Source organism: Flavimobilis rhizosphaerae (assembly GCF_014852685.1).
Classification (GTDB): Bacteria; Actinomycetota; Actinomycetes; order Actinomycetales; family Cellulomonadaceae; genus Flavimobilis; species Flavimobilis rhizosphaerae.
In genome coordinates, this window is sequence record NZ_JACZDF010000003.1 from 399,614 (window position 1) to 498,475 (window position 98,862).

Annotated in this window: 92 protein-coding genes (1 of these 92 running past the window's edge); 55 read left to right on the top strand and 37 right to left on the bottom strand. The window is 72.1% G+C overall.

The window, feature by feature from the left end:
• The 3 genes in view from IGS67_RS08090 to IGS67_RS08100 are tightly spaced (each overlapping or abutting the next) and all read right to left on the bottom strand, a layout consistent with a single transcriptional unit that may run on beyond the window.
• Window positions 1-374, bottom strand: partial view of a PP2C family serine/threonine-protein phosphatase gene (locus IGS67_RS08090; RefSeq protein WP_192279474.1) — the 5' portion only. Its footprint begins 400 nt before the window's first position; the window shows 374 of its 774 coding nt (coding positions 1-374); the start codon lies at window positions 372-374; its stop codon lies off the left edge, out of view.
• Window positions 375-1,061: a vWA domain-containing protein gene (locus tag IGS67_RS08095; RefSeq protein WP_192279475.1), complete on the bottom strand. Its 687-nt coding sequence runs from the start codon at window positions 1,059-1,061 to the stop codon at window positions 375-377.
• Window positions 1,061-3,685, bottom strand: a complete 2,625-nt coding sequence (locus IGS67_RS08100; protein WP_192279476.1) for a CFI-box-CTERM domain-containing protein — start codon at window positions 3,683-3,685, stop codon at window positions 1,061-1,063. Before IGS67_RS08100 ends, IGS67_RS08095 begins: the two co-directional genes overlap by 1 nt.
• Between IGS67_RS08100 and IGS67_RS08105 the strand changes: the two genes are divergently transcribed.
• The gene (locus IGS67_RS08105; protein ID WP_192279477.1) at window positions 3,678-4,061 is read left to right on the top strand and encodes a hypothetical protein; all 384 of its coding nucleotides are present in this window, start codon (window positions 3,678-3,680) and stop codon (window positions 4,059-4,061) included. The genes IGS67_RS08100 and IGS67_RS08105 overlap by 8 nt on opposite strands.
• A 650-nt stretch (window positions 4,062-4,711) precedes the next feature.
• On the opposite strand, the gene IGS67_RS08110 is transcribed toward IGS67_RS08105, so the two are convergent.
• Both IGS67_RS08110 and IGS67_RS08115 read right to left on the bottom strand, forming a co-directional pair.
• A complete protein-coding gene (locus IGS67_RS08110) occupies window positions 4,712-6,202 on the bottom strand; it encodes a DUF4127 family protein (RefSeq protein ID WP_192279478.1) in 1,491 nt (496 codons plus the stop codon).
• Window positions 6,199-6,897 carry a GntR family transcriptional regulator gene (locus tag IGS67_RS08115; protein ID WP_192279479.1) on the bottom strand — a complete coding sequence of 233 codons (699 nt, stop codon included), beginning with the start codon at window positions 6,895-6,897 and terminating at the stop codon, window positions 6,199-6,201. Before IGS67_RS08115 ends, IGS67_RS08110 begins: the two co-directional genes overlap by 4 nt.
• 218 nt (window positions 6,898-7,115) lie before the next feature.
• Here IGS67_RS08115 and IGS67_RS08120 point away from each other — a divergent pair, with 218 nt between their 5' ends.
• The 9 genes from IGS67_RS08120 (at window position 7,116) to IGS67_RS14375 (ending at window position 19,243) form a co-directional block, all read left to right on the top strand.
• Window positions 7,116-7,817: a putative N-acetylmannosamine-6-phosphate 2-epimerase gene (locus IGS67_RS08120; protein WP_328742051.1), complete on the top strand. Its 702-nt coding sequence runs from the start codon at window positions 7,116-7,118 to the stop codon at window positions 7,815-7,817.
• Window positions 7,814-8,728: an ROK family protein gene (locus IGS67_RS08125; protein WP_210767144.1), complete on the top strand. Its 915-nt coding sequence runs from the start codon at window positions 7,814-7,816 to the stop codon at window positions 8,726-8,728. Before IGS67_RS08120 ends, IGS67_RS08125 begins: the two co-directional genes overlap by 4 nt.
• Window positions 8,729-8,973: 245 nt before the next feature.
• A complete protein-coding gene (locus tag IGS67_RS08130) occupies window positions 8,974-9,993 on the top strand; it encodes a LacI family DNA-binding transcriptional regulator (protein WP_192279480.1) in 1,020 nt (339 codons plus the stop codon).
• A gap of 278 nt (window positions 9,994-10,271) precedes the next feature.
• Window positions 10,272-11,597 carry an ABC transporter substrate-binding protein gene (locus IGS67_RS08135; protein ID WP_192279481.1) on the top strand — a complete coding sequence of 442 codons (1,326 nt, stop codon included), beginning with the start codon at window positions 10,272-10,274 and terminating at the stop codon, window positions 11,595-11,597.
• 86 nt (window positions 11,598-11,683) lie between these two features.
• The gene (locus IGS67_RS08140) at window positions 11,684-12,601 is read left to right on the top strand and encodes a carbohydrate ABC transporter permease (protein WP_192279483.1); all 918 of its coding nucleotides are present in this window, start codon (window positions 11,684-11,686) and stop codon (window positions 12,599-12,601) included.
• Window positions 12,598-13,539, top strand: coding sequence for a carbohydrate ABC transporter permease (locus IGS67_RS08145; RefSeq protein ID WP_328742055.1), 942 nt, complete (start codon window positions 12,598-12,600; stop codon window positions 13,537-13,539). Before IGS67_RS08140 ends, IGS67_RS08145 begins: the two co-directional genes overlap by 4 nt.
• Window positions 13,536-16,031 carry a glycoside hydrolase family 2 protein gene (locus IGS67_RS08150; RefSeq protein WP_192279485.1) on the top strand — a complete coding sequence of 832 codons (2,496 nt, stop codon included), beginning with the start codon at window positions 13,536-13,538 and terminating at the stop codon, window positions 16,029-16,031. The genes IGS67_RS08145 and IGS67_RS08150 overlap by 4 nt, the downstream gene beginning before the upstream one ends.
• A 105-nt stretch (window positions 16,032-16,136) precedes the next feature.
• Complete coding sequence (locus IGS67_RS08155; protein WP_192279487.1) at window positions 16,137-17,372, top strand: AGE family epimerase/isomerase; 1,236 nt, start codon at window positions 16,137-16,139, stop codon at window positions 17,370-17,372.
• Complete coding sequence (locus IGS67_RS14375) at window positions 17,369-19,243, top strand: PfkB family carbohydrate kinase (RefSeq protein ID WP_328742058.1); 1,875 nt, start codon at window positions 17,369-17,371, stop codon at window positions 19,241-19,243. The genes IGS67_RS08155 and IGS67_RS14375 overlap by 4 nt, the downstream gene beginning before the upstream one ends.
• Before the next feature lie 97 nt (window positions 19,244-19,340).
• Here IGS67_RS14375 and IGS67_RS08170 read toward each other — a convergent pair whose 3' ends face one another.
• Window positions 19,341-19,982 (bottom strand): NAD(P)-dependent oxidoreductase, encoded by a 642-nt coding sequence (locus IGS67_RS08170; RefSeq protein ID WP_192279489.1) that lies wholly within the window; start codon window positions 19,980-19,982, stop codon window positions 19,341-19,343.
• A gap of 113 nt (window positions 19,983-20,095) precedes the next feature.
• On the opposite strand from IGS67_RS08170, the gene IGS67_RS08175 reads away from it, so the two are divergent.
• From IGS67_RS08175 to IGS67_RS08205, 7 genes are all read left to right on the top strand, one after another.
• Window positions 20,096-20,506: a winged helix-turn-helix transcriptional regulator gene (locus IGS67_RS08175; protein WP_328742061.1), complete on the top strand. Its 411-nt coding sequence runs from the start codon at window positions 20,096-20,098 to the stop codon at window positions 20,504-20,506.
• Window positions 20,503-21,318 (top strand): macro domain-containing protein, encoded by an 816-nt coding sequence (locus IGS67_RS14380; protein WP_192279491.1) that lies wholly within the window; start codon window positions 20,503-20,505, stop codon window positions 21,316-21,318. The genes IGS67_RS08175 and IGS67_RS14380 overlap by 4 nt, the downstream gene beginning before the upstream one ends.
• A 168-nt stretch (window positions 21,319-21,486) precedes the next feature.
• Window positions 21,487-22,047 carry a PadR family transcriptional regulator gene (locus tag IGS67_RS08185; protein ID WP_192279494.1) on the top strand — a complete coding sequence of 187 codons (561 nt, stop codon included), beginning with the start codon at window positions 21,487-21,489 and terminating at the stop codon, window positions 22,045-22,047.
• Window positions 22,044-22,736, top strand: coding sequence for an ABC transporter ATP-binding protein (locus IGS67_RS08190; RefSeq protein ID WP_192279496.1), 693 nt, complete (start codon window positions 22,044-22,046; stop codon window positions 22,734-22,736). Before IGS67_RS08185 ends, IGS67_RS08190 begins: the two co-directional genes overlap by 4 nt.
• Window positions 22,733-22,966 (top strand): hypothetical protein, encoded by a 234-nt coding sequence (locus tag IGS67_RS08195; protein ID WP_192279498.1) that lies wholly within the window; start codon window positions 22,733-22,735, stop codon window positions 22,964-22,966. The genes IGS67_RS08190 and IGS67_RS08195 overlap by 4 nt, the downstream gene beginning before the upstream one ends.
• A complete protein-coding gene (locus IGS67_RS08200; RefSeq protein WP_192279500.1) occupies window positions 22,963-24,972 on the top strand; it encodes an FtsX-like permease family protein in 2,010 nt (669 codons plus the stop codon). Before IGS67_RS08195 ends, IGS67_RS08200 begins: the two co-directional genes overlap by 4 nt.
• Window positions 24,973-25,175: 203 nt before the next feature.
• On the top strand, window positions 25,176-26,162 hold the full coding sequence (locus IGS67_RS08205; protein ID WP_328742065.1) for a bile acid:sodium symporter family protein: 987 nt from the start codon (window positions 25,176-25,178) through the stop codon (window positions 26,160-26,162).
• Window positions 26,163-26,251: 89 nt separating this feature from the next.
• On the opposite strand, the gene IGS67_RS08210 is transcribed toward IGS67_RS08205, so the two are convergent.
• Together IGS67_RS08210 and IGS67_RS08215 are read right to left on the bottom strand one after the other, a co-directional pair.
• On the bottom strand, window positions 26,252-28,366 hold the full coding sequence (locus tag IGS67_RS08210; RefSeq protein WP_192279502.1) for a hypothetical protein: 2,115 nt from the start codon (window positions 28,364-28,366) through the stop codon (window positions 26,252-26,254).
• 188 nt (window positions 28,367-28,554) lie between these two features.
• Window positions 28,555-29,829, bottom strand: coding sequence for an MFS transporter (locus IGS67_RS08215; RefSeq protein WP_192279504.1), 1,275 nt, complete (start codon window positions 29,827-29,829; stop codon window positions 28,555-28,557).
• A 92-nt stretch (window positions 29,830-29,921) separates the two neighbouring features.
• Here IGS67_RS08215 and IGS67_RS08220 point away from each other — a divergent pair, with 92 nt between their 5' ends.
• Entirely contained in the window at window positions 29,922-30,434 is a 513-nt protein-coding gene (locus tag IGS67_RS08220; RefSeq protein WP_192279506.1) for an ASCH domain-containing protein, read from the top strand.
• Between the two features lie 10 nt (window positions 30,435-30,444).
• On the opposite strand, the gene IGS67_RS08225 is transcribed toward IGS67_RS08220, so the two are convergent.
• Entirely contained in the window at window positions 30,445-31,119 is a 675-nt protein-coding gene (locus IGS67_RS08225; protein WP_192279508.1) for a hypothetical protein, read from the bottom strand.
• A 105-nt stretch (window positions 31,120-31,224) separates the two neighbouring features.
• Between IGS67_RS08225 and IGS67_RS08230 the strand changes: the two genes are divergently transcribed.
• Together IGS67_RS08230 and IGS67_RS08235 are read left to right on the top strand one after the other, a co-directional pair.
• The gene (locus IGS67_RS08230) at window positions 31,225-31,908 is read left to right on the top strand and encodes a 1-acyl-sn-glycerol-3-phosphate acyltransferase (protein WP_192279510.1); all 684 of its coding nucleotides are present in this window, start codon (window positions 31,225-31,227) and stop codon (window positions 31,906-31,908) included.
• Window positions 31,905-32,399: a GNAT family N-acetyltransferase gene (locus tag IGS67_RS08235; protein WP_192279512.1), complete on the top strand. Its 495-nt coding sequence runs from the start codon at window positions 31,905-31,907 to the stop codon at window positions 32,397-32,399. The genes IGS67_RS08230 and IGS67_RS08235 overlap by 4 nt, the downstream gene beginning before the upstream one ends.
• Before the next feature lie 186 nt (window positions 32,400-32,585).
• On the opposite strand, the gene IGS67_RS08240 is transcribed toward IGS67_RS08235, so the two are convergent.
• Window positions 32,586-32,912, bottom strand: coding sequence for a hypothetical protein (locus tag IGS67_RS08240; RefSeq protein WP_192279514.1), 327 nt, complete (start codon window positions 32,910-32,912; stop codon window positions 32,586-32,588).
• A 90-nt stretch (window positions 32,913-33,002) separates the two neighbouring features.
• Window positions 33,003-33,365 carry a DUF952 domain-containing protein gene (locus IGS67_RS08245; RefSeq protein WP_192279516.1) on the bottom strand — a complete coding sequence of 121 codons (363 nt, stop codon included), beginning with the start codon at window positions 33,363-33,365 and terminating at the stop codon, window positions 33,003-33,005.
• A 192-nt stretch (window positions 33,366-33,557) separates the two neighbouring features.
• Here IGS67_RS08245 and IGS67_RS08250 point away from each other — a divergent pair, with 192 nt between their 5' ends.
• The 3 genes from IGS67_RS08250 to IGS67_RS08260 all read left to right on the top strand — a co-directional run bounded on the left by IGS67_RS08250 (window position 33,558) and on the right by IGS67_RS08260 (window position 34,600).
• Window positions 33,558-33,734 carry a CsbD family protein gene (locus tag IGS67_RS08250; protein WP_192279518.1) on the top strand — a complete coding sequence of 59 codons (177 nt, stop codon included), beginning with the start codon at window positions 33,558-33,560 and terminating at the stop codon, window positions 33,732-33,734.
• Between the two features lie 132 nt (window positions 33,735-33,866).
• Window positions 33,867-34,070 carry a hypothetical protein gene (locus IGS67_RS08255; protein WP_192279520.1) on the top strand — a complete coding sequence of 68 codons (204 nt, stop codon included), beginning with the start codon at window positions 33,867-33,869 and terminating at the stop codon, window positions 34,068-34,070.
• 128 nt (window positions 34,071-34,198) lie between these two features.
• Window positions 34,199-34,600: an NUDIX hydrolase gene (locus IGS67_RS08260; RefSeq protein ID WP_328742073.1), complete on the top strand. Its 402-nt coding sequence runs from the start codon at window positions 34,199-34,201 to the stop codon at window positions 34,598-34,600.
• A 41-nt stretch (window positions 34,601-34,641) separates the two neighbouring features.
• Here IGS67_RS08260 and IGS67_RS08265 read toward each other — a convergent pair whose 3' ends face one another.
• Complete coding sequence (locus tag IGS67_RS08265) at window positions 34,642-35,913, bottom strand: M18 family aminopeptidase (RefSeq protein ID WP_192279524.1); 1,272 nt, start codon at window positions 35,911-35,913, stop codon at window positions 34,642-34,644.
• 115 nt (window positions 35,914-36,028) lie between these two features.
• Window positions 36,029-36,568 carry a GNAT family N-acetyltransferase gene (locus tag IGS67_RS08270; RefSeq protein ID WP_192279526.1) on the bottom strand — a complete coding sequence of 180 codons (540 nt, stop codon included), beginning with the start codon at window positions 36,566-36,568 and terminating at the stop codon, window positions 36,029-36,031.
• Window positions 36,569-37,023: 455 nt separating this feature from the next.
• On the opposite strand from IGS67_RS08270, the gene IGS67_RS08275 reads away from it, so the two are divergent.
• Genes IGS67_RS08275 through IGS67_RS08285 form a run of 3 tightly spaced genes read left to right on the top strand, consistent with a single transcriptional unit; the run spans window position 37,024 to window position 41,453 of the window.
• Window positions 37,024-37,878 carry a hypothetical protein gene (locus IGS67_RS08275; RefSeq protein WP_192279528.1) on the top strand — a complete coding sequence of 285 codons (855 nt, stop codon included), beginning with the start codon at window positions 37,024-37,026 and terminating at the stop codon, window positions 37,876-37,878.
• 32 nt (window positions 37,879-37,910) lie between these two features.
• Window positions 37,911-40,409, top strand: a complete 2,499-nt coding sequence (locus IGS67_RS08280) for a glycoside hydrolase family 31 protein (RefSeq protein WP_192279530.1) — start codon at window positions 37,911-37,913, stop codon at window positions 40,407-40,409.
• A gap of 24 nt (window positions 40,410-40,433) precedes the next feature.
• Window positions 40,434-41,453 (top strand): asparaginase, encoded by a 1,020-nt coding sequence (locus IGS67_RS08285; protein ID WP_192279532.1) that lies wholly within the window; start codon window positions 40,434-40,436, stop codon window positions 41,451-41,453.
• Window positions 41,454-41,471: 18 nt separating this feature from the next.
• Here the strand turns inward: IGS67_RS08285 and IGS67_RS08290 are convergent, their stop codons facing one another.
• Both IGS67_RS08290 and IGS67_RS08295 read right to left on the bottom strand, forming a co-directional pair.
• Entirely contained in the window at window positions 41,472-42,248 is a 777-nt protein-coding gene (locus tag IGS67_RS08290; protein ID WP_192279534.1) for a VOC family protein, read from the bottom strand.
• 127 nt (window positions 42,249-42,375) lie between these two features.
• Window positions 42,376-43,914 (bottom strand): MDR family MFS transporter, encoded by a 1,539-nt coding sequence (locus IGS67_RS08295; protein WP_192279535.1) that lies wholly within the window; start codon window positions 43,912-43,914, stop codon window positions 42,376-42,378.
• Between the two features lie 319 nt (window positions 43,915-44,233).
• Here IGS67_RS08295 and IGS67_RS08300 point away from each other — a divergent pair, with 319 nt between their 5' ends.
• Window positions 44,234-44,860, top strand: a complete 627-nt coding sequence (locus IGS67_RS08300; protein WP_192279536.1) for a chitinase — start codon at window positions 44,234-44,236, stop codon at window positions 44,858-44,860.
• A gap of 83 nt (window positions 44,861-44,943) precedes the next feature.
• Here IGS67_RS08300 and IGS67_RS08305 read toward each other — a convergent pair whose 3' ends face one another.
• Both IGS67_RS08305 and IGS67_RS08310 read right to left on the bottom strand, forming a co-directional pair.
• Window positions 44,944-45,270, bottom strand: a complete 327-nt coding sequence (locus IGS67_RS08305) for a branched-chain amino acid transporter permease (RefSeq protein ID WP_192279537.1) — start codon at window positions 45,268-45,270, stop codon at window positions 44,944-44,946.
• Window positions 45,263-45,958: an AzlC family ABC transporter permease gene (locus tag IGS67_RS08310; RefSeq protein ID WP_192279538.1), complete on the bottom strand. Its 696-nt coding sequence runs from the start codon at window positions 45,956-45,958 to the stop codon at window positions 45,263-45,265. The genes IGS67_RS08305 and IGS67_RS08310 overlap by 8 nt, the downstream gene beginning before the upstream one ends.
• Before the next feature lie 67 nt (window positions 45,959-46,025).
• Between IGS67_RS08310 and IGS67_RS08315 the strand changes: the two genes are divergently transcribed.
• Window positions 46,026-46,334: a hypothetical protein gene (locus IGS67_RS08315; RefSeq protein ID WP_102509846.1), complete on the top strand. Its 309-nt coding sequence runs from the start codon at window positions 46,026-46,028 to the stop codon at window positions 46,332-46,334.
• The gene (locus IGS67_RS08320; protein WP_192279539.1) at window positions 46,328-47,647 is read left to right on the top strand and encodes a glycerate kinase; all 1,320 of its coding nucleotides are present in this window, start codon (window positions 46,328-46,330) and stop codon (window positions 47,645-47,647) included. Before IGS67_RS08315 ends, IGS67_RS08320 begins: the two co-directional genes overlap by 7 nt.
• Before the next feature lie 195 nt (window positions 47,648-47,842).
• Here the strand turns inward: IGS67_RS08320 and IGS67_RS08325 are convergent, their stop codons facing one another.
• The 4 genes from IGS67_RS08325 to IGS67_RS08340 all read right to left on the bottom strand — a co-directional run bounded on the left by IGS67_RS08325 (window position 47,843) and on the right by IGS67_RS08340 (window position 50,641).
• Entirely contained in the window at window positions 47,843-48,526 is a 684-nt protein-coding gene (locus IGS67_RS08325; protein WP_192279540.1) for an IMPACT family protein, read from the bottom strand.
• Window positions 48,527-48,823: 297 nt separating this feature from the next.
• Complete coding sequence (locus IGS67_RS08330; protein ID WP_192279541.1) at window positions 48,824-49,396, bottom strand: HAAS signaling domain-containing protein; 573 nt, start codon at window positions 49,394-49,396, stop codon at window positions 48,824-48,826.
• The gene (locus IGS67_RS08335; protein ID WP_192279543.1) at window positions 49,393-49,737 is read right to left on the bottom strand and encodes a PadR family transcriptional regulator; all 345 of its coding nucleotides are present in this window, start codon (window positions 49,735-49,737) and stop codon (window positions 49,393-49,395) included. The genes IGS67_RS08330 and IGS67_RS08335 overlap by 4 nt, the downstream gene beginning before the upstream one ends.
• 52 nt (window positions 49,738-49,789) lie before the next feature.
• On the bottom strand, window positions 49,790-50,641 hold the full coding sequence (locus IGS67_RS08340) for an HAD-IIB family hydrolase (RefSeq protein ID WP_192279545.1): 852 nt from the start codon (window positions 50,639-50,641) through the stop codon (window positions 49,790-49,792).
• 36 nt (window positions 50,642-50,677) lie between these two features.
• On the opposite strand from IGS67_RS08340, the gene IGS67_RS08345 reads away from it, so the two are divergent.
• On the top strand, window positions 50,678-51,820 hold the full coding sequence (locus IGS67_RS08345) for a MalY/PatB family protein (protein ID WP_328742088.1): 1,143 nt from the start codon (window positions 50,678-50,680) through the stop codon (window positions 51,818-51,820).
• Between the two features lie 33 nt (window positions 51,821-51,853).
• Here IGS67_RS08345 and IGS67_RS08350 read toward each other — a convergent pair whose 3' ends face one another.
• Complete coding sequence (locus IGS67_RS08350) at window positions 51,854-52,249, bottom strand: ATP-binding protein (RefSeq protein ID WP_192279548.1); 396 nt, start codon at window positions 52,247-52,249, stop codon at window positions 51,854-51,856.
• 347 nt (window positions 52,250-52,596) lie between these two features.
• On the opposite strand from IGS67_RS08350, the gene IGS67_RS08355 reads away from it, so the two are divergent.
• Together IGS67_RS08355 and rpmF are read left to right on the top strand one after the other, a co-directional pair.
• Window positions 52,597-52,878 (top strand): HU family DNA-binding protein, encoded by a 282-nt coding sequence (locus IGS67_RS08355; protein WP_102509853.1) that lies wholly within the window; start codon window positions 52,597-52,599, stop codon window positions 52,876-52,878.
• 204 nt (window positions 52,879-53,082) lie between these two features.
• Entirely contained in the window at window positions 53,083-53,253 is a 171-nt protein-coding gene (gene rpmF / locus IGS67_RS08360) for a 50S ribosomal protein L32 (RefSeq protein ID WP_102509854.1), read from the top strand.
• A gap of 100 nt (window positions 53,254-53,353) precedes the next feature.
• Here the strand turns inward: rpmF and IGS67_RS08365 are convergent, their stop codons facing one another.
• Window positions 53,354-56,050, bottom strand: coding sequence for a lysylphosphatidylglycerol synthase domain-containing protein (locus IGS67_RS08365; protein ID WP_192279550.1), 2,697 nt, complete (start codon window positions 56,048-56,050; stop codon window positions 53,354-53,356).
• A 110-nt stretch (window positions 56,051-56,160) separates the two neighbouring features.
• The gene (locus IGS67_RS08370) at window positions 56,161-56,946 is read right to left on the bottom strand and encodes a CPBP family intramembrane glutamic endopeptidase (RefSeq protein ID WP_192279552.1); all 786 of its coding nucleotides are present in this window, start codon (window positions 56,944-56,946) and stop codon (window positions 56,161-56,163) included.
• Between the two features lie 91 nt (window positions 56,947-57,037).
• Between IGS67_RS08370 and IGS67_RS08375 the strand changes: the two genes are divergently transcribed.
• The 4 genes from IGS67_RS08375 to IGS67_RS08390 are packed head-to-tail and all read left to right on the top strand — an operon-like array spanning window position 57,038 to window position 59,641.
• Entirely contained in the window at window positions 57,038-57,679 is a 642-nt protein-coding gene (locus IGS67_RS08375; RefSeq protein WP_192279554.1) for a hypothetical protein, read from the top strand.
• The gene (locus IGS67_RS08380; RefSeq protein ID WP_192279556.1) at window positions 57,676-57,981 is read left to right on the top strand and encodes a transcriptional regulator; all 306 of its coding nucleotides are present in this window, start codon (window positions 57,676-57,678) and stop codon (window positions 57,979-57,981) included. Before IGS67_RS08375 ends, IGS67_RS08380 begins: the two co-directional genes overlap by 4 nt.
• Window positions 57,978-58,877, top strand: a complete 900-nt coding sequence (locus IGS67_RS08385; protein WP_192279558.1) for an ABC transporter ATP-binding protein — start codon at window positions 57,978-57,980, stop codon at window positions 58,875-58,877. The genes IGS67_RS08380 and IGS67_RS08385 overlap by 4 nt, the downstream gene beginning before the upstream one ends.
• Window positions 58,874-59,641, top strand: a complete 768-nt coding sequence (locus tag IGS67_RS08390) for an ABC transporter permease (protein ID WP_192279560.1) — start codon at window positions 58,874-58,876, stop codon at window positions 59,639-59,641. Before IGS67_RS08385 ends, IGS67_RS08390 begins: the two co-directional genes overlap by 4 nt.
• Window positions 59,642-59,721: 80 nt before the next feature.
• On the opposite strand, the gene IGS67_RS08395 is transcribed toward IGS67_RS08390, so the two are convergent.
• Window positions 59,722-62,274, bottom strand: coding sequence for a heavy metal translocating P-type ATPase (locus IGS67_RS08395; protein ID WP_235977985.1), 2,553 nt, complete (start codon window positions 62,272-62,274; stop codon window positions 59,722-59,724).
• 17 nt (window positions 62,275-62,291) lie between these two features.
• Entirely contained in the window at window positions 62,292-62,594 is a 303-nt protein-coding gene (locus tag IGS67_RS08400; RefSeq protein WP_102509863.1) for a metal-sensitive transcriptional regulator, read from the bottom strand.
• 286 nt (window positions 62,595-62,880) lie between these two features.
• Here IGS67_RS08400 and IGS67_RS14510 point away from each other — a divergent pair, with 286 nt between their 5' ends.
• The 7 genes from IGS67_RS14510 to IGS67_RS08435 all read left to right on the top strand — a co-directional run bounded on the left by IGS67_RS14510 (window position 62,881) and on the right by IGS67_RS08435 (window position 70,483).
• Complete coding sequence (locus IGS67_RS14510) at window positions 62,881-62,934, top strand: chloramphenicol resistance leader peptide (RefSeq protein ID WP_011113070.1); 54 nt, start codon at window positions 62,881-62,883, stop codon at window positions 62,932-62,934.
• Window positions 62,935-62,955: 21 nt separating this feature from the next.
• Window positions 62,956-64,131: a chloramphenicol efflux MFS transporter Cmx gene (cmx, locus tag IGS67_RS08410; RefSeq protein ID WP_192279562.1), complete on the top strand. Its 1,176-nt coding sequence runs from the start codon at window positions 62,956-62,958 to the stop codon at window positions 64,129-64,131.
• Entirely contained in the window at window positions 64,131-65,120 is a 990-nt protein-coding gene (locus IGS67_RS08415; protein ID WP_011113072.1) for an IS481-like element IS5564 family transposase, read from the top strand. The genes cmx and IGS67_RS08415 overlap by 1 nt, the downstream gene beginning before the upstream one ends.
• Window positions 65,121-65,647: 527 nt before the next feature.
• Complete coding sequence (locus IGS67_RS08420) at window positions 65,648-67,054, top strand: quaternary amine ABC transporter ATP-binding protein (RefSeq protein ID WP_192279564.1); 1,407 nt, start codon at window positions 65,648-65,650, stop codon at window positions 67,052-67,054.
• Complete coding sequence (locus IGS67_RS08425) at window positions 67,051-67,914, top strand: ABC transporter permease (RefSeq protein WP_192279566.1); 864 nt, start codon at window positions 67,051-67,053, stop codon at window positions 67,912-67,914. The genes IGS67_RS08420 and IGS67_RS08425 overlap by 4 nt, the downstream gene beginning before the upstream one ends.
• Window positions 67,915-67,984: 70 nt before the next feature.
• The gene (locus IGS67_RS08430) at window positions 67,985-68,905 is read left to right on the top strand and encodes a glycine betaine ABC transporter substrate-binding protein (protein WP_192279568.1); all 921 of its coding nucleotides are present in this window, start codon (window positions 67,985-67,987) and stop codon (window positions 68,903-68,905) included.
• Between the two features lie 210 nt (window positions 68,906-69,115).
• The gene (locus IGS67_RS08435; RefSeq protein ID WP_192279570.1) at window positions 69,116-70,483 is read left to right on the top strand and encodes an MFS transporter; all 1,368 of its coding nucleotides are present in this window, start codon (window positions 69,116-69,118) and stop codon (window positions 70,481-70,483) included.
• Between the two features lie 288 nt (window positions 70,484-70,771).
• On the opposite strand, the gene IGS67_RS08440 is transcribed toward IGS67_RS08435, so the two are convergent.
• The 8 genes from IGS67_RS08440 to hemE form a co-directional block, all read right to left on the bottom strand.
• Complete coding sequence (locus tag IGS67_RS08440) at window positions 70,772-72,205, bottom strand: glutamate-1-semialdehyde 2,1-aminomutase (RefSeq protein ID WP_192279572.1); 1,434 nt, start codon at window positions 72,203-72,205, stop codon at window positions 70,772-70,774.
• A complete protein-coding gene (gene hemB, locus IGS67_RS08445) occupies window positions 72,202-73,206 on the bottom strand; it encodes a porphobilinogen synthase (RefSeq protein ID WP_192279574.1) in 1,005 nt (334 codons plus the stop codon). The genes IGS67_RS08440 and hemB overlap by 4 nt, the downstream gene beginning before the upstream one ends.
• A 114-nt stretch (window positions 73,207-73,320) precedes the next feature.
• A complete protein-coding gene (locus IGS67_RS08450; RefSeq protein WP_192279576.1) occupies window positions 73,321-74,535 on the bottom strand; it encodes a uroporphyrinogen-III synthase in 1,215 nt (404 codons plus the stop codon).
• A 116-nt stretch (window positions 74,536-74,651) separates the two neighbouring features.
• Window positions 74,652-75,644, bottom strand: a complete 993-nt coding sequence (gene hemC, locus IGS67_RS08455; RefSeq protein WP_192279579.1) for a hydroxymethylbilane synthase — start codon at window positions 75,642-75,644, stop codon at window positions 74,652-74,654.
• On the bottom strand, window positions 75,641-76,942 hold the full coding sequence (locus IGS67_RS08460; RefSeq protein ID WP_192279581.1) for a ferrochelatase: 1,302 nt from the start codon (window positions 76,940-76,942) through the stop codon (window positions 75,641-75,643). Before IGS67_RS08460 ends, hemC begins: the two co-directional genes overlap by 4 nt.
• Window positions 76,939-77,724: a hydrogen peroxide-dependent heme synthase gene (gene hemQ, locus IGS67_RS08465; protein ID WP_192279583.1), complete on the bottom strand. Its 786-nt coding sequence runs from the start codon at window positions 77,722-77,724 to the stop codon at window positions 76,939-76,941. The genes IGS67_RS08460 and hemQ overlap by 4 nt, the downstream gene beginning before the upstream one ends.
• 127 nt (window positions 77,725-77,851) lie before the next feature.
• Complete coding sequence (locus IGS67_RS08470) at window positions 77,852-79,348, bottom strand: protoporphyrinogen/coproporphyrinogen oxidase (protein WP_192279585.1); 1,497 nt, start codon at window positions 79,346-79,348, stop codon at window positions 77,852-77,854.
• Window positions 79,345-80,460, bottom strand: coding sequence for a uroporphyrinogen decarboxylase (gene hemE, locus IGS67_RS08475; protein ID WP_192279587.1), 1,116 nt, complete (start codon window positions 80,458-80,460; stop codon window positions 79,345-79,347). The genes IGS67_RS08470 and hemE overlap by 4 nt, the downstream gene beginning before the upstream one ends.
• 50 nt (window positions 80,461-80,510) lie before the next feature.
• Between hemE and IGS67_RS08480 the strand changes: the two genes are divergently transcribed.
• From IGS67_RS08480 to IGS67_RS08505, 6 genes are all read left to right on the top strand, one after another.
• Window positions 80,511-81,731: a glutamyl-tRNA reductase gene (locus tag IGS67_RS08480; RefSeq protein WP_192279589.1), complete on the top strand. Its 1,221-nt coding sequence runs from the start codon at window positions 80,511-80,513 to the stop codon at window positions 81,729-81,731.
• A 141-nt stretch (window positions 81,732-81,872) separates the two neighbouring features.
• Complete coding sequence (locus IGS67_RS08485) at window positions 81,873-83,792, top strand: LGFP repeat-containing protein (protein WP_192279591.1); 1,920 nt, start codon at window positions 81,873-81,875, stop codon at window positions 83,790-83,792.
• A 120-nt stretch (window positions 83,793-83,912) separates the two neighbouring features.
• Window positions 83,913-84,509, top strand: coding sequence for a DUF4956 domain-containing protein (locus tag IGS67_RS08490; protein WP_192279592.1), 597 nt, complete (start codon window positions 83,913-83,915; stop codon window positions 84,507-84,509).
• The gene (locus IGS67_RS08495; RefSeq protein ID WP_192279593.1) at window positions 84,506-85,297 is read left to right on the top strand and encodes a VTC domain-containing protein; all 792 of its coding nucleotides are present in this window, start codon (window positions 84,506-84,508) and stop codon (window positions 85,295-85,297) included. Before IGS67_RS08490 ends, IGS67_RS08495 begins: the two co-directional genes overlap by 4 nt.
• A 108-nt stretch (window positions 85,298-85,405) precedes the next feature.
• Entirely contained in the window at window positions 85,406-87,451 is a 2,046-nt protein-coding gene (locus tag IGS67_RS08500) for a carbohydrate-binding domain-containing protein (protein ID WP_192279594.1), read from the top strand.
• A 55-nt stretch (window positions 87,452-87,506) separates the two neighbouring features.
• Complete coding sequence (locus tag IGS67_RS08505; protein ID WP_192279595.1) at window positions 87,507-88,430, top strand: Ppx/GppA phosphatase family protein; 924 nt, start codon at window positions 87,507-87,509, stop codon at window positions 88,428-88,430.
• Between the two features lie 129 nt (window positions 88,431-88,559).
• On the opposite strand, the gene purB is transcribed toward IGS67_RS08505, so the two are convergent.
• Window positions 88,560-90,014, bottom strand: coding sequence for an adenylosuccinate lyase (purB, locus tag IGS67_RS08510; RefSeq protein WP_192279596.1), 1,455 nt, complete (start codon window positions 90,012-90,014; stop codon window positions 88,560-88,562).
• A 144-nt stretch (window positions 90,015-90,158) separates the two neighbouring features.
• On the opposite strand from purB, the gene IGS67_RS08515 reads away from it, so the two are divergent.
• Both IGS67_RS08515 and IGS67_RS08520 read left to right on the top strand, forming a co-directional pair.
• Window positions 90,159-90,470, top strand: a complete 312-nt coding sequence (locus tag IGS67_RS08515) for a hypothetical protein (protein ID WP_192279597.1) — start codon at window positions 90,159-90,161, stop codon at window positions 90,468-90,470.
• Window positions 90,467-92,179 carry a hypothetical protein gene (locus tag IGS67_RS08520; protein ID WP_192279599.1) on the top strand — a complete coding sequence of 571 codons (1,713 nt, stop codon included), beginning with the start codon at window positions 90,467-90,469 and terminating at the stop codon, window positions 92,177-92,179. Before IGS67_RS08515 ends, IGS67_RS08520 begins: the two co-directional genes overlap by 4 nt.
• A 7-nt stretch (window positions 92,180-92,186) precedes the next feature.
• On the opposite strand, the gene hisC is transcribed toward IGS67_RS08520, so the two are convergent.
• Window positions 92,187-93,266 (bottom strand): histidinol-phosphate transaminase, encoded by a 1,080-nt coding sequence (gene hisC / locus IGS67_RS08525; RefSeq protein ID WP_192279602.1) that lies wholly within the window; start codon window positions 93,264-93,266, stop codon window positions 92,187-92,189.
• Between the two features lie 39 nt (window positions 93,267-93,305).
• Here hisC and IGS67_RS08530 point away from each other — a divergent pair, with 39 nt between their 5' ends.
• From IGS67_RS08530 to IGS67_RS08545, 4 genes are all read left to right on the top strand, one after another.
• The gene (locus tag IGS67_RS08530) at window positions 93,306-93,698 is read left to right on the top strand and encodes a phage holin family protein (RefSeq protein WP_192279605.1); all 393 of its coding nucleotides are present in this window, start codon (window positions 93,306-93,308) and stop codon (window positions 93,696-93,698) included.
• A 184-nt stretch (window positions 93,699-93,882) separates the two neighbouring features.
• Entirely contained in the window at window positions 93,883-95,037 is a 1,155-nt protein-coding gene (gene pdhA / locus IGS67_RS08535) for a pyruvate dehydrogenase (acetyl-transferring) E1 component subunit alpha (RefSeq protein ID WP_407925816.1), read from the top strand.
• Window positions 95,034-96,113, top strand: coding sequence for an alpha-ketoacid dehydrogenase subunit beta (locus IGS67_RS08540; protein WP_192279607.1), 1,080 nt, complete (start codon window positions 95,034-95,036; stop codon window positions 96,111-96,113). The genes pdhA and IGS67_RS08540 overlap by 4 nt, the downstream gene beginning before the upstream one ends.
• A 12-nt stretch (window positions 96,114-96,125) precedes the next feature.
• Window positions 96,126-97,592: a dihydrolipoamide acetyltransferase family protein gene (locus IGS67_RS08545; protein ID WP_192279609.1), complete on the top strand. Its 1,467-nt coding sequence runs from the start codon at window positions 96,126-96,128 to the stop codon at window positions 97,590-97,592.
• 80 nt (window positions 97,593-97,672) lie between these two features.
• Here IGS67_RS08545 and IGS67_RS08550 read toward each other — a convergent pair whose 3' ends face one another.
• Window positions 97,673-98,305 (bottom strand): YgjV family protein, encoded by a 633-nt coding sequence (locus IGS67_RS08550; protein ID WP_192279611.1) that lies wholly within the window; start codon window positions 98,303-98,305, stop codon window positions 97,673-97,675.
• Between the last annotated feature and the right edge of the window lie 557 nt (window positions 98,306-98,862).

The following is a 98,862-nucleotide window of genomic DNA, read 5'->3' on the forward strand; positions in this document are numbered from 1 at the left end:
CCGATGTGCACGACGACGAACTGGTCGCCGTGGGTGGCGACTGCAAGCATCGTCGAGGCCAGGTCCTTGACGTGGCACTCGAGCCTTGCGGAGAGCGACGTCAGGCGAGCGAGCAGACTCGAGACGATCTCTGCCTTGATCCGTGCGCCGTCACCCCGCGATGTGAACGACATGAAGTTCTCGACAAGCAGGCGTGTTCCTTCATCGACAACTGCCTGAGCGCCGTAGTGGGACAACCTGGCGGAACCAGCGCCGTCAGAGAGGCAGACGACTTGTACACCGTGTCGTGACGCGCTCGCGGTCATGTCCTGGCACGGCGAGCCGTCCAGGACATGACCGCGTCCGCGGACCTGATGGTGGAAGACCTTGAACAACTAGAGCTCCGCCCACCCTGCAAGTCCCTCAAGGTCAAGCTTAGGAGGCGCGTCACCCGGGCTCGACTGTGAGACACGCGCAACGGACTTCGACAGCCAGGCGAAGAACTCGTTGAAGCTCAGGCCCTGAAGGCGCAGGGGTGGCTTCGTCGGACTGAAGCGCGCGAGGACGCTCATGTCCGCGTCAGGACCGATACCGATGGGGAAGATCGTCAGCTTCTTGTCCCCGATCATCTTCGTCACGCGTTCGACGGCACGCTCTAGCTCCGCCGCGCTCCCGTTGGGGCCGCCGTCGGTCATGAGGACGAGCCACGGCTGGTAATAGAGGACACCGGTGTCGGAGTACATCTTCTTGCGCGTCTCGAGCGTGTCGAGCGCAAGGTTGACCCCCTCGCCCAGGTAGGTCGCGCCTCGAGCGTCGATCCCGCTGATCCTCTGGGCGCGGTCCACGCCCGCAAAGTCCTGGATGACCTTTGTCCCGGAGTTGAACTCGACGATGCAGATCTCAGCGGCGTCGTGCGCGTCCTCGTCCTTGTCGATCGCGTCGAAAAACTGGTTGACACCCGCGACCAGCTCCCGAATCGGAGCACCGTCCATGGACCCGCTCGTGTCGAGGCAGAGCGCGACTGGTACCCGGGGAGCCGGGTTCTCGAAGAGGTCCTCGTTCTCGATGTTGATTCGTGCCATCAGTGTGTTCCCTTCGTGGAGGTGCGCTGTCGGTACGCACCGCCGCTGCTGGTGTGGATGGGGTGGACTGCTGCTGGGGGATCGTCGTACGGCGTGCTTGCAAGTCCTGAACGATTGAGCTGGTTGGCAAACCGGCGAAGGAGCCACCGGGTTGGCGTCGTGAACCAGGACCGGCCCCCGACAAGGCGGACCAGATGTGGGCTGGTCGCGTAGTACGACGCGACGAACCGCCTGCCCGCGGGACTCGTCAGCAGCACCGTGTCCCTCCATCGACGGAGAACCCAGACCTCGGGGCAGTCGTATGTACCGAAGGCCGCAGTCGCCACGAAGCACCCGCTGCTCTTGGTGTCTGGCGCGACGCCCTCGTGAGCGGACGCGGATGTCGTTGATCTCGGGATGGGTACGCAGTCGGCCGGGTAGACGCCGCTCTTCATCTTGTGGGTCGTGGGGACGGCCTTGTGGTTCGAGAGGTGCCACTCGACGTTGCCGAACGTGATGAAGGGCTTTCCGCAGCGTGTGCAGAGACGGTTCCTGTCGAGCTCCATCCGCCGTGCGCGTGCTGCCACGTCCTTGTCGTGGCAGGTAGGACAGCGTCCGAACTTCATCGAGGCTTTCTTGTGTCGACTGCCGCATTCGCGGCATGCCGACGTGATGCATCCTCCGCACACGGCGATCCCTGGAGCTTGGGGGCGGAATCGGCGCCCGCAGTCCGTGCAGGTAGGAAGACTGCAGTTGCGACACTTGCCGTTGGAGAGCTTGTCGGGGGCCATGCTGCGCTGGCAACCCTGGCATGCGACCAGCGCCGGACGGCAGTCGACGCAGAGCCGCGGAGTGGAAAAGGTCTTGGTCTCCTCGCGCCATATTCCGGCCATCGAACAGCGGCATGACTCGCACTCGTAGAGGGGCGTTGCGGGCGACATAGCCTTGAACCGAGTGGGGTAGATGTCGTTCGACATCGGATCGAAGTTCTCGCTGCTTCGCAGGAATCGACGATAGTTGCGGAAAGCCTTGAGCCATTCGGCGTCGGTCGGTCGGGATGAGTATCGTGTGCCATCTCGGTGGAACGTGTTCCAGAACAGGCTCTTGACGTCTACCTGGACATGGCTCCACATGTACTTCCACTTGCCGGCCGGCTGGTCCTTGTTCGACCGATCCTTGAACTGGAGCGCGAAGTTCCCTTCTCTGATGAGCTTTGACACGTCGCCGTCCGAACCGGACCTGGCGTAAGGGAAGAGGCCGGTGATGAGGATCATGAAGAGCATCGTTGCGACAGCAAATCGCTCGTCCTCGGCAGTTCGAAGGAACTCGGGGAAGCGCTTGCCGATAACCTCGGGCGGGCTGTACATCTCAACTCCGACGGGGCACGGGAAGCCCTCAACTTGCCAAGAGTCCGCGTCGATGATCGTGACGTTCTTTTCGTCGTCCACGAGGACGTTTTTGGGGTTGATGTCGCCCAGAAGGATGTTGTGGGAATGCAGGTACGAGACCTTCTCGAGGAATGAGATCGCGACGTCGACGAGGTCGGCCTTCGTCCAGTCGGGAAATGTCCGCCTCAGTCGCCTGGGTTGGAAGATCACCTTGGAGAACTCGCTGCCTTGTGCGCGGGGCATGAGATAGCCGACGAACTCGCCGTAGGTGTTCCTGACGATGGCCTCGGGGAAGCAGATGCCGGGCTCGTCGAAGTTCCTCGCTGATAGCAGGCGGATCTTGGCCTCGCGATGCTTTGTAATGTGGTGCTCGTCGAAGATCTTGATGACGTGAGAGTCCGAGGCGGAGTAGACGGCGCCCTCACCCCCTTCGCCGAGCTTCGTCGCGAGCTGCATCTGCACGATTCCTTGCGGGCTGTCGACGAGGATGTCGTCGCCTGCGCTCGGGACCACGGTGACCGTGATGATCTCGTCGGGTCCTGCGAACTTCGCCGTGGTGGAGAACGGTTGGCGGCGCGACCGTCCGTCGCCGGTGTCGTCCGACGGGGGATTGGGGCGCGCTCCGGTCGAGGTTCCGGCATCTAGGCTCGCCAGGAGCGGGACTTCCTGGAATAGATCCTCCAGGGTTGTCTCCAATGATTCGATCTCCAGGGTGTCGGATGCTCTCGCCTGTGGAGTCGCCTGGCGCTGCCGTAGTCGCCGAAGCTTGGCGCTGGCGCGACGTGCGATGGTCTCGAGCGATGGAACCTCCACGTGTCCGCCCGGGATCAGATAGCCAGCGGCGATAGAACGGTTCAGCTGCAGCGCCATGAGGTTGATGCGCAGCTGCAGGGTGACATCGTTGGTCAGGAGGAACATCGCATAGGTGGACGAGTAGACCTCGAAGAGGTGCACGAAGAGATCGTCTGCGTACGGATTTCCGATATCGCCCAGCGATGTCCTGACGAGGCCGTGGGCCTCTGCCGAGCGGAGGAAGGTGAGGGCGTTCTTCGCCTTCTCGAACGCTGCGGCCTGGGCAGCGGGGGTGGTTGACGGGTCCTTTTTGGCGAACTTCGAGAGCTCATCGATGACCTTGGTCGGGACGACGACAGGGCTGCCACCGGATTCGATCTGGGGTGCGATCCGCTCGAAGAGCGACTTGAGGTGATCCTTGTGCCGGGGGTCGGTGTCCATGAAGACGTTTGTGTCGATGAACATCCTCGTCGTCGACCCGGTCAGCTCGACCGGATCGAAGGTCATCGTTTCCGACGTGCTACGCATCGAAGCTGATGCCGCTCGAGAACGACGGGGGGTCGACGGGATCCGGGTCCCCAAAAATGATGTTGCTCGCGAATCGCACCTCGACCGACGGTCCCCCGGTGTGGTCCGAGTCGCGGGTAACGGTTGTTTCCAGTCGGATCAACGGGTTGAACGGGTCGGTGTCGTCCGGCGCCACCGTGAAAGTGATGGACTCGATTTCGTCGTTCGACTCTGGAGCGTCAGACCCTGCTTGTTCGGCATCAAGAGCGATCGCGACGAGAGAGTCGAGATCGTCAGCGGTCCCAAGCAGTTGCGAGAGCAGCTCTACCGATGATCTGGTTGATGTTGAGTTGGGAGTTGCCCAGCTCGGCTGTCTAGCCGCCTGACGTGGAGAGCTCGCCGCACGAGTCCTCTGCCCCGACGTTCTGCTGATTGCCTGGCTCGCGCGTCCCATTGAGTAGTACTTACCGTCGTACGCGTGATGTGCTTTGAGAGCCGCGATCTGCCTGGTCGTCGCTGGCCGTGACCACGACCGTGAACTAGTTCGACGCCCCATCGTCAGTCCCTTCCGGAGTCGTCGCTCCCCGTGGCGAAACTCCTCCAAGGCGAGGCTATCGGCATGTAAGCGCCAGAGGCAAAGGGTGCCAATCATGCGGGACGACGTGCTCTCACGGATCTTCGACACCCCGGTGTCGGTCGTCGACGGGCCGCACGGACCGGTGGCCTGCTACTTCTGACGCGCCCCTGCACTGACGGATTGATGGCTTCCGACCATTGAACGGGCGAAAGCCATCAATCCGTCGGGGAGGGCTGGCGCTTCGCGGCGCTCCCGCCCCGGCGGGCAGGGCCTCGCATGGCTGAGGCCGGCCGGGGACGCCCTCCACGGCGTCGTTCCCGACCGGCCTCGGCACCCGTGTCACCACGGGTCCTCGGTCGTGACCGGACGTGTACCTGTCCAGGATCCGTTCGGCCACGACCGAAGTCTCAGCGTGTCTCGCCAGCGAACACGATATCCACCTCGAAGGAACGCTCCCACGGCAGAAGAACCTTGTCGAGCCGAAGGGTGTCCCCGGGCAGGAGCGCCTCGTGCTCGCGACGCAGCTCGGCGGTCACCCAGGCCTCGGCCGCGGCGACCTCGTCGGCCGGCAGCGGCATGTACGTGCCGTGAAAGACCTCGTCCCACGCGCGCTTGCGGACGACCGACTGGTAGGCGTGGTCGTCGAGCAGGCGACGCACCCGCGGCGTGCGCGCGAGCTCGCGCGCGGGAAGCCCCGTGCGGTCCGCGACGACCGCGGCGACGCCGAGCGCGACCGTCGAGCCGAGGGCGTTGCCCGCGGTGTTCCAGCCGCCGTACGCGACGATCTCCTCGAGCAGGCCCGCGGCGCGCAGCCCCTCGACGAGCGTCGGGTCGGAGCCGTTGGCGTAGCGCAGGTCGGCGACCGCGACCATGACGCCCGAGGCGACGTGCTCGGCGACGAGTGCGACGGTTGCGGCGGCCGCCTCCGGGTCGTCGACCGCGCCGGGTCCGCCCTGGTCGCCGCGCGCGGGGTCGGAGGTGTGGACGACGAGGACGAGCTCGGCGTCCTCCGCGACGACGGTGCCGCCGGCGGCCGCGATCTGACGCGGTACCGACGTCGACAGCGGCGCGTTCTCGTACGGCGGGATGCGTTCCATGCCCTCCGGGTCCGCGGTGACGTACCTGACCCTCGGGCTCACGCCTGAGAGCATCGTGAGCGCGCGTCCCACGAGGACGGCGCCGGTCTCGTCCGCTCCCGGGTAGATCGGCACCTGCATCGCCGGGTCGAGGACGCCCCAGTAGGCGAGCCAGCCCTGCTCGACCGATCCCGCGGAGAAGCGGGCGGTGTCGTCGGCCGTGACGACGAGGTGGTCGAGGACACCGTCGGCGCGTAGGTCGATCGCGGAGAGGTTGACGATGTGGTTGCGCAGGCGGCGTCGCGCAAAGTCACGACGCACGTCGGCGGGCACGTCGGCAGCGGGGGAGCCCGTGCCGTTCTCCCACGCCTGGTGCGCCTCGCGGCCGAGGGCGTGCATGCGGCGGCCGTACGTCGCCCAGTACTCCGGCTCCTCGATCGACGAGTCGTGGTCGGAGGCTCGCGTGACGAGCGTGACGGCGAGGATCGGCAGCTCGGGGCGGGCTTCCTTGATCTCGCGGAGGACGTCGAGGCGGCGCAGGACGGTCGCGGTGTCCTCGTCGGTCGTGCGGGCGGGGATGAGGCCGCCGTGGACGAGCATGTCGACGGAGACGACGAGCGCGCCGACCTCGGGGTCGGCTGCTCTGTCGCGCAGCCACGCGGCCAGGTTGTCGGTGCTCGCGGCCTCGCGGTAGCGGGCGCGCGCGCCCTCGGGCGGCAGCTCGAGCGGGTGGCCGGCGACCGCGGCGACGTCGGCGACGAGCCCGGTGTTGACGGGCCGCTCGTCGAGGGGGACGAGGACGATCGCGGGGCGGGGAGTCATCGGGAGCTCTCCTGACGGGGGTGGCGGTGGATGGTGAGGCGGTAGTCGTAGCGGTCGCCGCGGTACGTCGTCACGGCGTGCTCGACGACGCGGCCGCGCACGTCGTATGACGTGCGGGTGACGTGGAGGGCCGCTGAGTGGTGCGGGGCCTCGAGGAGGTCGGCGGTGCGGGGGTCGAGGACGGTCGCGGCGATCGTCTGCTCGGCACGGTCGACCTGCGCGCCGCGGCGGTCGAGCGTGTCGTAGAGGGAGGTCGTGGCGACCTCGTCGAGGATTTCGGAGCCGAGCCATCCGGGCAGCCACACGTCCTCGTGACAGACGGGAGCGCCGTCGGCGGTGCGGACGCGCTCGAGGTGGAGGACGTCGGAGGCGGGCGGGACGTCGAGGGCAGGGCCGATGCGAGGTCCGGCGGGGACGATCTCGCCGACGACGGTGCGGGAAGCGGGGGTGACGCCGCGGGCGCGCATGTCTTCGGAGAAGGACGTGAGCTCGATGGTCTTGGTGATGCGGTGGTCGGCGACGAACGTGCCGGCGCCCTGGACGCGGTAGACGAGGCCGTCGGCCTCGAGGTTCGCGAGCGCCTGGCGCACGGTGGGGCGGGAGACGTCGAGGGCGGTTGCGAGGTCGCGCTCGGTGGGCAGACGGTCGTGGGGCGCGGCGGCTGCGAGGAGCTTCTCGAGGTGGGCGCGGACCATGACGGTCTTCGTCGTGCGGGGTGCGGCGTGGCCGTCCGACGGTGTAGCCGCGACATCGTTGTCGAGAATGGTTCAAACCTCTTCTGAGTCATGCGGGGTGGATTTGAACCCCGTGGTAGCCATCATGCACTCTGAGGCCCTACATTGGATAGTACCTATCCGGCGAGCTTGCTGGACGACGAACCCGTGAGCTGACGACGACAGAAGGGAGACGCCCCGTGGACCTCGACCGCATCCTCGCGAGCGTGCGCGGCGGCCTCGTCGTCTCCTGCCAGGCCCCCACGGGCAGCCCCCTGCGCGACCCCGCGATCACCGCCGTCGTCGCCCGCGCGGTCCTCCTCGGCGGAGCCGCCGGCCTGCGCGTCAACGGACCCGACGACGTCGCCGCCGTCCGCGCCGTCACCGACGTCCCCGTCATCGGCCTCCACAAGGTCGAGGGCGGCCCCCGCCCCTTCATCACCCCGACGCCGGACCTCGCCCGCGGCCTCGTCGCCGCCGGCGCCGACGTCGTCGCCGCCGACGCCTCGGTCCAGGTCCACGGACCACGGCTCGACGGCTTCGGCGCCGTCGTCGCAGCCGTCGACGTCCCCGTCATGGCGGACGTCTCGACGCTCGAGGAGGGCCTGCGCGCCGCCGAGCTCGGCGCCGCCCTCGTCGGCACGACGCTCTCCGGCTACACGCCCGCCTCGACACCCGCCCCCGAGGGGCCCGACCTTGATCTCGTCGCAGCACTCGCCGCCGAGGGCCTCACGGTCGTCGCCGAGGGCAGGATCCGCACCCCCGAGGCCGTCGCCGCAGCGTTCGACGCCGGCGCAGCCGCCGTCGTCGTCGGCGGTGCCATCACCGACCCCCTCCTCACGGCACGGCGCTTCGCCGCCGTCACCCCCCGGGCGCGCGACACCGCAGAGGCGAGCGCGTGACCGCCCTGACGATCGGCGTCGACCTCGGCGGCACGAAGATCGCCGGGGGATGCGTCGCACCCGACGGGAGCGTCGTCGGGGACATCGTCCGCGTCCCGACGCCCGCGAGCGAAGGGCCTGACGCGGTGCTCGCCGCGATCGTCGACGTCGTCGCACGCCTGCGCAGCGACGGGCACGACGTCGACGCCGTCGGCGTCGCAGCCGCTGGCGTCATCGACGCCGAGGGCCGCGTCACGAGCGCCACCGACCTGCTCCCCGGGTGGGCCGGGACGCACGTGACCCGCCACGTCGCGAACACGACCGGCCTGCCCGTCGTCACCCTCAACGACGTCCACGCCGCCGCGCTGGGCGAGGCCACCGTCGGCGCCGGCCGCGGCTGCGAGTCCGTCCTCCTTGCAGCGGTGGGCACCGGCATCGGCGGCGGCCTCGTGCGTGGCGGACGCGTCGTCGCCGGACGCGCGGGCGTCGCCGGCTCGGTCGGTCACGTCGTCGTCCCCGAGGCCGTCGGCCACGCGTGCTCGTGCGGCGTCGACGGGCATGCGGAGGCGGCCGCGAGCGGGCCCGCCCTCGAGCGCCACCACGCGGCTCTCGGGGGAGAGTTGCTTGGACTCAGGGAGATCGTGAGCCTCGCCGCCACGGGCGACCCGCGCGCGCGCGAGGTGCTCGCCCGGGGCGCGCGCGTCCTCGGACGGGCGCTCGCAGGGGCCGTGAGCGTCCTCGACCCCGACATCGTCGTCGTCGGGGGCGGCGTCGCGCAGATCGGCCCCTCCTACCTCGACGGCGTCGCGACGGCGCTGCGCGAGGACCTCATGCCAGCGGTGCGCGACGTCCCTGTCGTCGCCGCCGCGCTCGGCACGGCCGCCCCCATCGTCGGGGCAGCCGTAGCCGTCCGGGGGAGCGGTCGTGGGTGAGGACGGGGACCGCCGTCCACGGTTCCCGCCCTCACCCGCCACCGTCCCCACCCCGAACGGCGGCCGTCACGACCCCTGAACGTGACGGACGCCCGCGTGCGGCGCAGCCCCGGTTCCCTGGCCGGACGTGCTCCCGCGCGGGCGGCAGCGGCCCGCATCCCTGAGCGGGTCGCTGCCGCAGCCCAGCAGGCCTGCCGGGTGAGGAGCGCGCGGTAGGGTCGCAGGGCAGATGAGAGGGGGCCGTCGTGGCTCGGGTGACGATCGCGGACATCGCGCGCAAGGCTGGCGTCTCGACCGGGGCGGTGTCGTACGCGCTCAACAACCGGCCCGGTGTCTCGGAGGAGACGCGCGCGCGGATCTTGCGTGTCGCGGGCGAGATGGGCTGGGCGCCGAGCGCCGCGGCGCGCTCGCTGTCGGGTGCGCGGACGGAGACCGTGGGCCTCGTCCTTGCGCGGCACCCCTCGACGCTGGGCGTCGAGTCCTTCTACATGCAGTTCATCGCGGGCATCGAGTCGGTGCTCTCGGAGCGCGGCTATGCGCTCCTGCTCCAGGTCGTGCCGGACACCGATGCCGAGATGCGGACGTATCGTCAGTGGCGTGCTGCCCGCCGGGTCGACGGCGTCATCATGGTCGATCCGCGGCCTGACGATCCGCGTGTCGAGCTGCTCTCCGGTCCTGATCAGCTGCCTGTCGTCGTGGTGGGAGATCCGTCGCTGACGGGCGGGCTGACGAGCGTGTGGACGGACGACGCTGCGGCCATGCGCGAGTGCGTGCGGTACCTCCACGCGATGGGGCACCGGAGGATCGCGCGGATCGGGGGTGTGTCGTACTTCGGTCATACGACGATCCGTGACGCGGCGTTCCAGGAGGAGTGTGCGCTCCTGGGCGTGGTGGGGCTCTCCGCGGAGACCGACTACACGCCTGCTGAGGGTGCGTCGGCCACCCGGGCGCTGCTGCTCGCCCCTGAGCGGCCGACGGCGATCGTCTACGACAACGACGTCATGGCGCTCTCGGGCATGGGCGTCGCGCGCGAGATGGGTGTCGTCGTGCCCGACGACGTCTCGCTCATCGCGTGGGACGACTCGCCGCTGTGCGAGGCGGCGTTCCCGCGGCTCACGGCGCTGAGCCACGACGTCACGAGCTACGGCGCGCACACGGCGCGCCGGCTCTTCGACCGCATGGAGGGGGCGGAGCCGGGCGCGTTCCTCGACTCGACGCCCGCCCTGCGCCCGCGCGGCACGACCGCGCGTCGTCCGCGGGACTGACGCGCCCCTGGGCCGGCCGCGGCCGGTCGTCGACTGCGGCGCGCCCGGGCGGGCTCGCTTCCACCGTCGCATGCGAGGGATGTCCGGATCGTGGTGGTCGCCGACGCCAGTCTCGCGTGACCTTCGCGCTTAAGCGCGTCACGCTCCCGACGCTCAGGTCGAGCGATGAGACCAAACTGTGACCAGGATTCTTTGACTTACCGCTACTTAACCGCTTCACTATCGAACGAGCGCAGGTCCCGAACCGCGCACGTCAACGACGACAGATGGGAAGCACGATGGCAAGGATCCACAAGGCGGCCGCGGTCGCGGCGATCGCCGCACTGTCCCTCACCGCCTGCAGCGGGGGCGACGACGCCCCGGCGGCGACCCCGACCGCGACCGGCGCCCCCACGGGTGACATCAAGGGCACGGTCACCGTCCTCACGAACCGTACCGACCTCACGAAGACGGTCTTCCCCGCCTACGTCGAGGAGTTCAAGAAGGAGTACCCCGGCGTCGAGGTGAAGTTCGAGGCCCACACGGACTACGAGGGCGAGGTGTCGATCCGCATGGGCACCGAGCAGTACGGCGACGTCCTGCTCATCCCCAACAAGATCACCAAGGACCAGTTCCCCCAGTACTTCGAGCCCATCGGCACCGTCGACGAGGCCGCCAAGACGTACCGATTCGTCAAGACCGAGGGCTCGCTCGACGGCACGCTCTACGGCCTCGCCATCACGGGCAACGCCTCCGGCTACGTCGTCAACACCAAGGTCATGGCCGAGGGCGGCGTGACGACGCCCCCGAAGACGCCCGAGGAGTTCCTCTCCGCGCTCAAGGCCGTCAAGGACAAGACCGGCGCCGGCTACTACACGAACTACAAGGACGGCTGGCCCCTCTCGCAGTGGCAGGGCAACCAGGGCGTCATCGCCGGCCCCGACGCCGTGACGATCCGCGACTCCCAGGACGCCCCGTGGACCGAGGGCAACGAGCAGTACGCCCTCGACTCCCTCCTCTTCGACATCGTCAACCAGGGTCTCGCTGAGTCCGACCCGACGACGACCAACTGGGAGGAGTCGAAGGTCAAGCTCGCCAAGGGCGAGATCTCCTCGATGGTCCTCGGCGGCTGGGCCGTGAGCCAGATGAAGGAGGCCGCGGAGGCCAACGGCGGTTCCGCCGACGACATCTCGTTCTGGCCGATGCCCTTCACGACCGACGGCAAGCTCCACTCCGTCGTCTCGGGCGACTACAAGATCGCCATCAACAAGCACTCGAAGAACAAGGACGCCGCCAAGGCGTGGCTCTACTGGTTCATCGACAAGTCCGGCTACGCCTTCGACCAGGGCGGCGTCTCGCCGCGCCTCGACGGCAAGACCCCCGACACCCTCAAGGCCTTCGACGAGGTCGGCGCCGAGTTCGTCGACCTCAACCCGAGCCCGACCGGTGAGGAGTCCCTCGACTCCGACATCTACAACGAGGCCGAGATCGACCTCTGGGGCGACAGCTACCGCCGCAAGCTCGTCGACATCGCGCGTGGCGCCGAGAAGGGCGACAAGGCGTCGTACTTCGCGAGCCTCAACGAGAAGTGGGCCAAGGCCCGCGCCGAGGTCGCCGCGAACTGACACGACCTGCGCGGGGCCCTGCGGGGCCCCGCGCACGGCCGTCCCGTCCACACCCCGCACCACCCTGCACGAGAAGAGCGTCGAGCATGGCCCTCCTGACACCGAACCGAGCGCGGACGTCATCTGTCCCGCCTCGCACCCGCCGCGGCTGGCGCATCACGCCGTGGCTCTTCCTCGTCGTCCCGCTCGTCCTCCTCCTGACGTTCACGTACCTCCCCGTCGCGAACATGGTCTGGTGGAGCTTCACGAGCTGGGACGGCCTCAAGCCCGAGAAGATCTTCGTCGGGTGGAAGAACTACCACCGCATCTTCACCGACCCGGACATCCTCCAGGTCTTCCTCGTGAGCGCCTACTACCTCGTCGGTGCCGCGATCCAGCTCGTGCTCGCGCTCTACTTCGCCGTGATCCTCAGCTTCAGGACACGGCTCAAGAATCTCTTCAAGGGGATCATCTTCTTCCCCTACCTCGTCAACGGGGTCGCGATCGGTATCGCGTTCCTCTTCTTCTTCCGCCCCGACGGCACGCTCGACGCGCTCCTCGCGCTGTTCGGCGTCACCGACCCGCCCACGTGGCTCGGCGACCCGTCGATCGCGAACTACTCGCTCGCGTTCACGTCGGTGTGGCGGTACATGGGCCTGAACTTCGTGCTGTTCCTCGGCGCGATCCAGTCGATCCCCGAGGACGTCTACGAGGCCGCCGACCTCGACGGCGCGACCACCTGGCACAAGGTCCGGTACATCGTCATCCCGGGCATCAGCCAGATCATCGGCCTCACCGCGATCCTCGCGATCTCCGGTGCCCTGTCGGTCTTCGAGATCCCGTTCATCATGACGGGCGGCGCGAACGGCACGACGACCTTCGTCATCCGAACGATCGACCTCGCGTTCGAGTACCGCAAGCTCGGCCTCGGCTCCGCGATGGGCATCGTCCTGCTCCTGCTCGTCATCCTCATCACGATCGTCCAGAGGAAGCTCGTGCCGACCGAGAAGGGGGACCTCGCGTGAGCGCCCCGACCCTCATCCCGCCCAGCGCCGACGACGTGCGCGTCGAGCGCACCCTCACGCTCGGCGACCGCCTCCGTGCCGCGAGCGCGCGCAACCGTTCCCGGACGGCCCGCGTCTCCGGCCCCACCGCGGCAGTCCTCAAGTACGTGTCGCTCGTCGTCGCGTCGCTCGTCGCGATCGTGCCGCTGGTCACGCTGCTCTTCGCGTCGTTCAAGACGAAGGCGGAGTTCGCGGCGACGGGACCGCTCGACCCGCCGAAGAACTGGCTGAACTTCAGCAACTACTCGAAGGTTCTGCTCGAGGGCGACATGATCGTCGCGTTCGTCAACACGCTCGTCATCCTGGCCGTCGCGCTCGTCGGTACGATCCTGCTCGGCACGATGACGGCCTACGCGATCGACCGTTTCAACTTCCGGGGCCGCGGGCTCGTCATGTCGGGCTTCCTCGTCGCGGCGCTCGTCCCCGCCGTGACGACGCAGGTCGCGACGTTCAAGATCATCAACTTCCTCGGCGTGTTCAACACGCGTTGGTCGGTCATCCTGCTGTTCCTCGGGACCGACATCATCGCGATCCAGATCTTCATGCAGTTCATGCGGTCGATCTCGCGCTCGCTCGACGAGGCCGCGATGCTCGACGGCGCCAACCGGTTCCGCATCTACCGCTCGGTCATCCTGCCGCTCCTGCGCCCGGCGATCGCGACGGTCGTCATCATCAAAGGCATCGCGATCTATAACGAGTTCTACCTCCCCTTCCTTTACATGCCGAGCGGCGACCTCGGTGTCCTCTCGACCGCGCTGTTCCGCTTCAAGGGTCCGCAGGGCTCTGAGTGGGAGCTCATCGCGGCTTGTACGATTCTCGTGATCGTGCCGACGTTGGTAGCGTTCCTCGCCCTCCAGCGGCACATCTACTCAGGCCTCACCTCTGGAGCGACGAAGTGACGAACCCTCAGGTCCCCTCGACCACGATCCGGGACCTCCGTGACGGATGGACGGTACGCGCGACCCGCGGCCCCGTTCCCTCCGGCCTCGAGCTCGGCGCGGTGCCCGCCACCGTGCCCGGCTCGGTCCACACCGACCTGCTCGCCGCCGGGATCATCCCGGACCCGTACCTCGACAGCAACGAGCACGTGCTCGCCTGGATCGGTGCGTGCGACTGGGAGTACCGCACGACGTTCGCGTGGAGCGCCGAGGGTCACGACCGCCACGAGCTCGTGCTCGAGGGCGTCGACACCGTCGCGACCGTGACGGTCAACGGCGTCGAGGTGGGCCGCACCGCCAACATGCACCGCTCCTACCGCCTCGACGTCGCGGCCGCGCTGCGCGAGGGCGACAACGAGCTCGTCGTCGCGTTCACGTCACCCATCAGCTACGCGAACCAGCAGGCGCTCGAGCTCGGGATCCGCCCGCAGTCGGGCAACGCGCACCCGTTCTACGCGATGCGCAAGATGGCCTGCAGCTTCGGCTGGGACTGGGGCATCGCGACCGCGACGAGCGGTCTGTGGAAGCCCGCGCGGCTCGAGTCGTGGTCGACGGCCCGCCTCGCCGCGGTCCGCACCGAGGCGCTCCTGCCCGACGGTGCGACCGAGGGTGCACGCGGCGTCGTCCGCGTGAGCGTCGACGTCGAGCGTGTCGCGGACGTGCCGCTCACGCTCACCGTCGCCGTGGGCGACGCGACGACGACGGTCGACGTCCCGGCCGGCGCGACGAGCGCGACGGCCGACGTCGAGCTCGCGTCCGTCGAGCTCTGGTGGCCCCGCACGCACGGCGCCCAGCCCCTCTCCGACGTCGACGTGACGCTCGCCGCGGACGGCACCGTCGTCGACGCGGCCCACCGCAGGGTCGGCTTCCGCACGATCACCCTCGACATGACCCCGGACGAGCACGGCACGAGCTTCACGTTCGTCGTCAACGGCGAGCCCGTGTGGATCCGCGGCGCCAACTGGATCCCCGACGACGCGTTCCCGCACCGCGTGACGCGCGAGCGCTACGCCGCCCGCGTCCGCCAGGCCGCGGACATGAACATGAACCTCCTGCGGATCTGGGGCGGCGGCCTCTACGAGACCGAGGACTTCTACGACGCGTGCGACGCGCAGGGCCTGCTCGTGTGGCAGGACTTCCCGTTCGCGTGCGCCGCCTACCCGGAGGAGGAGCCGCTGCGCTCCGAGGTCGAGGCCGAGGCGCGCGAGAACGTCGCCCGCCTGGCCCACCGCGCGAGCCTCGCGCTGTGGAACGGCTCCAACGAGAACATCTGGGGCTTCCACGACTGGGCGTGGCAGCCGCGCCTCGCCGGCGCGAGCTGGGGCCTCGGGTACTACACCGAGCTGCTTCCCGCGATCGTCGCGGAGCTCTCGCCGGGCACGGGCTACACGCCGTCCTCGCCGTGGTCGGGCACGCTCGACCTTCACCCCAACGACGTGCAGCACGGCTCCATGCACTCGTGGGAGGCGTGGAACCGCCGTCCCATGAGCGCCTACCTCGAGGACGTCCCGCGCTTCATGGCCGAGTACGGCTGGCAGGCCCCGCCGACGTGGGCGACGCTCACGCGTTCGATCCACGACGAGCCGATGTCGCCCGAGTCGCCCGGCATGGTGACGCACCAGAAGGCCATGGACGGCAACAACAAGCTCTGGTACGGCCTGCTGCCGCACTTCGAGCTGCCCTCGGACATGGACGCGTGGCACTGGGCCATGCAGCTCAACCAGGCGCGCGCCCTGCGCACGGGCATCGGCCACCTGCGCTCCCACGCCCCCGTGTGCATGGGCTCGGTCGTCTGGCAGATCAACGACTGCTGGCCCGTGACGTCGTGGGCCGCGGTCGACGGCGACGGCCGCCCCAAGCCGCTCGCGTACGAGCTCGCGCACCAGCACGCCGACCGGCTCGTCACGGTGCAGCCCCGCGAGGACGGCCTCGTCGTCGCGGTGCACGACGACAGTCCCGAGCCGTGGTCGGGCGACCTCGTGCTGCAGCGCGTCTCGTACGACGGTGACGTGCTCGCGTCGGCGACCGTGCCCGTCGAGGTCGAGGCGCGCGGCATCGTCGTCGTGCCCGTCCCCGCGGACGTCGCGACTGCCGGCGACGCCGCCGTCGAGCTCGTCACGGCGACGCTCGGTGACGTGCGTGGCGTGCGGTTCCTCGCGGAGCCGCGCGACTCGCGGCTCGCGTCCGACCCCGGTCTCACGGTCGACGCGACCGTCGCGGAGGGCCCCGAGGGCTTCGTCACGACCGTGACGATCACGCCCGACGTCGTCGTCCACGACCTCGCGCTGCTCGTCGACAAGATCCACCCGGACGCGCGCGTCGACGACATGCTCGTCACGCTGCTGCCGGGGGAGACCGCGACGTTCCGCGTCAGCTCGCCCGTCGCGGTCGACGTGGCGGCGCTCATGGACCGCTCCGTGCTCAAGCACGCGGGCCAGCTCGTCCGTTCCTGAACCGGTCGCGGCAGTGGCACCCCGGGGTGCCGCCGTCGCCTCCGCACGCACCTCACCGGGGCGGGCGTCCACCTTCCCGGCCGCACGACGACGAAGGGCTCACCGATGATCCCCTGGACCTCCCTGCCCACGCACCGTGCCTGGCTCGACCAGCACGTCCGCGACCTCCTCGACTTCGGGCGCGCGCACGTCGTCGCCCCCGGCGGCGGCGCCGCCTACCTCGGCGACGACGGTCGGCCCTGGACCGACCGCGGCGTGCAGACGTGGATCACGTGCCGCACCGTCCACGTGTACGCGCTCGGCGCGATGCTCGGCGTGCCGGGCTCAGCGACCGTCGCGGCCGGCGCGCTCGCGGGCCTCACCGGCCCGCTGCGCGACACCGAGCACGGTGGCTGGTTCCACGCGCTCGATGCGCAGGGCACGCCCGACGTCGCCTCGGGCAAGTCCTGCTACGACCACGCGTTCGTGCTGCTCGCCGCGTCGAGCGCGACGCTCGCCGGCCTGCCGGGGGCGCGCGAGCTGCTCGACGAGGCGTGCGCCGTCTACCTCGAGAAGTTCTGGGACGAGTCCGTCGGCCGGGCCGTCGACACCTGGGACGTGACGTTCTCCGAGCTCGACACGTACCGCGGCATCAACTCGAACATGCACTCCGTCGAGGCGCTCCTCGCGGTCGCCGACGCGACGGGTGACGCCGCGTGGCGCGACCGCGCGGCGAGCATCGCGAGCTTCGTCGTCGAGCTCTCCGGGCAGCACGACGGCCGTCTGCCCGAGCACTTCGGGCCCGACTGGGTCGCCGACCTCGAGCTCAACGCCGACCGCCCGGGCGACCAGTTCAAGCCGTACGGAGCGACGATCGGCCACGGCTTCGAGTGGGCGCGGCTCCTGCTGCACGTCGAGAGCGCGCTCGGGCTCGCCGCCCCGGACGACCTCCTGCCCGCCGCCGTCGCGCTCTTCGACCGCGCGACCGCCGACGGCTGGGACGCCGACGGCGCCGAGGGCTTCGTCTACACGACCGACTGGACCGGGCAGCCCGTCGTCCGCGACCGCATGCACTGGGTCGCCGCCGAGGCCGCCGCCGCGGCCGACACGCTCCACCGCCGCACGGGCGAGGACCGTTACGCCGAGCTTTACGCCCGCTGGTGGGACCACATCGTCACGCACGTCGTCGACCACGAGCACGGATCGTGGCACCACGAGCTCTCCCCGACGCTCGAGCCCGCTGGCACCGTGTGGCCCGGTAAGCCCGACCTCTACCACGCAGTGCAGGCGGCGCTCCTGCCGCGCCTCCCGCTCGGCCCCTCGATCGCGCGCGCCGTCGCGGACGGGCAGGTGGCGTCATGACCCGCTTCCTCGTGGTCGGCGAGGCCCTCGTCGACGTCGTCCCCGGGTCTGAAGGACCGCGCGACCTGCCGGGCGGCTCGCTCGCGAACGTCGCCCTCACCCTCGGCCGGCTCGGCCGGGACGTCACCCTCGTCACCGCGCTCGCGGACGACGAGCGCGGGCGGCTCGTGCGCGGCTGGCTCGAAGCGTCTGCGGTGTCCGTCGCGGCGCACGTGCCGTCGACCGGCCGCACGTCGTCGGCCGCCGTGACGCTCGATGCCGCGGGCGTCGCGTCCTACGAGTTCGACCTCGCGTGGGAGCTCGGTGACGTGTCCGTCGCGGACGCCGACGTCCTGCACGTCGGGTCGATCGCCCTGTTCCTCGAGCCTGGCGGAACCTCCGTGCGCGACGCCGTGCGCCGCGCACGCGGCCGCGCCGTCGTCGGCGTCGACCCCAACATCCGGCCCGCCCTCGTCCGCGACGGCGACGCCGTGCGGGAGCGCGTCGAGGAGATCGTCGCGCTCGCGGACGTCGTCAAGGTGTCCGACGAGGACCTCGCCTGGTTCGCGCCCGGCGCCGACCCGCTCGACGTCGCACGCCGCTGGTCCGCGTGGGGCGCAGGGCTCGTCGTCGTCACGCGCGGCGGCGACGGCGCCTGGCTGCTGCGGCACGACGGCACCCTCCTCGAGGTGCCCGGGCGGCGCGTCGACGTCGTCGACACCGTCGGTGCGGGCGACACGTTCATGGGGGCGCTGCTCGACGCGCTCGCGACGCGCGGCGTCGCTGGCGCGGACGGTGCCGCACGCCTCCGCTCCCTGTCCGACGCGGCAGTCCTCTCCGCTGCCCGCGCCGCGGCGGCAGCCGCGTCCGTCACCGTCTCCCGCGCGGGCGCCAACCCGCCCACGCGTGCCGAGCTGCGCGACGTCCTCGGACCCGTCGCCCCCGTGTCCTTCGCCGGCGCGCCGTGCACGGGCATGACGTGGGGCTGGACGGGCGTCCGCGGCACGTGGACGGGGCCGGCCGCCGAGCGCTCGATGGACGAGCTCGCCACGCTCGGCGTCGACTGGGTCGCCGTCGCGTTCACCGCGCAGCAGGCGACCGCGCAGTCGACCGAGATCCCCTTCGGCGACGAGCCCACCGTGACCGACGACGAGGTGCGCGCCGCGATCCGCGCGGCCAAGCAGCGCGGCTGGAAGGTCTGCCTCAAGCCCGTCGTCGACTCCGCCGACGGCACGTGGCGCGCGTTCATCGGCTTCTTCGATGCCGACGTCCCCGGCGAGCCCACGTGGGCGCAGTGGTTCGAGCAGTACACGGCCTTCGTCGTCCACCACGCGCGGATCGCCGCCGAGGAGGGCGTCGAGATGCTCTCCGTCGGCTGCGAGATGGTCCGCGCCGACGGCCGCGACGCCGAGTGGCGCGCGCTGGTCGCCGCCGTGCGCGAGGTCTACTCGGGCCTCGTCACCTACAACTGCGACAAGTACCAGGAGGACCGCCTCACGTGGTGGGACGCGGTCGACGTCATCTCGTCGTCCGGCTACTACCCGACCGGCACGTGGGAGCAGCACCTCGACCGCATCGAGGCCGTCGTCGAGCGCGAGGGCAAGCCCTTCGTCTTCCTCGAGGCGGGCTGTCCCAGCCGTGACACGTCGCCCGCCCGGCCCAACGACTGGGCACTCGCGGGCGAGCCGTCGGGGCAGGCGCAGGCCGACTACCTCGCCGAGATGTTCGAGGCGTGCGCGCGACGGCCCTGGGTCCAAGGCTTCTTCCTGTGGGACTGGCCCGCCGAGCTCTACGCACCCGAGGACGCGCCGTCGAACACCGACTACTGCATGTACGCCAAGCCCGGCGCTGACGTCGTCCGGGACGCCTACGAGGCGATGCGCACGCGCTAATCCCGCTGCCTACCCGCGAGGTCGCTGCCTAGAGCCGAGGTCGCTGATCACAATCAGCGACCTCGGCTCTAGGCAGCGACCTCGGCGTTGATGGGGATCAGTACGCGACCGTGAAGCGGGCCCGACGGTGCGCCGGGGTGACGATTTCGGCGACGAATGCGGTGGCGAAGTCCTCGCCGCCGATGAACGACTGGCCCTCGTCGTCGACGAGGAGCACGTCACCACCCGTGCGGTACGTGCCCACGCGCTCGCCCGGGGCGTAGGAGCCGTAGCCAGCGGCGGGGCTCACCATGAACCAGTCGAGGCCCGCGTCGGAGGCGCGGAGGTCCTCGAGCACGGCGGACATCGTCAGGGCCTCGTCGCGGAACGCTTCGGGGAAGTCACCGTCGACGACGCGCGGGCCACCTTCGGCAACGAGGAGTGAACCCGCGCCACCAACAACACCGAGTCGCGCACCAGCGGCCTGGGCTGCGGCTGCGGCACGGCCGATGACCTCGCGGAACGGCGTGAGGAGCGGGCCACGCGGTGCGAGTGCCGAGACGAGAACGTCGGCGCCCTGGGCTGCGGCCTCGATGGTCGCGGCGTCGGCCGCGTCACCGGTGACGTACGTGACGCCCTCGACGGGCGAGGCCGGGGTGTTGCGCGCGACGGCGGTGACCTCAAGGCCGCGGGCAAGGGCCTCGCGGACGATGTTCGTCCCGGTGTAGCCGGTTCCGCCGAGCACGGTAATGCGGGTCATGGGTTCCTCCTGGGTCTGGTCGCCGCGTCGTTCGCGGCCTATGCTTACCGTAGGTGAGTCACTCTCCGGCGGGAAGTACGCACTTTGAGGTGCGTGGAAGGACATGAACGGACGTGGACGACGAACTGCTGTGGGACCCCTTCGAGCGCGGCTGCCCCTCGCGGCTGCTCCTCGACCGCATCGGTGACCGCTGGACCGTCCTCATCGTCGGCGCGCTCGCGGACGGATCGCGGCGCTTCAGCGAGCTCGCACGCACCGTCGACGGCATCTCCCAGAAGATGCTCACCCAAACCCTGCGCTCCCTTGAGCGCGACGGCCTCGTCGACCGCACCGTCCACCCGACCGTCCCGCCGCGCGTCGACTACGAGCTCACCGAGCTCGGCCGCTCGCTCACGGAGCCGCTCGCCGCGCTCTCCCGCTGGGCCGTCACCCACATGGACGCCGTCGTCGACGCGCGCGACCTCTACGACGCCGGGCTGCCGGGCGCCGCCGTCGGGCCCCAGGCAGAGCGGAGCGCGCCGTGACGCCCGACGTCCGCGAGCTCGCGGACTTCTTCGACGCCGAAGCGCGCGGCTGGGGCCGCCCCGCACCCGCTGCGCCCGGACCGCGCGCGAAGGAGACCGAGGTACGCGCGCACCTCGCCGCGCTCCTCACGCTGCGCCCGCCCCGACCCCTGCCCGGGCACGTCGCCGACGCGCTCGACACGCTGCTCGCGCGCGAGGCCGCAGCCCGCCCCGTCACGGACGCGGCGACGCTCCCGCGGCTCGCCGACGACGGGCCGCTCGCGTCGGTGAGCCTCTGGCAGGGTGACCTCACGACGCTGCGCGTCGACGCCGTCGTCAACGCCGCGAACTCCGCGATGCTCGGCTGTTTCACGCCCGAGCACGCATGCGTCGACAACGCGATCCACGCCGCGGCTGGCCCGGGCCTGCGGGCCGAGTGCGCCGACCTCGTCGGGGCCCAGGGCCACCCCGAGCCGACGGGCTCCGTGCAGGTGACGAGCGCCTACCACCTGCCGGCGCGGCACGTCCTCCACACGGTCGGCCCGGTCGTCCACGAGGGCGGGCCGACGGCGACCGACGCCGCCCTGCTGCGGTCCTGCTACCTCGCGTGCCTCGAGGCCGCGCGGCGCGCAGGTGACGCGTCGGTCGCGTTCCCGGCGATCTCCGCGGGCGCGTTCGGCTACCCGCCGTACGAGGCGGCGACGGTCGCGGTCGCGTCCGTCGTCGAGTGGCTCGCCGCGCACCCGGGCGCGGGGATGCATGTCGTGCTCGTCGCCTACTCGGCGGCCTCCCGCGAGACCTACGAGGACGTGCTCGCGGCGCGAGCGTCGTAGGAGAACCGCACGCCAGGGCAGGCCGCCTACGCGCGGTTCCCAGTCGTGCGCGCGGGTTTGAACACGCGTGCGCGACTGGAAACCGCGCGTAGCCGTGCCGAGCTCTCGCGGAGCTCGTCCGCCCGTCGGTGTTCACTGAGGGTATACACCGGGTGTACAGTCCTGCTCATGACGGTTCCCATGGCGCTGCTCGCCTTCCTCGACGCGGGCCCCACGCACGGCTTCGCGCTCAAGCGACGCTACGACGAGCTCCTCGGCCAGGGTCGCGAGCTCAAGTACGGCCAGGTGTACTCGACGCTCGCGCGCCTCGAGCGCGACGGCCTCGCCGGTGGCGTCGGCATCGAGCAGGGGGAGGGTGCCGACCGCAAGGTCTACGCCATCACGCCCGACGGCGCCGGCGAGCTCGACGCATGGCTCTCCACGCCTCACGTCCCGTCGGGCCGCCCGTCCGAGCTCTTCACCAAGGTCGTCCTCGCGCTCGTCGCGGGCAGGTCCGCGACCGACGTCCTCGACGGCCAGCGCGCCGCCTACCTCGCCCGCATGCGCGAGCTCACCGCCGCCCGACGCGCGGGCGACCTCGTCGACCGGCTCGCGGGCGACTACGAGATCGCGCACCTCGACGCCGACCTCCGCTGGATCGAGCTCGCCGGAGCCCGCCTCGACCAGCTCGCCGCGGAGGTCCGCGGCGGCAGCCACCCCCTCACGCCCCTCACCGAGGAGACCCGATGACCACCCCCGTCCTCACCGGCACGCACCTCGCCAAGTCGTTCGGCCCGACGACCGCGCTCCTCGACGCGAGCGTGTCCGTCGCACCGGGCGAGATCGTCGCCCTCATGGGCCCCTCGGGCTCGGGGAAGTCGACGCTCCTCCACCTCCTCGCGGGCCTGCTGCGTCCCGACGCGGGCACGGTCGAGCTTGCGGGGCAGCGCATCGACGCGCTGAGCGAGCGACGCCGCTCCGACGTGCGACTGCGCCAGCTCGGCTTCGTGTTCCAGCACGGCGAGCTCGTCCCCGAGCTCACCGTCGTCGAGAACGTCGAGCTGCCCCTACGCCTCACGGGCACGAAGGCCGGACCCGCGCGGGCGCGGGCGCTCGAGATGCTCGACCGCCTCGGCGTCGCAGCCGAGGCCGACCGTCGCCTCTCGGAGGTGTCGGGCGGGCAGGCCCAGCGCGCCGCGGTTGCCCGCGCGCTCGTCCACACGCCGCCCGTCGTCCTCGCCGACGAGCCCACGGGCGCCCTCGACACGGTGACGGGCGAGCTCGTCCTCGAGGCGTTCGTCGACGCCGCCCGCGACCAGGGCAGCGCCGTCGTCCTCGTCACGCACGACCTCCGCGTCGCGTCGTACGCCTCCCGGGACATCCTCGTGCGTGACGGCCGGACCGTCGCGGGCGCGGCGCTCGAGGCCACGCCGCGGTGAGCGCGCTCCTCGCTCTCTCGTGGCGGCTGGCCAGCGCGGGTGGCTGGTTCCGCCTCGGCGCGACCGTGCTCGCCAACGTCATCGGAGGCGTCACCGTCGTGCTCCTCGCGGCGCTGCCCGACGCCTTCGCGTCGCCGTACGCGAACCCGGACGACGAGACCAGCGCGCTGCCCGTCCTCGTCGGCGCTCGCGTCCGGCTCACGCCCGAGCTGCTGAGGGCCGAGTCATGACGACGCTGCTCCCCGTCGCCTGGCGTCTTGCACGTGCAGGCGGCACGTATCGGCTCGCCGCTCAGGTCGGCGTCAACGTCCTCGGCGGGCTCCTGCTCGCCCTCTCCCTCGCGGTGCCGCAGGCCGTGCTGTCCGACGGGGCATCGACGGACGAGCTGCTCACGCTTGTCGCGCTCCTGACGATCGTCCTCCTGCCGCTCGCTATCCTGCTCGTCGCATCGGGCCGCCTCTCCGGCGCGACGCGCGACCGACGCCTTGCAGCGCTGCGCGTGCTCGGGCTCGGGCCATGGCGGACGCGGGCCGTCGGGGCGACCGAGGCGGGACTGCTCGCCGGGGCCGGGGCGCTTGCTGGGGTGGGGCTCGCCGCCGCGGTCGCCCCGCTTGTCGACCTCGCCGTGCATGCAGCACCCGAGCGGGCCGACTGGTTCGTCGCCCCGCTGCGTGTCACCGTGGCCGGGTCGACCGCGGTCGTCGTCGGTCTTGTCCTCCTTGCGGGGCTCGCGTCGATCGCCGGGACCTGGAGGCTCACCGGCAACCCGCTCGCGCAACGCGCGACGAGCACTCGCCGGACACCAGCACCGTGGGGCCTCGCGCCGTTCGGTGCTGGAGCCGCCATCGTCGCCTGGGGCGTCCTCGGCCTGCCCGGAACGATACGGATGCTCTACGGGGGTGAGGTGGTCCTCGGTGTCGCGCGCGTCGCCGACATCGACGAATCGCCCATCCCGGTCCTCGTCGTCCTCGGTGCGGGACTCGTCCTGCTGACGGTCGGCGTCGTCACCCTGCCAGGCGTGCTCACGGCGTGGGTCGCCGGTTGTCTCGCCCGCAGCCGCAGCACGGCCGCGGTGCTCGCGGGCCGCGGTGTGCAGACGGAGCCCGCGTCCGTCCCGCGCATCGTCGCGGGGGTTGCCGTCGTCGTCCTCCTCGCGACGTGCGCCGCGGGCTACCTCGGAGCGCTCACCGGGGACGCGACCTACCAGACGGAGCGGGCCCAGGTCGCAGGCGGGCCTGTCGCGGTCACCGTCATGCCGCCCGACCTGCCGGACACGGGTGGCCCGGCAGCGACCGCGCAGCCCACCGTCGCCGATCTCGACAGCCTGCGCGCGGTGCCCGAGGTCCTCGCGGCACTGCCCGACCTCATCATGGCTCGCGGTCCTGACGGTCAACGGATGAGCGGTCTGGGCTGGCAGCCGTTCGTCGGGACGTGCGCCGAGCTGCGTGCGGTCATGGTCGTCGACGGCTGCCGTGACGACACAGCCGCGCGGATCGTCGGACGTGCGAGCGACCCCCCGCCGACCGAGACGATCGAGCTGGCGACGTTCGACGCTGCCTACGACCTCGTCCGGACACCCGTGAGGCTCGACGGCGAGCCGATCCGCGCCGACGACGCCGCGACCGCCGCGCGCTGGGGCCACCCCGGGGTCGAGGTTTGGACCGAGTCCCTCATCCCCTACGGCTACTTCGTGCCCGTCTCCCTGCCCGGGGTCGACACGATCCCCATGGCGTACGCGTCCGTCGTCATCGAGGGTGGTCCGGCGACGTGGCAGCGGGTGCGCGAGGGCATCACCGCGCGCGGCTTCGACATGGGTGAGATCGACCGCGACACGTTCGACGAGGTCGAGCTGCTGCGCGCGCAGCTCCTCGTCGGCGTCGCGGGGATCGTCGGCGTCGCGGGTCTAGGCATCGTGATCACCGCGATCGACCGGGTGCGCGCACGTCGCCGCACGCTCGCGAGGCTTGTCGCGCTCGGTGTCCCGGCGCGTACGCTCCTCGCTGCCCAGGCCTGGCAGGTGCTCCTGCCGCTCGCGATCGCAGTGCTTCTCGCGGGAGGCGTCGGGCTCGCCGTCGTCGGGGCGGTCGCGCACTCGGCAGATCTGGGCGTCGAGGTTGTCAGCGCAGGGATGCCGCTCCTGCTGGCCGTCGTCGGGATCGTCGTCGTGCTCGTGCCGCTCCTCACGCTGCCTGCGGCAACGACGCGCCTCACCCCGGAGCTGCTCCGCGAGGAGTGAGGAACGGGCGGGCCGCGCCGGCGCTGGGGGACGGCGCGGCCCCCTCTTGCCCGTCCCCGCTCCGCGCGGCCGCGCGGCCGGGCGGCTACCGCAAGTGTGTGCTCTACCCGCGGACCGAGACCCGCGGGTAGAGCACAGAGTCGCGGGTGGGCGTGGCGCCGCCGGACCAGCGACACCCGTCGCCGCGCCGATAGGGTCGGCGGGTGGGAATCACGGAGCATGCGCGGGTGTGGCGGCGGTGGGTCGACCCGCTCACCGCGTCGATCCTCGGGCTCCTCGTCCTCGGTCTCCTGCTGCCCGCGCGAGGTGCAGTCGGCGACGTGCTCGACGGCGTCCGCGACGGAGCCGTCGTCCTCCTCTTCCTCCTGTACGGCGCGCGCATGCCGTCGGGCGAGCTGCTGCGGGCTATGCGTCGCATCCGTGTGCAGGGGACGATGCTCGCCGCGACGTTCCTCGTCTTCCCGCTGCTCGGGCTCGCGGTGCAGCTCGTGCCCGATGCCGTCCTGCCGCCCGATGTGCGGCGCGGGCTGCTCTACCTGTCGATCCTGCCCTCGACGGTCCAGTCGTCGGTCGTCCTCACGGCCGAGGCGCGCGGCGACGTGCCCGCGGCGCTCACGGGCGCGACCGTCTCGAACGTCCTCGGCGTGGTCGTCACGCCCGTCCTCGCGATCGCGCTGCTCGGCGCGGGCGGGACGGGTGGCGCGGGGTCCGTGCTGCTGCCTGCCCTCGGGATGCTGCTCGCGCCGTTCGTCGTCGGGCAGCTCCTGCAGCCGCTCGTCGGCGCGTGGTTGCGCGCGCACCCGCGCCTCACGCGCGTGACGGACCGCGCGACGATTCTCCTCGTTGTCTACACGTCGGTGTCCGAGGCCTCGACGTCGGGGGCGTGGGACGAGGTCACGCCCCTCGTCCTCGCGGCCCTGCTCGGGGTGTGTGCGGTGCTGCTCGCGATCATGCTCGGCCTCACGTGGTGGGGCGGCGGGCGCCTCGGGCTCACCCGGCCCGAGCGGATCGCGCTGCTCATGTGCGGCTCGAAGAAGTCGGCCGCAACCGGTCTGCCCATGTCGACCGTGCTGTTCGCGCCCGCCGTCGCGGCTGGGCTCGCCCTGCCCGTCATCGCGTACCACCAGCTGCAGCTCACGGTGTGCGTGATCCTCGCGCGCCGGCTGGCGCAGGGACCCACATCGCACTGACCGCCTCCGACGCCGCGGAGCGTGGGCGTGCTGCCGTCGCGAGCACGAGCGTCTCGATGCCCGTCACGGCACACGTGTGGTCTCCCTGGTCAGCGGCGCACCTTGACCGTCACGGTCCTCGATGAGACGCCGACGAACTTCGAGCTGCCCTTGTAGACGGCGCGCACCTTGATCGACCTCGTAGCGCGGTGGGGAAGCTTGATCTTCACAGTCCGAGGGGAGTTCTTGGACAGACGAACGGTCGTGACCGCTGCGGACCCCACGTAGATGGTCATCTTGCCTGTGAGAGGCGTCCCTGCAGCCGTTCGAGGAAGGCGCACGCGAATCGTCGGGCGTGTCCCTCGGGCGAATCTCGAAGCGGTGATTGCTGGACGGCCCGCGGCTCTGGCCCGTGTGACGGAGAGGGTCGCCGACGCGGAGGTCGCTGCCGCATCGGCCTTTGAGACGGGGCGCCGAACCTGGACCCTGTGCTTGCCGATCGAGAGCTTCGGGACGAGGAAGGAGATGTTGCCGTTGCGATCGCCCGACTTCCCGTAGTCGGTCCGAGCGACGACGGCTCCGTCGACAAGGAGCTCGAAAGGCCCTCGGCGCACTCCGGTGAACGGGACCGAGACGGACGTCCGCTCGTCCCACGGAACGGAGCGGTCCGTGAGCTTCGGCGTGCCAAGTCGGGAGGCATGACGGCTGATCGTGTGCGGCGGCGCAACGGCTGAGCGAGTCTCCGCGTAGAAGCCGTTCCCCCGGACGCGGAATCGGAAACCCGACTGGGTCCCGACCTGGTCCGACGGGAGTTCTGCCGAAACGGTAGATCCGTGGAGCGCCTGGCTCGAGACGACTCTGCCCGTGCCGTCGAGCAGGTCGATCCGGAGGGACCCGTCCGGCGCAGCAACGACACCGTGGAGAAAACCTGTGACCGTGGTGGAGATCACCGGAAATGTGCCTTCGCGATACGCGTAGTTCGGCGACACGCGTGGCGGAGCCAGCGTCAGGCTGGCGCGGTAGCCCGCAGCGAAGGGACGCACAGTGACGTCACCAAGGTCGACATCGACGGAACCGTCCACGGTGAACTCGCGGGGAGCCTCAGGAAGAGCCTGGAGAGCAGACGGCGTGAGTCGGTAGCGTCCCGGCCGAAGCTGCGCGTAGTTCAGCGACCCGTCGGAGACTTCAAGCGTGGCCTTGTGGATCCACGCCTCTCCATCGAGCTGCGCGAGGTCGAACGAGACGTTCCTTGCTGGCTGCCCGGCGGGCGTCGTGGCCTGCGCTCGCAATGCGGCGTAGCGGAGCGTGGGAATCGTCAGCACCTGGTGCTTGTCCGTGGCCGAGGGGGTGACGCTCACCGGGAGGGCGTAAAGGCTCGGGTCGTCGGGAATGAGCGTCATCGTGTAGGGCCGGCCGTCGCCGAGACCGATTCCGAGGGTCATCTCGCCATATCTCGGGAACGATGTCGCCTCGGTGTAGGTCTGGCCGTCCGGATCTCTGACGCTCACCTTGAATCCGCTCAGCGGACCTCCGTCGGGCCCTGCCGCGGTGATCGTCACCGTACGGTCGAGCCGAAGCCGGACATCGCCGAAGTCGACACGGTCGCCCCACGCGCAGCGCCGTGACGTCGGAGGGCTGAGATGATCCGCGGCGTCGATATCCAGATGGCACCACCCTGAGGTGGGATAGATGTCGATCTCGAACTGGCCACCCGCTCCGCTGGTCGCGGTGAAGAACTGGCTCGACGGCCGGTCGCGATCGACATGCACGACGCTTGCGCCGCTCAGCGGGCCGTGCGGGCCGATGAGGCGTCCGGTTGCCCGCAGCAGCCGGTGAAGTTTGATGCGGTGTGTCGTCGGCTCGTCGCGGACGATCGTATGAAACCTCATCGGCGCGAGACGTCGATCGAGGACCTCGGTCGAACGTGTGAGGACGGTGACGGCGACGGCCGCGCCATCCACGTCGGGGATCGTGAACGACCCGTTGTCTGCGGAGACATCCGCCGGGCACTGACCCAGGTCGGCCCGATCGACGACGGTCGTGCAGGTCGTGACCGTCAGTCCTGCAAGGGGGAGCCCGGCCGCGTCGACGATGATCCCTGTGGCTGCGCGGCTCTCGGGGTCGACCTGTGCGCTCGCGGCAGGTGCGACGGTGGTGACGATCGCCCCGACGAGAAGGAGGACGGTCCCGACGAAGTGCGACCGGTGGGTGTGGGCGTTGCGCATGTGTCTGCTCCGGGGTGCCGATGCCGCAGCGCTGAGGCTGGTCACGGATGTACGTGCGCGCAGGCTAGCAGTACGCACTCGTCGTGCGGAACCGGGTTGACGCAGCAGGTGAGGAGAAGTCGGGGTTGCTGTCGACGGTTCGTCCCCACACGTGCTCGCGGGGCCGTCCCTTCGGACCTGTGGCCAGCCTAGCTGCGCGCGACGCCCGGCCGCAGCGCGAGCACCCCCACGAGCGCGACCGCGAGCACCGCGCCCACGAGGCTGAGCGTCCCGAAGCTCCACGTGCTCATGACGAGGCCCGACGCCATGCCTGCGCCCGCACCGCCGATCGCGACGAGCACGTCGACCGACCCCTGCACCTGTGCGCGCCGCTCGAGCGGCACGGCGTTCGTGAGCGCCGTCGTCCCCGAGACGAGCCCGAGGCTCCAGCCGAGCCCCAGCAGGACGAGCGCGAGCGCCACGAGCGGCAGCGACGTCGGCGGTGCGAACGCCGCCGTGAGCGCCGCTGCCACGAGGGTCAGCGCCGCGAGGCGCGCCACGGCGTGCGACCCGAGCTGGTCGACGAGGCGGCCGGAGAGCGGCGCCGGCAGGTACATCGCCGCGATGTGCAGCCCGATGACGAGGCCCGTGGCACCGAGCCCGTGCCCGTGGTGCTTCATGTGGACCGGGGTCATCGTCATGACCGCGGCCATGATGATCTGCGTCGTCACCATGACGGCGGCGCCGAGGCGCACGCCGGAGCGGTCGTGCGCGGCGGCGGGGGCAGGTGAGACGGTCGACGACGACGAGCCGGCGACGACGTCCGCCGCGGAACCGTCGGGCACCCCGGCCGCTGACTCCGACGCGAGCTCGCGCGCGAGCACGAGCGGGTCGGGCCGCAACCACACGGCGAGGACGAGCGCCGCCGCCGCGTACGCGAGCGCCGCGAGAAGGAACGGCCCCGTGAGTCGTGGCAGGCCGAGCGCCTCGGCGACCGCACCGGTCGGCTCGACGAGGTTGGGGCCCGCGACCGCGCCGAGCGTCGTCGCGACGAGAACCGTCGAGATCGCCGACGCCCGCCGGTGCGGCTCGGCGAGGTCGGCGCCCGCGTACCGCGCCTGGAGGTTCGTCGCCGAGCCCGCGCCGTAGACGAAGAGCGCCGCGAAGAGCGCGGGCCCGTTCCCCGCGGTCGCCGCGGCGACCGTGCCGAGCGCGCCGAGTGCCCCGACGAGGTAGCCCGACGCGAGCCCTGGCCGCCGCCCCGAGCGCTGCGAAAGCCGACCGATGAGCACCGCGGCGAGCGCCGAGCCCGCCGCGAAGAGCGCCGTCGGAACCCCGGCGAGCGCCGTCGTCCCGAGGATGTCCTCGGCGAGGATCGCGCCGACGGTGATGCCGGCGGCGAGGCCCGCACCCGAGAGGATCTGCGCGCAGACGAGGACGGTGAGCGCGCGCTTCTGCGCGGCGGCGGGGGAGAGGACGTGCATCGCCCCAGCGTCGCACGCGTCCGACGCGGTCCCGGCACCGGACGCGGTCCTGGCACCGGACGCGGTGACGTGCGTCGCGGCACACTGGTGACGTGCACCCCGACCGTCCCGCCGCGCCCGCCGACCTCGACGCGGCGGCGCGCCTGTGGCATGCGTACCTCGACGCGTCGGGCGACCCCGACGGCCCTTGGACGGCCGACAGGTTCGCGACGACCGCCGCGTACGCGACCGAGATCGCCGACTGGGTCGCAGCCCGCGGCAAGCGCGCGACGTCGGACCTCGTCACCTCCTACCTCGACGGCCGCGGCCGGGTGCCGTCTCCGGGGGACCGGTGGGTGCTCGTCGACGGCGAGGGCGCGCCCGTCCACGTCCTGCGGACGACGCACACCCGCACGGGCGTGCTCGACGACGCCGACGAGGCCTTCGCGCTCGCGGAGGGCGACGGGTCCTCCGACGTGTGGCGCGCGGTTCACCTCGAGTACTTCGGCGAGCTGTGCGCGGCGCGTGGCGAGCGCTTCGACCCCGCGCGCACGCCCGTCGTCCTCGAACGGTTCGAGGTGCTCGCCTCCGTCGGCGACGACCGCGGGGGTAGCCTCGTGGGCTGAGACGCAGGCGTCAGCTCGCGCGCGACGCCGTCGCGTGGCGTTGGCGGCGACGACCGGCGCGACGGCGGGGGTACGTGAGCGCAAGTGTGATCGCTGCGACCGTGAGCGCTGTCGCAGCGGTGAGGAGCGGGGTCGCCACCTCCCGGATGACGTCGGGCGGCAGTTCGAGCGGGAACGTGACGAAGACGGCGGCCGCGAAGTTGAGCCAGGCGAGGGGCGCGAGGACCACGGCGGCGGTGAGGCCTGCGGCGTGTGCACGCCGTGCGACGTCCTGACGCGTCACAGGCGCCCAGGGCGGTGGTGCCGCGCGGTCGTCCGCGACCTTGCGGACGAAGCCGATGAGGAGTGCCGCGACCGTCGCGACGCTCACGCTGATGAGCGGCTTGAGCGACCAGAGCGACGGGCGGCTGCGATCGGTCGGGTCGAACGGTGCGCTGTCGGTCAGCGTGCCGGTGATCATGAAGAGGGTGATCACTCCGACGAGGAGCACGGCAGCGACCGCGGACACGATGGCGATGAGTGCGGCAAGCCCTCGGAAGATCTCCTCGAGGATGCGGAGCGCGAGACTGACCGGGCGGTCGGTCGTCCGGTGAGGTGGCAGTCCTGCCCGGAAGCCGTGGGACTGTGCGACACCCGGCGGCGGCAGGAAGGGATCGGGACCGGGACCGGGCGGTAAGGACGTCATCCCCGAAGCCTCCGCCGGGCGCGCGCGAGGCGCAGCACGGCACGAAGATCTGTGGACAACCGCGGGGACGTGTCGCGGTCGCCGCGGCGCGTAGGCTCTGGCGTCATGAGGTTCCGTCGCGTGCTCGCCCGTGCCATCTTCGCGATCGGTCGCTATGACCACCGGTCGACGGTCCGGCCGACAGACGGCGTCGGCGTGCTCGTCGGCGCTCCGCACACGTCGAACTGGGACTTCGTCCTCATGCTCGCGATCTCGTGGGACCTGGGGATCACGGTGAAGTACTTCGGCAAGAAGTCGCTGTTCAAGCGGCCTTTCGGCTGGTTCATGCGGGCGCTCGGCGGGATTCCTGTCGATCGGTCGAACCCGGCGGGTCTTGTCGAGGCGGTCGTCGCGCGCCTCGAGGCGGGGGAGCGGTTCTACCTCGTCGTCACGCCCGAGGGCACGCGCGGCAAGGGCCGCTACTGGAAGTCGGGCTTCCTGCGGATCGCGACGGCGGCGAACCTGCCGATCACGCTCGGCTACGTCGACAACCCCACACGGACGACGGGCCTCGGCCTCACGTTCACGCCGACGGGCGACGTGCGCGCAGACATGGACGTCGTGCGCGCGTTCTACGCGGACAAGCACGGCGTGCGGCCTGCGCTCCGCACGGAGCCGCGCCTGCGTGAGGAGGACGCGCTGGACGCCGCGGGCGCTGGCGACGCGGTGGCGTCGACCGACGGCTCGTCGGGCTCCGTCGTCGAGCCGTCGGCGGCCTCTGACGCGTCGGGCACGGCGTCCGACGCGTGAGCGTCGTCCCGGGGAGCGTGCGGCGCGCGCGTCCGCAGGACGCGGCCGCGATCGCGGGCGTCCACGTCCGAGCGTGGCGCGAGACGTACCCGGGCATGCTGTCCGACGAGCTGCTCGCGAACCTGTCCGTCCCCGCGCACGAGCGCATGTGGACGGCGATTCTGGGCGGGGCGGACGCGCCCGGCGCGTTCGTCGCCGAGCGGGCCGACGGCACGCTCGTCGGCTTCGTGCTCGCGTGCGCGCCGCACGAGGACGACGCGCCGCGTGACGTCGAGCTCGGCATGCTCTACCTGCTCGATGAGGCCAAGGGCTCCGGGCTGGCCGATCTGCTGCTCGAGGCCGCGCTCGGCGACCGGCCGGCGTTCCTGTGGACGGCGGACCTCAACCGTCGGGCGCTCGCGTTCTACGCGCGGCACGGGTTCCGGCGCGACGGCGCGAGCAAGCGGATCGCGCGCTGGGACGACATCCTCGACGTGCGCCTGGTCCGCTGATCTGCCGCGCCGTCCGCTGACCTGCCGCCTCCGGCGCTGCCCGGCACGGTGTTCTCCCGACGGATTGATGGGTCCCGACCATCGAACGGTCGGGACCCATCAATCCGTCGGGAAGGGCGAGCCGGGGGCTCGGGCTGAGGCGAGGCGCCCGGCTCGGGTTCCCGGGGAGCGTCGGCCGGGGTCGGGTCAGACCGGGGACGCCGTGTCCGTGAGGGCGACGGTCGCGCCCGCGGCCGTGAGGGCGTCCGCGAGGCGTCGTGCCTGGGCCTGCGTGTAGGCGCGGGGCAGCGCCGTGGGGAAGCTGAGGTCGAGGCGCTGCGCGGACGTGAGCCCGGCGTGCTGCTCGAGCGCGTGACGTGCCGGGCCGGTGAGCGCGCCGTGGGGCGCGCCCCCGTCGAGGACGTGGACCGTCGCGAGAGCGACGCGGAGGGGGGCGTGCGCGGGACGACGGACCCGGACGGTCGTGCGGACCGGGTCGGCCGTGCGCGCTGCGGAGATCGTCGTGGTGAACATGGGAACAAGAGTGCTCCCACGTCAAGAAAAGGTCAAGCGCTCATCGCTAGTGAGTCACGTCACGTCGTGTCTCGGTCACGACGCGCAGGCTCAACCCGCGTCAGCACCCCAGAAGAACGACCCGCCCCCGGCACGTACCGGGTGCACCTCGACGACCCATGCGGGGTCGAGCGGCCCGTACACGTGCGGGAACAGCTCGCCCGTCCCGCCGTCCTCGAGCCGCACATCCGCGCCCGACGCCGCGACGCGCGCGTCGTCGAGCTCGAGGACGACGAGCTCGCCCGCGCCTCCGTCGGCATAGATGAACGCCCCGACGCGCCCTACCTGGTCGCGCAGCGAGCAGTGGACGAACCCGACCTCCGCGAGCGACGCGCCCCGCGTCGAGCGCACGTACGTGCCCGACTCCTGCGCGGACTGCCAGTGAGGGACCTCGGCGATGTGGAAGAGCGCCATGCGGACACCCTACCGACGGCCCGCCGCGGCTCGGAGCCCCGTCCGCTCCTCGCGTCGTGACCGGCCGTGCGGCCTCGGGGAGGCCGCCGCGCTCCGGGCGGGTACGTCTGACCCTCCAGTCTCCGGATGCGCCGCTGCACAGGCGTGCCTACGGTGAGAGTGTCCGTACGCATCACCGATCAAGGAGGAACCATGGGGACCGACGACAAGATCAGGAACGCCGCGCAGGGCGTCGAGGGTGACATCAAGGCCGCCGCAGGCCGCGCGACGGGCGACGAGCGGCTCGAGGCCGAGGGCAAGAAGGACCAGATCGTCTCCGACCTCAAGCAGGCCGGCGAGAAGGTCAAGGACGCGTTCCGCCGCGACTGACCGAGCGTCCGCGCCGCCTGCGGGGCGACGCGGCACCGGACCGCACGACGACGGGCCCGGGCGCGGGGCGCACGCCCCGCGCCCGGGCCCGTCGTCGTGCGTCGCGCACCAACACACGTGAGGAGAGCACCGATGGACCGACGCACCGAGGACGACACCGCTCCCGGCGAGGAGCAGCGCGAGCCGGAGCCCGTGCGGGCCGACGGCCGCCCGGCGGACAGCATGGACGAGATCACGGAGCCGGCAGGCAGCGGCGGCACTGGTCCGGACGAGGCTGACCACCACAACGTCGCCGACAGCACGGGCGACGACGAGGAGCGCTTCGACGCAGGATGACCCAGCGCCCAGCGCCCGGCGCCCGGCGCCCGGCGCCCAGCGCCCGGCGCCCAGCGCCTCCGCGTCGCGCAGCACAGCGGCCCTCCCCGTCCCACGGGCGCCGGAGGGCCGCGGCGTACCCTGGGCGGGTGCCGACCGTCCTCACCATCGCTGCCGTCTGCTTCCGTGACCCTGCCGGGCACATCCTCACCGTCCGCAAGCGCGGCACGAGCAAGTTCATGCTCGTCGGCGGCAAGCTCGAGCCGGGCGAGTCGGCGTCGGCCGCCGCGGTCCGCGAGGTGCGTGAGGAAGTGGGCCTCGTTCTGAGCGTCGACGACCTCGAGCTTCTCGACACGTTCGACTCGGATGCGGCGAACGAGACCGACACCCGGATCGACTCGACCGTCTACCTCGCGCCGCTGCCCGCCGACGCGTTACCCCTCGCGGCGGCGGAGATCGCCGAGCTCGCGTGGCTCGACCCGGCAACCGCGCCCGGGCGCGAGGACCTCGCGCCGCTGCTGCGCGACCACGTGGTGCCACGGCTCCGCTGAGCTGTCGTGCCCCTGATGTGCCGCGGCCCTGGGCCTCGGCCTCAGGCTCCCGCGAAGAACGCGCTGATCGCGCCCGACAGCGCGACGACGTCGCGGACGTGGATGAGCTCGCGCGCCGAGTGCATCGACAGGAGTGGCGCACCGACGTCGACGGTGCGGATGCCGAGGCGGGTCGCGGTGAGCGGGCCCGTCGTCGAGCCGCACGGCACGGTGTTGTTGGAGACGAACGGCTGGGCGGTTGTCCCGGCGGCGTCGCAGCAGCGCGCCCAGAGGGCCGCGCCGGGGCCGTCGGTCGCGTAGCGCTGGTTGGCGTTGACCTTGAGGAGCGGACCGGATCCCGCGAGCGGGTGGTGCGTGGGGTCGTGACGCTCGGCGTAGTTGGGGTGGACGGAGTGCCCGACGTCGCTCGAGACGTGCCACGACGCCGCGTAGGCGCGCCGCAGCTCGGTCGCGGTGCCGCCCGAGAGGCGCACGAGCACGTCCTCGAGGAAGGGCCCGCACGCGCCCGAGCGGGTCTCGGAGCCGATCTCCTCGTGGTCGAACGCCGCGAGGACGCTCGTGTGCGGGGCGTCGGCTGGCGCGTCGAGCAGCGCGACGAGCGCCGCGTGCACGGACGTGAGGTTGTCCATGCGCGGGGCGGCGAAGAGGCCCGCTCCTGCGCCGAAGCGCTGCGGGGGAGCGGTGTCGACGGTGATGAGGTCGTGCCCGACGACGTCGGCGGGGTCAACGCCGGCGAGGTTCGCGAGGTGCGTGAGGATGTCGCCCTCGGTGCTCGAGCCGTCGCCGACGACGCCGTAGACGGGCTGCGTGTGACGCTGCTTGTCGAGCGTGAGGCCGTCGTTGGCGGCACGGTCGAGGTGGATCGCGAGCTGCGGCAGGCGCAGGTAGGGGCCGGTGCGGACGAGGTGCTCCGTGCCGTCGCGCGTGACGAGGCGGCCGGCGAGCTCGAGCTCGCGGTCGAGCCAGCTGTTGAGGAGGGGCCCGCCGTAGACCTCGACGGCGACCTGGTTCCAGCCGTGCGCGTCGAGTCGAGGGTCAGGCTTGGCCTTGAGGCCGGGGGAGTCGGTGTGGGCGCCGAGGATGCGGAAGGGGGCCGTCGGCGTCGCGTTGGCGGGGCGGACCCACGCGATGATCGCGCCTTCACGGACCACGTAGGCGCGCGCGGTGTCGGCGGGTGCCCACTCGGCGGTCTCCTCGAGGCGCGTGAAGCCGGCGGCGTCGAGGCGGCGGGCGGCCTCCGCGGCGGCGTGGAAGGAGGAGGGGGACGCGGAGATGAACGAGGCGAAGTCGTCGATGTGGTCGTCGAGGCGCATACCCCCATCCTCCCACCGCCCGCCGGCCGCGACCCCTCCTCCGACTCGTAGGTCCGGGGCACCATTCGATGGTGCTGGAGCCCTCCGAGTCGCGGGGGCGGGGTGCTCCCCGGGATCAGAAGAGGATCGGCAGGAGCTCGACGTCCGGGTCCGGGTCCGTCGCCAGGCGCGCGTGCCTCTCGACGTCGAAGCGCTCCGTGCCGTAGCGCAGCTTGTGCCGCTCGATCCCCTCGGCAGCGAACCCGGCGCGGTGCGCCACCCGGCACGACGCAGGGTTGTTGACACGGTGCCCGAGCTCGAGCCTGTGGACGCCCAACGTGTCGAAGGCGTGCCGGGCAATGCTCGCGCACGCGCGCGCCGCGAGCCCGGCACCCCGGGCCTCGGCCGCCACCCAGTAGTGCATCCACCCGGTGTTGTGACGCATCTCGATCGCGCCGACGCCGACGTTCCCGAGGGCGCGACCGTCGACGTCGATGGCGAGGCTCACCTGGGACGTCGGATCCACGCACATCTCGGCGACGATGAACGCGGCGTGCTCGGAGCGTGTGACGGGCCCGGACCCGCCGAACTGTTTGTCGAGCTCCGGGTCGCCGTCGCGCGCCGCCATGAGTGCGGGGGCGTCGTCGATGGTCCAGGGGCGGAGGGTCACGATCACCGGTCAACCCTACGCGGCTCCGCACCCTGCCACTCGGCTCGGCACTCTTGTCCCGTGGCTCCGCACACTTCCGCTCGGCTCCGTCCTCACGCCTCGAGGCGACGCACTCTCTCCTGAACTCTCGCCCCCTCGTGTCCTGCTGCTCCGCCTCGTGCCCTGCTGCTCCGGCTCCGCTGCCCGAGCGCTTCACTCCAGTGCTTCGCGTCTGCCCTCGCTCCGGGCGGTGATCGCGCCTGACCGGACTTGCGCTCTCCGGGACATAGGTATCGACGTCATCGCACTCCACGCGCACTTTGGCGTCTCAGGTGCCAAAGTGCGCGTGAAGCGCAGTTCTGCACCACCATGGTTCCGAGCCCCGAGCAGGCCCGTGTCCACAACCCGCTGGGATGGCGACGGCGTCCACAGACTGCCGACGCCACCGGACGTGACGCGCAGGAGGGCTCATCCTCGTCATTGTGACCACGACGTCTGCCACGCCTGCCGATCGCGTGACGAAGCCCTCCGCGCCTTCTGCCGTGGGGAGGATCGCGCTCGAGCTGGCGACCGCTGCACCGTTCCAGACGATTCGTGCGGTCGACCTCGCGCCGTTCGCGGTCCGGCCGAGCGCGGTGCTCGCGGCGCTCGCCCGCGACGGGTGGTTGCACCGGCTGGCGCGCGGTGCCTACTGCCTCGTCCCGGGCGGGGCAGCCCCCTCGACCGGTGCGCGAGAGTCGCGGACCACGACGACCGCCGAACATGACGTGCGCGAGACCGCGAGGGGCCGGCCCGGACCGTTCCCGGCCGAGATGCTCGAAGCAGGAGTCCTCGACGAGGATCCTCGGCCCGCGGCAGGAGCCCGACCCGTCGACCCGTTCTCCGGCGATCCCGTTCCCTGGCCCCCGACGGTCGAGGCCGCCGCGATCGCCGTCGCGTCGACGATCCACGGCCACGGGGCCGCTGTCCTCTCGGGGCTGTCGGCCGCGCGTCTGCTCGGGATCTGGCTCCCGCCGCTCGACGTCGCGTTCGTCACCGTCCCGTCGCCGCAACGCGCCCTGCCGCTCGACGACCACCCTGGCGGCATCAGCTTCTCGCAGCGACCGCTCGAGAATCTTGCGCTCGAGACGCGACCGACGGACCTCGGGCCTGCGCTCGTCACGTGCCCCGAACAGACGATGCTCGACCTTGAACACGCCGATCCCATGCACCGAGACCCACGCACGTGGTCGGTTGTGCGTCGCCTCGGGGTCTCGTGCGACCGCGAGCTCCTCGACCACCTCGCGCGCACCCAGCGGCGTCGACGCACGCTCGACCGCATCCTCGGGCTCCGCTGACATCGGGCCGACCCCTGCGCGAGGATGGGAGCATGCAGCCCGAGACCGGCCTCCGTCATCTCCACACGACCCCCGTCGCACGCCCGGAGGCGATCGTCTCGGGCGACACGTGGCGCATCACCGTCCTCACGGACGCCCTCGTGCGCATCGAGCACGCCCCCGGCGGTCGCTTCGAGGACCGCGCCTCGGCCTTCGCCCTCCATCGCGACCTGCCCGTGCCAGAGCTCACGGTCGACGACACCGGCACCCATGTCGAGATCACCACGGCCCGGCTCCGACTCACGTACGACAAGGGCCCGCTGACGACGTCAGGCCTCAGCGTCGAGGCTCTCGGCGGCCACACCGCCTACCAGTCGGTGTGGCGCCCCGACCAGCCGCGATGGGACCGTGACGGTAACTCCGCGGGCCTCGTCCGCCTCTCTGGCACGGCACGGACCCTCGACACCGCCGACGGTGCCGTCGACCTCGACGACGGCGTCGTCTCCCACACCGGCGTCATCGCGCTCGACGACTCGACGACGCTCCTGCTCACCGACGACGGGTGGGTCGCCCCACGGCCTGAGGGCGCGCGCGACCTCTACGTCTTTGCCCACGGCCACGACTACCGCGGCGCCGTGCGCGACCTCTTCCGCGTCTCAGGGCCGACACCGCTCCTCCCACGCTTCGCGCTCGGCTCGTGGTGGTCGCGCTACTACCCGTACACAGCCGACGGCTACCGCGAGCTCATGGAACGCTTCGCGGCCGAGGGCATCCCGTTCTCGGTGTCCGTCATCGACATGGACTGGCACGTCGTCGACGTCCCTGCTCGCTTCGGCTCCGGCTGGACGGGCTACACGTGGAACCGGGACCTCTTCCCCGACCCGGCCGCGTTCGTCGCCTGGCTCCACGATCACGGGCTGCGCGTCACCCTCAACGTCCACCCGGCGGACGGCGTGCGCGCCTTCGAGGACGCCTACCCCGCGATGGCCGCCGCCCTCGGACGCAGCACCGACGACGAGGCACCGATCCAGTTCGATGTCACCGACCGGGCGTTCCTCGAGGCGTACCTCGACGTGCTTCACCGCGGGCTCGAGCGTGACGGCGTCGACTTCTGGTGGCTCGACTGGCAGTCCGGGCCGCACTCGCGCGTCGCAGGCATCGACCCGCTGTGGATGCTCAACCACGTCCACTTCCTCGACAACGCCGACCGGCGCGAGGGCCGCGAACGTCGGCCGCTGACCTTCTCGCGCTACGCGGGCCCGGGCTCGCACCGTTACCCGGTCGGGTTCAGCGGCGACTCTGCGATCACGTGGGCATCGCTCGACTTCCAGCCGTACTTCACGGCGTCCGCGTCGAACATCGGCTATGGCTGGTGGAGCCACGACATCGGCGGGCACATGCACGGCGTCAAGGACGACGAGCTCGCGACCCGCTGGGTGCAGCTCGGCGTGCTCTCGCCGATCATGCGCCTGCACTCGGGCAACAACCCGTTCACCCACAAGGAGCCGTGGGCGTTCGGCCCTCAGGCGCAGCGGGTGCAGACGGCGTTCCTGCGCCTGCGTCACCGCCTCGTGCCGTACCTCCACACGATGAACCACCGTGCCGCGCAGGGTGCGCCGCTCGTCGAGCCCATGTACTGGGAGCATCCGGAGGCGCCGGAGGCGTACCGGGTGCCGAACCAGTTCCGTTTCGGCACGAGCCTGCTCGTCGCGCCCGTGACGCAGCCCGCCGACGGGCGCCTCGGCCGCGGCGCGGTGCGCACATGGTTGCCCGACGACACGTGGGTCGACGTCCTCACGGGCACGGTCTACGACGGCGGCCGCGAGATCGTTCTCTGGCGCGACCTCACGTCGATTCCGGTGCTTGCACGGCCCGGCGCGATCGTCCCCCTCGACGGCGCGCACGTCCCCGTCAACGGCGCTGAGGCGCCCAGCGATCTCGAAGTCCTCGTCGTTGCGGGTGCGGACGGCGCGTTCGACCTGCTCGAGGACGACGGCTCCGTGCCCGGACCTGGCGGCCCGACCGACGTCCCGACGCTCGTCACGCCGCTGCGCTGGTCGCAGTCGTCGGGCACGTTCACGGTCGAGCCGGTCGCGACCCGCGGCGACGCCGCGGCCGCGCGCGCGTCCGCGCCCGGCGCCCGCACGTGGACCGTCCTCCTGCCGGCGGTCGACCTCGGCTGGGGCGGCACCGCGTCCGCGACGGTCGGCGGCCACCCTGCCGACGTCCACGTCGACGCGTTCGCACCACTGCCCGGCGAGACGGGCTCGACGGGCCTCGCGGTGCGTGTCGCCGACGTCCCCGCGGATGCACGCCTGACGATCACCCTCCACCCCGCGGGCGGTGAGGTCGCGCTCGCGGGCAACGACACGGGCAGGCTCGTCTTCGAGCTGCTCGATGCGGCCCGCATCGAGTACGACCTCAAGAGCCGCGTCATGGACGTCGCGACGTCAGGGCACCCGCTCGCCGTGCGCCTCGGGCACCTCGAGGCGCTCGGCCTCGAGCCCGCGCTGCGCTCGGCGCTCGTCGAGATCCTCACGGCGCGCGGCTGACGCGCGGCGCGGGAGGATGGGCGCATGAGGATCGCACTGGTGACGCTCGGCGGGACGATCAGCTCCGAGCCGCTCGACGGTGACATGTCGCTGGGCCCTGACGCGGGCGGCGGCGCCGTCGTCCCCGTGTCCGGTGCGGCGACGTTCGTGCGCGAGGTCGCGCGCTACCTGCCCGGGATCACGGTCGTTCCCGTCGAGATGCGCATGGTGCCGTCACCGTCGCTCACGGTCGAGGACCTGCGCGAGCTCGCCGCACGCATCACGGAGCTCGTCGAGGACGGCGACGGGGTCGACGGGGTCGTCGTCGCGCAGGGGACCGACACGATCGAGGAGACCGCGTACTCGCTCGACCTCGTGGGCGCTGCGGACGAGGTGCCCGTCGTCGTCACGGGAGCGATGCGCGACCGCACCGCGCCCGGGCCCGACGGCGCGGCGAACGTCGTCGCCGCGATCCGCGCCGCGGCGAGCGCTGAGGCGCGCGGCAAGGGAGTGCTCGTCGCGTTCGCCGACCGGCTGCACGCGGCACGCTGGGTGACGAAGGCGTCGACGTTCCGCGTCGACGGGTTCAGGTCCGAGCCGTACGGGCCCGTCGGGGTCGTCGCAGAGGGTCGCGTCCGCCTCGGCGCGGCGCCGCGCCCGCTGCCACCGTTCGACGTGCCCGACGGGCCACCAGCCCGCGTCGCGATCGTCGAGGCGGGCCTCGGCGACGACCTCGCGATCCTGCCCGCGCTCGCGGACGCCGGCTACGACGGCGTCGTGCTCGCCGCGATGGGCGCGGGTCACGTGCCGGCAGCGGCCGTCGACGCGGTCGCGCTCACCGCGTCGCTCATGCCCGTCGTCCTGTGCTCGCGGACAGGCGCCGGACCTGTCTTCACGCACACGTACGGCTACGAGGGCGGTGAGGTGGACCTCCTCGAGCGGGGGCTGCTGTCGGGCGGGAGCCTCTCGCCGACGAAAGCCCGGCTCCTGCTCATGCTGCTTCTCGCCTCGGGACTGCAGGGTCGCGAGCTCGCGCACGCGTTCGCGCGCCACGCGGAGGCGTGACGGACTCTCGCGGCCGCTCTACTGGACGAGCCGGAACACTGCTCCCGTCGGGTCGGTCACGGTGACGAGCCGCCCGAAGGGTGTCTCGTCGACGGAGGATGCCGCCCGGCCGCCGGCTGCCTCGACGCGTTCGAGCGCCGCGTCGACGTCGTCGACCTTGAAGTACACGTACCACCCGCCGCCCTCGACGGAGTCCTCGAGAGCTGCGTCGGCCAGCGCGATCGCGGGCTCGCCGTCGATCATGTGCCGCGCGTACCGGAACGTGTCGGAGACCATGTCGTCGTTGAGCTCCCAGCCGACGACGCGCGTGTAGAAGTCGCGTGAGCGCGACCAGTCGTCGGACCACAGCTCGGCCCACGCGGGGCTGCCGGGTGTGTCGCCGTCGAACGTCTGCACGGAGCCCTCGGCGATCTCCATGAGTCCGACGTCGACGCCCGTCGGGTCGGAGAGGAACGCGAAGCGGCCTCCGTCGGGCAGCGTCATGGGTTCGTGGTGGACGGTCGCGCCCTGGGCGTGGGCGCGGGCGGCGGCGGCCTCGACGTCGGGCACGGCGAGCGAGACGATCCACGCGTCGCGCGTGCCCGGGACCATCGCCTCGGAGTCGGGCGTCAGGGGCATGAGCCCGGCGACGAGCCGGTCGCCGACGTGCGCGAGCTGGTAGTGACCGTTCTCCTCACCGGCGTCCTCGATGCGCCAGCCGAGGACGGACTCGTAGAAGGGACGGACGGCCTCGATGTCGGTCGTCGAGATGTCGATCCAGGCGACGGCGCCGGGTCGCAGGGCGGACGTGCTCATGGTGGTCCTTCCGTCGGAGACCTCTCACGCTACGACCAGCGACGGAGACTCGCATGGGCGCCGCCGCCCGCCGACCACCCTCGGCCCGTCGGTCGTGGGGTTGCGGGAAGGACGCGGGAGCGGGAGCTCAGTGCCCGACGCCGCCGCCGGGCCCCTCACCGTCGGGCCGTGTCACGAAGAACGACAGCACGACGGCCCCGAGCGAGACGATCGCCCCGACGAGGAACGCGTCCCGCACGCCAGCCGCCGTCGCGGCGGCCTCTGGCACGCCGGCGGCGACGAGCGTCGCCGCTCCCGACGCCATGAGCGTGACGAACACGGCAGTGCCGATCGCTCCCGCAACCTGCTGGACGGTGCCGAGCGTCGCGGAGCCGTGCGAGTACAAGCGCGGTTCGACCGAGCCGAGCGACGACGTGAACAGGGGCGTGAAGGTGAGCGCCAGTCCGAGCGACAGGGTGACGTGCGCAACGACGAGCATCGCGGTCGGGGTCGTCTCGCTCACCTGCGTGAGGCCCCACAGGACGCCGGAGACGATCATCACGCCGGGCACGACGAGCGGCCGCGGGCCGAGCTTGTCGTAGAGCCGTCCGACGAGCGGCCCGCACAGACCCATGAGCAGCGACCCGGGCAGCAGCACGAGACCCGACGCGAGGGTGTCGAGGCCGAGGGCGCGCTGCATGAACAGCGGCAGGAGGATGATCGTGCCGAAGAGCACCGCCATGAGCACGGTCATGAGCGCGATCGACACGCTGAAGTTCCGCGAGCGGAACGTCCGCAGGTCGAGCAGCGCGGAGTCGGTCCGCTGGCGCAGGACCTGCCGGGCGACGAACGTCACGAGCGCGACGGCGCCGACGGCGAGCGCGACGAGCATGGTGCGGCCGTGCGCGGCGTTCGCGGCGGCCGTGTCGCCGCCACCCTCGCCGCCGACGAGCGAGAGCCCGAAGACGAGCCCGCCGAAGCCGAGCGCCGCGAGGACCACGGAGACGGGGTCGAGCGGCGCCTTGCGCGTCTCGCCGACGTTCGTGACGTGCCGTGCCCCGATCGCGAGCATGACGAGGGCGATCGGCAGGACGAGGATGAACATCCACCGCCACGTGAGGTACTTGAGAATGAGGCCCGAGATCGTCGGGCCGACAGCGGGCGCGACGGACATGACGATCGAGATACGACCCATGAGGCGGCCGCGGTGCTCGGGCTCGACGAGCGTCATGATCGTCGTCATGAGGAGCGGCATCATGATGGCGGTTCCCGACGCCTGGACGACGCGCGCGCCGAGCAGCATGGGGAAGCCGAGCGACACGGCCGCGACGAGTGTCCCCGTCGAGAACAGCGACATGGCCGCGATGAAGAGGGTCCGCGTCGTGAAGCGTTCGAGCAGGTAGCCCGTCACGGGGATGACGACCGCCATGGTGAGCATGAAGGCGGTCGTCAGCCACTGGGCGGCGACCGCGTCGATGCTGAGGTCGGTCATGAGGTGGGGGATCGCGACGCCCATGATCGTCTCGTTGAGGATGACGACGAACGCGGCGGCGAGCAGGAGCCAGATGACGCCCTGGCTGCGCGGTGTCTCGGCCGCGCGCGCGGCCCCGGGGGTGGTGGCGGGGCCGTCGAGCGACGTCGCGGGCGCGTCGGCCTCGTCGTGCGGGGTCGAGGGAGTGCTGCGCACGGGTGGTCCTTCGGTCGTCAGGGTTCGGGCGGGGGTGCGCCGAGGCACGGGGCGCCCCGGTGGAGGGGGCGGGGAGGGGCCGTCGTCGTCATGAAGGCACCCGTCATTGCCTCACCTCAACCCGGGGTGGGCCAAGGTTATTTCCCGCCCCCGACATTTCTGTGCCGTGCGCCGGTCGGGGTGGACGGGGCTGGTCTCGTGGGCGATCGGGGCGGGCCCGGCCCGTCGGCGGGGCCGGACGTGTCACGTCGGTTCCGCTGGGAGCGCTTGCCGTCGCTAGGGTGTGCGCGACCGCCGCCCGACGACGAGAGGCCCTCCCATGTCCACGACCTTCGTGGTGACCGCCGCGCAGTTCGAGCAGATCTTCCCGGAGCGCTCGGACTTCTACACGTACGAGGGCCTCGTGGCCGCGACCGCGAGCTACCCGGAGTTCTCGACGACGGGCGGGGCCGATGTCGCGCTGCGCGAGGCCGCAGCGTTCCTTGCGAACGTCTCGCACGAGACGTTCGGCCTCAAGTACGTCACGGAGCTCAACACAGCGGTGTACGACCACTACTGCGACCCGTCGCAGCCCTACGGCTGCCCTGCGGGCGTCGACCAGTACTACGGCCGCGGCCCGGTGCAGCTGTCGTGGAACTTCAACTACAAGGCAGCGGGCGAGGCGCTCGGGCTGCCGCTGCTCGAGGAGCCGTGGCTCGTCGAGCAGGACCCGACGGTCGCGTGGCAGACGGCCCTCTGGTACTGGAACACGCAGGTCGGCCCGGGGTCGTTCACGTGCCACGACGGGATCATCGGCGGTCATGGCTTCCGCGAGACGATCCGGACGATCAACGGCCCGCTCGAGTGCGAGGGTGGCAACCCGCGCCAGATGAACAACCGCGTCAAGCTCTTCCGTGAGATCTGCGAGGTCCTTGGCGTCGACCCGGGCGACAAGCTCACCTGCTGACCGGACGCAGGGTTTCCGCGCGGCGGGGCTCGCCCGCACCCGGACGTGGTCGGATCGGCTCTCGGAACACTGAGGGGCGGTGCTCAGGAGAGCAGCGCGAGGAGCCCTGCGTAGAGGAGCGTCCCGCCGACGATGCTCAGCAGCGCGTTGCGTCGCCACACGTGCAGTCCGACGGTGACGGCGAGCGCGATCGCTTCCGGCAGACCGTGCGGCGCGGCCGCGAACGACGTGTCGCGCAGCGTGTAGACGACGAGGATCACCATGATCCCGACGGGCATGCGCGCGCCGAGCCAGCCGACGATGCGTGACTCGCGCAGCCGCTCGACGACGAGGAACGGCGCGGCCCGCAGCGCGAACGTCACGACGAGCGTCGTGAGGAGCGCGGCGAGAAGGTACCCGGTCTCAGGCATGCTGCGCCTCCGTGAGCAGGTACCGTCCGACGAGCAGCGCGACGAACCCCGTCATCGCGATGACGAGCATCTGCCCGGGCGCGACGAGCTGGGCGACGATCGCGCAGCCGACGGCGAGCAGCGGTGCCGGCACGTCGCGCTGGGCGCGGAAGGCGTCGATCGCGAGCACGGTGAAGAGCGCGGTGAGCGCGAAGTCGAGGCCGGGGACGTCCGGCAGGAGCGTGCCGACGAGCGCACCGAGGATGCCTCCGCCCACCCAGTAGGCCTGGCAGAGCGCCTGGATCCAGAGGATGCGCGCGCCGGTGAGTGCGCCCGGTGCCCGGGTCGCGACGACGGCGTAGGTCTCGTCGGTGAGCGCGTACATCGCGTAGAGACGGCGCAGCGGCCCATGGACGACGTGGAGGGGGAACGACAGCGCGTAGAAGACGTGCCGGAAGTTCACGAGGAACGTCGTGAGAGCGATCGTCGCGAGGGGGGTGACGGCGAGGACGAGCCCGATCATGAGGAACTCGAGCGACCCGGCGTAGACGAGGAACGAGAAGACGGGCGTCCACCACCAGGCGAAGCCGGACTGCACCATGAGGACCCCGAACGCGAGGCCGAGCGGCACGAGCCCGAACCCGACGGGTGCGGTGTCGCTGAGGGCGGCGCGCCACGCGGGGTAGGCGGGGCGGGACTCGGCGGGCACGCTCCCACGCTACGACGCCGAGGTGGCGTTCCGTCGGGCTGTCCGGGGGCGCGCCTAGGCTGGGGCCGTGCCCACGTATCGCGTCGTCCTGCCGATCGGTGACATGCGCGTCGGCCGCGTCCCGGAGGACGTGCTGCCGGCGGCGGTCGACGGCGCGCGTGAGCTCACGGATGTCGAGGCGTGGGACGTCGGGATCGTGCGGGGGCTGCCGCGGGTGACCGTGCGCTTCACGGCGGACGACGACGACGAGGCGTTCCGCGTCGCCGAGCTCACGCGGGCGCGCACAAACCTTGTCGCGCAGGTGCTGGGCGTCGACGTGCTGCGGCGGTGGGGCTCGCGGTTTCACCAGGTGGTGCGGCGCCCGGACGTATGGTGAGCGGCGCCGTGCGCGTCGTCCTCGCCCCCGACTCGTTCAAGGGCTCGCTCACGGCGGCCGAGGTCGCGGCGGCGCTCGCGCGTGGCTGGCGCTCGGCGCGCCTGGACGACGACGTCGTCGAGGCGCCGCTCGCTGACGGTGGCGAGGGCACACTCGACGCGTTCGAACGGGCGGTGCCGGGCGCGGTTCGGCACCTGCTGACGGTGACGGGGCCGGACGGTCGCCCGGCCAACGCGTCGTGGCTCGCCCTGCCGGACGGCACGGCGGTCGTCGAGCTTGCGTGCGCGAGCGGTCTCACGCTCCTCGAGGCTCCGGCGCCTCTCGACGCGCACACGCGCGGCGTGGGGGAGGTCGCGCGGGCGGCGCTCGCGACGGCGCCCCGGCGCCTCGTCGTCGCGCTCGGGGGAAGTGCGTCGACTGACGGGGGTGCGGGGTTGCTGCGTGCGCTCGGGGCACGGGTCACCGACGGTGACGGGGCAGCGGTGCCCGACGGTGGCCGGGGGCTCGCGCGCGTCGTCTCGGTCGACCTCTCCGCGCTGCCGGCTCTTCCGCCAGGTGGGGTCGACGTGCTGTGCGACGTCACCAACCCGCTCCTTGGCCGGACGGGTGCGGCGGCGGTCTTCGGCCCCCAGAAGGGCGCGACGCCCGACGACGTCGTCCTGCTCGACGCTGCGCTCGCGCGGTGGGCCGACGCGCTGGGGCGTGCCGCCGCCCGTGACGTCGATGTTCCACGTGGAACGGCGGCAGCGGCGCCCGGCGTCGTGCTCGCCTCGTCCGAGGGTCGGGCGGGGGAGACGGGGCGCAGCGCCCTGACCGTCGTCGACCCGGCGCTCGCAGGCGCAGGGGCGGCGGGCGGGACGGCGTTCGGCCTGCTCGCATGGGGTGCGCGGCTCGTCCCGGGGGCGTCGGCGGTCGCCGACGTCGTCGGGCTCGACGCGATGCTTGAGGGTGCGGACCTCGTCGTCACGGGGGAGGGGAGGCTCGACGCGCAGTCGGCGGCGGGCAAGGCCCCGGCCGAGGTGGCGCGGCGTGCGGCCCGCGCGAGCGTGCGCGTCGCGCTCGTCGTCGGCTCGGCGGAGGCGGGCGCGGCGGACGCTCTCGCTCACGACGCTCACGACGCTCTGACGCCCGACGTCCGCACGCTCGGCGTCGGCACTCCCGACGTCGGCACCCCCCACGACCGCGCACCCGGTGCGCCCGTCGCCCCCGAGGTCGTCGAGCTCACCCGCCTGGCGGGCTCGCCCGAGGCCTCCCTCGCTGACCCCGCCCGCTGGCTTGAGGCGGCCGCGGCCGCCCTGGCCGCCCGCACCTGAGCCCCAAGAATCCGCGCAGATGGCTGCTCCCAGTGACCATCCACGCGGATTCCCCAGCGGGGGGAGCGTGGGGCAGTGCGGCACGTGACCCCGCAGCACCTCCACGTTTCCGCGCAGATGGCTGCTCCCAGTGACCATCCGCGCGGATTCCCCAGCGGGGGGCGGGGCGGGGGGGGAGGGGAGGGGGCCCGGGGGTTAGGCCGGGATGCTGGCGATGCGGGTGCCGAGCTCGATCGCCTCGATGCTGCCAGCGGTCGCTGCGGCGAGGTCGGCGTCGAAGGTCGCGCGCAGATGCGGCGGCACGAGCACCGTGAACGACGCGTCGGCGCCGTAGGACACGTCGTCGAGCACGCTGTCGTGCGCGGCGACCCAGGTCCGCAGGACGTGCTCGACGCGGCCAGCGTCGGCGAACGGCACGGTGACGAGGAGCTCGACGAGCACGGACCTGCGCACGAGCGGCGCGAGGTCGACCGCCTGCGCGACCGCACCCGAGTAGGCGCGGACGAGCCCGCCCGCCCCGAGCAGGACGCCACCGAAGTAGCGGGTGACGACGGCGACGACGTCCGTGAGCCCGCGGTGCCGCAGCACCTCGAGCATGGGGACACCCGCGGTGCCGGACGGCTCGCCGTCGTCGGTCGACCGCTGCTGGTCGGCGTGCGTGCCGAGAACCATCGCGACGCAGTGGTGGCGGGCGTCCCAGAACTCCTTGCGGGCCGCGGCGACGACGGCGTCGGCGTCCTCGACGGTCGTGACGTGGACGATGCGTGTGAGGAACCGCGACTTCTTGATGACGAGCTCGTCGAGCGTCGTGCCGGCGACGGTCGACGGCAGCGCGGCGGCGTGCCTGGCGGGCTCGTCGGGGCTGCTCACGTCGTCCATCCTCCCAGCCCGGCCGGCCGGGGTCCGGGGCGTCGCCGACAGGGAACGGCGACGCCCCGGCCGCGCTCCCGGGTTCAGGGGGCCCGGGGCGCGGGGGCCGGGCGATGCCCGGCCGGCGCCTGTCAGGGAACAGGCGCTCGGGGGTTCAGGGGGCCCCCGAGGACACGACACTAACGCTCTGTCGTCGATGTCTCACAATAGAACACCCTACCGACCTGTGTGGATGCTGAGATCGACGTGGAGAAGTTGTCGTCGTCGGACGTGCGGGACGGAAGTTCCGTCCTTCGCGGAGGTGAGTCAGGGGACGCCGACGACGTTCGCGACCGGGGTCGGCCCTTCCGCGGAGCCGACCTCTGTGCGCAGCGTGAGGGTGCCGACGAGACCCGCGATGATGAGGAGCTGGCCGACGAGCGCGACGAGTCCGAGCACGAGGCCGGCGACGCGGATGCCGTCGCGGCGTGTGCCAGCGCGTCTGGCGCGGCGGGCGAGGACGATCGCGGCGATGGCGGCGGGAAGCCCGATGAACGGGACGACGACGGCGAAGATCGCGAGGCCGAGGGCGAGGGCGGCGTCGCCGTCGCCGGGGAGGGGCGCGGGTGCGACGGGCGGCGTCACAGGCGCTGGGGCGTAGGCGGCGCTGCCTGGGGTGTCCTCGAGCAAGGCGGAGGCGACGTCGGCGGGCGTGCCGAGGCGCGTGAGGATCGCGGTGACGTCGTCGGTGGTCGGGGGGCGGCCGAGGTCGGCGAGGGCGTCGTCGACGTGCTCGCGAACGGAACCGAGGGCGTCGGCACGCTCGGCGGGCGGGAGAGCGGTGAGCATGCGGGCGAGGTCGTCGAGGTAGCGGTCGACGAGGTTGGAGGTGTCGTTCATGAGGGGCTCCCGGTGAGGGTGGAGTCGACGGCGTCGCGGAAGCGGGCCCAGACGGTCGTGAAGCGGTCGAGGGCGTCGTGCCCTGCGGGGGTGAGCGCGTAGTAGCGACGGGGAGGGCCGGCGGGGGACTCGCGCCAGCTCGTCGTGACGAGGTCCTGTTTCCGGAGGCGGGAGAGCAGCGGGTAGAGGGTGCCTTCGCTGGTGAGGAGCACGCCGTCGTGGCCGAGGCGCGCGGCGATGTCGAGGCCGTAGGCCTCGCCGTCGCGCAGGAGGGCGAGCACGCAGTGCTCGACGCTGCCGCGTCTGAGGTGTGCCAGGATCGCGTCGTCGCCGGGTACCATGCGACACACGATAGTAGGACGTGACAAGACCCCGCAAGGCCCTGCGCGCGGCTCAGCCCAGGAGGCGGTCGATCGCGAGCGCGAGGCCGTCCTCACGGTTCGACGCGGTCACCCACGCCGCCGCCGCCTTGACCGCGTCCGAGGCGTTCGCCATCGCCACCGCAGTCCCGACGTGCGCGAACATCCCCAGGTCGTTCGGCCCGTCCCCGACCGCCGCCATCGCCGCCGGCCCGACGCCGAGGTCCGCGGCGAGCTGCACGAGTCCGCTCGACTTGTCGACGCCCGACGCGACGATCTCCAGGTAGTGCTCCCCCGAGAGGAAGCCCTCGCACCCCTCCGGCAGGTTCGCCGCGATCCGCGGCACGAGCTCCGGGTCCCACGCGCACGGCGGCACCATGAGCTTGTGCGGCGCCCGCGCACCCGCGTCGACGAGCTGCGCGTCGCCGATGAACCCCGCCGGCTCGACGGCCGTCGCACGCGCCTCGAGCTCCCCGAGCTCGTCCCACCGCGACGGCAGCCAGGCCGCACCGTCGTACCAGTTCGCGACGTGCCCCGCCGCGACGACCGTCCGCACGATCTCCCGTGCGGCCTCGAGGTCGAGCCGAGTCTCGTGGAGCACGTCGAGCGAGCCGTCTGCGAGGAAGTGTCCGACGACGGCCCCCTGGAACGAGACGAAAGCACCCGCGAGCGGGTCGTCCGACGGGGACTCCGCGAACGGCGGCAGCCCGAGCTCGGCGACGATGTGCCGGAAGGCCTCAGGCCCGCGGGCGGAGGCGAGGACGACCGTGACGCCCGCGTCCGTCGCGCGCCGCACCGCCGTACGCACAGCGGGCGTGATGCGGTGGTCGGGCGTGAGGAGTGTGCCGTCGACGTCGGAGGCGATGAGACGGATACCTGAGGTCACAGGGTCCATCATCGCCCAGCAGGTACCGTCGTGGGCGTGACGGACCTCCTCAGCATCCTCGACCTGGCCCAGCTCCGTACGCGGACGGGCGTCAAGTGGCGGGCGTACGAGCCCGATGTCCTGCCCCTGTGGGTCGCGGAGATGGACGTGCCTGTCGCCGAGCCTGTTGTGCGCGCCGTGAGCGACCTCGTCGCCGCGGGCGACACCGGCTATCCGGCGTCGCCCGACGAGTACGTCGCGGCGTTCAGCGCGTTCGCCGCCGACCGCTGGGGCTGGCAGGTCGACGCGACGCTCGCGCGCGTCGTGCCGGACATCCTCGCGGGACTCGGTGCCGTCATCGAGGCGACGACGCCCCCGGGGGACACCGTCATCGTCCCGTCGCCCGTCTACGGGCCGTTCTTCCGCAACCCGCGACTCATCGGTCGCGTCGTCGAGCCCGTCGCGCTCACGGCCGGCGGCCGTCTCGACGTGCCCGCCCTCGAGGAGGCGTTCGCCGCGGCCGTCGCCGGTGGGCGGCGCGCGTCCGTCCTCCTCTCGAACCCGCACAACCCGACGGGCGTCGTCCACACGCGTGCCGAGCTCGAGGCGCTCGCCGCGGCGGCCGCCCGCCACGGCGTCGTCGTCATCTCCGACGAGGCGCACGCGCCGCTCGTCCACCCGGGCGCGACGTTCGTCCCGTACGTCGAGGTCGACCCGCGCGGCGTCTCGGTGCTCTCCGCCGCCAAGACGTGGAACCTCGCGGGCTTCAAGGCGGCCATCGTCGTCGCAGGGCCCGAGGCGCGCGCGATCGTCGACGCCTTCCCCGTGACCCTCTTCAACGGCGTCGGGCACGTGAGCCTCGTCGCGCAGACCGCAGCGTTCCGGGACGGCGGCCCGTGGCTCGACGAGCTCCTGCCGGCGCTGACGCGCTCGCGCGACCTCCTCGTCGACCTCGTCGCCGAGCACCTGCCGCTCGCGCGCATGCAGGTCCCCGAGTCGACCTACCTCGCGTGGGTGGACCTCTCCGCCTATGGCGCGGGCGACGATCCGGCCGCGCTGATCCTCGAGCGCGGCCGTGTCGCGCTGTCGCGCGGGACCGACTTCGGTCCCGGCGGCGAGGGGCACGCGCGGGTGAACTTCGCGACTCACCCTGAGATCCTCACGGAGGCCGTCCGCCGCATCGCGGCGGCGCTCGCGTAGCGGGTCCGGTACGCCGTCAGCCTGCCCGACGGGTCAGTCCGGCCGAACGTCCTCGAGAGCGACCTCGAACCACACCGTCTTCGGCGCGTCCTCGTCCGCCGACTCGATGACACCCCAGCGCGTCGAGAGCATGTCGACGAGGCCCACACCGCGACCGCCGCCCTGCGTGGGCGCGGGGCGGCGGATGACCGGAACCTCGCGCGCGCGGTCCGACACCTCGACGCGCGCCACGGCGTCCGTGATCTCGAGCCGCAGGTGGACCGGGGGAGACGCGTGAGCGACAGCGTTCGTCACGACCTCGCTGACGAGCAGCACGAGGACGTCGAGCAGGTGACCGTCCACACCGGCGGAGCGCAGGTGGCCGGCCGCCCATCTGCGCGCGGGGGCGACCGCGCCGAACTCGGGCGGGATCGCCAGTGCGTGCTTCATGGACGGATGCACCTCTTCCGCTCTCGACCGGGTTGCCTGTGCGCGTCCGGCCGCTCCGCAGAACGACCGTCAACGCTCTCAAGCGTCGTGCCCCGTGCGGGCGCGCGCAACCGGAACCGTGGGTGATGGAGCACTTCGTCGGCGACATCCTGCGGTCCTGGGCGCGTCGCGCGTGCGCCGACTCCCCCGGGACGATGTACGGTGACACGCGGAACGATGCTGATGCGCCTCGCGAGGGGCATGGCAAGATTCCCGACGATTGTCCACGGTCCCGCCATCCGGCAGGACTCTGAAGTCTGACGTCCCGACGCCTCGTCGCCGGGCCGTGACCCGATGAAGGGATATGTATGTCGCTCAACCGTTCCGACCTCGTCTCGGCCATCGCCGCCAAGGCTGACCTCACGAAGGCCGACGCCGACCGCGCTGTCGCCGCTCTCCAGGAGGTTCTCATCGAGTCCCTCGGCAAGGGCGAGGCTGTGAAGCTCACGGGCCTCCTCTCCGTCGAGCGTGTCGAGCGCGCCGCGCGTACGGGCCGCAACCCGCGCACGGGCGAGGAGATCTCGATCCCCGCCGGCTACGGAGTCAAGCTCTCCGCCGGTTCGCTGCTCAAGAAGGCCGTCCAGGGCTGACGCAGCGCCGCACTCTCGCACGACCCCGTCCCTGTTCGCAGGGGCGGGGTCGTGTCGTTCCTCGGGTGTGACGTGCGCCCGTGGTACCGCCCGAGATTTGACCGTCGTTCCGACGCGGCCGTAGCATGAGGCGAAATATGACCGCTCCCCGGGCCTTGGCTCGTCTTGACGGAGCCAGGTTTCACTCCGATCCAAAGGACGATCATGGCAGTTCCGAAGCGGAAGATGTCCCGCTCCAACACCCGTGCCCGCCGTTCGCAGTGGAAGGCCACCGCGACCGAGCTCGTCGAGGTTCGCGTCGACGGTCAGACCGTCCGCATCCCGCGCCGCCTCGTCAAGGGCGCGCAGCGCGGTCTCGTGAGCGTCGAGGGCTGAAACCCTCGTCTCACGACGTGAAACACCCGGAAGCCCCCCACCGCTGAGCGGTGGGGGGCTTCTGCATGCTCGCGCCGTGCGGGACCGTCGAACGGCGGGGCTAGAGGTCGCCCGAGCGCTGGAGGATACGCATCGCGACCGCACCGATGGGGATGCGCAGCCAGAACGTCATGACACGGAAGAGCATGACGGCCGTCGCGCCGACGGCCGGCAGGACCCCTGCCGTGAGCTGCAGACCGAGCGTCAGCGCGCCCTCGACGGCGCCGATACCGCCCGGCACGGGCACCGCCGCCCCCGCGGTGTTGCCGAGGAGGTAGATGACCGCGGAGTCGATGATCGCGACGTCGAGCCCGAACGCCTTGAGGGACGCCGCGAAAGCGAAGATGTACCCGAGTGACATGAGCGCGTTGCCCGCGAGCCCGATCATGATGCGCCGCGGAGACGAGAGAATCGTCGAGAGGCGCGGCCACGTCTGCGTGACGAGCGGCTCGATCTTCGTGCCCACCCAGCGCCGCACGCCCGGCACGAGGAACATGCTCGCGACGAGCGCCGCGACGATGCCGAGGGCGACGAGCACGGTCGCGGACGGCAGCTGGCGCAGCAGGCCACCGTCCCCGGTCGCGGCCGCAAGGATGACGAGAATGACGACGGTGACGACGATCTGCGCGACCTGAACGAGCCCGACAGACGCGGCCGCGAGGGTCCCCGACGTCCCGGCGCGCGTGAGCAGGCGGAGGTTGAGCGCGGCGGGGCCGATGCCAGCGGGTGCCGCGACCGACACGTAGGACGCGGCGACCTGCGTGAGCGTCGTCTTCCACAGGGAGAGGCGCGCGGGGGAGAACGCCATGAGGGCGAGGGCCGCGCCGAGCCAGGTGAGGCAGCCGATCGCGAACGCGGCGACCGCCCACCACGGGTTGGCCTGCGAGACCGCGTCGGCGATCTGGTCGAACTTGATCTTCGTGACGAGCACGGAGACGGCGACGATCGCGAGGACAGCGGTGACGACGGAGCGCGCTCCGAAGCGCACGAGGCGCAGCGGCTCGACGTTGGCCTCGGGGAGGCGGGCGACGATCTCGTCGCGCAGCCGGTCGAGGACGTCGCTCTTGGACCGGCGGATCTCCTCGCGCGTCGCCGTGGGCAGGGCGATCGTCTGGAGGAGGGGGCCGAGCGCCTCGATCTCGTCGTCAGGCACGAGGCCCGTGACGGAGGCGAGCGCGCGCTCGGGGCCGACCCGCAGCGCGAGCAGCGCGAGCATCTGCGTGAGGTCGACGCGGCGGGCCAGCTCGGTGCTCGCGATGTCGCCGTTCTCCCAACCGGTGAGCCACACCTCAGGCTGCCCGTCGGGGTCGTGGCCGACGAGCACGACGTCGGCGGTGAGGGAGCGGTGCGCGAGACCGGCGTCGTGGGCGCGCAGGAGCTGTCGCCAACACTCGGCGAGCGTCGCGTCGTCGAGGACGAGCTCGGGCACGTCCCGCAGCGGGAGCGAACCGTCGACGTGCTCCTGAACGAGGATCATCGAGTCGTCGGCCGCGGACACGCCGAGGAGCTCGGGCGTCCGCACCCCCGCGGCCTGCGCGGAGTACTGCAGGAGCGCGGCGCGCTCGGCGATCTGCCGCAGCGAGATCGCGGAGCGGCCCTCGATGCCGCGCATGCGCAACGACCGCCACGTGCGGGCGAGCATGCCGACGACCTGCCGCTCGCCGTCGAGCACGACGACGTCGAGGCGGTCGCGCTCGGCGGTCGTCATCGAGTAGATGCGGTGGTCGGAGGATCGCATGAGGGCGAGCGTCGCCTCGTCGAACGGCGAGGGCTCGGGCGTGCCGAGCGCGCTGCCGGACCACCAGGGTCCTGAGCGGCGCAGCGGGGCGGTGCCTTCGGGCGCGATGTCCTGGACGACGTCGTGCGGCCGGTCGGAGAGGTCACGGACTCGGACGAGCGCCGTCGGCTCGAACCCTGCGCGGCGCACGCCGTCGACGAGCGTCGGGCCGTGCGCGCGCTCCGACCTCACGCCCGAGACGTAGCGGACGGTGAGGCCTGCGACGCGGCCGACGAGCAGCATGAGGAGGACGCCCGCGAGCGACACCTGGCCGGTGATGAGGTAGATCGCGAGCGTGAACCACAGGAGGTTCCACGACCACGCGACGGAGCGCCGTCGGGTGCGGGGTCCCGCGCCGACGAGCAGGCCGACGATCGCGGCGACGTACGCGGGCAGCGAGAGCGTCGGCTGCCCGCCGACGCTGATGGTGAGGCCCGCGATGAGCGAGACGGCGCCGAACGTCGTCACGGCGGCGTACGTGAGGAGCGCGAGGAGCAGGCCGAGGCCTGCGGCGAGCAACGACTCGACGACCTGCCGGAGGTTGCGCCGCCACAGGAGCTCGCCGAGCACCATGAGGGGCGCGCCGAGCGTGACGATGCCCTCAAGGAGGACGACGGGCAGCGTGAGGATCTGCGCGAGGAGGCGGGAGAATCCCTGGACGTCCTGCTGGACGCCGACGGTCGTCGCGTGGGCGAAGATCGTCAGGAGGATGACGAGGGCGATGCCGAGGAGCGCGAGGACGATGCCGAGGGCGTCCTTGGGGCGTCGGACGCGGTTCGACGGGGCGTCGACGAGGCGGACGTGGCCTGGCTCGCCGGGGTCGGGGAGCCGGGGTCGGGCGAGGCGGGGGCCGCGGACGTACGTGCCGACCTCGTGGGTGCGGCTGGGGTGCGGGGCGTCGGGTGACGCGTCCGGGGTGGGCCCAGCGTCGGGCGCGTCGACGTGCGTGGGCGCGTCGGGAGTGCTCGGGCTGCTGGGCATGGCCCGAGTCTAGGGCCGCGGCCCGGCCGTCCCGAGGGTTTTGTCGGGTGTGGGGCCGAGGATCATCCCTGGGGCGTACGAGGTCGAGCCTGAAGGTGGAGCCGTGAGCCTCACATGACGCCGAGGGCTGCGAGGAGGCTCGCGGGTAGGAGCGCCCAGCCGACGAACGACACGATGTCGAGGACCGTGTGCGCGACGACGAGCGGCATGGTGCGCCGGCGTCCCCAGCGGGAGAGGTAGAAGAGGCAGAAGACGACGCCCATGACGACGTTGCCGAAGAACGGGCCGATGCCCTGGTAGAGGTGGTAGCTCCCCCGCAGGACGGATGACGCGACGATGATCGCGGGGACGGACCAGCGCATCTGCTCGAGCCGTGTCATGAGGTAGGCGACGACGATGACTTCCTCGAGGAGCGCGTTCTTGAGCGCGTGGAGGATGAGGACGGGGACGGTCCACCAGTAGGCGTCGAGGCCCGCGGGCTGCACCTGGACGGTGATGCCGATGGCGCGGCCGAGCGCGTAGAAGCCGAGGCCGGGCAGGCCGATCGCGGCGGCGAGGGCGATGCCCCAGCCGAGGTCACGCAGGGGGCGGGCGCGGTCGAGGCCGATCTGCTTGAGGACGGAGCGGCCCGGTTCGGACAGAAGGTAGAGCGCGAGGGCGACGGGGACGAGGGTGAAACCGATGCTGAGGAGCTGGTAGCCGAGGTCGACCCAGGGGCGTTCCGCGAGAGACGTGTTGATCGACGCGGCCTGGTCCCTGAGTGCGGTGTCGGCGCTGAGGCGTTCGAGGATGTTGGCGATCGCGTAGACGGCGGAGCGACCGAGGGAGAGGCCGAGGACGATCCAGATCTCGACGCCGAGGCGGAGGCGGGTGCTGCGATCGACGTCAGTGCTCATCGCCCCGTTATAGCAGTGGTGGCTGGGGAGGGGTTGCGCGCCCGTCGGATGCAGTGCAGAGTAGTTTGCACTGCAAACCTCAGGAGGGGCCATGACCGACGACACCCAGGACGACGCGACGCTCGACGCCGCCGCCTCGCTCGCACTCATCGACGCCCAGCGCGCGACCGTCGTGCAACGCGCCGAGCCCTCGCCCACCTACCTCTTCGCCGTGTGGGGCCTCGCCTGGGTCGTCGGCTACACCGTCATGGGCTGGGGCAGCCGCACCCACGACGGCCCGCCCGGGGCCGTCGCCGGCACGGCCTTCGCCGTGCTGCTCGTCGGCGCCGGCGTCGCGACCGGGATCCACATCGCCCGCCGCTCGGGCGGCGTCCGCGGCCCCTCGGCCCGCGCCGGAGCGATGTTCGGCTGGTCCTGGTTCATCGCGTTCGCCGCTGTCAACCTCGTCATGGCCGGCCTCACGCAGGCAGGCGCCAACGACACCGTCGTCGCCCTCGGCTGGAACGCCCTCTCCGCGCTCGTCGTCGGCATGCTCTACCTCGCCGGAGGCGCCGTCTGGCAGGAGCTCACCATGTACCTGCTCGGCGCCTGGATCGTCCTCGTCGGCGGCGCCGCGACCCTCGCGGGCGTCCCCGGCGTCTACACCGTCATGGCCGCAGCGGGCGGCGGAGGCATGCTGCTCGCCGCGCTCGTCACCTTCGCGCTCGCACGTCGCCGTCGGGCGCAGGCATGAGCGTCGGCGAGCTCGACCCCGTCATCCACGCACCCGCCCGGCTCCGCGTCGTCGCAACCCTCGCGACGCTCGGCCCCGGCGACGAGATGACCTTCCCCCGCCTGCAGAAACTCCTCGACATGACCGGCGGCAACCTCTCCACCCACCTCCGCAAGCTCGAGGACGCCGAGTACGTCGCCGTCACCAAGACCCACGAGGGTCGCAAGCCCGTCACCTACCTCGCGCTCACCCCCGCCGGGCGGCGCGCCTTCGAGATCTACACCGAGACCCTCCGCCAGATCGTCCGAGGAGCCACCCCATGACCAGCGCAGTCACCGTCACCGGCGTCACCCGACGCTTCGGACCCGTCGTCGCGCTCGACGACGTCTCCCTCGAGGTCCCCGCGGGCCAGCTCGTCGGCGTGCTCGGCCCCAACGGGGCCGGCAAGTCCACCCTGCTCTCCCTCGTCTCCGGACGGCGACGCCCCGACGCCGGGACCGTCCTCCTCGAGGGCCGCGACCCGCGCGACCCCGTCGCCCGCCAGGGCCTCGGCCTCACCCCGCAGGAGACCGGGCTGCCGCCGACGCTGCGCGTCGGTGAGGTCGTCGACTTCGTCGGCGCCCACTTCGCCGACCCCGTCCCGACGGCCTCGCTGCTCGCCGACTTCGACCTCGCCGACCTCGCCCGACGCCAGACCGGCTCGCTGTCCGGCGGGCAGAAGCGCCGCCTCGCCGTCGCTCTCGCGCTCGTCGGCCGCCCCCGCGTCCTCCTCCTCGACGAGCCCACGACCGGCCTCGACGTCGACGCCCGCCACGCACTGTGGGACGCCGTCCGGGGCTACCACCGCTCCGGCGGGACCGTGCTGCTCACGAGCCACTACCTCGAGGAGGTGCAGGCCCTCGCCGAGCGCGTCGTCGTCATCGACCGCGGCGTCGTCGTCGGCGACGACTCCCTCGCGGGGATCCTCGCGCGCGTCGACGTCCAACGCGTCACGATGACGTCGGACGACGACGTCGACGAGCTCGACGGCGTCGTGAGCGCCGAGCGCGACGGCGACCGCCGCACGGTCCTCACGCGCGACGCCGACGCCTACGTGCGCACGCTCGTCCGCTCCGGCCTGCGCTTCCACGGCCTCGAGGTCCGCGGCGCGACCCTCGAGGAAGCGTTCGCGCACGTCGTCGCAGCCCCAGCCACCACCCCGGAAGGAACCCGACGATGACCGCCACCACCCCCGGGGCGCTCCGCCTCGTCGCCGTCCACACGAAGTTCCAGCTGCTCGAGACGATCCGCATCCCTGCGGCCGTCATCGGCAACACCGTCTTCCCCGCCCTCGCTCTCTTCTTCTTCGTCGTGCCGCAGGCGGACGTCGCCGGCAACAGGCTGTGGGCGACGACGGCCGTCGCGAGCCTCGCGTTCTTCTCCGTGTGCTCAGCGAGCATGTTCACGCACGGGCTTGGCGTCGCCGAGGACCGCGAGTCACCCTTCGACCCGTTCGTGCGCTCCCTGCCGGCGGGACCCGTGCCGCGGTTCGTCGGGCGGATCCTCGTCGGGCTCGTCATGGCACTGTTCGGCATGGTGCCGCTGCTGCTCGTCGCGGCGTTCTTCACGGAGGCGGGCGTGCCTGCGCCGCAGCTGCTCGCGGGCGTCGGGATGCTGCTCGTCGGTGCCGTGCCGTTCATCCTCCTCGGCATCGGGCTCGGGTACGCGCTCACCGCGAAGGCGGCGATCGCGATCGTCCAGGTGATCCTCTTCCCGCTCGCGTTCGCGGGTGGGCTCTTCATGCCGCCGCAGCTCTTCCCGGCGTGGATGGACACGGTGTCGCTTGCGACGCCGACGCGTGCGGGCCGGGACCTGCTCGTCGACGCGCTCGGCGTCGAGGCAGCGCACGGCTCGTCGTGGCTCGTGCTGCTCGGCTGGACGGTGGCGTTCGGCGTCCTCGCGATCTGGGCGTACCGCCGCGACGAGGGCCGCCGCTTCCGCTGAGCCTGCTCCGGGAGCAACAGTTCGGGCCCGTGCACACAGATCGTGTGCACGGGCCCGAACTGACGCGGCGGGGAAGGGGTCTAGGACGCCGTGCGGAGGCGGAGGCTGTTCGTCACGACGATGACAGAGCTCGCCGCCATCGCCGCTCCCGCGATCATCGGGTTGAGCAGGCCGAGCGCCGCGAGCGGGATCGCCGCGACGTTGTACGCGAACGCCCAGAAGAGGTTCTGCTTGATGATCGCGAGCGTCCGGCGCGAGATCCGCACGGCCGCCGCGGCCGCACGCAGGTCACCGCGCACGAGCGTGACGTCGGACGCCTGGATCGCCGCGTCCGTGCCCGTGCCCATCGCCATGCCGAGACCCTGCGTGCCAGCCTGGGCGAGCGCCGCGGCGTCGTTGACGCCGTCGCCGACGACCGCGACGACCCGCCCCTCGGCCTGGAGTCGCTTGACGACGTCGACCTTGCCGTCAGGCAGGACGCCCGCGACGACGTCGGCGGGATCGATGCCGACCGCAGCCGCGACCTCGCGGGCCGCGCCCGCGTTGTCGCCCGTGACGAGGTAGGGCCGCAGCCCGAGGTCGCGGAGCTCGGCGATCGCCTCGCGCGAGGTGGGCTTCACGGGGTCGCGGAGGACGACGACGCCGCGGGCGGAACCGTCCCACGCGACGACGACCGCGGTGGCGCCGGACTCCTCGGCGTCGCGCACAGCAGTGGCCGCGCGGGCGTCGGCGGCACCTGTCTGCTCCGCGACCCACCCGGGCTTGCCGACGAGGACGCGGCGCGAGAGGTGCGGCCCCGAGTGCGCGGTGCGCACGGTGCCGGTCACACCGCCGCCCGCGGTCGTCGTGAAGTCGAGCGTCTGGAGGGACCCGACGACGACGCCGTCGGCGCCGACCTTCGGCGCAGCGCCGACGGCGCCCGGCGTGGCGCCTGCGGCGACGGGCTCGTCGTCGACGGACGGCGTTGCGGCCCGGACGATCGCCTTGGCGACGGGATGCTCGGAGCCTGCCTCGACGGCGGCGGCGTACGCGAGGATCTCGCGCACGGGCACGGTGTCGTCGAGGGCGACGACGTGGTCGACGGCCATGGCGCCTGCGGTGACGGTTCCGGTCTTGTCGAGGACGACGGTGTCGATGCGGCGCGTCGACTCGAGGGTCTCGGGGCCCTTGATGACGATGCCGAGCTGGGCGGCGCGCCCGGTGCCGACGAGGAGGGCAGTGGGGGTGGCGAGCCCGAGGGCGCAGGGGCACGCGATGATGAGGACGGCGACGGCGGCGGTGAAGGCGGCCTGGACGTTGGCAGCGTCGGTCCCGCCGATGACGAGCCACGCGATGAGCGTGAGCAGCGAGATGACGAGGACGACGGGCACGAAGACGGCGGAGATGCGGTCAGCGAGCCGCTGGACGGGTGCCTTGCCGGTCTGCGCCTCGGCGACGAGCCTGCCGATCTGGGCGAGGGTCGTCTCCTCGCCGACGCGGGTCGCGCGGACGACGAGGTGGCCGTCGGTGTTGAGGGTGGCGCCCGTGACGGCGTCGCCCGCGGTGACGTCGACGGGGACGGGCTCGCCCGTGAGGAGGGACGTGTCGATCGCAGCGGTTCCGCTGACGACGACGCCGTCGGTGGCGACCTTGCCGCCCGGGCGGACGACGAACTCGTCGCCGACCTGGAGCTGCGCGGCGGGGATCTCGCGCTCGGTGACGGTGCCGTCGGCGTCGGTGACGCGGAGGGTCGCGGTCGTGGCGCCGAGCTCGAGGAGAGTGCGGAGGGCGTCGCCGGCGCGTCGCCGTGAGCGGTGCTCGGTGTAGCGGCCTGCGAGGAGGAAGACGGTGACGACGACGGCGACCTCGAGGTAGAGCTCGGGCATGCCGGTGTGGTTGCCTGCGCGTGGTAGGAAGGTCATCTCCATGCGCATGCCGATCTCGCCGGCGCCGCCGAGGAGGAGGGCCCAGAGGGACCAGCCGGTCGCGGCGATGACGCCGAGGGAGACGAGGGTGTCCATGGTGGACGAGCCGTGGCGGCCGGCGCGGAACGCGGCGGTGTGGAACGGCCAGGCGCCCCAGGTGACGACGGGCAGGGAGAGTGCGGTGACGAGCCACTGCCAGCCGTCGAACTGCGTGGCGGGGATCATCGAGAGGACGACGACGGGCAGCGCGAGGATGGCGGAGACGCGGAGCCGGCGCAGGAGGTCGGTGCCGCGGTCGGGTGTGGGGGCGGAGGTGTCGTGGTCGCCGTGCGCGTCGTCGGCGGTGCCGGTCGGGGCGGGCGCGACACCGTGGGCGTCGGCCGACGCTGGGGCGTCGGGCGACGCTGGGGCGTCGGGCTGGGGAGCGTCGGGCTGGGGAGCGGTGGCGGGCGCCTGCGGCGCCGTCGTGCGGGTGACGGACGCGGTGTACCCGGCGGCCTCGACCGCCGCGACGAGCGCGGCAGCGTCGACGGCCTCGCCGTCGACGGGCTCGATGGTGACGTGCGCGGACTCGAGGGGGAGGTTCACGGTTGCGCTGACGCCGGGCAGTTTGGCGAGCTTCTTCTCGACGCGGGCGACGCACGACGCGCAGGTCATGCCGCCGACGGCGAGGTCGATGACGACGGGGTCGGGGGCGGCGGGCATGCCGAGGCCGGTGGTGGTGCTCATGGTGGTGTCTCCTCGTGTCAGCGGAGCAGGCGAGCGATGGCGTCCGTGGCTTCGGCGACCTTGGCGGCGCCGGCCTCGTCGGACTGCTTGGCGGCATCGACGACGCAGTGGCCGAGGTGGTCGCCGACGAGGCCGACGCTCACCGCGTGGAGCGCCTTCGTCACGGCTGCGACCTGGGTGAGGATGTCGATGCAGTAGGTGTCGTTCTCGACCATGCGGGCGATGCCACGGACCTGGCCCTCGATGCGGGCGAGGCGCTTGAGGTAGGCGTCCTTGTCCTGGACGTAGCCGTGGGTGGTGGTGCCGTGCGTGTGCTCCATACCGTCGACTATACCCCCAAGGGGTACCCGCGTACACCCCATGGGGGTATCAGTTCGCCGGAGATGGTTGCCGCGAACCTAGGTGTGATGTCCAGGGACGTTGTTCTGGCCCCCGCCCGTAATGACACCGTGCCGATTCAAGAAGTATCTGTCCAGACCGCTTGCCATTGAAGGCATGTTAGAGTTTGGGGCATGTCGAGTCCCGAATCAGACAGGTCAGGGGTTGTCGGTCACACCGCCAGCCCCTTGAACCACTAGTTACGACGCCCACGATCTGTGTGGGCGTATGTCTGGCGTACCCGGGGCGCTGGCCGTGGTGACAAGAAGAACCATTTCTTGATCTCACACCTCGGAGTACTCGATGCCTTTTGCCCTCTACATGCTTGCCCTGGCGGTCTTCGTCATGGGCACTTCAGAATTCATGCTCGCGGGATTGCTCCCCGCGATCGCGACCGAACTTGACGTCTCGGTCGGCACTGCGGGCCTGCTGACCTCCGCATTCGCAGTCGGTCTGGTCGTCGGCGCGCCAGTGATGGCGGCATTCGCTCGCCGTTGGCCACCGCGGCTCACATTGATCGTTTGCCTTCTCGTGTTCGCGGGAAGCCACGTCATCGGAGCGATGACACCAGTGTTCTCTCTCCTGCTCATCACCCGGGTGCTCAGCGCTCTCGCAAACGCAGGACTCCTCGCCGTAGCACTGAGCACGGCCACTACCCTCGTGCCAGCGAACCAGAAGGGGCGTGCACTGTCGATCCTGCTCTCCGGCACGACGATCGCAACCGTCGTGGGCGTCCCCGCCGGGGCACTGCTCGGCACAGCGCTGGGCTGGCGAACGACGTTCTGGGCGATCGCCATCCTCTGTATTCCCGCGGCCGTTGGAGTCATTCGTGGCGTCACGAACAATGTTGGTCGGAGCGAGACTAGCGCGACCTCACCAAGGCTCCGTGTCGAGCTCAGCCAGTTGGCGACGCCGCGGCTCATCCTGGCCATGGTACTCGGAGCGCTGATCAACGGAGGGACCTTTGCGGCATTCACCTTCCTGGCACCCATCGTGACCGAGACCGCGGGCTTGGCCGAAGCGTGGGTGTCCGTCGCGCTGGTGATGTTCGGCATCGGATCGTTCCTTGGCGTCACGATCGCAGGACGACTATCAGATCAACGACCTGGCCTCGTGCTCGCAGTCGGCGGACCGCTATTGCTGACAGGCTGGATCGTGTTGGCAGTGGTCGCATCTCATCCCGTCGCGCTTATCGTCCTCGTCCTCGTTCAGGGATTCCTGTCGTTCGGCGTCGGCAGTACTCTGATCACGCGTGTGCTGTATGCAGCATCGGGTGCGCCAACGATGGGCGGTTCGTACGCAACCGCAGCATTGAATATCGGAGCTGCAGCGGGGCCCGTGCTTGGTGCGCTCGGGCTCGCGACCGGGCTGGGGCTGCTCGCGCCGGTTTGGGTCGCTTCGGTGCTGACAGCGATCGCTCTCGTCATCATGCTTCTCACCAGACGCGCGCTTACGAAGACCGCGGCGGAGGCCAATTGATGACCCATCCGAACGCTCTTCTCACTCCTCGTGCCCGTCTCCGGTTAGCCCGGCTGATTGTCGAAGACGGCTATCCGGCCACGATCGCCGCAAAGATGTTCATGGTCTCCCCGATCACTGCCCGGAAATGGGCAGGCCGCTACCGGGAAGAGGGTGAGTTTGGGATGCAGGATCGCTCCAGCAAGCCGCACCGGATCCCAGGCAGGACGCCCGAGCATGTCAAGAAGAAGATCATCAACCTGCGCTGGCGGCTTCGACTGGGGCCAGCCCAGATCGCTGCGCGACTTGGTCTCTCGACGTCGACTGTTCACGCGGTCCTCGTCCGTTGCCGCGTGAACCGCCTCTCGCATATCGATCGTGTCACTGGCGAGCCATTGCGGCGATATGAGCATCCTCATCCGGGATCGTTGATTCATGTCGATGTCACGAAGTTCGGCAACATCCCCGACGGCGGTGGACATCGTTACGTAGGTCGGCAGCAAGGCGCACGGAACAAGCTCGCGACTCCGGGATTACCACGAGGAAAAGATCACAAGCCGCGCACCGGGACGGCGTTCGTTCACACAGTCATCGATGACCACTCCCGCGTCGCATACGCAGAAATCTGGTCGGATGAGCAGGCGAGCACAGCGGTGGGAGTTCTCGAACGCGCCGTGGCCTGGTTCGCCGAACGAGGCGTGACCGTCGAGCGAGTCCTATCCGACAACGGGTCGGCATACAGATCCCACGCATGGAGGGACTTCTGCGCTCGGCTCGGCATCCGACACAAGCGGACACGCCCCTACCGGCCGCAGACGAACGGGAAGATCGAGCGATTCCACCGCACGCTCGGGGACGGCTGGGCCTATGCCAGGTTTTACGGTTCAGAGGCCGAACGACGCCTGGCGCTGCCCGGCTGGCTCCACTTCTACAACCACCACCGACACCACTCTGCGATTGGCGGCGTACCCTTCGACCGACTCAACAACGTCCCTGGACATCACACCTAGGCACGGGGGACGACCGGAGCGGCACCGCGCACGTCCCGCACCAGCGCGAGGAGTCACGATCGCCGCACCGCGGCGCGCCGATCCCGCCACCACGACACCTGTCCGCACCGTGCTCGCCCTCGTCGACGTCACCGCACCCTGCGCGTCGGCCGGGGCACGCGCCGCCGGGTGATCTTCCCGGTTGTCTTGTGAAACCCCTCACTTTCGTAAATGTTGCGGTTGAGTAACGATCCCACTTCCTGCATCGATGCAGGTCAGGCGGCTAACTGGGCAATGAAATAGTCAAGATTAGGCCAGATACTGCGCCCCGCAGGTCGAGAATCAATCTCGGGTAGGGCAAGGTTGACGAGGACCGGCCGACGACGGCGCAGGGCCGCGGCCACCGCCGCACCGGACTCGACCTCACGGCCGCAGCCACCGCCCCGCCATCTCGCACGCCCGACGATCACTCCGGGCAGGTCCACGAGAGCAGGGCCACCGCCCCGCTCCGAACGGCAAGCGTACGAAGGTGGCGAGCTCCCACACCCATGACAGCGATCCGCGTCGAGAACGTCTACAAGGTCTTCGGTCGACGACCGCAGGAGGCCGTGCGCAAGCTGCGCGCCGGCGCCACACGTGACGAGGTCAAGTCGCTCGGCACCGCCGCCGTCATCGACACGTCCTTCGAGGTCGCCGACGGCGAGATCTTCGTCGTCATGGGCCTGTCCGGCTCCGGCAAGTCCACCCTCATCCGCATGCTCAACGGACTGTGGCGCCCCACCTCCGGCCGCGTCCTCCTCGGCGACGACGACCTCGCCACCGTGAGCGCCTCCCGCCTGCGCGCCCTGCGCCGCACGACCGTCTCCATGGTCTTCCAGCACTTCGCGCTCCTCCCTCACCGCACCGTGCTCGACAACGCCGCCTACCCCCTCGAGATCCAGGGCGTCGGCAAGGAGGAGCGCCGTGAGCGCGCCCGCGCCGCACTCGAGCTCACCGGCCTCGGCGGCTGGGAGGACTCCCTGCCCGGCCAGCTCTCGGGCGGCATGCGCCAGCGCGTCGGCCTCGCCCGCGCCCTCACTGCCGACACCGACATCCTCCTCATGGACGAGGCCTTCTCTGCCCTCGACCCCCTCATCCGCCGCGAGATGCAGGAACAGCTCGTCGAGATCCAGCAGAAGCTCGGCAAGACCATCGTCTTCATCACCCACGACCTCAACGAAGCCATGTACCTCGGCGACCGCATCGCCGTCATGCGCTCCGGCCGCATCGTGCAGATCGGCACGGCCGAGGAGATCCTCACCGCGCCCGCGGATGACTACGTCGCCCAGTTCGTCGCCGACGTCGACCGCACGCGCGTCCTCACCGCGTCCTCCGTGATGCTCCGCCCCGGCGTCGTCCTTCCCGCCGCAGCGGGCCCGCGCCGTGCCGCCCGCGCGATGCGCGAGGCCCAGGCCGCTGCGGCGTTCGTCGTCGACCGCGACCGTGTCCTGCTCGGCTTCGTCCGTGACTCCGACGTCGTCGACGCCGCCCGCGCCGGCATCCCGCGCCTCGACGGTCTCGTCCAGACGGACGTCGCCACCGTCGACGAGGACACCCCGCTGTCCGAGATCTTCGCGCCCTCCGCCGAGTCCCTCGTGCCCGTCGCCGTCACCGACGACCACGGCCGCCTCCTCGGCGTCGTCCCCCGCGTCACCCTCCTCGAGGCCATGGTGCCCCCGGAGATCGACCTCCCCGACGACACCCCCGCCGACGGCCCCGTCGAGACCGTCGTCGGGGCAGGTGCGACGACCGTCAACGGCAACGGCGTGCCCGACGGCTACGAACCCCTGCCACCCGACGACGGCGTGCCCGGGCTCGCCCCCGACGAGCTGCCCGCCGCCCGCACCGCCGCCTCCGCCGCCGAGGTCGCCGCCGCGGCCGAGTTCGACGCCACCACTGAAGGAGGCACCCGATGAACGACACCCTCGTGCCCCGCCTGCCGCTCGGCGACGTCGTCGCCGACATCGTCGACGTCGTCACAAAGTCTGGCAAGGATGTCTTCGCCGCCGTCAAGACTGGTTTTCTCGCGGCCTACGAGCCGCTCGAGATTCTCTTCACGACGCCACCGGCCTGGACGATCATCCTCGTCATCGCGGCCCTCGCATGGTGGGTCAAGGGCTGGCGTCTCGGCGTCGGCTCCGCTGCCGGGCTCGTGCTCGTGGCGGCCGTCGACCAGTGGGACAACGCCATGGCGACCCTCGCACTCGTCGTGCTCGCGAGCGTCGTCGCCATCATCCTCGCGGTGCCCCTCGGCATCTGGGCCGCGCGCTCCGACCGCGTCTCCGCGGTCGTGAGGCCCGTCCTCGACCTCATGCAGACGATGCCGGCGTTCGTCTACCTCATCCCCACCGTCGTCGTGTTCCTCACCGGCGTCGTCCCGGGGCTCGTCGCGACCATCATCTTCGCGCTCGCCCCCGGCGTCCGCTTCACCGAGCTCGGCATCCGGCAGGTCGACCCCGAGGTCGTCGAGGCAGGTCATGCGTTCGGCGCGACCGAGGGGCGCATCCTGCGCCAGATCCAGCTGCCGCTCGCGCTCCCGACGATCATGGCGGGCGTCAACCAGGTCATCATGCTCTCCCTGTCGATGGTCGTCATCGCAGGCCTCACGGGCGCGCCCGGCCTCGGCCGTGACGTCGTCGCCGCGCTCACGCGCGTCAACGTCTCCCTCGGCGTCGAGGCTGGCCTGTCCGTCGTCATCCTCGCGATGATCCTCGACCGCGTGACGGCGGCGCTCGCCGACCGAGCGCCCGTCGCTCGGGCGCTCGCCCGCTCCTGACACCTTTCTCCCAGCACATCACACCGACCCTGGGCGCCACAGGCGCCCACGAGAGGAATGCATGAACCGCATGTCCCGCACCACCCGTCCCGCACTCGCTGCGCTCGCAGCGCTCAGCCTCGGCCTGACCCTCAGCGCGTGCGCCTCCGACGATGCTGATGCACCGAGCTCGGCAGGCACCACGCCCAGCAAGAACGTGAGCATCGGCATCCACTCCGGCTGGGACGAGGGCATCGCCGTCTCCCACCTCTTCAAGGTGATGCTCGAGGACGACGGCTACACGGTGACGACGGAGACCGCCGACCCGGGCATCGTCTACACGGGTCTCGCAGGCGGCGGCTACGACCTCAACTTCGACATGTGGCTGCCGATCACGCACGCCGACTACCTCGAGAAGTACGGCGACGACCTCGAGCAGCTCGGTGTCTGGTACGACGATGCTCGCCTGACGATCGCGGTCAACGAGGACGCTCCCATCACGTCGCTCGAGGAGCTCGCGGGCGCGGCCGACGCGTTCGACAACCGTCTTGTCGGCATCGAGGCGGGGGCCGGCCTCACGCGGATCACGCAGGACGAGGCGATCCCCGCGTACGGCCTCGAGGACATGGAGTTCGTCATCTCCTCGACGCCGGCCATGCTGGCGGAGCTCAAGAGCCGCACGTCGGCCGGCGAGAACGTCGTCGTGACGCTGTGGCGTCCGCACTGGGCCTACGACGAGTTCCCCGTGCGCGACCTCGAGGACCCGCAGGGTGTCATGGGTGAGGCGGAGGAGATCCACACCGTGGGCCGCAAGGGCTTCGCTGCTGAGCAGCCGGAGATTGCCGCGCTCATCAAGGCCTTCGAACTGTCCGACGACCAGCTGACGTCGCTCGAGAACATCATGTTCAACGAGGACGAGGGCAAGGACCCGGACGCGTCGGTCCGTACGTGGCTCGAGGCGAACCCGACGTTCGTCGACGACCTCAGGACGAAGGCGGGTCTCGCCTCCTGACCCGCTGAGCGACCCTCTGCCGGTCCTGCCCTCCACGGCTGACCCGCAGTGTTCCGATAGCCGATCCGTGCACGTGAGTCGTACGGATCGGCTATCGCACATTCCGCCTGACGGAGCCCGGCCGCTCGATAGCAGATCCGTGCACCATGCGTGTGCGGATCCGCTATCGAGCGCCGTCGCGTCACGCGGCGACGCCTAGGATCGTGAGTCGTGACCTCCTCCGCCGCCCCGGCAGCCCCATCCGTCGGCGCGGTGCGCCTCGCGCTCCTGGTGCACTTCGGGCTCTTCGGTGTCGTCGGCTCCCAGTGGCTTGCCCGCCTCCCGTCCGTGCGCGCGACGCTCGGCCTCGACGCGCTCGAGCTCGGCGGCCTCCTGACGATCGGCGGCCTCGGCACGCTCGTCTCCGTCCTCATGACGGGCGGCCTCGTGACCCGCTACGGCGGGCGACGCATCCTCGCCGCCGGCACCCTCACGAGCGCCCTCGGTTTCGGGCTCCTGGCCGCAGGCCTCGCGACGTCCTCCGTGGTCCTCCTCGTCGGTGGCCTCGTCGTCAACGGCATCAGCGGCGCCTTCATCAACATCCCCATCAACATCGCCGGCGCGGCCGTCGAACGTCGCCTCGGTCGCACGGTCCTGCCGCACTTCCACGCGACCTTCTCCGTCGGCGCCGCCCTCGGCACGCTCATCGCGGCTGGCTTCTCATGGGGGCACGTCGCCGTCGAGGCCCAGCTCGTCATCGTCCTCGCGGCCGCGACGCTCCTCCGGGTCGTCACGCTCCGCACGGCCACGGCCGTGACGGAATCGCTGCCCGACGATGCTGTGCCCGACGACGCCTCCGCGACCGCCGACACCGTGCGTGCCGCGGCCGGGGCACCTGCGGTCGACGACGTCGTCACGGCAGCTGTCGCGGACGGGAACGACGACGCGCGTCGCTCGACGGCGACTCCTGCCCGCGGCCGCGCCCGCGCGCCGCGCGGGCTCCGCGCCGCCGTCGGCGCGTGGACCGAGCCGCGCACCCTCCTGCTCGGCCTCGTCCTGCTCGCGTCCTCGATGTCCGAGGGGTCCGCGGGAACGTGGCTGTCGATCGCGGTGACCGACGGGTTCGCGACCCGCGAGGCGATCGGTGCGGTCGCCTACGGCACGTTCGTCGCGTCGATGACCCTCGTGCGCTTCCTCGGGACGGGCCTCGTCGACCGCTTTGGGCGCGTGACGGTCGTCCGCGCGTCGGGCATCTCTGCGTTCGTCGGTCTCGCGGTGTTCGCGCTCGCGCCGAGCCTCGCGACGGCGTGGATCGGCATCGTCCTGTGGGGCGTGGGAGCGGCGCTCGTCAACCCCGTGACGATCGCGGCGGCGTCCGACGAGCCGCTGCACGCGGCTGCGCGCGTCTCCGTCGTCACGTCGTTCTCGACGATCGCGATGCTCACCGCGCCGCCCGTGCTGGGGGCGCTCGTCGACGGGCTCGGTGCGCGGCATGCGCTCGGACTCATCACGCTCGCGACGGTCCTGTCGATGTCGCTCGCGGGACAGCTCCGGCCGCGGGAGCCGGGCGATCCCGCGGCCGACGGCCTCGCGCGATAGCCGATCCGTACGTGTCAGGTGTGCGGATCGACGATCCGCCGCGGCCTTCGGATGCGGGGCGCCGAGCCCCGACGCTCGATAGCTGATCCACACACGTCAGGTGCACCGATCCGCTATCCGCCACCCACCCAAGCACCCACCCAAGCACCCACCCACGCGGGTGTGACTCGATAGCCGATCCGACCTCGTGTTGCGCACGGATCGGCTATCGAACCGTTGGCGACGAGGCGTTGGCCGCCCCGCGTCCTGCTCGATAGCCGATCCGTACGTATGAGCCGTACGGATCGGCTATCGAGCGGGCTTGGCCGCCGCGGCCGCCCGGGCCGCGGCCGGCAGGGCCTCGAGGATGCGCCCGACGGCCTCCTCGTCGTGAGCCGCAGTGAGGAACCACGCCTCGAACACCGACGGCGGCAGCGCCACCCCCGCGTCGAGCATCGCGTGGAAGAACGGCGGGAACCGCCACGCCTCCTGCGCCTGCACCTGCGCGTAGTTCCGCGGGCCCGCGGGGACGTCGGGCCGATGAGCGCCGGTCCCGGAAGCGCCGGCGACGGAGGCGTCGGCGACGGAGGCGTCGGCCGCGAAGGCGCTGGCCCCGGAGGCGTCGGCCCGGGACCCGTCGGCCGACGGCCCCCACGACCCGAACGCGACCGAGAACAGCGAGCCCGCCCGCTGCACCGAGTGCGCGACGCCCTCGGCGTCGAGCGCGGCCGACACCGCGTCGGACACGACGCGCGAGACACGGTCGACGTGCGCGTACACCGCGGCGTCCGCGAGCCGCAGCGTCGCGAGCCCCGCCGCGACCGCGACAGGGTTCCCCGACAGCGTGCCCGCCTGGTACACGGGCCCGAGGGGCGCGAGATGGTCCATGACCGACGCTCGCCCGCCGACAGCCGCGACGGGCATGCCACCGCCGATGACCTTGCCGAACGTCACGAGATCAGGCTCCCAGCCCTCGCGCCGCCCCTCGAGACCCCACCATCCGGCCCCCGAGACGCGGAAGCCCGTGAGCACCTCGTCGAGCACGAGCAGCGCCCCGTGCTGCGAGCACAGGCGCCGCAACGCCGCGTTGTAGCCCGGTGCGGGCTCGACGACGCCCATGTTCGCGGGCGCAGCCTCGACGATGACCGCCGCGACCCGCCCCGGGTGCGCGTCGAACGCCGCGGCCACGGCCGCGACGTCGTCGTACGGGACGACGATCGTCTCCGCCGCCGTCGCCTCCGTCACCCCCGCCGAGCCAGGCAGCGCCTGGTTCGCGACGCCCGAGCCCGCCTGCGCGAGCAGCGCGTCAAGATGCCCGTGGTAGCAGCCCGCCATCTTGATGACAAGCGGCCGGCCCGTCACGCCGCGCGCCAGGCGCACCGCCGTCATCGTCGCCTCCGTGCCCGTCGAGACGAGCCGCAGCTTCTCGACGAACGGCACGCGCGCGATGACCGCGTCGGCGAGCTCGGCCTCCGCGACCGTCGGCGCCCCGAACGACAGGCCGCGCGCCGCCGCCTCCTGCACTGCCGCGACGACCTCCGGGTGCGCGTGCCCGAGCAGGGCCGGACCCCACGAAGCGACGAGGTCGACCCGCTCGACGCCGTCGGCGTCCGTGACGTACGCGCCGCGCGCCGAGCGCAGCATGCGTGGCGTCCCCCCGACGGACCTGAACGCGCGAACCGGCGAGGACACCCCGCCTGGCAGGACCCGCCGCGCGTGCGCGAAGTCGGACTCGTTGCTCACAGCAGCTCCCTCACCTGCGGGTTCTCGACAGCTTCGAGAGCCCAGTACGTCGCGATGATGTCCGCGCCCGCACGCTTGATCGACGTGAGCGACTCGGCGATCGTCCGCTCACGGTCGATCCAGCCGATCGCCGCGGCGGCCTCGACCATCGCGAGCTCGCCCGACACCTGGTACGCCGCGACCGGCACGTCCGAGCCCGCGGCGACGTCCGCGAGGACGTCGAGGTAGAGGCTCGCAGGCTTCACCATGACGATGTCCGCGCCCTCGACGACGTCGAGCGCCACCTCGCGCTGCGCTTCCCGACGGTTCGCGGGGTCCATCTGGTACGTCCGACGGTCGCCCGTGAGCGTCGACTCGACGGCGTCGCGGAACGGCCCGTAGAGCGCCGAGGCGTACTTCGCGGCGTACGCGAGGACGGCCGTGTCGGTCAGCCCGGCGTCGTCGAGCGCCTCGCGCACCGCCTCGACCTGACCGTCCATCATCCCCGAGAGCGCGACGACGTCCGCGCCGCGCTCCGCCTGGAGCACGGCCATGCGCGCGTAGAGGTCGAGCGTCGCGTCGTTGTCGACGGTGGCGTCCGCGCGCAGGACACCGCAGTGACCGTGGTCCGTGAACTCGTCGAGGCACACGTCCGTCATGACGACGACCGCGTCGCCCACCTCGGCCTTGACGGCGGCCGTCGCGACGTTGAGGATGCCGTCCGGGTCGGTCGCGCCCGAGCCGACCGCGTCCCGCTCGAGGGGCACGCCGAAGAGCATGAGCCCGCCGAGACCCGCCTCGGCGACGCGCACGGCCTCGCGACGCAGCGAGTCGAGAGAGTGCTGGACGACGCCCGGCATCGACATGATCGGCGCAGGCTCGGTGAGGTCCTCCTTGACGAATGCGGGCAGGACGAGCTCGCGTGCGTCGACGCGCGTCTCGCTCACGAGCGCGCGGAGCGCGGGCGTGCGGCGCAGGCGGCGGGGGCGGTAGGGGAGCGCGGGTCGGGCGTCGTGGGTCACGGTTCTCTCCAAGGTCCGGGGTCCTCCATCTTCCCAGGTGGGTGCGGCGGAGGCCGCCCCACGCAGGTACGTGCGACTCGTAGGTGCTGAGCACCGTTCGATGGTGCTCAGGGCCTACGAGTCGGGGGGTGGGGTGATTCGGCTGACCGCTGCGACGAGCGCGGGGACGTCGGGCGTCGTCGCCTCCGCCTCGACGCGGAGCCCGAACGTGCGCGCGGTCGCCGTCGTGCGGGGGCCGATGCTCACGATCCGCCACGGCCGCGGGAGGGTTCCGGTGGCGACGCCGTCGAGCGTCAGGGATTCGTCGGCAGACGCAGTGCCCGCGAGCGTCGCCCAGGTCTCGGCGGTGCTCGACGACGTGAGGATGACGACGTCGACGTCGAGCGCCTCGTCGGGCAGGGACGTCGCCAGCTCGGTGACGTACGCGTCGGGTGCGTCGACGATCCACCCGGCGGCGCGGAGCCCGTCGACGAGCTCGGGCCGCGCGATCGCGGACCGCGGCGCGAACGCCCGCACGGCCACGCTCGATAGCCGATCCGGACCAGTGTTCTGCACCGATCCGCTATCGAGCGCCCCGCCCCCGGGCGCTGAGTGGTCCGATAGCCGATCGGTGCGCGACCCGTGCACGGATCGGCTATCGACAATCTGCCCGGTCGACAGCGCATCGTTCGATAGGGGATCGGGACGGGACCCGTGTACGGATCCGCTATCGATCGGAGCGTTCCGCTCCTCCTGACGGATTGACGGGTTTCCCCCGTCGGACGGGGCGAGCCCGTCAATCCGTCGGTGAAGGTGGGGCTCGTCGGGTTGAGACCCGACGAGCGCCGCGAGGAGGCCCGTCGCAGTGCGGTCCCACTCCGGGACGACGTCAACGTCGAGACCCGCCCGCCGGGCACGGCGCGCAGTCGACGGCCCGACGGCCGCGATCCGCGTCGTCGCCGGCACGACGATCATCGGCGCGCCCGGTCCCTGCCCACCGGACGGACGGTCCGCTGCGGACCCGCCGACAACGCCCGACGTCTCGGCGAGGGCGTCGACCGTCCGCGTGGACGTGCCGACGACGCCTGACGCTTCGGCCTGCGCGTCGACGGTGCGCGTGGACGTGCCGACCGCGCCCGACGCCTCGACGAGTGCGTCGACCGTGCGCTCGGACGTGAGGACGAGCCAGTCGTACCCGCCCGCTGCGAGCCTGCCCACACCCTCGTGCAACGGTGCGACGTCCACAGGCGGGCCGAACGTGATGAGCGGGACGACGACCGGATCGAACCCCGCGTCGGCGAGTGCCGCTGCGAGCTCCCGCCCAGGCCGCCCGCCCCGCGGCACAAGCACCCGCGCGCCACCCCTGCCCCCGCCCCCGCCCGAGGAATCCGCAGGATTGGCGACTCCCAGTGACCAATCCTGCGGATTCTTCGGCTGGGGGAGCGGGGGCTGCGGCGGGTGGGTGGTCATCGGAGGGGGGCGATGTCGGCAGCGCCCATCTCGAGGACGATCTCGGCGAGGTTGATGCCGAGCGACGCGGCGCCCTCGACGGCGTCGGCCACGTCGTATGTCCCCGCGCCGATGACGGGCCCGCTCGACGACGCGCCGTGCCGCAGGACGCGGGTTCCGTCGAGCGCCGCGACGACGACGTCGAGGTCGATGCGCATGCGCGCGTCGGGCCCGGACCCGGTGACGGAGACGGACGCGAGCGCCCCGACGGGCGCCGCGCACCCGGCTTCGAGCCGCGCGAGGAGCGCGCGTTCGGCAGTCGCGGCGAGCCGGGATGGCGCGTGGTCGAGCGCGTCGAGCCCCGGCACGACGGCGCCGGTCCGCGTCTCGACGCCGAGCACGCCCTGCCCGGGCGCAGGCAGCATGACGGACGGGTCGAGGACCTCGGTGACGAGCGCGCTCCGTCCGATGCGTGCGAGCCCTGCGGCTGCGAGGACGACGGCGTCGAGGTCTGCGTCCGGTCCGAGGGCGCGCGCGACGCGCGTGCCGACGTTCCCGCGGATGTCGACGGCCTCGAGGTCGGGACGCGCCGCGAGCAGCTGGGCGCGCCTGCGTGGCGAGCCCGTCCCGACGCGGGCCCCGCGCGGCAGCCCCGCGAGAGTGAGCCCGTCGCGGGCGACGAGCGCGTCGAACGGCGACTCCCGTGGCGGCATCGCGGCGATCGTGAGCCCGGGCGCGGGCGCGGTCGGCAGGTCCTTGAGCGAGTGCACGGCGACGTCGATGCGGCCGTCGAGCAGGGCGTCGCGCAGGGCCGCGACGAACACGCCCGTCCCGCCGAGCTGCGAGAGCGACGCGCGCGTCGTGTCGCCCTCGGTCGTCACGTGGACGGTCTCGAGCTCCACGGGTGTGCCGGCCGCGCTCGCGGCCACGCCGAGCGCGTCGGTGACGTGCCCGGTCTGGGTGCGGGCGAGCTCGGAGGCGCGGGTCCCGACGCGGATGACGCTGCTCATCCGACGTCCTCGGCGACGGTGGGCAGCACTCGTCCGCGCGGGTCGGGGCAGCAGTCGGGCCGGCACCTGTCGTACCAGGGGCCGAGGACCCCGGCGGCGCCGCACGTTGCCTGCGTGGGCACGCGGGTGGGGGCGGCGGTGCGCTCGGCGACGAGGTCGACGAGTCCGGCGACGAACTCGGGGTGCACGCCGGGCGTGGGGACGCGCTCGGCCGGGAGGCCGAGCTCGGCGCATGTGTCGAGGGCTTCGGTGTCGAGGTCCCAGAGGACCTCCATGTGGTCGGAGACGAAGCCGAGGGGCACGATGACGACGGCGTCCGGCCGCTCGTCGGGGTCGGCGGCGAGCTCGGCGAGGCGGTCGTTGATGTCGGGCTCGAGCCAGGGGGTGCGTGGGTCGCCCGAGCGTGACTGGTAGACGAGCTCCCACGGCACGGTGTCGTCGACGGCGGCCATGACGGCGTTCGCGACGGCGTAGTGCTGGGCCTCGTAGGCGCCGCCGTCGGCCCAGCCGACGGGTCCGTCGGGGCCGGTCTGGGGTCCGGTGACCTCGGCGGCGGCGGTGGGGATCGAGTGGGTGGCGAAGAGGACGCGCACGTCGCCGTGGGTGCGGAGGCGGTCGAGCGCCGCGCGCACGCCCTCGACGAACGGGGCGACGAAGCCGGGGTTGTCGAAGAACTGCCGGACCTTGTCGATGTGGAGGGTGCCCGTGAGGCCGGTGGCCTCGAGCGCCCCGGCGAGGTCCTCGCGGTACTGGCGGCAGCCGGAGTACGACGAGTACGCGGCGGTGACGATCGCGAGGAGGCGCCGGTGCCCGGCGTCGGCCGCGGCACGCAGCGTGTCGGCGAGGTAGGGGTCCCAGTTGCGGTTGCCCCACAGCACCGGGAGATCAAGCCCGCGGCGCGCAAGCTCGGCCTCGAGCGCGGCGCGCAGCTCCCGGTTCTGGTCGTTGATGGGGGAGACGCCGCCGTGGGCGCGGTAGTGGACGGCGACCTCCTCGAGGCGCTCGTCGGGGATGCCGCGGCCGCGCGTGACGTTGCGGAGGTAGGGCAGGACGTCGTCCTGGCCCTCGGGGCCGCCGAAGCCGACGAGGAGCACGGCGTCGTAGGCGACGGGCTCGGAGGGGACGACGGGCGGCAGCTGGCCGGCGATCTCGGCGAGGTAGTCGTCGAGATCGAGCTCGACGTCCTCGCAGCCGGCGGTGCCGCACGCGCAGCCGTGCGCGTCGTGGTCGTCGCCCGGGGACGCGGGCGCGACGGGAGTGAGGGACAGGTTCTCGCGGAACAGGTCGTCGGTGCTCATGCGACGTCCAGGAGGATCGCGGCGAGACGCTCGATGCTCACGCGGCGGCCGGTGTAGAACGGCAGCTCGTCGCGCACGTGGCGGCGGGCGTCGGTGTAGCGCAGGTGACGCATGAGGTCGACGAGGTCGGTGAGCTCGTCGGCCTCGAGGCCGAGCAGCCACTCGTAGTCGCCGAGGGAGAACGCGGAGACCGTGTTGGAGAGCACTTGGGGGAACTCGCGGCCCTTGAGGCCGTGGTCGGCGAGCATGGCGCGTCGCTCGTCCTCGGGGAGCAGGTACCACTCGTAGGACCGCACGAACGGGTAGACGGTGAGCCAGTCCTTGGGTTCCTTGCCGGTCATGAACGCGGGCAGGTGGCGGGCGGTGAACTCGGCCGGACGGTGGACGCCGAGGACGTTCCACACGGGCAGCAGGTCGCCGAGGAGGACGGACGTGCGCAGGGCGCGCAGTGCGGCCTGAAGGCCTTCGGCGGTGGGTCCGGTGAGCCAGACGATGACGTCGGCGTCGGCGCGCAGCCCGGACGCGTCGTAGAGGCCGCGGAGGTCGACGCCCTCGGGCAGGTCCTCGACGAGGTCGGTGAGATCGGAGGCTGCGGCCTCGAGCAGCTCGACGACGGTCTCCTGCGGGACGGACGTCGCGGAGGCGTCGATCGCGTTGCCGAGGAGCCGGGTGAGGAGCGGCTCGGCGGCGGGGTCGCGCCGCAGGACGGCCCAGAGGGTGTAGGCGACGGGCTCGGGCCCGTCGTGCTCGGACGTGGGGGTGCCGTACGCGTCGTGGCTCATGGGGTCGATTGTTGCCCCTCGGGGGCCGTGAGGAAAATGCTGCGCGCAATATCTCCTCGTGATGAGGATCCGGAATGGCGTCGTGACACGCGTCCACAAAAATGGATGCGCATTTCCGCACGACGCCTCAGGAATGGACGGCTGTTCCTGCACGTCGGGCATCGGCGACGACGGATGCGAGCCCCGTCCCCGCGACCCACGCCCCGGTGACGTGCAGCCCGCCGACGTCGTCGAGCGCGTCGCGCAGCCGTGCGACGCGGTCCGCGTGCCCGAGCGCCGCGAACGGCAGCCCCGCACCGAAGCGCACGACCTTCGCGCCGACGACGTGCGCGGGGGTGAGCGGCACGCCGAGCAGCTGGCCCGCGTCGTGCAGGGCCGTGCGCTCGAGGGACGTCGCGGACGCGTCGCCGGGGTCCGGGTCGCCGCCGAGCCGTCCGTAGGAGAGGCGCACCGCGTGGTGGCCGTCGGGCAGCGCGTCGCGCACCCACGCCCACTTGGCGCTCGAGTGCGTGAGCGCCTTGGCGCGCACGCCGTGCGCCGCGTTGACACCCTGCGCGACGAGCACGCCCGTGCCGCGCGGCGCGGCGTCGAGCCGCGGGTCGGCGAGGACGAGGGTGACGAGGCACACGTGCCCGCTCGGCAGCTCGGGCAGGACCGAGCCGGGCACGTGGGCACCGAGGAGGCGCGCGGCCTCAGCCGCGGTCGTCGCGACGAGCACGTCGTCGGCCTCGAGGGTGGCCGACGTGCGTGCGCCGACGGCGTCCTCGAACGTTCCGGGCCGCGCGGGCCCGAGGGTGTGGACGCGCCAGCCGTCGCCCGTGCGCTCGAGTCGTTCGACGCGCGTCGAGCGTCGGACGTCGACGCCGCGCGCCGCGAGGTCCGCGAGGAGCGCGGCGACGAGCGTGTGCATGCCGCCGCGGAGCCCCGCGACGGCCGACCCGGCGGGTGCGGCGGCCCGCAGTGCCGCGGCTGCGGCGACGAGCGAGCCGTGCCGGGCGACGCCCTCGCGCAGGCCGGGCGCAACGGCGTCGACGTCGAGGAGGTCCGCGCTCGCGGAGTGGACGCCACCGGCGACGGGCGCGACGAACGCGCGCAGCACGTCGTCGCCGAGGCGTGCCCGGACGAGGTGCCCGACGCTGACGCCGTCCGTACCCGCAGGGGGCCGTGTCCCGACGGACGCGGGCAGCGCGCCGTCGAGGCGTGCCCGCAGCCAGGCACGTGTGCCGAGCGCGCGCCGCACGTCGTCGAGGTCGCCCGGGATGCCGAGCACCCCCGAGCGTGGCAGCGGCATGAGCGCGTCGGGCGTCCGCACCCACGCGGGAGCGTCGACGGGCGTGACGATCTCGCCCGCGAGGCCGAGCTCGTCGAGCAGGTCCGCGACGGCGGTCGAGCGGGTCGCGAAGGACTCGGCGCCCGCGTCGAGCGTCACGCGCTCGAACGGGGAGTCGTCGGGGCACTGCGGCTCGGCGCCGTCGAGCCCGCCGCGCTCGACGACGAGCGGGCCGACGCTCCCGCCCATGTGCGCGGACGCCTCGAGGAGCACGACGGAACGCCCGGCGCGGGCGAGCTCCCGCGCCGCGGTAAGCCCCGCGACGCCTCCGCCGACGACGATCGTGCGGCTCATGAGCCCTCCGGCTGCCAGTCGTGGACGGTGCGGACGATGCCCGTGAGGACATCGGGGTCGGCGTCCGGCGGGACGCCGTGGCCGAGGTTGACGACGTGCGCGGGCGCGGCGAGGCCGCGGCGCAGGACGTCGTGGACGTGCCCCTCGAGCGTCGCACGCGGGGTGAAGAGGTAGGAAGGGTCGACGTTCCCCTGCAGGGGCGTCGCGTGCCCGAGCAGCGCGGAGGCCTCGTCGAGCGGCGTGCGGTGGTCGACGCCGACGACGTCCGCACCGACGTCGCGCATCGCGGCGAGCAGGTGCGCCGTGCCGGTGCCGAAGTGGACGACGGGCACGCGCTGCCCGCCGACGTCGAGGGCGCGCACGGCCTCGAGCGCGAGCGCGGAGAACGGCGCGACGGACTCCAGGTAGGACGCGAGGGACAGCGAGCCTGCCCACGAGTCGAAGAGCTGGACGACGCTTGCGCCGGCCTGTACCTGCGTGACGAGGAAGTCCGACGTCACGCGGGCGCACCACGTGAGGAGGCGCGCCCAGAGCTCGGGGTCGGCGTGCATGAGGCCGCGTGCCGCGAGGTGGTCGCGTGACGGACGGCCCTCGACGAGGTAGGCCGCGAGGGTGAAGGGCGCGCCGCCGAAGCCGACGAGCGGCGTGTCGCCGAGGCCGGACGCGCCGGGCTCCGCGGCGAGCCCCGCGACGGTGAGGGCGACGGCCTCGGCGATCGGGGCGAGGGCCGTCTCGTCGAGGCTCAGCTCCTCGAGCCGCGCGACGTCGTCGGCCGTCCGCACGGGCGCGCCGAGGACGGGCCCGACGCCGGGGGCGATGTCGACGTCGACGCCCGCGAGCCGCAGCGGCACGACGATGTCGGAGAAGAACACGGCCGCGTCGACGCGGTGCCTGCGTACGGGCTGGAGCGTGATCTCCGCGGCGAGCTCGGGCCGCAGGCACGACTCGATCATCCCGACGCCCTCGCGGACGCGCCGGTACTCGGGCAGGGAACGCCCGGCCTGGCGCATGAACCAGACGGGCGTGACGTCCGGCCGCTCGCCGAGAAATGCGCGCACAGCGCGCGACGAAGATGTCACGTTGTCAGCAAGGGGATGCGTCGTGAGATTCACAAGAACTGATTGTGCCGTGAATTCGTCGCAGTGGTTCAATCATTCTCACCGTGAACATCTTGTCCTTCTCCGCGTCGCACCACGACCTCGACCTCGACCTGCTCGAGATGCTCGGGTCGGTGGGTCCGGGGCTCGCGCGTGACGTCGTCGCGCCCGCCCCGGGGATCGTCGTCCCTCCGGCCGGCGCGGTCGTCCTCGCGACGTGCAACCGCGTCGAGGTCTACGTCGAGGCCGACGATGCGGCCGAGGCGACCGCGCGCGTCGCCGCCGTCGTCGGTGCGGCCACCGGTCTGCCGCGCGCCGAGGTCACGGCCTCGCTCACGCGTCGGACGGGCGTCGACGCGGCCCGGCACCTCCTGCGCGTCGCCTCGGGCCTCGAGTCGATGGTCGTCGGTGAGCGCGAGATCGCCGGCCAGGTGCGTCGGGCCGCGGTCCGCGCGCGTGAGCTCGGCACGTCGACACCAGCGCTCGACCTCCTCTTCGAGGAGGCGTCGCGCACGTCGCGTCGCGTCGAGGCCGCGACGGGCCTCGGCGCCGTCGGCCGCTCCGTCGTCGGCGTCGGTCTCGACCTCGCGGGGGAGAGCCTGCCGCCGTGGCGGCAGGTGCGGGCCGTGCTCGTCGGCACGGGCTCGTACGCGGGGGCGGCCTTCGCGGCGCTCCGCAGCCGCGGCGTCGTCGACGTCCGCGTCCACTCCCGCTCGGGTCGCGCCGAGGGCTTCGCGCACGCGCGCGGCGGCCTCGCGGTCGTGGGCGACGGCCTCGTCGACGCGGTCGCCGACGCCGACCTCGTCGTCTCGTGCTCGGGTCGTGTCGGGCATGTCCTCGACGCGGCGGGCGTCGCGTTGGCACGCGAGCGTGCGACCGACCGCGCCGAGCGTCGGGCGCACGAGCCCGACCCGACGGTGCGTCCCCTCGTCATCCTCGACCTCGCTCTGCGCCGCGACGTCGAGGCCGCGGTCGGTGACGTCGAGGGTGTCCTGCTTCTCGACCTCGCGACGATCGGTGCGCACGCCCCCGCGGCGGGGCCGCGACCGGTCGCGCACGCGGAGGCACTCGTCGAGGAAGGTGTCGCCGGTCTCTCGGGCCGCGAGCTGCGCCGCCGCGTCGACGCCGCCGTCAAGGACGAGGCGCTCGCCCTCACAGCGGCGGCCGAGCGCGAGGCTGCAACCGCGGGCGGCGACGCCCGCGCGGCGCGTCGCAACGCGTACGCGCGCCGCCACGCAGCGCTCCTCGCGGCGAAGGCGGCGGCTGCGCATCGTCTCACGCACTGACGCACAGGGTCTCGCCCCGACGGCGGGTCCCGACGTACGGTGGTCGGGCCCGTGCACGGTCCGACCGTGCGGGGGACGCTCGAGGGAGACGGCGACGCACGTCGCCGTCGGGCGTGAGCACGGACGACGACGCTGGGACGGATGACGACGATGTGGACTGACGCGCGACGCACGACCGTGAGGGCCGGCCGCCCTGCCCGACACCGGGGCGGGCGCGCTGCCGCGCTTGTGAGCGCTGCGGCGCTCGTCGTGGGGGTCGGCGTGCCGGTCGTCGAGGCGGCGCCCGCTGCCGCTGTGCCCGTGGCTGCGGCGCCCGTAGCCGCGGCGAACAACGGCGACGGGCAGACGTTCGACACCGCGCTCGGCCGCTTCGACGCGGGCCGCATCATCACCGACGAGGTCTTCTTCGCAGGCGCCGACCTCAGCGCCGCACAGGTCCAGACGTTCCTCGAGGGCAAGGTCCCGGACTGCGCCGCGACGACAGGGCCGGCGTGCCTCAAGGACTTCCGCCTCACGACCGCGTCGGTCAAGGCCAACGACTACTGCCGCGCGTACAAGGGCGCGAAGAACGAGCGCGCGTCGGCCGTCATCTCCAAGGTCGCCGCCGCGTGCGGGGTGAGCGCGAAGTCGCTCCTCGTGCTGCTCCAGAAGGAGCAGGGACTCGTCACCGCGAAGGCGCCCTCGCAGCGTCAGTACGACGCCGCGACCGGCTTCGCATGCCCCGACAGCGGCGGGTGCAACCCGGAGAACGCAGGGTTCTTCAACCAGGTGTACGGCGCAGGGCGGCAGTACCAGCGGTACGCCAAGGAGACCGGCATCTACAACTGGCGACCCGCGGGCGAGACACACGAGATCCTCTATCACCCGACCCGCAGCTGTGGCACGCGGACGGTGACGATCGCCAACAAGGCCACCGCAGGTCTCTACTACTACACGCCCTACACCCCGAACGCGGCCGCGATGGCGAACCTCTCCGGCACCGGTGACGAGTGCTCGTCGTATGGCAACCGCAACTTCTGGCGTCTCTTCACGCAGTGGTTCGGCTCGACGACGGTGAGCGTCACTGGCCCGGTCCAGGTGGCGTGGCTGCGGGCGGGCGGCGTCGACGGTAGCTTCGGACGGCAGCAGTCGGCGGTCCGTTGCTCGACGGGCTCGCCCCGCTACTGTGTGCAGACGTTCGTGGGCGGCACCGTCGCGTCGTCGGGGTCGTCGGGCTTCACGATGCCGGGCTCGGCGATCCGCACGCGCTGGGTGGCGGGCGGCTCCGAGAAGGGCGCGCTCGGCTGGCCCAAGGCCGCGCAGCGGTGCGGCGCGGGCGGTGTGTGCACGCAGAAGTTCACGGGCGGGTACGCGGCGACCTCGCCGAAGACCGGGACGCGCGCGGTGCTCGGGCGCCTCTCGACCGCGTGGGTGAAGGCCGGTGGACGCAACGGTGCGCTCGGCCTGCCGCGTGCCGAGCAGCGGTGCACGCGGTCCGGGAAGTCGTGCACGCAGAAGTTCCAGGGCGGGTACGCGACGACGCACCCGACGTACGGCACACGGACCGTCACGGGCGACTTCTCGTCCCGCTGGGTGCGCACGGGCGGGCGGAACGGGTCGCTCGGCTGGCCGACGACGTCGCGCTACTGCTCGAAGGTCAAGGGCGGTGCGACGGCGTGCGGCCAGCGCTTCGCGAAGGGCGCGATCACGTCCCACACGCGGTTCGGCGTCCAGCACGTCAACGGTCGCATCGGTGCGGAGTGGCTCGCGCGCGCGAAGGCGGGCCGCTCGGTCGGGTACGCGAAGGCCCCGACGAGCTGCTCGAAGCGCAAGGGCGTCAACACGTGCCGGCAGGAGTTCGCGAAGGCGACGCTCGTGTCGCGCACGGGCAAGCCCACGGTCGCGGTGACGGGCATCAACCGCACGCTGTTCCTCAAGAACGAGAAGAAGCTCGGCCTGCCGACGTCGGACCGCACGTGCTCGGGCAAGGGCAAGAAGAGGGTGTGCACGCAGTCGTTCGCGAAGGGCAAGATCGTCAAGAAGGGCTCGGGGCGGTCGAAGGTCGTGCTCGCGCGTCGCTGACGACGGACGGCTGAGCACGCTCTCATTCGCAGGCGACGTCCAGCGAGCGTCGAGGTTCGCGTCAGCGCACCGCGGTGAACTCAGAGTGAACACACACCCGAGCGATCCCCGGAGCCCGCCGTGCAGCACCTTCCTCTTGTCCTCGCCGATCTTGTCGCGATCAGCGTCCTCGTCCTCGCGGTCTACCACCCGCGGCACCGGCGCAAGGACCTCGCCGTCGCGTTCTTCGGCGTCAACGTCGGGGTCATGGCGGTCGCGGTCGTCCTCTCGGGCACGACGGTCGGTGCGGGGCTCGGCCTCGGGCTCTTCGGTGTCCTCTCGATCATCCGGCTGCGGTCGACCGAGCTGAGCCAGCGGGAGGTCGCGTACTACTTCGTGGCACTCGCGCTCGGGCTCGTCTCGGGCCTCGGGGCGACGAGCGTCGCCGTGACGGCGGCGTTGCTCGCTGGCCTCGTCGCAGTTCTCGCGGTCGTCGACGCGCCGGGCTTCCTCGGGCGTGACCGGGAACGGCTCGTCGTCCTCGACGCCGCGTACACGGACGACGTGGCGCTCGCGGACGCGGTCGAGCGTCTGCTCGGGGTGCGTCCGCACACGCTCGACGTGGTGCGGCTCGACCTCGTCAACGACTCGACGACGGTGACGGTCCGGTTCCGTGATCCGCGCGGCGGGCGTGCCGTCGTGGGTGACGCGGCGCTGCCCGTCGCGGTGACGGCATGAGCGCGGCGCTGCTCGACGCCCCGGCCTGGGCCGGTGCGGTCGAGGGTCTCGCGCCGGTGGGGCTCGACGAGCTCGTCGCGACGGCGGGCCTGCTCGCGCGCGTCGACCGCAAGTACGTCGTGCCCCTCCCTGTCGTCGCCGCGGTCGTCGGCCGGCTTGCGGGCGTCCGGGTCCTCGAGGTCGGCGGGCGTCGGGCGTCGGCGTACGGCTCCGTGTACTTCGACACGCCGGACCTCGCGTGTTTCCGCATGTCCGCGCACGCGCGTCGCCGCCGGGTCAAGGTGCGTTCGCGCACGTACCTCGACTCGGGTGTCGCGTTCACGGAGGTGAAGACGCGCGGTCCGCGCGGGCTCACGGTCAAGGACCGGCAGCCCCGTGCGGGGGCGGACGACGCTCTCGGCGCGGACGATCGCGACTACGTCGCAGGCGTCCTGCGCGCACGGGTGCCTTCCGACGGCGCCCTGCGGCCGGTGACGCTCGCGCCGGTGCTGCGGACGACGTACACGCGGACGACGCTCGCGCTCCCGGACGGTGCCCGTGCGACCGTCGACCTCGACCTCGTGTGGCGCACGCCCGGCGGCACGGTGGCGTGTGGTGTCGAGGGCGTCGCCGTCGTCGAGACGAAGTCGCCCGGCGGGGCGACGGTGCTCGACCGGGCGCTGTGGCGCGCGGGCGTGCGGCCCTCGCGGTTGTCGAAGTTCGGGGCGGGCCTCGTCGTGCTCGACCCGTCGCTCCCTGCGCACCGGTGGTGCTCGACGCTCCGCCGGCTCCCGCTGCACGCGGCCTGAGCCGCGCGACGCTCCTGCGGCCCTGAGCCGCTCCTGCGACCCCGGTCGCGCGCTTGTTCCTGCCGTGGCCTGCCGGCCCGGCTCCCCCTGCCTGGAAGGTGCCCTCCCATGACTCGTCTGTCCTCCCTCGGTCCCACGACCCGCTCCGCGCGCCCGGACCGGTCCGCTCGCGCTGGTGCGCGGCGGCGGCTCACTGCCGCGACGCTCCTCGGCCTTGGCGGCGCGGCGCTGCTTGCCGGCTGCACCGACGATGCGACCGCGACCGACCCTGCGGACCCGGCGACCCTGAGCGCCGCCGAGGCGGAGGCGGTCGTCGCGGACGCGTCGCTCGACGCCGCGACCGTGCTCGCGGAGAACGCCAACGCCTCGGTGACGACGCCCGACGAGTGGGCGTCCGATGACGTCGTCGACGTCGCGCTCGCGGGCGACGCCGCGACGACGACGGGCACGGGCGTGACGTCGTCGGGCGGGGTCGTGACGATCTCGGCGGCGGGGGTCTACCGGCTCTCGGGCGAGCTGGCCGGGTCGGTCGTCGTCGCGGCGCCCGACGACGCACGTGTCGTCCTCGTGCTTGACGGCGTGACGATCACGTCGCCGACGTCGGCCGCGATCGCCGTGACGAGCGCGGACGACGTCGTCCTCCACCTGGCCGACGGGTCGACGAACGTCGTCGAGGACGCGACGCAGCGCGCGGACGGGGACGAGGCCGACGCCGCCGTGTGGTCGGACGCCGACCTCACGGTGTCGGGCTCGGGAACGCTTGCCGTGACGGCGCACGTCAACGACGGGATCGTCGCGACGGACGATCTCGCGGTGCTCGACGGCACGCTCACGGTGACCGCGGTCGACGACGGCCTGCGCGGCAAGGACGCGCTCGAGATCCGTGGTGGGTCGGTGACGATCGACGCGGGCGGGGACGGTCTGACGAGCGACGAGGACGAGGACCTGACGTCGGGCACCGTGACGCTCACGGGTGGTGACGTCGTCGTCACCGCGGGCGACGACGGCGTGCAGGCGACGACGGACGTCGTCGTCACGGGCGGGACACTCACGGTGTCGGCGGGCGGCGGGGCGGACGGCGCGTCCGCGTCGGCCTCGGTGTCCTCGGACGGGGAGACCGCGAAGTCGCACGGGGTCACGGCGGGCGTCCACCTCGTCGTGGCGGGGGGCGAGCTCGAGGTCGATGCGGCCGAGGACGCGCTCACGAGCGACGGCGCGCTGCGCGTCGAGGGCGGGTCCCTCACGCTCGCGGCGGGTGACGACGGGCTGCACGCGGACACGGCGCTGACGATCGCCGCGGGCGACGTCACGGTGACGCGGTCTGAGGAGGGCGTCGAGAGCTTCGCGATCCGGGTCGAGGGCGGGACGGTCGACGTCACGGCGTCGGACGACGGGTTCAACGCGTCGGGCGACAGGCCGGGCACGTCGTCGTCGTCGTCGACGACGTCGGAGGCGGCCGGCTCGGACCGCGCGCGACCCACGGACATGCCGACGGACATGCCGACGGACATGCCGACGGACATGCCGACGGGAGGCCCTGGCGACGGCGGCACACGCCCCACGGAGGCGCCCGCCGACGGCACCCGACCAGAGCGGCCCGCCGACGGGGGGAACGGCACCGCGAGCGACCCGGCGCGCGGCGGCCAGGGCGGCGGCCCCGGCGGAGGGGGCGGATCGGAGGCCGACGGCGGGCAGAGCCTCGTCGTCGCGGGCGGAACCGTCACGGTGAGCGCGGGCGGCGACGGCCTCGACTCGAACGGCTCGCTCACCGTGAGCGGCGGCACCGTCGTCGTCGGCGGCTCCCGCGACCCCGAGAGCGCGTTCGACGTCAACGGGACGTTCGCGCTCACGGGCGGCACCGTTCTTGCGACAGGCGCGACCGGGATGAACGAGTCGCCGGACCCGGACGCGTCGACGCAGGCGTGGCTCCAGTCGAACCTCACGACAACCCTCGCCGCGGGCACGCGCCTCACGCTCGTCGACGCGTCGGGCGCCACGATCCTCACGCTCACGGCGTCGGGACAGGCGACGCAGGTCCTCGTCTCGTCGGCGGACCTCACCGACGCGGCGAGCTACACGCTCACGGCGGACGGCGCCGAGGTCGCGACCGTCGTCGCGGGCGAGGCCCCCGCCGGAGGGCGCGGCGGTCGGTGAGCCGCGCGGGGCGCGGCACTTCGGGCCGGGGCCCGCACACCTGTAGCGTCGCACCATGAGGCTGGGAGTCTTGGACGTCGGGTCCAACACGGTGCACATGCTCGTCGTCGACGCGGAGCGTGGCCGCCCGCACGTGCCCGTCGCGAACCGTCGTTCGATCGTGCGGCTCATGCGTTTCCTCGAGCCCGACGGCTCGATCGGCGCGGAGGGGGTCGACCTCATCCTCGCGGGCGTCCGCGACGGCCGCGAGCTCGCGCGCGAGCACGGCATCGCGGAGCTGCTCGTCCTCGTGACGTCGGCGATCCGTGAGGCACCCAACGGCGGCGACGTCATCGCGCGCATCGAGGAGATCCTCGGCGAGCAGATCGCCATCCTCTCGGGCGAGGAGGAGGCCGCGCTGACGTTCCTCGCGGCGCGCCGCTGGCACGGGTGGGGTGCGGGACGCATCCTCCTGCTCGACATCGGCGGGGGGTCGCTCGAGGTCGCATACGGCGTCGGCGAGGTGCCGGACGTCGCGTTCTCGCTGCCGCTCGGCGCGGGCCGCTCGACGATCCAGTTCCTCGACACGGACGTCTCGACGGCCGAGCAGGTCGAGGCGCTGCGTCACCACGCGCGGGCGGTCCTCGCGGACGCGCTCGGCGAGCTCGACGAGCGGCCTCGGCCCGACCACGTCGTCGCGACGTCGAAGACGTTCCGCTCGCTCGCGCGGCTCGCGGGCATGCAGGTCGAGGCTGTCGGCCCCGACGACCGCTGGCGGCTGCGCCGTTCGATGCTCGCCGACTGGGTGCCGCGCCTGGCGCGGCTCACGGCGCAGGGCCGCACCGAGCTTCCCGGGATCACGCCCGAGCGGACGTACCAGATTGTCGGCGGCGCGATCGTCGCCGAGGAGGCGATGCGGGCACTCAAGGTCGCCGAGGTCGAGATCTGCCCGTGGGCGATGCGTGAGGGTGCGATCCTGCGCCGGACCGACACGCTCTGACCGTCTCCTCGAGGCTGGCACGTCGAGCGGCTCGCCCCGGGGTACGTCGGGCAGCGCGTCGCGACCCGCTCAGGAACGGGGACGTCGACGCCCCGGGCACCGTGCGGTGCCCGGGGCGTCGTGCGCGCGTCAGAGGTAGCGCTCGACGAGCGTGCTCGCGATGCCCGTGTACGTCGCGGGCGTCATGGCCTGCAGGCGTGCGGTGACGTCGGCGGGCAGGCCGAGCGTCCCGACGAACTCGCGCATCTCGGGACCGGTGACGCGGTGGCCGCGCGTGAGTTCCTTGAGGCGCTCGTAGGGGTTCTCCATGCCGGGCACGCCGGCGACGCCCGCGGCGCGCATGGCCGACTGGATGGCCTCGCCGAGGACCTCCCAGTTGTGGTCGAGGTCCTCGAGGAGGGTCGGCTCGGAGACGGCGAGCGCGGTGAGACCGCGGGCGACGTTGTCGATCGCGAGCAGCGAGTGGCCGAACGCGGTGCCGATGTTGCGCTGTGTCGAGGAGTCGGTGAGGTCGCGCTGCATGCGGCTCGTGACGAGCGTGGCCGCGAGCGTGTCGAGGAGGGCGTTCGAGATCTCGAGGTTGGCCTCGGCGTTCTCGAAGCGGATGGGGTTGACCTTGTGCGGCATGGTCGAGGAGCCGGTCGCGCCGGGCACGGGGATCTGCGTGAAGAAGCCGAGCGAGATGTACGTCCACACGTCGGTCGCGAGGTTGTGGAGGATGCGGTTGAAGCGCGCGACGTCCGCGTAGAGCTCGGCCTGCCAGTCGTGCGACTCGATCTGCGTCGTCAGCGGGTTCCACGTGAGGCCGAGGTGCTCGACGAAGCTCTGCGAGACGGCCGGCCAGTCGGCGCCGGGCACGGCCGCGAGGTGCGCGCCGTAGGTGCCGGTCGCGCCGTTGAGCTTGCCGAGGTACTCGGCGGCCGCGACGCGGCGGGTCTGCCGGCGCAGGCGGTGCGCGAGGACGGCGAGCTCCTTGCCGACGGTCGTCGGGGTCGCGGGCTGCCCGTGCGTGCGGGAGAGCATGGGGACGTCGGCGTGCTCGCGCGCCATGGCAGCGATCTGCTCGACGAGCGCTTCGGCGGCCGGCAGCCACACCTGGCGGACAGCTCCCTGGACCATGAGGGCGTAGGAGAGGTTGTTGATGTCCTCGCTCGTGCACGCGAAGTGGACGAGCTCGCTCACGGACGGCAGGACGGTCTCCTCGCCGAGGAAGCCGGGGGCGGCGGCGATGCGGCGCTTGATGAAGTACTCGACGGCCTTGACGTCATGGACGGTCTGCCGCTCGATCTCGGCGAGCTCGGCGACGCCGGCGGCGCCGAAGTCGGAGACGATCGCGCGGAGGTAGCCCTTCTCGTTCTCCGAGAGGCGTGCTGCGCCCGGGACGACCTGCTGGTCGGTGAGGTGGATGAGCCACTCGACCTCGACGTGGAGGCGTTCGCGGTTGAGCGCGGCCTCGGAGAGGTGGTCGACGAGCGGCGCGACCGCGCGGCGGTAGCGGCCGTCGAGCGCACCGAGGGCGATCGGCGGGTTCGCGTCGGCGAGGATGACGCGGTCGGTCACGGGCGTGGGCGTCGTCGAAGGCATGGCGGCATCCTCCCACGGGGGACGGACATCCGGGCGGGGTCGTCCGGCCTGCGACCTGACCACAGGTGGGGCTTCCGAGGACCCCGTCCACGGATCTTCGGGGAGCCCTCGCAGAGCCGTCCGACCGCGCCTACGGTCACCGCCATGACAGACACCGCGCCCCCTGCACCGCCTCCCGTCCCCGCGCCCCACGGCGACGAGCTCGCGTGGGTCGCCGCACGACTTGCCCACGTGTCCGGGGTGCTCACCGACGCCCGCGCGACCCTCGTGCAGGTACGGACGACGACCTGGCGTTCGGGAGCAGCGCTGCGCTTCCTCGAGCTCGTCGGGCTCCTCGCCGACGACCTCGAGGCCGCTGCCGGCCTCGTCGCCGAGGCCGAGCGTGCGCTGCCCGCGCTCGCGAGCGCGGCCGCGAGGGCGGAGCAGACGGTGAGTGCGGCCGGGGGGCAAGCGTGAACGGCGGTCTGACCCCGCCGGCGCCGCTCCGCGCGCCGTCGGACCTCGCCGCGCCGCTGTCGACGGGCACGGTCCCGCTCGTCCCGCAGGCGTTGACGGACGGGCTCATGCCGGCGCGCAAGCTCGCGCAGGGTCCCCGGACGTCGGTGCGGGAACCGGCCGATGGCTCGCCTCCGGTCTGTGTCGCGCCCTATGACACGGAGATCGTGCGGCTGCCGGAGCGTCCCCGGGGCATCGTGGTCTCCGGCGGCGTCACGGGCTTCCACGTCGACCTCGACGAGCTCGAGGTCCTCGGCACGACGCTGCGACGGCTCACCGCACGGCTCGACGGCACCGGCGTGCACGGGGGTGTCGCGGCGACGGACGTCCGCGCGCTCGAGGAGCGTCTCGGGCACGCCCTCGCGGCGGCGGTAGCGCTGGTCGTCGCCTCGGGGGCGACGTTCGAGGTCGTCGCGGCGCGGGCGGCGCTCGCTGCGCGCGCTGCCGACGTGGTCGAGGCGCTCGAGCTGCTCGGGCGCGGCATCACGCGTGCTGCCGACGAGGCGGGACGACTCGCGGACGGGCTTGACGGTGCGCGGGAGACGTATGCGCGGGCGGAGGAGGAAGCACGCCCGCCCGAGGACGACGGCGTGTGGCGTCGGCTCGCGATGGCGTTCGCGCCCGTCGCGGGCGTGACGAGTCTCGTCCGAGCGGGAGGCGTCGTCGCGGACATCCGCGAGGACGGGGCCGAGCGGACCGACATCGCGACCCCGGCGCTCGACATGGTCACCGATCTGCGCACTCCGCTCTACCTCGTCGAGAGCGCGGTCGGGGCGGGCCTGGGACGGGCACCGAAGCCGCTCAACCGCGCCGGGACCGCTGACTTGCTCACGGAGGTCGCTCACTACGGCCTCGTGGAGCCGGCGACGTTCGTGTGGGCGCACCGGTTCCGGGACCGTCTCCCGACCCCCGAGATGAGCCCGCACCCGGCGCCGGAGGGCGCGCGGCGCGCGGGCACGACGACGCAGGCGCTGCGCACCCTCGACGCGATCAACGCGCGCTCGGCGGAGGGTGCCGTCGGCGTGCAGCGCACGGTCCGTCCGGACGGCTCGAGCTCGTGGGTCGTCTACATCCCGGGCAGCGAGGGGCGCCCGAACCCCGCGAAGAAGGGGTTCTTCGTCGCTGATCACGCCCGGACGTGGGGCAGCAACACGGGGGTCCTCATGCGTCGGAACGAGCAGGCCATCCGTGCGGTCGAGCGCGCGATGCGCAACGCGGGCGTCAAGGACGGCGAGAAGGTCGTGTTCGTCGGGCACAGCCAGGGCGGCGCGATCGGCGCGCTGCTCGCCGCAAGACGCGGTTCGGGAGGGCTCGTCACCGTGGGGGCGCCAACGGGCGGCATCGACCTCCCGAAGGAGGTCGAGGCGGTGCACATCGAGGTCAAGGGCGACGAGGTCCACGAGCTCGACGGCCGGGAGAACCCGGCGACGTTGACGCGGACGACCGTCACGGTGCGACCGGACGAGGCCGCGGGGACGCCGCACGCGCCGGTTGACAAGATGCACTCCTCGGTCAACGGGGTGCGCGCCGCGGAGGCGCTCGAGGGCTCGGCCGTCACGGCGGCACTTGACGACGTGCTGGGGGACGTCGGCGGGCGGCCGTCGGGCCCTCTCGAGGAGGCGCTTGCGAGCCCGGTCGAGGTCTACGTGCCCGAGCCGACGACACGGTGAGGCCGGCTCAGACGCCCTCGCGCCACCCCGCGGCGATCTCGCAGAAGAGATCGGTCGCCTCGGGCTCGCCGACGCTCACGCGGATGCCCTCGCCCGCGAACGGGCGGACGACGACCCCGGCGCTCGCGGCCTCGGCGGCGCGGGCGACGGTCTGCTCGCCGAGCGGCAGCCACACGAAGTTCGCCTGCGTCTCGGGCAGGTCCCAGCCCTGGGCGGTGAGGAGGTCGACGAGCCGGGTGCGTTCGTCGACGAGCTCGTCGACGATCTCGAGGAGCCGGTCCTGGACGCCGATCGCGGCGATCGCGGCGCGCTGCGCGACGTGCGAGACGCCGAAGGGCGTCGCGACCGCGCGGATGCCCGCCGCGAGGCGCGGGCGCGCGACGGCGTAGCCGACGCGCAGCCCGGCGAGCCCGTAGGCCTTGGAGAGGGTGCGGAGCAGCACGACGTTGGGGTGCGCGGCGTAAACCTCGACGCCGTCGGGCGCCTCGGGGTCGCGGACGAACTCGACGTAGGCCTCGTCGAGCACGACGACGACGTGCCGCGGCACCGCGGCGAGGAACGCGTCGAGCTCGTCGGCGTGGACCGCGGGGCCGGTCGGGTTGTTGGGCGTGCACACGAGGACGACCTTCGTGCGCTCGGTGACGGCTGCGGCCATCGCGGGCAGGTCGAGGCGTCCGCCTGCGGCGAGCGGGACGCGCACGCCCGTGCCGCCCGCGACCTGGATGGCGATGGGGTAGGCCTCGAAGGACCGCCACGGGAGGACGACCTCGTCGCCGGCGTCGACGAACGCGCCGAGCACGTGCGCGAGCACCGCGACGGAGCCGTTGCCAGCAACGACCTCCTCGGCGCGCACGCCGATCATCCCGGCGATCGCCTCGCAGAGCTCGCTCGCGTGCATGTCGGGGTAACGGTTGGTGTCCTGCGCGGCGTCGACGATCGCAGCGAGCACCGCGGGGTGCACGGGATAGGGGTTCTCGTTCGAGGAGAGCTTGAACGAGGTCGCTCCTGCACGGGCGCCGGGGACGTAGGCGGGCAGCGCGTCGACCGCGGGCCGCAGCTGAGGGTTGTCGCTCACGCAGGACAGCATCCCACTGACACGGCGGTGGGTGGCTGGCAGGATCGAGGCATGACCTTCGTGCTGCGTGTCATCGTCAACGCCTTCGCCCTGTGGATCACGTCGCTGCTCGTCACGGGCTTCAACATCGTCGGGGCGAGCTCGGCGGAGGGCAAGATCTTCGTCCTGCTGGGTGTCGCGGCGATCTTCGGGGTGGTCAACGCGGCGGTGCGGCCGGTCGTGGCGTTCCTCTCGGTGCCGTTCTACATCCTCACGCTCGGGCTGTTCACGTTCGTCGTCAACACCCTCATGCTCCTGCTCACGGTGTGGATCACGGAGCGGACGTCGTGGGGCATCCGGATCGACGGCGGGTTCTGGACGGCGTTCCTCGCGGCCCTGCTCGTCACGGTCGTGTCATTCTTCGGGTCTCTCGCGATCGGGCGCGCCGACCGCAAGGACCGCTGACACTGCTGACAGGGACCTCAGTCCCTGGGCTTGTGGGACCCCCACAAAGAATCACCGGTCCACGTGGCGCGGCAGCCTATCCCTTCGTCGATGATGTCTGCTTACGCTGGCGTAGGTTACGCAACCGTAGCCAGCGTCGGCCGCCCGGTCGGCGTCCCGCCGAGAGTCCTCGGGGAGAACCTTCGTGACCGACGACGCGACCGACAGCACGGGCCCGACCGGCGACGCCGTGCCCATGGTGCAGCTGCTCACGCCCACGGGCGAGCGCACGACCGATCCGCGCTGGGAGCCCTACCGGGAGCGGGCCGCGCACCTCGACCACGGCCACGTGCGCGACCTGTGGCGCGACATGGTGCTCGTGCGGGCCTTCGACGACGAGGCCACGTCGCTCCAGCGACAGGGCCAGCTCGGCCTGTGGGCGCAGTGCCTCGGCCAGGAGGCCGCGCAGGTCGGCTCGGGCCGCGCGCTCGCCCCGCAGGACTACGTCTTCCCGTCGTACCGGGAGCACGGCGTCGCGCACACGCGTGGCGTCGACCTCGCGCAGATCCTCCGGCTGTTCCGTGGCGTCGACCACGGTGGCTGGGACGGCGAGGCGCACCGGTTCCACAACTACACGCTGGTCATCGGGTCGCACACGCTGCACGCGACGGGCTACGCGATGGGCGTCCAGCGCGACGGCGTCGTCGGCACGGGCGATCCGACGGTCGACACGGCGGTCGTCGCGTACTTCGGCGACGGTGCGACGGCGCAGGGCGACGTCAACGAGGCGCTCGTCTTTGCGGCCGTCAACCAGGCGCCGCTCGTGCTGTTCTGTCAGAACAACCAGTTCGCGATCTCGGAGCCCAACGAGCGTCAGTTCCGCGTGCCGGTCGCGCGCCGCGGCGAGGGCTTCGGCGTGCCGGGTGTGCGCGTCGACGGGAACGACGTCCTCGCGAGCTACGCGGTGACCCAGGAGGCGCTCGAGCGGGCCCGCTCGGGCGGTGGACCGAGCCTCGTCGAGGCGTTCACGTTCCGCATGGGCGCGCACACGACGTCCGACGATCCGACGCGTTACCGCACGCGCGAGCTCGAGCAGCAGTGGCGCGAGCGCGATCCCATCGCTCGCATCGAGGCGATGCTCCGCCGCGAGGGCGGCTGGGACGATGCGTGGGCGGCGCAGGTCGTCGAGGAGGCCGCCGACCTCGGCGCACGCGTGCGCGAGACGGTGCGGTCGATGCCCGCGCCCGCGCCCGCGAGCATGTTCGACCACGTCTATGCGACCCCGCACGCGGCGGTCGAGGACGACCGCGCGTTCTTCGCCGAGTACGAGTCCGGTTTCGCCGACGGAGGTGCCCGATGACCACGACGTCCACGCAGCCCGCGATCGAGGCGCAGGTCGCGCCGTTCCCCACGGGCACGACGACGCTGCCGCTCGCCAAGGCGATCACGCTCGCGATGCGTCAGGCGCTCGCGGAGGACCCGAAGGTTCTCGTCATGGGGGAGGACGTCGGCCGTCTCGGTGGCGTCTTCCGTGTGACGGACGGTCTTCAGGCGGAGTTCGGCGAGGACCGCGTCGTCGACACGCCGCTCGCGGAGTCGGGGATCGTCGGCACGGCGATCGGGCTCGCGATGCGCGGCTACCGCTCGGTCCTCGAGATCCAGTTCGACGGTTTCATCTTCCCGGCGTTCGACCAGATCACGACGCAGCTCGCGAAGATGCGGTACCGCACGTCGGGGCGTGTGAGCCTGCCGATCGTCATCCGCGTCCCGTACGGCGGGGGCATCGGCGCGGTCGAGCACCACTCGGAGAGCCCTGAGGCGCTCTTCGCACACACGGCGGGTCTGCGTGTCGTCTCGCCGTCGAACCCGGCGGACGCCTACCGCATGCTGCGCGAGGCGATCGCGTCGCCGGACCCGGTGCTCTTCCTCGAGCCGAAGGGCCGCTACTGGGACAAGGGCCCGGTCGAGGTCGCGCCTCTCGCGCTCCCGGCGGCAGGTGCGCCGACGGCGTACGACGCGATCGGGCACGAGACGCTCGACCGCGCGGTCGTCGTCCGGCCGGGCACGGACCTCACGCTCGTCGCGTACGGGCCGTCGGTGCACGTCGCGCTCGCGGCGGCCGCGGCCGCCGCGGAGGAGGGTCGCAGCCTCGAGGTCGTCGACCTGCGGACGATCTCGCCCATCGACTTCCCGACGGTCGTGGAGTCGGCGCGTCGCACGGGTCGTTGCGTCGTCGTCCACGAGGCCCCTGTCTTCCACGGTGCGGGCGCGGAAGTCGCTGCGCGCGTGACGGAGGAGTGCTTCTTCTCGCTCGAGGCGCCGGTGCTGCGCGTCGGCGGGTTCCACACCCCGTACCCGGTCGCGAAGATCGAGCACGACTACCTGCCCGGGCTCGACCGCGTCCTCGACGCGGTCGACCGCTCGCTGGCCTTCTGAGACGGAGACGCTGTGCCGACCTTCGAGTCCTTCCCCCTGCCCGACGCCGGTGAGGGCCTCACCGAGGCCGAGATCGTCCAGTGGCACGTCGCGGTGGGCGACCGGGTGACGGTCAACCAGACGATCGTCGAGATCGAGACGGCGAAGTCGCTCGTCGAGCTGCCGAGCCCGTGGACGGGCGTCGTCGCGGAGATCCTCGTGCCGGAGGGCACGACGGTCGAGGTGGGGACGCCGATCGTCGTCGTCGACACGGACCCGGACGGTGCTGCGGCACCGGCCGCTCCGGCTCCTGCGGCGACGTCCGCGGCTGCGGCTGCTCCGAGCGTGCAGGACGGGGCCGACGCCGGCTCGGGGGCGGTGCTCGTCGGGTACGGCACGGCTGAGCACGCGTCGGTCCGACGTCCGCGCCGGGCGGCGCCGTCGGCCTCGCCGAGCGCGCCCGCGGCCGGGTCGGCCGTCGCGCCCGCGGGTTCTTCTTCGGGCGGCGTCGTGGCGCCCGCGCCGGTCCCGGCCCGCGCGCCGGTGGGCACTGCGGCGCCCGCCCCCGAGTCGTCGCGCGGTCCTGCGGTGGTGCTCGCGAAGCCGCCGGTCCGCAAGCTTGCGCGGGACCTCGGGGTCGACCTCACGTCGATCGTCCCGACGGGCCCGGGCGGCCTCGTCACGCGCGAGGATGTCGTCGCGCAGGCGGAGCGCGCGGACGCGCGCGAGCTCGCGACGTACGCGAACGACACCGACGACGACAGGCCGTGGCTCGCGCAGGGGTCGGTGACGTCCGACGGGCGGCAGACGCGCGTGCCGGTGCGGTCGGTGCGCAAGCGCACGGCCGAGGCCATGGTGGCGAGCGCGTTCTCGGCGCCGCACGTCACGGTGTTCCACACGGTCGACGTCACGCGGACGATGCGTCTCGTCGAGCGGCTGCGCGCGGACCGTGATTTCAAGGACGTGCGGGTGACGCCGCTGCTCGTCGCGATGAAGGCGCTGCTCATCGCGATCGACCGGCACCCGCAGATCAACGCGAGCTGGGACGACGCCGCGCAGGAGATCGTCTACAAGCACTACGTCAACCTCGGGATCGCGGCGGCGACTCCGAGGGGCCTCATGGTGCCGAACATCAAGGACGCGCACCGTGCGACGTTGCTGCAGCTCGCGGAGTCGCTCGCGGGGCTCACGCAGCTGGCGCGGACGGGGAAGACCCCGCCGGCGCACATGCAGGACGGCACGATCACGATCACGAACGTCGGTGTGTTCGGAATCGACACGGGGACGCCGATCCTCAACCCGGGGGAGGCAGCGATCCTCGCGTTCGGCGCGATCCGTGAGCAGCCGTGGGTCCACAAGGGGAAGATCAAGAAGCGGTGGGTGACGCAGCTGGCGCTGAGCGTCGATCACCGTCTTGTCGACGGTGAGCTGGCGAGCCGGGTGCTCGCCGACGTCGCGGCGGTGCTCCACGAGCCGGGCCAGGCGCTCGTCTGGATCTAGCACTCGCGCTCCCCGACAGATCGGCGCCGTCCCCCCGTCCGACGGGGGGACGGCGCCGATCCGTCAGGAGGCGGGTGCGGTCAGGCGGCGACGGGGACCGCGAGGACGAACTCGTCGGTCGTCGTGTCGCGCGTGAAGCCGACGGTCTCGTAGTACTGGGCGGTCCGTCCGGTGATCCCGGGCCGGGTGACGATGCGGTCGTAGCCGTGCCCGGCGAGGATGCCGGAGCGGCGGAAGACGTGCTCGCCGGGCGTGAAGTCCCGGTAGCGCTCGACGACGTGGTCGAGCGTGAGGCGTGCGGTGCCGTCGCCGGCGTCGTCGAGGAGAACGGCGCCGACGGTCTCATCACCGCGGAGGACGAGGTAGGCCTCGGTCGCGGGGACGTCGGCGGGCTCGACGCCGTGGAGCTTGACGATCTCGTCGTGGTGGCGCGTCAGCAGGTGGCGCAGGAGGGGTGCGTCGACGTCGGTGGGCACGACGTCGTAGCCGCCCACGTCCGCGTGCTGCTCCTTGAGGAGCTTGCGCAGCTGCACGACGTTGACGATCGCGAGGACGACGTTGAGCCCGACCATCGGCCACACGCCGACGGCGGTGTTGTAGCCGATGTGGACGAGGCACCCGGTGAGGTTGAGGATCCTCAGCCGCAGGATGCGTGTCTGCACGAGGGAGAGGACGAGGATCGCGGATCCGATCCAGCCGATGGCTTCGAGCATGGCGTGCTCCAGGGGGAACGGCATGATGCCGGGGCCGGCGGCTCTGCCGGCTCGTTCACGATAGCCCGGCTGGTGAGGCAGGTGACCGGCGTCACCGCTCACGGATTTGACCCTCGTGGAAACCTCCGCGTAACGTTCTACTCGTTCGCCCGGCAGGGAGGAACGGACACCGAGCAGGCCTCCGCGAGGAGTGAGCTGGTGGCCGGTCCCGCCTGGAGAACCACCCCCAGACTCGGAACAGCATCGCTGTGTCGCGGACGGGAACTGGCCGCCGGCCGCAACCAGGAACCGCAAGGAACCGAAGTTGACATCGGCAGGCGGGCAGAGTAAGTTTGAACGGTTGCCTCCGAGCAGGACCCGCAAGGGGAGAGCGAGGATGCGCGTCTGTTCCTTGAGAACTCAACAGTGTGCTTGATAGTCAATGCCAAATAACTCTCGTGCGAGAGGGATGCCGGCCGCTACATGGTGGTTCGGTGCCTGATCGTCGAGATTCCTTTGGAATGGACCGACGATTGTCGGTCATTGCCAGTTTAATTGGACCTTCGGGTCCGCTTCGT

Coding starts and splice junctions, on each gene's coding strand:
- IGS67_RS08095 (WP_192279475.1), bottom strand. CDS start 1,061: ATGGCACGAATCAACATCGAGAACGAGGACCTCTTCGAGAACCCGGCT.
- IGS67_RS08105 (WP_192279477.1), top strand. CDS start 3,678: ATGAACATCCTCGTCGTCGACCCGGTCAGCTCGACCGGATCGAAGGTC.
- IGS67_RS08100 (WP_192279476.1), bottom strand. CDS start 3,685: ATGTTCATCGACACAAACGTCTTCATGGACACCGACCCCCGGCACAAG.
- IGS67_RS08110 (WP_192279478.1), bottom strand. CDS start 6,202: ATGACTCCCCGCCCCGCGATCGTCCTCGTCCCCCTCGACGAGCGGCCC.
- IGS67_RS08115 (WP_192279479.1), bottom strand. CDS start 6,897: ATGGTCCGCGCCCACCTCGAGAAGCTCCTCGCAGCCGCCGCGCCCCAC.
- IGS67_RS08135 (WP_192279481.1), top strand. CDS start 10,272: ATGGCAAGGATCCACAAGGCGGCCGCGGTCGCGGCGATCGCCGCACTG.
- IGS67_RS08140 (WP_192279483.1), top strand. CDS start 11,684: ATGGCCCTCCTGACACCGAACCGAGCGCGGACGTCATCTGTCCCGCCT.
- IGS67_RS08155 (WP_192279487.1), top strand. CDS start 16,137: ATGATCCCCTGGACCTCCCTGCCCACGCACCGTGCCTGGCTCGACCAG.
- IGS67_RS14375 (WP_328742058.1), top strand. CDS start 17,369: ATGACCCGCTTCCTCGTGGTCGGCGAGGCCCTCGTCGACGTCGTCCCC.
- IGS67_RS08170 (WP_192279489.1), bottom strand. CDS start 19,982: ATGACCCGCATTACCGTGCTCGGCGGAACCGGCTACACCGGGACGAAC.
- IGS67_RS08185 (WP_192279494.1), top strand. CDS start 21,487: ATGACGGTTCCCATGGCGCTGCTCGCCTTCCTCGACGCGGGCCCCACG.
- IGS67_RS08190 (WP_192279496.1), top strand. CDS start 22,044: ATGACCACCCCCGTCCTCACCGGCACGCACCTCGCCAAGTCGTTCGGC.
- IGS67_RS08200 (WP_192279500.1), top strand. CDS start 22,963: ATGACGACGCTGCTCCCCGTCGCCTGGCGTCTTGCACGTGCAGGCGGC.
- IGS67_RS08210 (WP_192279502.1), bottom strand. CDS start 28,366: ATGCGCAACGCCCACACCCACCGGTCGCACTTCGTCGGGACCGTCCTC.
- IGS67_RS08215 (WP_192279504.1), bottom strand. CDS start 29,829: ATGCACGTCCTCTCCCCCGCCGCCGCGCAGAAGCGCGCGCTCACCGTC.
- IGS67_RS08225 (WP_192279508.1), bottom strand. CDS start 31,119: ATGACGTCCTTACCGCCCGGTCCCGGTCCCGATCCCTTCCTGCCGCCG.
- IGS67_RS08230 (WP_192279510.1), top strand. CDS start 31,225: ATGAGGTTCCGTCGCGTGCTCGCCCGTGCCATCTTCGCGATCGGTCGC.
- IGS67_RS08240 (WP_192279514.1), bottom strand. CDS start 32,912: ATGTTCACCACGACGATCTCCGCAGCGCGCACGGCCGACCCGGTCCGC.
- IGS67_RS08245 (WP_192279516.1), bottom strand. CDS start 33,365: ATGGCGCTCTTCCACATCGCCGAGGTCCCTCACTGGCAGTCCGCGCAG.
- IGS67_RS08250 (WP_192279518.1), top strand. CDS start 33,558: ATGGGGACCGACGACAAGATCAGGAACGCCGCGCAGGGCGTCGAGGGT.
- IGS67_RS08255 (WP_192279520.1), top strand. CDS start 33,867: ATGGACCGACGCACCGAGGACGACACCGCTCCCGGCGAGGAGCAGCGC.
- IGS67_RS08265 (WP_192279524.1), bottom strand. CDS start 35,913: ATGCGCCTCGACGACCACATCGACGACTTCGCCTCGTTCATCTCCGCG.
- IGS67_RS08280 (WP_192279530.1), top strand. CDS start 37,911: ATGCAGCCCGAGACCGGCCTCCGTCATCTCCACACGACCCCCGTCGCA.
- IGS67_RS08285 (WP_192279532.1), top strand. CDS start 40,434: ATGAGGATCGCACTGGTGACGCTCGGCGGGACGATCAGCTCCGAGCCG.
- IGS67_RS08290 (WP_192279534.1), bottom strand. CDS start 42,248: ATGAGCACGTCCGCCCTGCGACCCGGCGCCGTCGCCTGGATCGACATC.
- IGS67_RS08300 (WP_192279536.1), top strand. CDS start 44,234: ATGTCCACGACCTTCGTGGTGACCGCCGCGCAGTTCGAGCAGATCTTC.
- IGS67_RS08305 (WP_192279537.1), bottom strand. CDS start 45,270: ATGCCTGAGACCGGGTACCTTCTCGCCGCGCTCCTCACGACGCTCGTC.
- IGS67_RS08320 (WP_192279539.1), top strand. CDS start 46,328: ATGGTGAGCGGCGCCGTGCGCGTCGTCCTCGCCCCCGACTCGTTCAAG.
- IGS67_RS08325 (WP_192279540.1), bottom strand. CDS start 48,526: ATGGACGACGTGAGCAGCCCCGACGAGCCCGCCAGGCACGCCGCCGCG.
- IGS67_RS08330 (WP_192279541.1), bottom strand. CDS start 49,396: ATGAACGACACCTCCAACCTCGTCGACCGCTACCTCGACGACCTCGCC.
- IGS67_RS08335 (WP_192279543.1), bottom strand. CDS start 49,737: ATGGTACCCGGCGACGACGCGATCCTGGCACACCTCAGACGCGGCAGC.
- IGS67_RS08350 (WP_192279548.1), bottom strand. CDS start 52,249: ATGAAGCACGCACTGGCGATCCCGCCCGAGTTCGGCGCGGTCGCCCCC.
- IGS67_RS08355 (WP_102509853.1), top strand. CDS start 52,597: ATGTCGCTCAACCGTTCCGACCTCGTCTCGGCCATCGCCGCCAAGGCT.
- rpmF (WP_102509854.1), top strand. CDS start 53,083: ATGGCAGTTCCGAAGCGGAAGATGTCCCGCTCCAACACCCGTGCCCGC.
- IGS67_RS08365 (WP_192279550.1), bottom strand. CDS start 56,050: ATGCCCAGCAGCCCGAGCACTCCCGACGCGCCCACGCACGTCGACGCG.
- IGS67_RS08370 (WP_192279552.1), bottom strand. CDS start 56,946: ATGAGCACTGACGTCGATCGCAGCACCCGCCTCCGCCTCGGCGTCGAG.
- IGS67_RS08375 (WP_192279554.1), top strand. CDS start 57,038: ATGACCGACGACACCCAGGACGACGCGACGCTCGACGCCGCCGCCTCG.
- IGS67_RS08380 (WP_192279556.1), top strand. CDS start 57,676: ATGAGCGTCGGCGAGCTCGACCCCGTCATCCACGCACCCGCCCGGCTC.
- IGS67_RS08385 (WP_192279558.1), top strand. CDS start 57,978: ATGACCAGCGCAGTCACCGTCACCGGCGTCACCCGACGCTTCGGACCC.
- IGS67_RS08390 (WP_192279560.1), top strand. CDS start 58,874: ATGACCGCCACCACCCCCGGGGCGCTCCGCCTCGTCGCCGTCCACACG.
- IGS67_RS08395 (WP_235977985.1), bottom strand. CDS start 62,274: ATGAGCACCACCACCGGCCTCGGCATGCCCGCCGCCCCCGACCCCGTC.
- IGS67_RS08400 (WP_102509863.1), bottom strand. CDS start 62,594: ATGGAGCACACGCACGGCACCACCACCCACGGCTACGTCCAGGACAAG.
- cmx (WP_192279562.1), top strand. CDS start 62,956: ATGCCTTTTGCCCTCTACATGCTTGCCCTGGCGGTCTTCGTCATGGGC.
- IGS67_RS08415 (WP_011113072.1), top strand. CDS start 64,131: ATGACCCATCCGAACGCTCTTCTCACTCCTCGTGCCCGTCTCCGGTTA.
- IGS67_RS08420 (WP_192279564.1), top strand. CDS start 65,648: ATGACAGCGATCCGCGTCGAGAACGTCTACAAGGTCTTCGGTCGACGA.
- IGS67_RS08425 (WP_192279566.1), top strand. CDS start 67,051: ATGAACGACACCCTCGTGCCCCGCCTGCCGCTCGGCGACGTCGTCGCC.
- IGS67_RS08430 (WP_192279568.1), top strand. CDS start 67,985: ATGTCCCGCACCACCCGTCCCGCACTCGCTGCGCTCGCAGCGCTCAGC.
- hemC (WP_192279579.1), bottom strand. CDS start 75,644: ATGAGCAGCGTCATCCGCGTCGGGACCCGCGCCTCCGAGCTCGCCCGC.
- IGS67_RS08460 (WP_192279581.1), bottom strand. CDS start 76,942: ATGAGCACCGACGACCTGTTCCGCGAGAACCTGTCCCTCACTCCCGTC.
- hemQ (WP_192279583.1), bottom strand. CDS start 77,724: ATGAGCCACGACGCGTACGGCACCCCCACGTCCGAGCACGACGGGCCC.
- IGS67_RS08470 (WP_192279585.1), bottom strand. CDS start 79,348: ATGAGCCGCACGATCGTCGTCGGCGGAGGCGTCGCGGGGCTTACCGCG.
- IGS67_RS08485 (WP_192279591.1), top strand. CDS start 81,873: ATGACGACGATGTGGACTGACGCGCGACGCACGACCGTGAGGGCCGGC.
- IGS67_RS08495 (WP_192279593.1), top strand. CDS start 84,506: ATGAGCGCGGCGCTGCTCGACGCCCCGGCCTGGGCCGGTGCGGTCGAG.
- IGS67_RS08500 (WP_192279594.1), top strand. CDS start 85,406: ATGACTCGTCTGTCCTCCCTCGGTCCCACGACCCGCTCCGCGCGCCCG.
- IGS67_RS08505 (WP_192279595.1), top strand. CDS start 87,507: ATGAGGCTGGGAGTCTTGGACGTCGGGTCCAACACGGTGCACATGCTC.
- purB (WP_192279596.1), bottom strand. CDS start 90,014: ATGCCTTCGACGACGCCCACGCCCGTGACCGACCGCGTCATCCTCGCC.
- IGS67_RS08515 (WP_192279597.1), top strand. CDS start 90,159: ATGACAGACACCGCGCCCCCTGCACCGCCTCCCGTCCCCGCGCCCCAC.
- hisC (WP_192279602.1), bottom strand. CDS start 93,266: ATGCTGTCCTGCGTGAGCGACAACCCTCAGCTGCGGCCCGCGGTCGAC.
- IGS67_RS08530 (WP_192279605.1), top strand. CDS start 93,306: ATGACCTTCGTGCTGCGTGTCATCGTCAACGCCTTCGCCCTGTGGATC.
- IGS67_RS08540 (WP_192279607.1), top strand. CDS start 95,034: ATGACCACGACGTCCACGCAGCCCGCGATCGAGGCGCAGGTCGCGCCG.
- IGS67_RS08550 (WP_192279611.1), bottom strand. CDS start 98,305: ATGCTCGAAGCCATCGGCTGGATCGGATCCGCGATCCTCGTCCTCTCC.